A 111,816-nucleotide genomic window follows, 5' to 3' on the forward strand; every position below is an offset into this window, starting at 1 on the left:
GTATTAACCTTCCCTGCACATTGTTCAATTCGCAAATATGGTTCAAACGAGCCTCGATTTAATTTGAGAAGTTACACCAAGGGTAACGCACCGCCTGCTCGCCACCAGGTAACGGTACATACGCCAGGTGATATTCCCGGGTAAAATCAGCGTAGTCCCCAGTGAGTATCTCAAAACCCCAAAGGTGTCCGTCCGTTCCGTAACCTGTTCCATCAAGGATTACACCTATAACTTTCTCTTCCACTCCGTTATCGGCCAGGCAGGAAATCATGTGGGCATGGTGATGTTGAACGGCAAAACGCGCCTTTGCAGGAATTTCTGCTGCTAGACGGGAGGAATGGTATCCAGGATGCAGGTCATATCCAATTACTTCTGGCTCGGAACCCAGGAGGTTTTTTAAGTTCTTTAAGCTTAAAAAAAAGTGTTCCTCGGTTTCCTTACTACCCAATTCACCTATGTGCTGGCTAACAAAGGCCAGGTTGCCTTTTAAAAGGCAAAAAGTATTTTTCATATCCCCACCCATACCCAACACAACAGAGCTGGAACTAATGGGAACCATAATCGGCGAGGGAACATACCCCCGTGAGCGACGCCAGATTTGTACCACGCCGTTAATCACCGCCGCTACGGAATCATCGCAGCGGTTGACAATCTCGCGATTGTGCCAGAGAAAATAGTCAGCTATGCCCTTAAGCTCCTCCAGGGCACTCCCGTTGTCTTTTGCCAGGGGTAAACCGTTACAGTTGCCGCTGGTCATTACTAAAATCTCCAAAGGGCCGTTTATAAGCAGCAAATGTAGTGGTGTATAGGGTAACATTATACCCAAGGTTTTCATCCGCGGAGCCAGTTCTTCTGGTAAACTACAGCTCGGACGTTTGGCAAGAATAACAATGGGGGCTTGAGGAGAGGTCAGCAGTTTTTCTTCCTCCGGACCAACCAAGCAATATTTCTTGGCCGTCTCCAGACGGCACATTACCGCAAGGGGTTTGGCTTCACGGCCTTTGCGTTGGCGGAGGGTGTTTAAGGCTACCCTACTCTTTGCATCGCAAACCAAGTGAAAGCCTCCCAGCCCTTTGACAGCTAAAATTTTGCCTTCTTGCAATAATTTCCAGCAAAGTTCCAACCAGTTGCCATTTATCTTCTGCCCGTACCTGTCTACCAGTTCCATCTGGGGTCCGCAGGAAGGACAAGCTGCCGGCTGGGCGTGGAATCTCCTGTTACCCGGGTCGTGGTATTCCCTGGCACAGTCCCAACACATGGGAAATGAGGCCATAGAAGTATTCGCCCGGTCATAAGGGACGCCCCGTACAATGGTAAATCGCGGTCCACAATTGGTACAGTTGGTAAAGGGATAGCCATAATGCCTATCCTGGGGATCTAATACTTCCCGGGCACAATCAGGACAGAGGGCCACATCCGGAGGAATCAGCGCTTCTTTCCTTCCCCCTTCTCTACTCAGCAGGATATCAAAGGAACTATACCCGCATGGCTCCAATACCTCCCATTCCAAGGCACTTACCCTCGACAAAGGAGGCTGATTTTCCTTTAAATAGGCCAGGAAAGCGTGTACTGCCTCCTGCTGCCCTTCGGCCTCTATGGTTACTCCCCCAGTGGTATTTGAGACAGCGCCTTTAAGGCCATGCAGGCGGGCCGCTTTATAAACAAAGGGGCGAAACCCTACCCCCTGAACGATCCCTTTAACGGTTATCCGGTAGCGGACAATCCTTTTTTCTTCTGCACCGCATCTTTCAGCCATAAACACCAGGCCTCCAGACCCTCACCGGTTTTGGCTGAGGTTACAAAAATCTTCATAGCAGGATTAGCTGCCTTAATCTCTTCTTCGACAGCCTTCAAATCAAAGTTAGTGTGCGGTAAGAGATCTGCCTTTGTAACTACTACTGCCTGGGCTTCACGAAATACCAAGGGATACTTGGCCGGCTTATCGCTGCCTTCAGTGACGCTCAACAGGGCTACCTTGTAATCCTCACCCAAGTCAAATTCGGCCGGACATACCAGGTTGCCTACATTTTCGATAAGCAGCAGGTCCACGCGGGAAAGGTCGAGCCCTTCTAGCGCACTATAAATCATACTGGCATCCAGGTGACATGCTCCTTGAGTATTGATCTGGACAATTTCGACGCCCTGCCCGGCAATACGCTCGGCATCGATGGTGGTGTATATATCACCTTCAATCACCCCGACGCTAAATTCCCTTTTTAATGAGGCTATGGTCCTTTCTAAGAGTGCGGTTTTACCCGCACCAGGAGAACCTATCAGATTGACGGTTAGTGTTTGGGATAGACGCTTTCGGTTTTGCTCAGCTATATCTTGATTGGCCTGGAGAATTTTTTGAGCCATTATTACCCTCACTAACATCCCCCTTTCCTTTTTAAGGGATTCATTCGCCCTCATAGAAATCAATATAAAGCTCTCTTCCTTGGTCTATAGAAACCCTCCTCGACCCACAGGAAGGGCACATAATATACCAGTTAGCTAGAACAACTTCCGCCAGGCAATCCTGGCAATGTCCTCGCCCAGGCCTTTCCTCTATTTCCAATTGGGCCCTCTCAAACAACGGTCCTTCTTTAAGCGCGTAAAAAGAAAACTCCAGGGCAGACGGTAAAACCGAGGTCATCGCCCCTACCACCAGCTTAACTTTCTTTATGCGCTTTATACCTTTCTGTTGGGCATCACGTTCTAATAGCTTCAATAACTCAACCGTCAGGGACAGTTCATGCATCTCCTTACTCTCCCTATTACCCCAGGCGCGGAAAATCAAGCTTTCCGGCTTGTAACTTTTGATACACGATCTCTACTGCTCGCCTTACTTCAGGAGACACCGGCCAACCAAAGGCAACTACCGCAGGCTGGATACCAATAAAATATACTTCCGGCACCAGTTCCTTCAAGGCTGAGATGAAGAAGGATAAAGGTAACCGATGCGTGGACAAAATAAACTCGCAGGCAATGTCACTTTCAGAAAGGAGGCGTATGCTCCCGGGCGGCAGGTTCATCTCACAGGCGTCAACCAGTACTACCACTTGCGGTTTTAACTCCCGTACCTGATGCAGGTAATTTTCGGGCGCCGACCCGCCATCAATAACCTGCCAGCCGGGTATACGCTTTTGTTCTAAAAGCCGGGCCAAGAGCGGCCCGGCTCCATCATCGCCCATCAGCTCGTTGCCCACTGTAATCACTAGCCCCTTCACTTAGCCTCACCACCAGATATATAGCCGGTTCTTTTTGTATGGATTGGAGAAGCTGTAGCAGGCAGTCGGCCCATTTCTTCTCCTCCGGAAGGAAACTGGGAGAAGCTTTGGCCAGTGCCGCTACTAAGGGGGCAACATGCTCTCTATTTATCTCTAGTTCTCCCCACTTGGCCAGGCCTTCCAGCTTGCTCCGGGCTTTCCCCTGGGGCAGTTTACTAATCCATTTAAAATAGTCCCCCTCTTCCATAACCATAACAGGCGACAAACAATCAACCACCCCTATATGGTGACCGATGGCCAGGGCATAATACTCTAGCTGCTTAACCTGGGGCGGGGCGTCTTTTTCGTCCACAAACCTCTTGCACAGCTTAAAGAATTTTACCTTACCCGGCATTATGGCCTACCCTCTCCATATAAATCTTGTGCAAGCTCAAAAAAATTTCGGCCAGTCGCGGATCTTTCTCCTGCTTTACCAGCTCTTTAATTTTCCGGTCGACCGCCAGCGGGTCCTCTTCCCTCACAAACTCGAGATATTGCGCGGCTATGCGCCGGCCATGCAGGTAGCCGCTCAAACGGCGGGCCTCCCGCCCGATGTCTTTAGCCAGGTCGGGGCAAACCCCTTCGTATTTCGGAGTAACTTGGGTGACCTCCATTTCTACCAACTGCTCTCCTTTAATCTTTTGCTGGAGCAAATCCAGGGCCATAGCCAGGCCGTACAAGGTCGCTGCCGGAGTTGGAGGACAGCCAGGAATATATACATCTACCGGGAAAAGGCTATCAGCTCCTCCCCACACACAGTAACAGTCGTGAAAGATACCACCGCTACAGCCACACGCGCCGTAAGCCACCACGATTTTGGGGTCGGGTGCCGCTTTATACGCCCGTATAGCCGGAAGCCGCATAGCCCTGGTCATGGGTCCGGTGAAGAGAAGAATATCGGCATGCCGTGGGGAGGCTACCACTTTGATCCCGAACCTTTCCGGGTCATAAACAGGTGAGATAGCGGCGAAAATTTCAATCTCGCACCCGTTGCACCCACCACAGTCTACCCGGTACACATAAACGGAGCGTTTTATAACGTTTTTAAGTTTGGCCTTTAGCTCTGCCAGTTTTACTTCCTGGTCCATATTTTACTTGCTCCCTCCTAGAACCTTGCCTGCGCGCCCAAAGACTCCGGCGGTACTCCCCGCCTTACGGCGCCGGCACTTCGGGCATAGCTTCAGAAGCTGCTCCCAGCCTTCGTGGCCGCTCTCCAGCAATCTTGCCTGTTTCAGGATGGCCAGAACGTATTCCAGCTCGCGAGAGGGTCCAAAGTATTCTCCACAGGAGATGCACTTACAGAGCTGGACCTCAGCCCGGCAGTGCAGATCCTCCTTTCTGGCGGCGGCCAATTCAAATTCTGCCGAAAGGGCGATGGCGCCCGTAGGGCATACTTCTTCGCAGCGGCCGCAAAAAATGCAACGACCGTAGTTTATATTCCAGGACTTAATCCCCCGCTCTAAATCGCAGTCCATGGTAATGGCATTGGGCGGGCAAGCAGTAGCACAGGCCCCGCACGCTATACACCGGCTGAAATCATAAACCGGTTTCCCGCGAAAGCCAGGGGCTACTTCCACGGGCTTAAAGGGGTACTCAACTGTGGCTTCCCCGACCTGCAGCGCTTTTTTAAGCAATTTTAGCACCCTGCGCATCCCCCTTCCTTTTGTTCGCTTATAGCCGGGCTAAACTTTTAGCGGCGAGTATTTCCTTTCCCGGCAGTATCTTTCCAGCTCCTTGTATTCAATAGTCTTCGCTTTCTTTTTACGCACATCGACCACCGTAACCCTTTCCGCGCAGGAGTAGCAGGGGTCGATGCTGGCTACAATTAGCGGCGCATCGGATACTGTGTTGCCGCGAAACATATACCGCAGGGCTGGCCAGTTATTATAGGTAGAAGCCCGCGGCCTCCACCGGTACACCCTCTGGTCGTTTCCTGTCATTACCCAGTGGACATTTTCGCCCCTGGGGGCTTCCACATACCCCAGGGCGTAGGTTCCCGGTTTATAGGTAAACCCCTCCACGAGGACCGGGCCGGGAGGCATTTCTATCAAACACCACTCGATAATTTTTAAGGACTCATATAGCTCTTCTGCCCGTACCAGCTCCCTGGAAAGAACGTCGCACCCCTCCTTGGAAATGACGTCCCAGGATATCCGGTCGTAGGCCCCGTAGGGATGGTCCGCCCGCGTATCCCGGGCATATCCGGAACCCCGCATATTAGGGCCTACCGGGCTAAAGTCCCGGGCTACCTTGGGGTCGAGGCGGCCTACTCCTTGGGTTCGCGAGATAAAGTTGGGAGTATTGAGCAGCATATCGATAAGTTCATCCAGTTCAGACCGGATCTCGGAAATTAATCGTAATACCCGGTCTTTCTCCTCTTTTAAAATATCCCGCCGCACTCCTCCAATAAGGTTCATGCCGTAGGTTTTCCGGCCTCCGGTGAGAATTTCGGCCATTTGCATAGCCTTCTCCCGCACCCGGAAGAAATGCATGAACCCCGAATCAAAACCCACCAGGTGGGCCGCCAGCCCTAGATTTAAGAGGTGGCTGTGCACCCTCTCCACCTCGAGCAGGATGGTACGGATATATTGGGCCCGCGGCGGTACCTCAATCCCGTTGGCCGTTTCCACCGCCGCAGCATACGCCACACTATGGGCGTAACCGCAGATGCCGCAGATCCGCTCAGCCAGGAAAGTAACCTGGTCGTAGTCCATGCGGTTCTCGGCGAGTTTCTCCAGGCCCCGGTGCACGTAGAAAAGGCGGTAGTCAGCATCCACTATATACTCGCCGTCGACAAAGAGCCGGAAGTGCCCCGGCTCGTCGGAAGTAATATGCAGTGGACCTAGGGGTACCTCGACAATCCCCTCTCCTTCTAGTTCGATAAACTCGTAGTTTTCTTCTTCTGCTACCGGGTCAGGGCGTAACCGGTAATCCATATCCTTCCGCAGGGGATACAGGTCATCCGGCCAGTCATCGGGCAATACCAGTCTGCGCGTATCCGGGAGGCCCACCGGCTCCAGCCCCAGCATATCCCGCACTTCCCGTTCGTACCATACGGCCGCCGGTACCCGCGGGGTTACCGAGAGGAATTCGGGTTTATGGGAAGGAACCAGGGCCTTCACCGTCAGCCAGAAATTTTTATGGGGATCTCTTTCTTCTTCGATAGATAAAACGTAGTATATCGCAAAGTGTCCGTTCAAGCTGCGCTCATCATTTCCGACCACATTAGAGAGCCACCCACCCTGCCCATAATATACCTTTTCTACAACTTCTGGGAGGGAGTTAAGTTCCACCGTCAGGGTTACTTGATCCAGCGTTTGCCAGCTCTCTTCCAGGATAACCGCTCCAAACTTAGACCGTAGGGCCTTCACGTATTCTTTCCTGTCCTGTTCGGATTTCGTTTCCTTGGGCATATTATGTCAGCCTCCCTTTGTCTTTAGCTTAACAAGAGCAGAGCAAAGTACTGGGAAATCAGCGTCATGATCATAAGAAGGACGAGAACAAATTTGATGGCCCAAGGCGGTTCAGCGGCACTGGCCACTACCTCCGAAGGTGTGCCCAAGACGTTGGCTCCCATCCACTTTAAGAACCAGATGAAACTTCCCACAGATTCTATAATCGTAACGATAATTAGGATAAGGATCAGCGGATAGTGCTTACCAATTTCAAAACCGCCAGTTATGATCATAAATTTGCTGAAAAAACCATTGAAAGGGGGAACGCCTGTAATGGCCATAGCAGCCGCAATATAACCCAAACCCGCCACCGGAATTTTATTTAGAATCCCCTTTAGAATCGAGAGCTGGCGGGTACCAGTTGTATAGGACAGCGCACCGGCAACCAAGAAGAACAGGCCCTTAGCAAAAGCGTGGTTAAAGATGTGGGCCACCGCACCATTTAAGGCCATCTTGGAACCATAGATAGAAAGGGAGAGGGCCAGGAAAATGTAAGAGAGTTGGGTGATCGTAGAGTAGGCGAGCAGTCGCTTCATATCATCTTGCGGGAAGTACATGACAAAACCGTATATCATGGTGACTGTTGCCATGATGGCCCCGATCAGGCCGATCACCTGGGGAACCGCCCCCGCTGCCAAGACGGTTCGGGCAAAGATGTAGACCCCAACCTTAACCATGGAAGCGGCATGCAAATAGGCGCTTACGGGGGTCGGCGCCACCATCGCCCGGGGGAGCCAAGGATGAAAAGGAAGCTGAGCGGACTTGCCCCAGCAGGCGATCAGGATTCCGATAAAGGCCAGGGTTTTTCCGGCGTCTGTTAATTTGTTAAGGGCGGTCACCGAGAAGCTACCGGTCTTTACATAAAGATAGGCCGTAGCCACATAGAGTCCCAGCGCGGCGGTGTGAGTGAGTACAATCGCCCAGAGCGCGGACCTTCGGGATTTTTGATCTCCATAAAATCCGATCAAACCCCACGAGCAGAGACCGGTCATTTCAAAGAAGAATAGGAGCCCGAGGAGTGTGGAAGAGAAGACCACGCCTGCCATAGAGCCGATAAAAAGCAGCATGAGGGCATAAAACCTGGGAATCCCTTCTTTAATCGGATGCTCTCTGTTGTTAGGGCTCATGTACCCGGACGAGTAGGTGCAGATCAGCCAGCCGATGAAAACTACCATGAAGTTGACCAAAACGCTGAGGGTATCTATAGTTACACCATAGTAGGTGATACCGCCTATAGTCACTAGTTCCCGGGTAAAACTTGTGCGGTCGACAGCAAAAGCAAACAGCAGAAGCAAACCGCTGACAAAAGCCAGGAAGGAGAAAAACTGAGCTACCTTTTTCACGTGTCGCTCCGGTAAAAATGGCACAAGGAAACTTCCCCATACTGGCAGCAAGATGCTTCCCAGCGCATACCAAACCATTCTATATCGCCCCTCCCAGGACAACGCTCACTGCGCTCTGCAGCAATCTATTTAACGGAGCAGGTAAATATATCCCCAGCCCGGCCATAAGTACAAACAGGATCCCCAGAGGCAACAAGGTCAGCCAGTTTACATCACCCCGAGGTAGATCTTCCGGAGGGGATCCGAGAACCGTCTCGCTTATCAGGATAAAAAAGGCGACAAAGACGATGACCAGCAAGATAAGAAAGAGTATCATCGGCCAGAAATACCCAGCTTGCAGGCCAGCCGTCAGGGTCATAAACTCGCTTATGAAAACGTTAAAAGGCGGTGAACCGACCACAGCCAGAAGCCCGGTCGCGAACATAAAGGCAGTAGCGGGGGCTACCTTGAACATACCGCTAATCTTCTGGGAATCCCTGGTACCATACTTGAGAGTCACATTGCCTACCGTGCAAAACAGAAGGGATTTAGTAATACTATCGTTTACGGCGTGAAAGAGCGCGGCAAATATTCCCAGCGGACCTCCTGCGCCCAGGCCGGTGGCAATGATGCCTACATGTTCAACACTACTGTAAGCCAGTTTCCTTTGGATATCGTTCTGCACCAGGATGAAAAAAGCCGAGACACCCACAGACAAAAGGCCAAAAATGAGGAGCAGGGTCTGCGGGAACTCCTGGCCGACGGCCTGCAAGGCAATGGTATAATATTTTACTATCGCAAATAGCGCACACTTCATCAGTACACCCGACAACAGGGCGCTAACCGGGCTCGGGGATTCGCTGTAAGTATCAGGCAACCACGTGTGCATAGGAGCTAGGCCCACCTTGGTCCCGAAACCGATCAAAATGAACACAAAGGCCAGTTTCATCACCTGCGGGTCGAGACCTCGGGCCATCCTTACTAACTCAGTCCATAGCATCGCCCTGTGAACATCCTGCACCATGGCAAAGGCATTGGAGTAGGTCAGGATGGTCCCGTACAGGGCAAAGGCCAGACCAACGCTGCAGATCAGGACATACTTCCAGGCAGCTTCCGCCGAAGTCTTATATTTATAGAACCCTACCAGGAAAGCTGAACCTAACGTGGTTGCCTCCACCGCCACCCACATAAGGGCAATATTGTTGGATAGGGCAGAAAGAACCATGGTGAACGAAAGTATATGGTAAAAACCGTAATAGGAGCAGACGCCCCTCTCATCTACTTCCCCATGATCTAGGTCATATCGCATATATCCTATAGAGTAAAAGCCGTTCAGAAACCCCACTACGCCGATAATAAGAACCAAGATCGCGGTCAGGCTATCGGCGTAGAGCATTCCCCCAAGGGCAAAGATCGTTTGTCCGTTAAGGACATCTTGCACCAGCAGCAAGGAGAGAAAAGCCACGATACTGATCCCGGCAAAGTGCACGACCTCTACCACACGGCGGGACCTTATCCCGAAAGCCAACAGCGCTGTTCCCAGCGGTACCGCTGGCAAGTAGAATAAAATATTCTCCCCCATTTCTATCACCTAACCCTTTAGTAGTGTGAGCTTATCGGTGTCCAGGGTGCCGAAATCTTTGAAGAGGCGTCTGGCAATAATTGTCATGATCAGCACGGCAAAGATGGCGTCAGTCAGGATACCGATCTCCACGGTTTCAGGGGCGTTGTAGGCCATGATGGCCAGGGTCAAATGCGACCCGTTCTCCATAAGGCAATAGCCCAATATCTGCTTGAGGGCATTTCTTCTAACAAGTATACAGAGCAAGCCCAGTAGAAAATGAGCTATAGAAACGGCCAAGGCCACCCTCAACTTCAGTACCGCTTGCATATGAAAAGGTTCTACTACCGCGAAGGATAAAGCCACCAGGCACACAGCAAGAAAAACAGACGAACTTGTCTCCGGTGCCAGCCCCTCCTCCTTAATCCCTACCTTTTTGAGGGTCCTGATGAGGAGATAGGGCACCAGGAAGGTCTTGGTGAAAAGCGCACTAAGGGACCAAATATACAGCGGTTCTGCTTCCATAAATACGGCTAGGGATAGAAAAATCGCCACCAGGACCAGGGACTGGATGCTGTACATGTACGCCGCCGTCCGGAGCTTCCGGGTTTCCACCACCAGCATGGAGGTCAGGATGAGCAGCACCGCTAAAGCGTTGACTACGCTAGTGCCGGACACTATTCTTACCCCTCCCACATCTATTAAACATTGGCCAGGTAGAAAACGAAGGACAGCAAGGCTATTCCGAAGGCCACCCAGGTTACTGCGGGGGTCTTAAAAAGGAGCAATCTGGCCATGCCGTTTTCCAGCAGCGCCGCGATGACGTAAAAGCCGGCCACCTTCAGCAGGAAAGTAGCCACGGATACCAAAAGGGAGGAAGTACTAACCACCGCCGCGCTCCCAAAGGGGAAGAAAACGGCTAGAAACAGCGAGATAACCACAACTTGCTTCATATATAAACTCCACTTGAGGATAGCCAGGGAGCGCCCGGAATATTCCGTAAGAGGTCCCTCCTGAATCTCCTGTTCGGCTTCCGCCAGGTCAAAAGGGAGCTTACCGGTTTCAATAAAGGTGGCGATAGCAAAGGCGGCCATCCCCAGCCAGACTGCCGGGCTATAATAGGATATCTCACCGGCCGCCACCTTCTGGCTAATGGTTCCTAAATCGGTCGACCCGGCGAGAAGGGCCACCACGAACAGCACTAGGATAATAGTGGGCTCCACTAGAACGGCCAGGGCCATCTCCCGGCTGGCCCCTATCCCGGCGAATACGCTCCCCGAATCCAGCCCGGCAAGGGTAAAGAAGAAACGGACCACAGCGAGCAGGTAGACGACAGCGATGAGATCACCAGCCATCCCCAGGGGTGACTGCAGAATTAAAATCGGGATTATCATAGCCATGAGCAGGGTAGTGGCCATCACTATATAAGGGGTAAACCGGAAGACCCAGCTAGCCTGGGCAGGTACCACCTCTTGCCTCTTTATGAGTTTAAAGATATCCCGGTAGTTCTGTAAAATACCGGGGCCTTTCCTGGAGTGTAGTTTCGCCCTTAAAGTGCGGGAAAAGCCCGTAAAAAGAGGCGCCACCAGCAGGACGAACAAGGCCTGCACCAGGCCGATGAGGAGTAACTTATTACCGGCCATCTTTTTCTCCTCCTATCTGACCGTGGCTATCAGCAAAGCTACGAGCGTTACAATGATATAAACGCAGTATAGCCGGACATTGCCCATCTGGAGGGCTTGCACCCGTTTGCCCAGATGGACCGTACCACGGGCCAGGGGACGGTAGATATAATCTTCCCACATCGACTCCATGCGGGCGACGTAGGCCATTGCTCCCTTGGAATACGACGCAATGGCGTAACCCGGCCCCTCGAGGGTAGTCCTGAGCCAATAGATAAAGCGGAAAAGCACGCGCAATGGCTGGGCAAAGGCAGAAGAGGCGTACACCATCCGGGGCGAATACTTATACCCGCATGCCCACGGCTCAGAGTCCACACGCCGCCCGGCCTGCATCCCGCCTTGAAGCGCAACAATTAACAGGGGTAGGGTGACAAGCCCCACGAGGAGAAGGGCAATGAGGGGTGTAGAGAGCATGGCCTGCGAGCTGCTGGCCGGAAATACCAGCAAGCCGTCACTTACCCGTACTGGAGAGGTGCCCAGCAACGCTGAGGCTACCTTACCCATATAAGGAGCAACAACCGGTGCGCCCAGCCCGAGGCCAATGCAGCCAGCCGCCAGAAACGCCATCCCAGTAAGCATCGGTACTGGGACTTCCCTGGCCTCCTCTGCGTGATTGCTACGGAAAGGACCGCTAAAAGTAACCCCATAGGCTTTTACAAAGCACATCGCCGCTAGCGCCCCCGTCAGGGCCAGCACAACCGCAAAAAGGGGTGACAACACTTTAATCGCCAGGATGCTGCTGGTGCTCGCCATGAACAACGATTGGTAGATAAACCATTCACTGACAAAGCCGTTGAGAGGAGGGATAGCTGAGATGCCTAAAGCACCGGTCAGAAAAGTGAATCCCGTCCACGGCATTTGCCTGGCTAACCCGCCCAACTCCTCCATGTTTTTCGTGTGGAGGCGATAGATTACCGAACCTGCCCCGAGGAACAGAAGGCCCTTGAAAACGGCATGGTTTATGAGGTGATAGAGCCCCGCCAGGATGCCGAGCACTCCCAAAACGGGCTGTCCGCTGGCAACGCCCATCATGCCCACACCGGCGCCCATCAGGATGATTCCCACATTCTCGATACTGGAATAGGCCAACAGACGCTTGAGATCATTTTCACTTATAGCGTAAAGGACACCCAGAACAGCCGAAATTGCCCCGAAGGCCAGGACCGTAAGCCCCCACCACCAGACGGAAGAACCCAGGAAATCCACACTAACCCTGAGGACGCCGTAGATAGCGGTTTTAATCATCACACCCGACAGGAGGGCGGAAACGTTGGAAGGAGCCGCAGGGTGAGCCCGTGGTAACCAGATGTGGAGGGGAATAATACCGGCCTTGGCCCCGAATCCGAAGAAGGCCAGTAAGAAAGCCAAATTCTTGGTCACCGGCGAAAAGTTCGCGCTACGGAAGGAGGCGAAATCAAAGCTACCCGTGTAAAGAAAGAATATGAAAAACGAAAGCATAATCATGGCTGTCCCCGCGTGGGCCACCAGGAAATAGAGAAAACCCGCATCGACAGCCTCTTTGCTTTCTTGTTCAAAACTAACCAAAAAACAAGAAGCCAGGGTCATTAGCTCCCAAAAAATAAGAAAATAGAAGGCGTTGCCGCTGGTAACTACCAGGACCATGGAGGCAAGGAAAATGTTATTCAAAAAGCCCAGTACTCCAGCGCCCCTCCCGATATACTCTTCCTGGTAAGAAAGGGAGTAAATAGCTGTAGCGGCCGCCAGCAGCGAAATGACCAGCACCATAAAGGCAGAAAAAATATCGACCTGGATAATAAAGCGCGCAAAAGGTATAACCCCCACCGCTTCCACGGTGAAGCCCGTTCCACGAGCGAAGACCGGGATGGCCGAAGCCATCCCGGCGATCGCTGCCGCAAAGGCGCTTATTCCTGAAGCATAGTTGGCCATTTTACCGGCTCTATTCAGCGCCAGGGAGGCAACTGCTCCGGCGATATACAGGAGAATGGAGAGAAGAAATAGCTGCTGAACGATCATTAAGCTTTACCTCCCGCCCCTCAAAATAGACACCACATTAGTAGCAGCCCTTCTTTTGAGCTTTTTCAACTTTGGGACGAGAGGGCGGAGGGTATGGCCTTACCCACCCGCCCTTACCCGAAAACCGCTATTTCAGTGAAGCGATGGCCGCCAGGCGCCGTTCGGCCTCAAACTCCTCCACAGTCTTAAAGACCAGGGCCCCGGTGGGGCAGGCTCGAACGCAGGCCGGCACACCCTCCTCATCCAGGCACTCCCGGTCGCACTTTATGGCCTTGCCCTCGCCCCGGCCCACCGCACCGAAGGGGCAGGCCATGGCACACATCCAGCAACCGATGCACTGGGGCAAGTCAACCACGTTAACGCCATCCTCCCGGCTGTGCATCGCGCCCGTCATACAGACAGCCACACAAGGGGCATCTTCACATTGCCGGCAGACGGCTGGGGCTTTCACCCGGCCTACCTGGTCCACGTAGATGCGCTTCTGTGGCCTTTCGCCCCCCAAGAGAGCCCCAAACAAGTCTCGGGCCGCGGTGTGGCTCACGGCGCACGCCAGCTCACAGGAATGGCAGCCCATACACCGTTCATAACGGACGAAGATCTCCTTACGTATCATCTACGCCCACCTCCCGGAACGCTGAGCCCCAGACCAGCCCGGCGCTCATCGATGGCCGCCAGGAGCTTTTTGGCCGCGGACTCGGGATCGGGATCCACGATGAAGTAACCACCGGTCAACTCCTTGACTTTCTCCGTCAGCACCTTGGTGACCAGGGAGCTGCCTACGACAGGCAACATGACCCCGACGTGGGTGGGCAAGCCTATGGCCACAGCGTAAGTGCCGATGGAGATAGCCTTCTCCGCCACCGCCTCAGCAGCCGAAGCCACCACCGGGAGCTGATCCGTGTCCACGCCCAGCCGGTCGGCCACCGCCACGGCCAAGGCCACCGCCCGCGAGTTGTCTACGCAGGAGCCTACGTGGAGCACCGCCGGCAGAGGTCCACCCAGGCCGTTGGCCTCGCCGATGGCTGTCAGGACCGTCTTTAAGCCTTCTCCGCAGAGCTCGCCTACGTTGGCCGGATCCATGAATCCGTGGCGCATAAGTGCCCCCGCCCCGCATCCGGTAGCCAGGACCAGTACGTTCTCTTTAAGAAGCCTACGTGCTATGGCGGTGAAGTTCTGGTCCTGCGGAACCTTAACGTTGTTGCACCCGGCGAAGAGGCAGACTCCTCGTATATTGCCGGAGGCGATCTGGTCGATCAGGGGTTTCAAAGGATCCTCGGCGTTTAGCTTGGCCAGGGCTTTCAGAATGGCTTCCACGGAGAAGCCCGCCACCACCTTGGTCTTATATTGCGGTATATCTACCGGCTTACCCCGGCGACGGGAGAAGGTCTCGATGGCCAGGCGGATAATCTCCCGGGCGTTCTCCCCGGCCGTCTCCTCTGAAAAGTCGATGTGGATGGCACCGGGGATCTTGGTGATCTCCATGGTAGTGATGAGCTTAGTGCCCATGCATTCGGCCACCGTAGCCAGGGAGGGCATAATGCATTGGTAATCCACCACCACGGCATCCAGCGCGCCGGTGATCAGCGCCATCTCCTGGCTCACCGAATGGGTGCAGGCCGGAATGCCATGCCGCATCATCACCTCGTTGCCGGTACAGCAGATACCCACCACATTCACGCCAGAGGCGCCGGCTGCCTTGGCCTCGGCCTCCATCTCCTTGGCCACTGCCACGATCACATCGGAAAGGACCGGGTTATGGCCGTGTACTGCCACGTTGACAGCATCGGCCTTCAGCACACCCATATTGGCCTCGGTCACCACTGGCTGGGGAGTACCGAAGAGGATGTCGGACAGGTCAGTGCCCATATAGCAGCCGGCCAGGTCCGCCAAGCCGCAGCGCAGACCGCCCACAAGAAGGTTCATGGGGTCTGCGTCCGCGCCGTAATGAGTACGGTGCATGATATCGGATACCTCGTAGTCTATACCCTTGGGGAGCAAACCTCGTTCCGAAAGGAGTTTGGCCCGCTTCTTAGTCACCGTGGTGGCTGCCCACATGACCGGCGTCTCTTTCTCGTGAAAGTCCGCCAAGGCCGCCTCCGCCACGTCCAAAGCGATCTCGGCGATACTTCTCCCCTCGGTGGGGATGCCGAGGCGCGCAGCCACAGAGCGCAGCTTGGCCCTGTCCTTAATAGTATAGTCACGTGCCTTGCCCTTGGCCGCCATCTTCAGGGTGTGGGCTAAATGTCTAGCGTGGCCGGAGTGGGATGCCGCCCCGGACGCTATGGCGCGATCGAGGCCCCGGGCTACAATGACGTCCGCAGTAGCCCCGCAGATGCCGATCTTGGGCTCGCCGCCGAAGGGATCAATGCGGCAGGGTCCCTGCAGGCAGTGCCGGCAGCACAGCCCGGTTTCACCAAAACCGCACTGGGGGAGCATAGCCTGGTAGCGGTCCCAGACCGTCTCCACCTTCACGCGCCTGGCCTTTTCTACCATCTCGCAAACAGCCGGATCCAAAGAAACCTTACACGGGTTAGCCATCAGCATCAACCTCCTTGAAGAATATGCGGCAACGCCGCAAGCTTTTAAGCATTAGTGCTGGTTTTAAGTTACAGCCAGACATCCTATCTGGCCTTCCCAATCGCTTATGGCGCAAACCCCTACCTCCAGCATCCGTTTTTCCGGCTCTAAGCTAGGTTTTGTCTTTGTCCGCCCAAGAAGCGGAGGGTTTTTATTATTGAATATCATTTAGTTAACCCGACCTCCTTGCAAAGCTTTTAGATATGCTGTAACCCGGTATGAAAGCCAGGATATTTAAACTATGTAAGTTTTTCCCCCACGCCAGGGCACACTCTGGCCCGCTATGGGGCCGGTCACCCAGTTGGGAAATGAAGACATGAATATCGTTGGCCTTTTAGGGGAGGGTTAAGAAAAGGGGGTGGGCCTGTAAGGGGTGATATAGTGGTGGTAATATCACGGTCCCTGGGCATATTACTTAACCTCCTTGGTTTTTACTTCCTTAATTAATGCCACGGCTATCTTTGCGGAGAACTCCGGTTCTCCGGCATATGCCCGGGCAACATCTAGTTAGCTCAGCAACCTAGTAGCCAGCTCGGCGATACCTGCTGCCGTAAAAGACTGCTCACCGATAAAACCGGCAGCCTGGTCTAAAATTTCCGTTTGGAAGGGGATCAGACCAATAACGTCACCTGGCGGCAGGTGGCTAAGGATAAATTCTTCATCCCTGGGTTGACGCAATTTATTGCCCACAAATTTGATTCGTGCAATACCAAGTTCTGCGGCCAGTTTTTGGACGACCCGGGCAGTTTGGATACTCACCAGGGTGGGTTCGGTAACAATAAGCATAAGATCTACCCCCCGGGCCGTACCCCGGGTAAGGTGTTCAATGCCGGCACCCATATCTAAAACCACCATTTCCCGGCGTTTTAAGACGAGGGAATTAACCATAGCATTTAAGACGGCATTTTCCCGGCAATAGCATGTGGAACCCCCCGGTTTTATGGCCCCCATTTTCAAAAAAAGGATATTACCGCTTCTGATGGTGTAATCCTCCAGCAGGCTATCTACTTCCGGGTTTAAAGAAAAGAAGGCCCCGCTACCGCCGGTGCGTTCGACAATCAACTCTCGCATATCAACAATAGGTTTCAGGGTACCAAGCCTTTCCTCAGGAAGACCCAGGACCATTCCCAGGCTGGTATCAGGATCGGCATCGACGGCATATACCTGGTAACCTCGCTGGGCAAAGCACCTGATTAAACCTGCGGCGATGGTTGTTTTGCCGACGCCGCCCTTCCCGGAAATAGCCAGTTTCACTGGCACGCCTCCTCTGTTCAACTTCTCCTGGTTATCGTTTATTTTCATTAGCAAAAAGCGTGCCAAAAGAAAAAGGCCGCCAGCGCTAGGCGGCCTAACAACCCCAATGTCAATTGGGTTTTACACGTTAAAAAGAGTTGACATTATTTTTTAAGCAGGCCATAGCGGGACATTTTAGCATAAAGGGCCTGGCGGGAGAGGCCTAAGGCCTTGGCGGCCCGTGTTTTTTCTCCTCCAAAAGCTTCTAGGGCCTGGATGATGGCCTCCTTTTCCGCTTCTATCCGTACTTTATAAAGGGGGGAGATATCCCTTACCCCTTTCTTTTTGCCCGGATAACCTATGGCGAGGTGATGGGGATGGATTTCCTGGTCTTCAGCCAAGATGACAGCCCTCTCCAGGACATTTTCCAATTCCCGGACGTTGCCCGGCGACGCGTTCCACCTCCTTTGCATAGCCTGACCAATTGATTATTCACCGATAGGCCACGGTGAGGGTAGAGAGGGTAAAAATTTTTTAGATTGTTAGAAGGAGAATTTAATGCCATGTAGAATATAATACTAGTGAAAACAAGAACAAAAATAAAGTAAAACTAAATAAGGGTTGGCGGTTGAGGAGAGCAGGAGAGACCCGGGTGTTTGACCGGGCGCCGAAGGAGCAAGGCGAGGGCCTGCGGTGAGGGCCCCAAGCCCAAACTCTCAGGCAAAAGCACTGCTCTCGGACGCATCTCTGGAGAGCTTCCCCGCTGAATGCACTTACCGTATTTCAGGGGGAACACCCAAGGGGTAAGGCGCGTTAGCGCCTATTCTCTCAGGTGGAAGGACAGAGGCTATTCACCCTAACTAAGGGTGGATAGCCTCTTTTGTTATGCTCCTAGCAGGTGCGAAGGCTTTCGGATGAGAACCCGGATAACGAAGGTTATAAAGGTTGTTAGTTTAAGGCGGGGGAGGGAAAAATAAACTTATCATGAGCGGCTACGGACAGACCTGGGTGGTGACCAATAATCCCGATATAAAGTTTAGTCAAGGGCGCTTGCTGTTGGTACCGGGAGGGACGCTCCAGGTCTTTAAAGAAGCGCGTAAACTCATCTATCAAGGCTGCCTTTTGCTGAGCCATCCTCTAATGGGCAGCCTTAAACCCTGGCAAAACCCGTATCGTAGCCTGGCTTTGCTGGAACCCCGACCCAGGTCGGGCATCTTAGATACCAAATCCATCACCCTTATGGAAAGGGCTATAGACATGCTGGAGAAGAGGCAAAGGGAGGTTGGTAGCCGGTCGGATTACGACGTTCATACCCTGGCTCATTTTCGCCTGCTGGACTGGGAATTAATAAGCCAAACAATAGAGCTTTCCGATCTGGCCGGAGGAGTGGAAGTTACCAATTTTATGTAAGGTAAAGAAAGTTAAGGAAGGAGTGGATAGAGGTGAGCACCAGGGAAGTTGATGTACTTATAATAGGTGGCGGGCCGGCCGGACTGACTGCGGGTTTGTACGCCTCCAGGGCGCGGCTCAAAACGGTTATTTTAGAAAAAGCGCGCCACGGCGGGCAGATCGCCAGCACCAAGACCATTGAAAACTGGCCCGGCACTTTGAGCGCCGGAGGAGCGGAGCTTACGGACAGGATGGCCGAGCATGCCCGGCACTTCGGCTGTGAGATTATAAGAGACGAAGTGACGGAAGTCGATTTCCGCGGTTACGAGAAGGTAATAAAAACCCAAAAGCAAGATACCTACCTGGCTAAAGCGGTAATTATTGCTTCCGGTGCTGAGCCTCGGGTACTAGGGATTAAAGGAGAGAGGGAGTTCCGCGGCAGGGGTGTATCTTATTGTGCCACCTGTGACGCCGACTTTTATACCGATGCCAGCGTAGTGGTGGTGGGCAACGGCGATGCGGCCGTGGAAGAGGCTATTTACCTTACTAATTTTGCCGCGGAAGTAACTTTAGTTGTCATTCACGATGAGGGGATCCTGGACGCCACTAAAGTCATCCAGGAGAGGGCTTTTGCCAATCCCAAGCTTAAATTTAAGTGGAATTCAGTGGTGGAAGAAATAAAGGGCGATGAAGCTGTCACTGCGGTAGTAATAAAGAATATCAAAACAGGCGAACTGGAAGAGTTGCCCGCTGACGGCATATTCTTCTTCGTGGGAACGGTTCCTAATACCTCTTTCTTGCAGGGCAAGATAGAAATGGATGCCCGCGGTTACATTAGGACCAACGAGATTATGGAGACTTCGGTGGAAGGAGTATATGCTGCCGGGGACTGCCGGGAAAAATTCTTGCGCCAGGTAGTGACGGCCGCGGCCGATGGAGCCATCGCGGCCATGGCGGCGGAAAAATATATCCGGGAAGAGGAATTTTTCCGCCTAGAAGTATTGCGGCCTGATAAACCCGTCTTGCTGGCCTTCTGGAGCCCCATGGTGGAGGCCAGCCTGCCGGTAATGGCCAAGGTGGAGAAACTCCAAGAAAAGCTGGGGGACAGGATTAAGGTAACAAAAATAGACACTTACCGTAACACCAGGGTGGCCAGGCGTTACGGTATAGACAAAGTTCCTGCTGTGCTGCTCTTAAAGCAGGGGGAAGTGGTGGCCCAGATTAAAGAGTTTGAAGTGGACGCCATGGAGAAAGCTATATCACCTTTTATCTCCTAAAACTTGTTTCGCAGGCCCTGGAAAATCACCCTTAGAAGGCAAAAAGCGTATTAGGTGGAAGGAGGTGTTTTAGATGTTAGAAGTCAACAAGGATAATTTTGAGGCTGAAGTGCTGGGAGCCTCGGGCCTGGTGGTAGTAGATTTCTGGAGCCCCAACTGCGAAAAGTGTATGGCGCTCCTGCCGGATATGGAGGCCCTAGAAGGCAAATACAAGGACAAAGTAAAATTTGCCAAGCTCAATATTCAGGGCAACAGGCGACTGGCGCTTTCCTTAGGGGTTCGAGGGCTTCCAGCCATGGGCTTCTTTAAGGGGGGCCAAAAAGTTGCGTTGTTAACCCCGGATGAGGTTTCCCCGGAAGCAGTCGAGGAAAAGATTAATGAACTTCTGTAAGTGACTAATTTCACATGGGGAGGTGTGAGGTTTGAAGTTATCCCTGGGATATATAACCATTAAGGACGTGCAGTTCGGCCAGGCCACGGAGATAAAAGATGGCGTGCTTTATGTAAACGCGCAGGAACTGATAGCCAAGATTAAGGAAGACGAGCGCATCGCCGAAGTGAGGGTGGAGCTGGCCAGGCCGGGAGACAGTGTCAGGATCTTGCCGGTAAAGGATGTGATTGAACCCCGGGTAAAAGTGGAAGGGCCTGGCGGTGTATTTCCCGGCACGGTGAGCAAGGTGGAAACAGTGGGAACCGGCCGCACCCATGTCTTGAAGGGGGCTGCGGTGGTAACCTGCGGCAGAATAGTGGGCTTCCAGGAGGGCATTATAGACATGAGCGGCCCCGGGGCCGAATATACGCCCTTCTCCCAGACCTGCAATGTTGTCCTGGTCATCAACCCCGTGGAAGGGCTGCCGCCACACGAACACGAGGCTACGGTCCGCCTGGCCGGGCTGAAGGCAGCCGCATTCTTGGGTGAGGCCGGTAAATTGGTACAACCTGAGGTAGTCAAAGAGTACGAATACCTACCGCTACCTGAAGCGGTAGCTCGATATCCGGGCTTGCCCAAAGTGGTTTACGTGTATATGCTTCAGAGCCAGGGGCTTTTGCACGATACCTGGGTGTACGGGGTGGATGCCAAGAAGATTTTACCTACCCTGATCTCTCCCACGGAAGTCATGGATGGGGCTATTGTGAGCGGTAATTGTGTGTCAGCCTGTGACAAGAATACTACCTATCACCACCAAAATAACCCAGTGATAGAGGACTTGTACGAGCGCCATGGTAAGGACCTCAACTTTATCGGCGTGGTAATAACCAACGAGAACGTCACCCTGGCCGATAAGGAGCGGTCCTCCAATTACACGGCCAAACTCGTGGAATTCTTAGGCGCTGACGGCGTCATCATAACGGAAGAAGGTTTTGGCAACCCTGATACTGACCTGATCATGAACTGTGTAAAGATCGCCCGGAAGGGCATCAAAACCGTGCTCATAACCGATGAGTATGCCGGACGGGATGGGGCTTCCCAATCTTTGGCGGATGCAGCGCCGGAGGCTGATGCCGTAGTGACGGCAGGGAATGCCAACGAGATTATAACTTTGCCGCCTATGGAGAAAGTAATCGGATTTCCCGAGGCCGCCAAGGTTATCGCGGGAGGCTTCGCGGGCAGTCTCCAGGAAGATGGCAGCATAACCGTGGAAATACAAGCCATAACAGGTTCTACTAATGAATTGGGCTTTGGTAAATTATCGGCCCGGCAATATTAAGTTTAAGTGAAAGGAGTGTTTGGAACATGGCCGTTGATTTTCAGGGTAAAAAAGTAATCGTCCTGGGGGACCGGGACGGGATACCGGGTCCCGCCATAGAAGAGTGCGTCAGGAGCGCCGGCGGAGAAGTCGTCTTCAGCGCTACCGAGTGTTTCGTCTGAACTGCAGCCGGCGCAATGGACCTAGAGAATCAGGCGCGGGTAAAAGAAGTGGCTGAGAAGTATAATCCAGCCGATCTTATTGTGATTTTAGGCGGAGCCGAGGCCGAAGCTTCGGGCTTGACAGCTGAGACGGTTACTAACGGAGATCCCGCGTTTGCAGGTCCATTGACGGGAGTCCAGTTAGGGCTCCAAGTGTACCATATATTGGAACCTGAAGTCAAAGAAGCCATTGATCCTGAAGTATATGAGAAGCAGGTGGGCATGATGGAAATGGTGCTGGATGTAGAGGCTATAGTTAACGAAGTCAGGTCCATCCGCGAACAATATAGCAAGTATTAGAGAAGCCGGAAAGGGGGAGCGAGGGGTGGAGCAAAAGAAGGTCCGCATAGTCCATTACCTGAACCAGTTTTTTGGCCAGATAGGCGGAGAGGAAAAAGCGGATATTCCTCCTATGGTAAAGGAAGGGCCTGTGGGGCCGGGTTTGGCCTTAAAGCAGGCTTTGGGCGAAGACGGGGAAATTGTAGCTACGGTAATCTGTGGTGATACCTACTTTGCCGAACACCTGGATGAGGCCAAGGCTGAAGTGGTGAAACTCATAGCGGAATACCATCCAGATGTAGTGGTGGCGGGGCCGGCTTTTAATGCCGGCCGCTACGGCACCGCTTGCGGAGCTGTGGCCCAGGGCGTTTTTGAAGCCCTTAAAAAGCCGGTGGTCTCCGGCATGTATCCCGAAAATCCGGGAGTTGAGCTCTACAGCCGTTATGCTTATATAGTTAAGACCGGCAACTCCGCGGCGGCCATGCGGCAGGCTGTGGCCCCCATGGCCAGGCTGGCCGTGAAGCTGGGGCGCGGGGAGCCGGTAGGTTCTCCCGAGGAGGAAGGTTATCTGCCCCGGGGGATACGCAAAAACCTTTTCCTCCCGGAACGGGGTTCTAAACGGGCCGTGGATATGCTGATAAAGAAGCTCCGCGGCGAGCCCTTTGTGACCGAATACCCCATGCCGGTTTTTGATCGGGTACCTCCCAACCCGCCGGTCAAAGATCTCTCCAAGGCCAAAATTGCTTTAGTAACCTCGGGCGGGATTGTGCCCAAGGGCAACCCCGACAAAATAGAATCGTCCAGCGCTTCTAAATTCGGTAAGTACGACATTTCCGGGGTAATGGATTTGACCGCCGCGACCTTCCAGACTGCCCATGGCGGTTACGACCCCGTTTATGCCAACCAGGACCCGGACCGCGTTCTGCCGGTGGATGTGATGCGGGAACTAGAAAAAGAGGGTGTCATCGGCGAACTGCACCGGTATTATTATGCCACGGTGGGCAACGGTACTTCGGTGGCCAACGCCAGAAGATATGCCCAGGCTATAGCCGCGGAGCTTAAACAGGATGGTGTGCAAGCGGTTATACTTACTTCTACCTGAGGGACCTGTACTCGTTGCGGTGCAACGATGGTAAAAGAAATCGAGCGCGCAGGAATACCTGTAGTTCATATATGCACTATTGTCCCTATTTCCCTTACGGTGGGAGCCAACCGGATCGTGCCGGCGGTGGCCATACCGCACCCGCTGGGCAATCCCGCCTTGCCGCCAGAAGAGGAGAAGAAGCTACGGCGCCGGCTGGTCATGAAAGCCCTGCAAGCCCTGCAGACGGAAGTAGAAGACCAGACAGTCTTTGCAGATTAAGTGAAAGTTGGAAGGTGGGCAAGGAACTTGCCCACCTTCCCTTAAGATTTCCTGGAGGTGAGGTGCATGAGCTTTCCGGTTATTAAAGGAGCGGCCTACGCTCTTTTCCATTCTCCGGATATTTTGCTGATCGGCGGATCTACCCAGAGGGTAGAACGCTTGAAAAATCCGGAATCGGAATATCTGCAAAAAGTTCCTTCTCATTTAAGGTCATATGAAGAAGTGGTGAAATACGCACCTAATCAAGTATTTATCGGAAACTTATGGCCGGAAGAACTGGATAACATAAATCGGCCCTGGTACGCCAACCTGTTACCGGAAGCGTCTGCCCAGGGTAAATTTGGCGATATAGTTTCTGAAGATATACTTTACGGCCTGCTAAAATTGGCCGATAGCTTCGACCTGGTCTGCCTGGAAAAAGATTTTCAAGAAGCAGTTAAACAAAAGCTTTGGCAAACCGGGCTCTTTGAAGAGAAAGACTTGAACCCGTGGAGGACGGGCAGCGAACTCGAAGAAATTCAAAAGCACATCCAAGAAGCTGAAGCGGAAGAGCTAAGGTTTAACGGCCAGCTTGTGGGTTGTGTTCGCCGGGCTCATGACGTGGACGATACTTTAAAGGCCCATGTTATACTGGAAAACCTTTGCGCCAAGGCTACGGCCATCTGGGCGGTGCGCCGCCTTCTTAAACTGGTGGGCTCCACCGGAGAAGAAGTAGAATACCTTATCGAGACCTCCGAAGAAGCTTGCGGCGATATGAACCAGCGCGGCGGGGGCAATTTTGCCAAAGCCATTGGGGAGAGGTGCGGCCTTATTAATGCTACCGGGGCTGATATTCGCTCCTTCTGTGCTGGACCGGCCCACGGCCTGGTGAGTGCCGCGGCTCTGGTACAGGCCGGCATTTATAAAAATGTGATTGTCGTCGGGGGAGGAGCCGTGGCCAAGCTGGGGATGAACGGCCGCGACCATGTCAAAAAGGGATTGCCCCTTCTGGAGGACGTCCTGGGCGCCTTTGCCGTTATGGTGGGTGAAAATGACGGTATAAATCCCGTTATCCGCACCGATGTAGTAGGACGGCATAAGATAGGCTCGGGGGCGACCCCTCAAGCGGTGATGGAGGCCTTAGTGACCGAGCCGTTAGCCAGGGCCAATCTTAAGATCACCGATGTAGATAAATACTCCGTCGAAATGCAGAATCCGGAGATTACTGAGCCGGCCGGAGCAGGCAATGTTCCCAAAGCTAATTACAAAATGATCGGTGCCCTGGCGGTGATGAAGGGCGAGATCCAGCGAGGAGAGCTGGAGGACTTTATAAAACGGCACGGTATGCCTGGTTATGCCCCTACCCAGGGGCACGTACCTTCCGGGGTACCGTTCCTGGGTTTTGCCCGGGAAGGGATTTTGAGCGGCAAGTTTAACAGGGTGATGATTATAGGCAAAGGCAGCCTTTTCCTAGGGAGGATGACCGGATTGTTTGATGGCGTCTCCTTTGTTTTAGAGAAAAATAGGGGAGAGACGCCCCGTAAGGAAGGTAAGGACATGGATGAGGTTCGCGGTGTGCTAGCCGAAGCCTTGCGCAAAGTTGCCCGGGAAATGATGGCTCAAGTGGGGTGAGAAGCATGTCCGGGTCTAGGGTTAGGAGGGCTGTAGGGGAATTGTTACTGGAACTGGCCGAGGTCCTGGAGGGAAAGGCTAGGGGGCCTAAAGTGCGGGTAGGCTTGACTCTGTCCAGGAATGAGGTAGGGCGGGAGGAGCTTATTCGGGGAGCTATTAATGCTGTCCAGGGTAGCGGCGACTTCCAGGTGGTTCTAATCGGGCCGGAAATAGAGGGAATGGAGGAGGCCCTGAAGTTGGGAATATCTCATGTCCAAACGGATGACTGCGAGAAGGACCTGCAGGAGACCATGCAAAGGTTGCTTCAGACTGGCCAGATTGAGGCGGCGGTTACCATGCACTTTAATTTCCCCTTGGGGACGGCCACGGTCGGCAGGGTAGTAACACCCGGAAGAGGCCGGGAGATGTTCCTGGCCACCACCACCGGGACTTCGGATACCGACAGGGTAAGGGCTATGGTAAAAAACGCCATAGCCGGTATAGCTTGCGCTAAAGCCTGTGGCATAGCTCGTCCCAGGCTCGGCATCTTAAATGTAGACGGTGCCCGGGCTGTCGAGCGGATTTTGAGTAAACTTCAGAGCAAGGGATACGATATCGAGTTTGCCCTTTCTGTGCGTGCCGATGGCGGGATGGTAATGCGGGGGAACGATCTTCTGGCCGGGGCCTGCGACGTGATGGTAACCGATAGCCTCACCGGTAACATTTTAATGAAGGTATTTTCTTCCTATACCACCGGTGGGGAATACGAAGCCTTAGGCTACGGTTACGGCCCGGGAATAGGAGAGACTTATGATCACATCGTTTGCATTTTATCCCGGGCTTCCGGGGCTCCCGTAGTGGCAGGTGCTATACGGTATGCGGCGGAGGTAGCTAAGGGCAGGGTCCTCACTATTTACCGGGAAGAGATGGAAAAGGCGAGGCGTGCCGGTTTGATTTCATTACTGGAAAGTGAGATAGGAAAAGAACAGCCAACGAGCGTGGTGCAGGAGCCCCCTCCAAAAGCTGTGAGCGAGGAGATCCCCGGGATAGATATTCTGGAGTTAGAGGCGGCGGTAAAGGCTTTATGGAAAGCCGGGATTTATGCTGCCAGCGGAATGGGCTGCACCGGACCCGTCATCTTGGTAGCTCCGGAAGACGCGGAAGCGGCCAAAAGATTGCTGCAGCAGGAAGGCTTTATTTGAGGGAGAGGGCCATGCGCCTTTCATAAAGCTGGGTGGCCACCACTGCGAAAAACAGGGGCCACCTTTTTTCTTTAAGAAAAAAATTTTTGCTGAGATACAGAACGAAGAAGGATTTTTTTAACTAATGTTGAATCAAATACATTGCTATCTACAAACAAAGAAAGAGGTGAAACATGGTATTGTCTAAGCTGCAGCGGGGCTTCCTGTGTATTATTGGTATAACTATGGTGCTTTTACTAACTTTTGATGGTTTAGGGAGATACCTGTTGGGTAGAAGCATAAGCTGGGCTGAGGAGTTAACAAGAATCTTATTTGTATGGGGTTGCTTTTTATCTATTTCTATAGCCTTTGTTAAGAAGGCGCATATCGGGCTGGATAGTATAGCGAAAATAAATGTCATAACTCAAAAGATATCCGAGATAGTGACGGCGTTATCTCTTCTGATAGTTGGGGTAGCTATAGTTTATTGGGGTTCCCTATTCGTTAAGCAGAGCGGGAGGTTTCCCTTACCTGCTACAGGTTTCCCGATAATAGTACTTTATATAGCTGGTGTCTTGGCCGGGGCTGCCTGGATAGGAATTGGTATTTACCAGATTCTAAGCGCTTTTAGGTTTAGGGAAGGGGAAAGATAATTGTGGAGTTATTGTATATGTATTTGGCCGTCTTCGGGATCGCATTTATCCTAGGAGTGCCAATTGTATTAGCGCTGGCCATATCGGCTCTGTTTCTGCTGGTAGCCCAAGGGGTATCTTTAACTGTATTTGCCCAGCAGTGGCTGATGGCCACTGATAACTTCCCGCTCACGGCTATATTCTTTTTCATGCTGGCTGGCGAGATAATGAACCTCGGTGGCCTCACTAAACGAATTGTGGCGGTAGCTTCCAAGCTAGTAGGGAACAGAACTGGTGGTCTGGCCATTATTGTTGCGGTGGCGAGCATGCTGTTTGCCTCCATTAACGGCTCGGCTATAGCCACAGCAGTGGCCATCGGCTCCATAATGTTACCGGCTATGACTAAAGAAAAGTATTCCTCCGCCTTCAGCGGTGCGGTGGTGGCCAGCGGTGGAGTTATCGGCCCTATAATTCCCCCCAGCATTCCTATGATAATATATGGTTCCATTACCGGGGTGCCCATTGCGAAATTATTTGTGGGTGGGGTCGGATTAGGCTTGTTAATGGGCCTTTCGCAAGTGGCAATAAGCTATTTCGTCTCGAAGAAACGTGGTTATCATGGCAGTAGTTCTCAGGAGCTACAAGATACATCAGGCGCTATTTGGGCATTATTACTTCCTGTATTCCTCTTCGTAACTATCTCCTTCGGTATCTTAACCCCCACGGAATCTTCCGCTATTGCAGTTGTATACTCTTTTCTTGTTTCCATGTTTATCTATAAAGAATTGGATTTAAAGAAAATACCCGCTGTTATTGAAAAGAGTTTTATAGGAACGGCTTTGGTGATGGCTGTAGTAGGGGCTGCTTCAGTGGCAGCCTGGATTTTGACGGCAGAGCAAGTACCCCAGACTGTAGCGGCGGCCATAACGAGCGTGGTAACTACCCAAACGCAGTTTATGATCGTAACCTTCATGGTACTCATAATCGTAGGCATGATTATGGACCTTACTCCCGCTATTTTAATACTGGCGCCAGTATTCATAGAGCCCATAAAGATCCTTGGGATAGACCCGGTTTATTTTGGCGTATTTTTCTGCGCCACCTTGGTAGTGGGTCTAATCACCCCGCCTGTGGGGACGCTGATATATACAGCCTGTAGCCTCACAAACCGGAGCTTCTCAGAAATAAGTAAGGAATTAGTGCCTTACGCATTAGTTAATTTGGCAGTCATACTGTTATCCATCTTCTTCCCTGGAATTATTTCCTGGTTGCCTAAGTTAATCTCTTAAAGCTAGGGGTGGAGAGGTAAGGGGATGAAAAGACAGGTTGTAGTGGGACTAGATGTGGGTACCAGCTCTTTAAAGGCTACGGCCCTTGATGTTAATACCGGAGAAGCAATTCGTCATCTTCGCTATGAGTATCCGGAAAGTAAAGTAGAGACTGGCGTAGTACCGGCCAGGGTATATGAAGAAACGCTAATTAAGATGTTGGACACTCTAACGGCAGAATTTACCTTGCTTAGTGTGGCACTTTCCAGCCAGATGTATTCGCTCTGCGAAGAAACTGCAGAAGGGGTTGTGGTGTATCAATGGAACAGCCTGTGGCCCAGGGATGTAAGAGCGGAGGAATGGCTTAAGGGGTACATGGAGAGATCGGGTTGTCCGGTGGATACCCTTTACCCGGCCTATAAGCTCGCTACTGTGAAAGATAAGGCGGAGCGGAAATTTGTGCCCTATGGTGTTAAAGAGCATTTAATAAAGTTTCTTTCGGGGGAACTGGTTACTGATTATACCACGGCTTCAGCTTCCGGGTTACTGGATATTTATGAGAAGAGGTGGAACGAAGGACTTATAAAAGCTCTCGGTTATTCCCCAGAGGCTATGCCCCAGGTTAGGAGCCATAACACCTCTATAGGAGAAGTGAAGATTACCCTTAGCTGCCGGGACGGGCAAGATATTGCCCTGGCCCCTGGGTTAGGAGATGGGATATCTGCCAGCTATACCTGCCGGGGTTTAACCCAGATCTGCGCCAATGTAGGTACTTCTTTAGCAGCCAGGGCTTTTGTGGGAAGCCCTGTACCGGGATGTGAAGAATTATGGACTTATGTTGTGGATGAAGAACGCTATGTCCTCGGTGGCATCTCTTCTAACGGCTGTTCCGTTTTGAATTGGGCACGCAAATGGGGGTTTAAACTGGAGGAGGCTGAGCTGGGCGAGAGTAAGAAAGGTGATCTGTTTTTCTTCCCCTGGCTCCATGGAGAGAGGACTCCCTTCTGGTCCTCCCATTTAAAAGGCGTATGTATAGGTTTCCAGATAGACACTGATTGGCAGACCTTTGCAGGCGCTATAGTGAAGGGGGTGGGGTTTACCTTAAGTAATCTTATTGAATTGGTCGGAGCTAATCTGCCTCGCCAGGACTTAGTAGCTATTGCTGGAGGTGGTGTGTACCTGGAAAAATTAATGGAGGTCATAGCTGGTAGTATTCCTATGAGAATTGCTATCTTACAGGATGTAGAATACCTTGCTTCCTATGGAGCTGCTTTGTCAGCGGCGGAAGCGATTGGGATTTCGGTTCCCGCGGAGGTTAAAGTGGACAGGTTAATTGAGCCCACCTTTCAATACCGGAAGGAATATGAAAAGTGGCTGCAGATAGGCCAAGAATTCGCTGGTCTTCTAGAGAAGAACGCCTGTAAAACTTATCGTTAGAAAGGAGAAGAAGGCATGAAAAAGCTAGCCGCTTTGGTTGTTAGCCTCTTTGTCCTCGCCTTACTTCTAGCTGGTTGCGGTACCCAAAGTGGTTCTGGCGGGAAGTCTCAATCTGGTGCAGGTACAGAGAAAGGAAGTACAGAGAAATTTGTAATCAAAATGGGATATGGTACCGCCCCGGGACATCCCATTGACCTGGCCAGCCAGAAATTCAAAGAGATAGTGGAGAAGAAGTCGAATGGCCGGATCGAGGTAAAGCTTTTTCCCTCCGCTCAGTTAGGCAGCGAGCGGCAATTAATAGAGGGTTTGATGGCGGGGACAGTAGAAATGACTCCTACTACTACTGGTCCCATGGGGCTTTTCGATCCTGCATTTTTCGTATTTGACTTACCCTATATATTTAAAGACCATAAATCTGCCGATAAGGTCCTGGACGGCCCTATAGGGCAGGAGATGCTCAAGAGACTTGAAAAGTTAGGTATAGTGGGTCTAGCCTGGTGGGAGAACGGCTTCCGGGAGCTTACTAATAACGTGAGGCCTGTGGTGAAACCGGAGGATCTCAAGGGAATCAAATTGAGGACCATGGAAAATGAGGTCCATATGAAATTCTTTAAGCAGCTGGGTGCCACACCTGTACCCTTGGGATTTGGAGAGATTTATATGGCACTTAAAACTAAGACTGTGGATGGTCAGGAAAACCCCCTTTCTATAATCGCGGCCAACAAATTCTATGAGGTTCAAAAGTATCTCACGCGTACCAGCCACGTTTACTCTCCTGTGGTGGTGCTGGTCAGCAAGAAGTTCTGGGATCAATTGCCTGATGATTTACGGCAGATAATAAGAGATACAGCTTATGAGTTAAGAGAATTCGAGAGAAACAGTGGTCGCGAGAACGAAAAGCAGTATATTGATACTATAAAGCAGAATGGTGTTGAAATAACAGAGCTTACTCCTGAGCAGAAAACGTTGTGGAGGGCCGAAGCGGAAAAAATATACCCCGATTTCGAGGGTAAAATTGGCAAGGAATTGCTAGATAAAGTAAGAAAGGCAGGGTGGGAGTAATAATGGCTAGGCCGAAAGGAGTTCTGGTACCTAATATAACCTTTTTTACCTCCGAAGGTAAGCTTGACCCTATTAAAATGGAATGGCATATGGGCTGGATGTTGGAAAACGGTGTGGACGGTCTTTTCGTAACCGGGTCCTATGGAGCCGGCCCCTTAATGAGCCTAGAAGAAAGGGTAGAAGTATATAAGCTGGCCAAGAAGGTAGTCTCTGGTTTTTCAGGCAAAGCACTAATAGCGCATGTGGGCACAGCGGACACCAGCTCCGCCGTTGCCTTGGCCAAAGAGGCAGAGAAGATAGGTGTAGATGCTGTGGCTGCTGTCCCCCCCTTCTACTACAGGTATAGCGATGAGGAGGTGGTTGAGTATTATAAGGCCATAGTGGAAAGCGTAAGCTTGCCAGTATATGCTTATAATAACCCGACTACAACCAGGGTCAAATTTAGCGTAAGTACGGTGGAGAAACTCCAGGAAATAGGGGTTGCGGGCTTAAAGGACAGCTCGCTAGATATCTCGTTTTTAAGCCACGTATATTACCGGATGAAAAACAGGGAAAAGGACTTCCAGGTTATCTTAGGAACAGAGGTAGGGTTCCTGCCGGTTTACTTTATGGGTGTAGACACTATGATAGGTGGTATGTGCAATTATGTGCCGGAACTGATATCCCACTTCTATGATCTGGTAGTAAAAGGGTCGGATAAAGCTGGGCGTGTATATGAAGCAGTGATGAATCTCAGGAAAGTAATGGCGGTGGCGGACAGCACTGTAGTATCCCATATGGCCCTTTATGCCCGTGGATTTGATGGGGGCTATCCACGGCAACCGATGGCGTTGCCTCCTAGGGGAGATAAAGTATACGAGTTTATGAAGGCCGAGATAGATAAAGCCCTGGAAGTTCTGAGTAGCTAAGTCATTTAATAAGGGCAAGTAGACGAGTCCTTGTTTGGGGATACACGCTGGACTTAACCGCTACCTAAGTGTTCAGGTGGTACCCTTAGGCAAGCAATGAAGATTTACGTGGTTGGCAACCAAACGGGAGAGGTTGGCTATGATGGGGAGGTATATTGGAGGATGTCATCTTCTGAGAAAGTAACGAGAGAAGAAACAACCAACCTGACACAGGGGGATTGTTTGGTCTTGCTGAGGGGCCTTATCAGCTCGTTGCATAAAGCTGAGCAAAAGGTGGCGGAATATATCCTTGAGCATCCGGAAGATGTAATTTATCTACCCATTACTGAACTTGCGGAGCGCAGCGGGGTCAGCGAGACTACAGTAGTAAGACTTTGCCGGAAATTAGGGTTAAGGGGTTATCAAGATCTCAGAAATAGCTTAGTACGGGATAGAATAGAGCCTCTTAAAAACATTCATGAAGCGATAAAAGATGAGGACGATGAAGCTACCATTGCCCGCAAGGTTCTTACAGGCCATATCAATAGCCTTGAGGATACTTTAAAGATCCTGGACGAAGTTTCCTTCAAGAAGGCAGTGGAGGCGCTGTCTGAGGCTCGCCGTATAGAGTTTTATGGGCTCGGAGGGTCTGGAGCTGTGGCCATCGATGCCCAGCACAAATTTCTGAAGACGGGGATTCCCTGTATAGCCTATATTGATGCTCATATGCAGGCCATGTCTGCTTCTATCTTGGGTCCCCAGGATGTGGTAGTTGGTATATCCCATACCGGGAGCACGAAGGATATTGTGGAATCTTTGGAGATTGCCAATAAGGCCGGGGCTACTACTATCTGTATTACCAGTTATCGGAATTCACCGGTTACCAAAGTAGCTAAAATAAAATTGTTTGTAGCCAGTAAAGAGATAGCCTTTCGGGCTGAGCCGTTGGCTTCTCGTATTGCCCAGCTGGCTTTAATTGATGCCCTTTACGTGGCCGTTGCTTATCGTAGAAAAGAGGAGGCGTTGGAAACACTGAACAGAATGCGGGAAGCGATAGTTAATAAGAGGTTTTAGGGGAGGATGTCATCTAGATTTTATGATTTTAAGGCAAGATATTCTGCCCTATGCTGGATATATACGAAATGCCAGAAGCCTTGTCACTTAATGAGGTGATGCTGTTGGTATCTAAAAGGGTTCTAATCACTGCTCGGTCTTTCTCTTCTACTAGCAATGAACCGCGAAAACTACTGGAGGATTCGGGGTTTGAATTGATATGGGGTGGTTCGGGAGAACCTCTTAGCGAAGAGGAAATGGTGGAGAGAATCCAGGGAATTGATGCGGTGATTGTAGGCTCGGATAAAATGACGGCTAATGTGATTGCCGCAGCAGACCGGCTCAAAGTTATTTCTAAACATGGAGTTGGGATCGATAATATCGATCTCAAGGCTGCTACGAAGAGGGGTATTGCAGTAACCATTGCGCCCGGCAGCAACAACGAAGCGGTAGCTGAACTTACTATAGGGTTACTTTTCGCAGCAGTCCGGAAAATACCTTTGGCGGACAGGATAGTTCGCAGCGGTCGCTGGGATCGGTTGGTAGGATACGACATATGGGGGAAAAATTTGGGCATTATCGGAATGGGAAGTATCGGAGTGGAGGTAGCTAAAAGAGCTAAAGGTTTGGGAATGGAGATATATTATACGGATCCGCAGAGAAACGAGATCGCTGAGAACATGTACCATTGCAAGAGAGTAGATCTTAAAGTGCTTCTGGGACTTTGTGACTTCGTTAGTATCCATTGCCCGTTGACACCTTCTACCAGGGGCTTAATTGGGAGGGAAGAACTCCGCCTTATGAAAAAGGAGGCCTTCCTTATAAACACTGCGCGGGGTGGTGTGGTAGATGAGGAAGCCCTGTACGAAGCCTTACAGGAGGGTATCATAGCAGGTGCTGCCCTGGATGTGTTCAATGTTGAGCCCCCTAGGGGTTCCCGGTTATTGGAGCTGGATAACGTGGTAGTTAGCCCCCATATGGGGTCCTACACTTGTGAATCAATAACCAAAATGAGTTTACTGGCCGCCCAAAATGTGCGCGATATTCTCTTAGGAGGAAATTCTGATTACCAGGTTAACCGAGTGTAACCAGCGGTTTACCTCCCGTGACCTGGGATAGGAGAGGAGGTGAGATAGGTAAGCAGGTTCTAAATAATATTAAAATAGCAAAATGTATATTGCATTTAGCGTGAAATAATGAGAAGAGGGAGGAAACAAGATGCTTAGAGCTTTAGGCAAAAGGCTTATTTTGTTGTTACTAATAGGTGGACTTAGTTTGCTCGTGTTCGGGTGTAATAAATCTAGTTCTACGAAGGCAGGAGGCCAGGAGGGCAATGAGGCTCAGAAATTGGTTGTTAAGATTGCAAATTGGCATGCACCCGATCACCCTATAAATATTGGTTTAAACAAATTTAAAGAGGAAGTAGAAAAACAGAGTCAAGGGAAAATAGTTGTACAAATTTTCCCCAATAACCAGTTAGGCCCGGAAGATACGTATATCGATAGCGTTAAAAAAGGCAATGTAGAAATGGGCATAGCGGGAACTCTGATGGGTAGGGATGTACCTTTAATTAATATTGCTGAGATGCCCTTCCTTTTTGACAACTGGGAGCACGCGCGGAAGGTATTTAGTGGTGAACTCGGACAAGAAATCACTAAGGGATTAGAAGAGAAAGCAGGAGTTAGGAATCTCGCGTGGTTATCTGATGGTTTTAGGGTAATTAGTTCTCGTTATGAGCTTGATAGCTATGAAAAGCTAAAGGGTATGAGACTTAGGGTACCTAACACTCCTGTATATGTAGAAATGGCTAAGGCATTTGGTGCCAATCCCGTTCCAATGCCGTTTAGCGAAGTATACACAGCCCTGGAACAGAAAGTTATAGATGGGCAAGAAAATCCCTATGCCACAATCCGCTCTTCAAAGTTTTATGAGGTTCAAAAATATATTTTAGAATCCAACCATATGTTCAGCCCACGGTTGTGGATTGTCAACGATAAGTGGTTTAAAGGTTTGCCGCCGGAGTACCAAACCTTAATAGAGAAAGCAGCCAAAATTGCTGCCGAATATCAGTGGCAAGTATCCATTGATTCGGAAAATAAGGATAAAGAATTGTTAAGGGGCTACGGTGTTAAGATAACAATTCCCGATCCCGAGTTTAAACAAAAGTTAACAGATTCACAGAAGGCGGTTCATGAATGGATGTATGGTAAATACCCTGGTAGTCAGGAACTTGCGAAAAAAATTAACGAGATTAAGTAAGCACCTCGGCGAGTAATGGAGTGGGTATTGGCTAGCCAGTATTATGATTTAGTTCAGGGGGGGGTTAGCCCCCCCGGTCAATTAAGACAACTAATACAACCGAGCTAGTTTTGTTTATTTTTTAAAGCAAAGGTGTACGTGGGAGGCATTTGTGGTTTTGCGAGGAGGGGTTGCTCTTGGGTTCCAAACAGAAAATCTTGCAAGGCGTCCTTAGATCTTCTGTTACTGTTTTCACCATGGGAATGGTTGTTTTAGTATTTCTTAATGCGTTTTTAAGGTATACAGTTAATTCTAGTATTCCTCAGGCGGAAGAACTGTCTAGATATTTCTTTGTGTGGCTATCGTTTCTCGGTGCCACCATTGCCTTTATGGAAAACCAACATATAGGAGTTGATCTGGTTACCAGTAGATTAAAGGGGACCCCTAAGGTTATTGTAAGCGTTCTGAGCGATTTAGTGACCTTAGTGGCGTTAGTGATTATATTTTATGGGGGAATTCAGTTTTTTAAAACCTCTGCCAACTCTAAGGGCCCAGCCACCGGAATTCCGTTTGGTGCCGTATCTATATCTATCATTATAAGTTCCTTGATTATGATTATAACATTGCTGCTTAAAATGGTGCGCGGCTTAAATAGTAAGAAATATTGGCAGAAAGGATGTCAGTAATGCAGGTTTTGATCTTCCTAGTTACCCTAGCGATTTTATTGCCTTTAGGTACCCCAATAGCGATTGTCCTGGTGGTCAGCGCCGTAACGCTTATGGTATCGATGGGCATTTGGGATGCCTCTATTGTCGGCCAGCATATGGTTATGGGGACCAACAATTATCCATTAATGGCCATACCTTTTTTTATGCTGGCCGGTGAACTAATGGCAGCTGGTGGGTTAGCTAGCAGAATTGTTAATCTGGCCAGTTTATTAGTAGGGCGAGTAAGAGGTGGTTTAGGATATGCCGCCATCCTGGCAAGCATGATATTTGCTGGGTTATCGGGGAGCGCTGTTGCGGATGTGGCGGCCTTAGGCAGCATTTTGGTACCTCTTATGGTACGGAGCGGGTACAAGGTGGAAAGGGCTGTTGGCCTCATATGTGCAGCCGCCATATTAGCTCCTATCATCCCGCCAAGCATACCGATGATTTTGCTTGGTACCTCAGGGGGTCTTTCTATTAGCAGGTTGTTTATGGCGGGGATAGTACCGGGAATTATATTAGGAATATTGTTGATGGCCGCTTGGTATTTGATTGTCAGGAGAGACGGTTATAATGATGTGCGAACTTATACGTGGAATGAAGCTAAAGACATACTAAAGGATTCTATACCTGCAGTTGTGATGCCTATTTTGATTGTAGGAGGCATCCGTTTTGGGGTATTTACGCCGACGGAAGCGGGTGCCTTTGCAGTTGTGTATGCTTTTCTAATATCGATGTTATGGTACAAGGAGTTAAAGGTAAGCCAGATTACAGATGTATTCGTCAACACCGCCAGAAGCACTGCTATCGTAATGTTTGTAGTGGCAGCTGCTTCAGTGGTAGGATGGCTGATTACTGTTGCTCAGATACCGGCTCAAATGGCAGCTTTGTTGGCGGGAATATCCTCTAATTCTCTTGTTTTGCTATTGGCTATAAATGTTTTGCTCTTCATTTTAGGCATGGTTATGGATTTGACTCCCAATCTGCTTATATTTGGGCCAATCTTAATACCGGTGATTAGTCGGGTGGGGATTGATCCCTATTTCTTCGGATTAATTATGACATTAAACCTTTGTTTGGGATTATTAACTCCGCCCGTGGGTACAATTTTGTATCTCGGTTGTACTCTAGGAAACATCAGCTTTGAACGTGTGGTTAAAGGAGTCTTACCTTTCTTGGCTGTTGAGTTATTCGCTTTGCTTCTGTACACAGTATTTCCCAATCTGGTTCTAGTTCCGTTAAAAATGATTTTAGGGGAATGATTTCTAGGGTTGCAATATATGAGCAAGGGGAGTAATTATCGATGCAAGTGTTATCGCCAAGTGTCTCCAGTATCCAGCTTCCCAAGATGGTGAAAGTTCGACAGAGGTTTGATACCTATGAAATAAAGGATATAACTGGTACTATATATAATGAAATAATGCAGCCAGGAATTAAAGAGAAGATAAAGCCTGGAAGTCGTGTGGCTATCGCAGTAGGCAGTCGGGGTATATCTAATCTCAGTCAGATAGTAAAGGCGGTTATCGAATGCTTAAAGGATTTAGGAACTCACCCGTTTATTGTACCCGCCATGGGTAGTCACGGTGGCGGAACTGCGGAGGGACAGATAGAAATTTTAAGTAGCTATGGAATAAACGAAGAGACAATGCAGGTACCCATAGTTTCCTCCATGGAAGTGGTAAAAATAGGAGAGACGAGAGAAAATATACCGGTATTTATAGATAAAACAGCCTATGAATCCGACATGATTGTCTTAATAAACAGGGTCAAACCCCACACGGATTTTACGGGGCCGATTGGAAGCGGGCTTTGTAAAATGATGGCGATAGGTTTGGGCAATCATGAGGGTTGTTCCAGGCTTCATCAAGAAGGCTTCGACAAGTTTCACCAAATTATACCTTCAGTAGCTAAAGAGATTCTAAGAAAAGCTCCGGTTGGATTTGGCGTGGCAATAGTTGAGAACGCATATCATCGGCCTTATCTAATTAAAGCTATTCGTGCTGAAGATATAATCGAGGAAGAACCTAAACTATTAAAGCTGGCGACTGACCTAATGGCTGGAATAATGGTACCTGAAGAAATAGATGTTTTGATAGTGGAAAAACTGGGTAAAGATATTAGCGGCGCAGGTATGGATCCAAATGTGATAGGCAAAACCGCCAGAGGAGTCCTACCTGGTTTTAAAGGCCCAAGAATTAAGAGAATTGTCGTACTTGACCTCTCGGAAGGTGCGGAGGGGAATGCTTGCGGTATTGGTATTGCCGATTTTATTACTAGAAAACTGTTCGATAAAATAAATTTGAATCATACTTACACCAATGTAATTGCCTCAGCGAATCCGGAGGCCGGTAAAATACCTATTATAATGGAAAATGAGCGCGAAGCCATTATAGCGGCACTTCAATGTTGCGGGAGGACAGCGTTGACTAACCCTCAGTTGGTTAAAATAAAAAATACGTTGGAACTAGAAGAGATATTTGTCTCAGAAAATTTGTTGCCCCGCATACAGAGTTGTCCTAACATAGAAATAACTACCGAGACTATAAGTTTTTAAGGTGAAGGAGGGCGTAATCCCCGGCATTATAAGCTTCTGCCGGGTCCTTTTCCTGGCTCGGGAACAGGAAGATGCGGCGTGCCGGATTATTACAGCAATAAGGCTTCTTTTAAGGGTGTCCACAATCTCTAAACTTTTCATTGGGACAGCGAACTGTGTCCGCCTTGGAGGAGCAAGGCAAATTACCCGAAATTAAGAGCTGGCAGGAACGCTTTTCCGCCAGGGGGCAGCTCGGCTCCAGCTGCAAGGTGCTGTGAAAGATTCCAAACTTCTCGGCTAGTAACTTTTGGCACTGGGAAAGAATCTGCGGGTAATTGGCGCACGAGGTGTTCACCAGGAGATGGGCGCTTAAGGCAGGGATGCGGCCTGATATGTTCCAGATATGCAGGTCGTGTACGTTTTCTACACCCTGCACGGTCTCAAGTGCGGTGAGCACCTCTTCTGTTTTTAAGTGAGCAGGTGTACCTTCCATGAGAATGTGTAAGGCTTCCCGGGTGAGGCCATAAGCACCGCGCATGATAAGAAGGCTTATTCCAATGCTGATCAGAGGGTCTACCAGGTACCAGCCATACCGTAGCACGAACCATCCGCCTATAAGCACACCGACTGATCCGAGGGCATCAGCCATCACGTGTAGCCAGGCACTGCGGATGTTCAAATTTTCTTCTCCGTGGCGGTGCAGGAGCAAGCCAGCAAGGAGATTGGCCGCCAGGCCTATTGCGGCCACGATGAACATTTCCCGCCCCCGGACACCCACAGGATGGAGCAGTCTTTGGCCGGCCTCCATTAAGATCCATAAAGTAATGCCCCATAGGGAAAGCGCGTTTATGAAGGCTACTATTACTTCCAGGCGGTGAAACCCATAGGTATGAAGAGGAGTGGGCTCTTTGCGGGCATAGAGTAACGCCAGCAGGGCCAGGCCCAGGGCCAGAGCATCGGTCAATACATGCCAGGCGTCGCTCAAGAGGGCTAAGCTGTTAGCGAATATTCCTCCCCATAATTCCCCTCCGAACACCAGAAGGGTCAGGGCCAGGGAGATAAGCAGGCGCCCCTGGGGTCCGGTCTGAGCGGAAGGTTTATGAGTACATTCTTTGCCCAACTTTAGAAATTCCTCCTTTTACAGGGTCAGCGGTGGCGCTGTTATACTTTCGATAAAAGGCTTCTTTTTCGGCCGGGGTGAGGCTGCGGTCTACCATAGCTGCTATAAGCAGTATGGCGGGCAGGTTGACCAGCCAGCGAGTCAGGGCAAACCTTATACCTAAAGCCGACATTTCAAATAGGAACATGGGTATTTTCAGGGTAGCCCATGAACATAAGAACACGATTATATTATAGTATTTTACACCCTTTTTGGCCATGACCTCAGCCACTGGAAAGGCGCCGTACAGGGGGCCGGCGGCAGCAGCGCCGAGAAGTATGCTTAAGCCAGGTCCTAGCCAGCCAGCCTTTTCACCCATGTAGCGCATTACTGTTTCCCTAGGCACCCAGGTATCCAGCAACCCTAGAAGAATAAATATAGGTGGTATTATTCCCAGCATCTCTTTAAAGTTAGCATAAGTATAGGCAAAGATAGTTTTTCCTGCCTCGCGGTTAAAATATAAAACGGCCAGGTCAAAGAGGAGGATGAGCAAGAAGAAGCGGTAAGTCCACAGCAATTTTTTCATGCTCCCACCACCAGACCGATGATCAAGGCTACGATGAAGGAATAAAAATAGCTCAAGGTGTTACGGAGAATGGTCTCCTTCTTACCAAAATATTTTATTTCCAGCGGTGCGGTCACAAATCCCACCATCATTAGAGTGGAGACAAAAACAGCCATCTGCATAATGCCGGCTCCGCGGTCCAGCAAGGATTTTACCAGAGGAAAGGCTATAAAACCGGGGATTAGGGTGATGGATCCTACCAGAGAACTTAGGAACATCCCCCAAAAGCCTGTCTGCGCCCCCACAAACCTGGCGACAAACTGGGGGGAAATAAAAGTTAGCATAATTCCTACCAGAGCAAGGATGGAGGCGAAGTCGGGCAGTATACCCAGAAACGCTTTTAAAGCTTTGCGTAGGGCTATCATTGTTTTTTGTTTGTCTTTGGCCAAGGAATAGAGCAGGGCGGCGAGAGCCAGGGCATAGGTAAAAATAGTAAACATAGGCTGTAAAATCCCTCCAAAAAGGAATGGTACGCCGGCCGTAATTGTTTATGCCGACCGGCGCTTTACAAAAACTTGTATCCTTTTAAACCTCACTGTTCCTGCATTTTTTTAATCCGCTCTTCCACAGCTTTTTGTTCGGCCTTGAGGTCCTCCAGGTATTTTTCCAAGCGAGCTATTTCCTCTTGTTTGGTGTAATAGCGTCTGTGGAAGCGAAAAGAGTGGCAACAGCAGTTAGAAGAATGACGGTTTTCTTGAGTAGTGCAGCACATCTCAAACTTCACCTCCTTTCGGGGGGAAATGCTGGTTATATCTATTTAAAAACTTTTCCAGGGTTTCTTTCTTTCGGCGTATGGTGGAAGCCCAGGAATGAAGCAGATCTTCCCCTTCAGGAGTCAACTGGTAGAGGCGCCGGGCCGGTCCCGGCCCTTGCGTATGCCACTGGGAAGTTACCAGGCCTTCTTCTTCCATCCGGCGCAAATTGCGGTAGACAGTAGTGGCATCCAGACAATGATCGAATCCGAATTCCGTGAGCTTTTCTATGAGCTCATATCCGTGGGCTGGTTTTTCATGCAAGAGTAAAAGCAGACAGGGCTGAATTAGAGGAAGGCGAGAACTCTGACTATGGCAATGGCATCCTTTCTGTTCCACGTGTAAATCCTTACACATATATACGCTAACCCCTTATATGCATAATGCATATATAGCTTTTTTATTTAATTTAGTGCTGTTTCCTCTTCTTGTCAAGGGTAAAATTAAAGCCGCGGGCTAAAATTTATGTGCCCGCGGCTTTTTATCCAGGAAAGGGATACAAGTTCACGCCGGGATTTTAATTGGTACGTATCTCTTGGCGCATGAAGAAGTAGTAGGCCAGGCCGAAAATGAGCATAGTGGCGGCTGTCAGGCCCACCAAGTGGGGCCAGATGAGGAGCAGGCTTTGCCCCAGGGGTAAAAACCCAGGTATAGCCCCAATTATTTGCTGGATCAGGACCGGCCCCAGGGTACGTACCCCGGGGTTAAGCAGGGTTATGGTGGCCTCATCATACAAAGTAGTGGGCGATAGGCGGCTGAGGTTCTGCTTCCATACTGCATTGCGGAGCAGGACACTGGCTGGAGCATCCTCGGGGGCCGGGAACAGGCTATCAGCTATAATGCCGGCCAGCATGGGTGCAAAAATAGCAAAGAAAAGCCAGACGGCTATACCGGCCAGGGCAGAAGTGGCGGCCTGCCGGAACACTAGCGAAAAGAGGAGAGATAAACTGAGCCAGAAGGCGACGTAAATGATGGTGACTAGAAGGTAAGCCAGAATGCGCCCTATTTCTTCTAGCTGGGGAGGAACACCGATAAATACCAGGCCTAGTCCGGCCACCAGCAACCCCAGGGCCATAATCATAGTAGCCAGAACCGCGATTCCAGCCAGGAATTTACCGTTAATAACGTCATCGCGGTAAATGGGTTGAGCCAGCAGTCGGCTTAAGGTACGCTTATGGTATTCTCCGTTTATGGCGTCGAAGCCCAGCGCTAAACCTAAAAGAGGCCCCAAAAATGACATGAAAGAAATGAAAGGTGGCAAAGATCCTCCGCTGGTAGTAAAAAGGCGCAGGAAAACAAAAGTGGAACTTTGTTCACCTACGGACTGGCGGATGCTCTGGGCAGCTACGTATAGCGCCGAAAGGCAAGCTATGGCCACCAGGGAGAAGAGGATACCCATCCGGGTACTGCTTAAGTTATCGGCCAACTCCTTGGCAAATATAACTTTTAATCCGCCGCTTGTGCGGAAGGCTTCGCACCACCAGGAGACAAAATCCTGCAATTTTTTGCGCCATTCGTTCATGCTCTTCCCTCTCCCTGAAAGTATTCCAGATAAATATCATCGAGATCATAACCCCGGGCCCGTAAATGGAGCAAGGCTATCTTTCTTTCTGCCAGGAGCCAGGTTAACTGAGGCCGTATGTCTTTGCCTTTGGCGCAACGCAAACGGATATACGGGCCCTGGCTTCTCACTTCCTCCACACCCTCCAGGGAACTGAGGAGAGCCAAAAGTTCGCTGGTTTGAGGTTCCACCTGCAATTCGATTTCTAAAGGTTTTCCGGCCATGACCTGGCGGCCCAAAGTCTCTAGCGGACCGACAGCCAGCAGCCGGCCGCCCACGAAGATGCCCACGCGGTCGCAAATTTGTTGAATTTGGTGCAGGAGGTGCGAAGAGATTAGGATAGTTTTACCCTTTTCGCGGGAGAGACGCACAATTAAATCCAGCAGCTCCCGCACGCCTTCAGGATCTATACCTAAGGTGGGCTCATCCAGGATGATAATGCGGGGATCTTTCACAATTATATCGGCAATGCCCAGCCGCTGCCTCATCCCACGGGAAAACTCTCTTACCTTGCGGTCAGCGTGATCCCTCAGGCCCACCTGCTCCAAGGCCGCTTTAATGCGCCTCTCACTTTCCTCCACCGGTATCCGGTTTAGCCGGGCAGTATAAAGCAAGTTTTCCCCGGCTGTCAAATCATCGTAGAAACCGACGTTGTCAGGCAGATAGCCTACTATACTTTTAACAGCTAGGGGGTTGCGCGTGGCATCTACGCCTGCTACCAGGGCCCGTCCGGCTGTGGGCTCTGTAAGGCCCAGCAACATTAAAATAGTAGTAGTCTTTCCAGCCCCGTTGGGGCCTAAGAGACCAAAGATCTCTCCTTCGTAGATTTCCAAGTTGAGATCCTGGACAGCCGTTACCGAATCATAACGTTTGGTCAGGTTTTCCGTAACTATAATGGCTGATTTTGTCATGTTTATCGCCGCCCGTATTTATGGAAAATCCAGGCCACACCACCTATTACGGCCAGAACTAATAATACCCCTACCACTCCCCACAGGGTAGAAGTCCGGACACTGACGCGAAAACTGGCGGTGGTGCTGGCTGCTGGTGAATTGGCCGTAATGTTGACCACGTAATCTCCAGCAATGGCCTCTTTGGCCGGCTTTATATAAGCGATAATTTGCCGGTTCTCTCCCGCGGGCAGAACATCTATGGTGTCAGGCTCAAACGTTACCGCCCAATTAGTAGGAGCGGCAGCAGAGAAGGTAATGTTTTGTAAATCGGAGCTCCCGGTATTTTTAATTATTAAAGTAAGCGGGCTTTCCGAGCCGGCAGTAGCTTCCGCGTTAAGCCGTTCGGTCGGAGTGGTAATCTCCATACTGTAGGTTCCCGTAATAACGACTTTAAGGACAACACCTGCTTTGCTGTTACTGGACACCGCCTCGATAGGGACATTGTAGGTACCGGCCTTAACCCCTTGGGGCGGCTTGACGGTGACATCTAGTCCCTGGCTCTGGCCGGGCTTTAAACTTAGGCTGGCGATTTGCTTGTTGTCATAAGCGGGACTGAAGGTAACCTGCCAGCCAGGCGGGGCCTGAGCATTTAAACTGTAAGAACGCTCTTGGGCGCCGTTATTGGTTAAATCCACACGGAACTGGAAGGTGGTAGTGCTGGTTCCGCTGAGGACCGGATACTGAGTAGTCATTTTGTCATTGCCACTGGGAGTTTCTTTAATCACCAGCTGCAGGGACAAAGTAGAACTGGCGCCAGCCCCTGCCGCCCTGATTACGAAATTATAGGTGCCCGGCTGCGCATCTTGGGGCACTTCCACCTGGAAATCCACTTTGGCGGGTTCATTATCGCCGACAAATACCTGATTAACTATCATACCTCCGCCCTTGAAGCTAGTCGACCAGCCTTTAGGGGCGGAAACAACTTGCAAGTCAACTTTCCTGGGAGCTGTACTGCGCAACTCTAAGGGGAAAGTGACTGTTTCTCCCGGGCGCACTTCGATCCCTGGGAAGGGGGCAGACAGGAGCAGGCCGTCGCTGGCCTGGGCTGGTACTACTGGGCTACTGAAGGCGAGACAGAAGAATAAAAATGTAAGGGCCGCGATTAATGCAGACTTTTTAGCCATCAAAGTTCACCTCTCAATCTTGGAACCTGAAGGATTTCGGAAGTGGGATCAAAACATTTCTTTCGACACCTCTTCGCAAAATCCTTCCTGGCCTGTATGAAGCACCTTCTTCTTAGAGAAAACTAAAATCTGGTGATAATAATGCGTGTCTTACATCTTTCCTGGGAATATCCTCCGCACAGTGTAGGCGGCCTAGCCCGCCATGTAGAAGATTTGGCCCATGCGCTGGTCAGCGAACAGCAGGAAGTACATGTTCTAACTATGGGGCAGCCAGGGGGTAATCAAATTCAGAGAGAAGAGCAGGGTGTCTTCGTACACAGGGTAGAAGCTTATCCCATCCATGCCCCTGATTTTCTAACCTGGGTCTTGCAACTTAATATACGTTTCCTGGAAGAGGCCATGGTGATCTGGCGCCATTATGGCCCCTTTAATATTGTTCACGCCCATGACTGGCTGGTGGCTTTTGTGGGTAGGGCTCTAAAACATGCTTACCGTTTACCTTTGGTGGCTACCATCCATGCTACTGAGGCCGGCCGCAATCGCGGCCTGCATAATGATTTGCAGCGATACATCCATAGTGTAGAGTGGTGGCTCACCTATGAGGCCTGGCGGGTAATTGTGTGCAGCCAGCATATGCGGGAGGAAGTCCAAGGCCTTTTCCAGGTGCCGCCGGATAAAATAGTAGTCATACCCAACGGCGTTGTACTATCTAAATTCCGCGAAGTTCACCTCGATGCGGCCTTGCGCCGGCGCTACGCTTTACCCCAAGAAAGGATTATTTTCTTTGTGGGGAGGTTGGTGGTAGAAAAGGGAGTGCAGGTTTTGCTGGAAGCCATGCCCAAGGTACTGGCTAGCTGCCCGGAAGCGAAACTGGTGGTAGCGGGCCAGGGGCCTATGGAAGGGGAACTGAAGAACCGGGCTTGGGAATTGGGAATTGCCCATAAGGTTTGCTTTACCGGGTATCTTGACGACCGCACCCGCAACCAGCTTTATCGCCTGGCGGAGGTAGCCGTCTTCCCCAGCCTTTATGAACCCTTTGGTATTGTGGCCCTGGAAGCCATGGCCGCTGGGGTACCGGTAGTGGTTAGCGAGACCGGGGGGTTGAAAGAGATTGTCACTCATGGCGTTAACGGGCTCCGCGCCTTTCCAGGCAATGCCAATTCTCTTGCCGACAACATTATCGCTCTCCTTAAGGACGCGGTGTTGGCCGCTAGGGTTAAAGAAGGTGGCACACGGCTGGTGGAAGATGTTTATGATTGGAAGAGGATAGCCCGGCGTACTGTTCAACTTTATACTGCTGTGTATGAGGAATACCGCCGCACTCCCTGGCCGGAACGGACTTCGGTGATGGAGAGATTCCGCCGTTATGCCCTGACCTTGCTTGAATCTAAAGGGAAAAAAGAGGTAACCGAAGAACCCCTTCCCTTTAGCGGGCGCTACGATTTGGTGGGTCACCGGGCAGCGCTGGTAAATCAAAACCGGGGAAGGGATGGCTTGTTATAACAATCGGTTATTGAGGAGGTAATGATTAATGAAAGCAATTATTATGGCGGGGGGTGAGGGTTCAAGGCTGCGGCCTTTGACCTGCCAGCGCCCCAAACCCTTGGTCCCGGTAGCCAACCGGCCTGTTATGGAATACTGTGTAGAGCTTTTGCGCGAGCAAGGCTTTAAAGAAATAGGAGTAACTCTACAATACTTACCCGCTCTCATCGAAGAATATTTTGGTGACGGATCTGATTTTGGAGTGCATATGCGTTATTTCGTGGAGAATTCTCCTTTAGGCACAGCCGGTAGTGTGAAAAATGCCGCTGATTTCTTAGACGAAACCTTTGTGGTGGTGAGCGGGGACGCCCTGACCGACTTTGATCTGCAAAAGGCCCTGGATTTTCATCGCGAGCGCGGCTCGTTGGCCACTTTGGTGCTGACCCAGGTGGAAAATCCTCTGGAGTACGGAGTGGTCATCACCGATCAGGACGGCAGAATACGGGCATTCCTAGAAAAGCCCAGCTGGGGGGAGGTTTTCAGCGACCGGGTTAATACAGGTATTTATATCCTGGAACCCCAGGTTCTAGAGATGATACCCCCAGATACTTTTTTTGATTTTAGTAAGGATCTGTTTCCCCTGTTATTAAACGAGGGCAAGCCCCTCTTCGGCATAACCTTGGACGGGTATTGGTGCGACATTGGCCATATTGGGCAATATAGCCAGGCCCACCAGGACATCCTTTCAGGAAAAGTCAAGATAAAGGTAATCGGGGAGGATAGGGGTAAGGGGGTAGTGGTAGGAGAAGGAGTAGAAATTGACCCCGCTGCTGAGATCCACGGCCCCGTCCTCATAGGTAGCTTTTGTCGCATTGAGGCAGGTGCTATCTTAGGGCCCTATACGGTACTGGGGCCTTATTGCCGGGTGGGGAGGGGCGCCCGAGTGGAGCGCGCTATCTTGTGGGACAATGTGACTTTAAGTTCGGAGACCAGGGTGGAAGGAGGTATCCTTTTAAGCCACGCTGTTTTGGAGAGCGGAGCGCGGGTCCTGGAAGGAGCCGTTGTAGGCGACGGCAGCCGTGTTCTGGCCCGGGCGGAAATCCGGCCGGGAGTAAAAGTTTGGCCCCAAAAATGTGTGGGCCAGGATGCTGTCTTGCGGGAATCTCTTATCTGGGGCCAGGGCACGGGTCGCCCCTTATTTATTGGTAGTGCTGTGCCCGGGCTTTTGAGGGGTGATTTCAACCCAGCTCACGTTTCCCGGCTGGGTGCGGCCTTTGGAGCTACCTTTAAACCCGGTGCCAGTATAGGAGTGAGCACTTTTAGCGGTGGCAGCGGGGAAATGCTCTTAAAAGCTTTGGCCGCCGGCCTGATGAGTACAGGGGTAAAGGTGGTGAATTTGGGACGACTGCTGATGCCTGTGTTACGCTTCGCCGTGCGGTCTTTGCAGCTTAATGGAGCCTGCCACATTAAACAAGATGCCAACCTACGGGATAAAGTCTGGCTGCACCTGGTCAACGGGAAGGGAGCGGACTTATCGCCGGGAGAAGTGCGGAAAGTAGAAAATCTATTTTGGCGGGAAGATGGACGGCAGGTAGAGGGGGATCAAGTGGTAGAAAGTACTTACCAGCCTGGGTTGCTCGAAGCTTATCAAGATTATCTGCTAAGTACCCTGGAGACCGATATTATACGCCGTCGCCGTTTGCGGCTAGCTTTAGGTTGCCAGGAAGGAAGTGCTGAAGTAGCAAGCAGTTTGCTCACCCGAGCTGGTTGCGACGTGATACGGCTGGATTTTGCCCCCGGGCGGACCTGGAGTGAAATCCAGCGAGACCTTCCTTTTTTTGCGCAGGAAATACGCCGTTACCAGGCGGATCTGGGAGCCGTAATAGATAAGAATGCCGAGAGGTTATTGCTGCTGGATGCTAACGGCTTTCTAGTGGATGAGACTCGCCGGATTGCCCTTTTAACCCAGATGTACCTGGAGGAGAATCGCCATAAAACCCTTGCCTTACCGGTAGTTGCGCCACGGGCAGCGGACATTGTGGCCGAAAATTTGGGTGGGCGCATCCGGCGCGTGAAAAACCACCCCGGGCTGCTCCAGGAGGCCGTGCTCCGGGAAGAAGGCGAGGGTCGCTATTCCCAGTTCGGCCTGCAGTTCGATGCTCTGGCGGCTTTAGCTTACGTAATTGATTGGCTGGCCAGGCGTGACTTGCCTTTGAGCGAGGCTATAGCCAGGCTACCTGCCGTTTACCGCAGCACCAGGGTGGTGCCCTGTCCCTGGCAGGCCAAAGGAAGGGTGATGCGAGCCTTGGTGGGAGAGGAAGATAGCCAAAGGATTCAGCTGCTGGACGGCATTCAGGTAAACTACCCGCAGGGCTGGGCTCTAGTTATACCCGATGAAGAAGAACCCCTTTACCGGATATACAGTGAGGCCTTTTCCCAGGAAACAGCCGAAGAATTGGCGGCGTTCTTTGAGGCGCGATTGCAGGAGATTATCCAGAAGGGGTGAAACCGGCGCATCCCCACTTTTGATTCTGGCCTGCTTAGCTTCAGCTCGCTCCAGAAACCCTCGCGGGCCAAACTATCACTCAGCCTCAAGCTCCAGCGGACTTCCCGGCAAATTCGACCTCCTGTCTCAGTTGCCGGCCTCAGGCCTCTCAAAAGCCTGGGGTCCGCTTCCGCTTTCGGCTTCGTTAAGTTTGGCTACCGCTCGGGTTTAGTCGCTCGCTTGAAGCCTAAGCACGCCACCCCAGCGAAAAGTGGGGATAACTCAGGGGGTGAAATTATTTCCCAACACCCTTGGCCTGGAGTATAATTATTGTATTAGCACCAAAATAGTGCAGGCGAGGCAAAGGGGTGTTGCCATGTTACAGATACGGTGGCACGGCCGGGGAGGCCAGGGGGTAGTAACTGCTGCCCGCATCTTGGGGCGGGCAGCAGCTATTTATGAGGGCCGATATGCCCAGTCTTTTCCCTCTTTCGGTACCGAGCGCCGGGGAGCGCCTATTATGGCCTTTACTCGGCTGGCCGATCACCCCCTAAGGGATCGCAGCCAAATATATGAACCCGATTGCGTAGTAGTGCTGGATGGGACTTTATGGGGAAGCGTGGATGTTTTACAGGGTTTGCGGCGGGGAGGAGTGATACTCCTTAATATTTCTTCCCTTCCTCTTAAGCTTTCCTTACCCGAAGGTGTAGCCCTTTACCGGGTGGATGCTACCGGACTGGCCCGGGAAATTCTGGGCCTGCCTATAGTTAATACGGCCATGGTGGGGGCCCTGGCTGGACTTACGGGGTGGGTGAGTTGGGAAGCCGTTAAGAAGGCTATAGGTGATATCCTGCCTGCTCATCTGGTAGAAAACAACTGGCGGGTGGCGGAAGCAAGTTTTCGCCTGGGTGAAGGGCTAGGGAAGGTGAGGTGCAAAGAATGATTCCAAATTTACCTACACCCCATCTCCAATTTAGCACCGGTTCGTGGCGGATGTTACGGCCGGTTTTGCACGCGGAAAAATGCACTAACTGTCTCCTATGCTGGCTTTTTTGCCCGGAGGGGTGTATCCGGCGGGAAGAAGAATACATAAGTATCGATCTTGATTATTGCAAGGGGTGCGGCATTTGTGCCAGGGAGTGCCCGCGCCAGGCTTTAAGCATGGTAGATGAAGTTTCGTTAATCAGTGGAGAAGGTGATACTGGTGCGTGAATACTATAACGGCAATGAAGCAGTGGCTCAAGCTGTACGCCTGGCGCGGGTCGAGGTAGTGGCGGCTTATCCTATTACACCCCAGTCAACTATAGTAGAAGAGATAGCAGCCCAAATTGCACGCGGGCAATTGGATGCCGAATATATCCGGGTGGAATCGGAACATGCGGCTCTGGCGGCCTGTTATGGGGCAGCGGTCACTGGTACCAGGGTTTTTACGGCTACTTCTTCCCAGGGCCTAGCTTATGTGTTTGAAATGCTGCACTATGTTAGCGGATGCAGGATACCCATGGTTATGGCGGTGGCCAACCGTGGACTCGCAGCGCCCTGGACTATTTGGGCCGACCACCAGGACAGCATATCCTGTCGCGATACCGGGTGGATCCAGCTTTATGTAGAAACGGCCCAGGAGGCCCTGGATACTTGCCTGCAGGCCTATAAGATAGCGGAAGATCCCGAGGTTTTAACCCCGGTAATGCTCTGCCTGGATGGTTATGTTCTTTCCCATACCGAAGAAATAGTTGAGGTTCCCGACCAGGAAGAAGTTGACAAGTTTTTGCCTTCTTACAAGCCCGATCTGGTCGTAGATCCAGAGCGGCCGGTGGTTTTTGGTGTCGGTGCCGGCCCGGATCTTTATACTATCTTTAAACAGGCCCAACAGGCGGCCATGGAGCGGGCCAAAGAGGTAATCAAAAGGGTGGATGCGGAATTTTATGCTCTCTTTGGTCGCCAGTATGGTGGGATGGTTGATCCTTACCGCTGCCAGGATGCAGAAGTAATCTTGGTTACCCTGGGGGCCACCAGTGGTACCGCCCGGGAAGTAGTGGACCGGTTGCGGCAGGAGGGAGAAAAAGTAGGCGTTTTGCGCCTGCGGGCTTTACGTCCCTTCCCCGCTGAAGAAGTACGACAGATCGTAAAAGGAGCCCGGACAGTGGCTGTACTGGACCGCAACTGTTCCTTTGGCTATGAAGGAGCGGTCTGCACAGAGATCAAAGCGGCTCTGCTAGAGCTGGAGCATCCGCCGGCAGTAGCCGGCTTTATTCTAGGCCTGGGAGGCCAGGATATCCGCCAAACCGACATTGAAGGCATTTTTCGTTGCTGTCTGGAAGGGAATTATAGTAAAGCAGCTCAACAAGTGGCTGCGACCAAAGTCTATAACAAGTAAAGGGGTGAGGGCAGTGAAGATCCACGAACTAACGGAGAAAGAGTTAGTTTACGGCTCTTATGCCTGTGCCGGTTGCGGCGGAATCCTGGCGGTGCGGCTCGCCCTAAAAATTTTAGGGCCGGAAACAGTAGTAGTGACTACACCTAGCTGCCTCTTGGGTGTCACTACTTTTTACCCCCAGCTGGCCTTTAAAGTCCCCTGCGTTAATATAACTTTTCCCAGCACAGCGGCTGCGGTGACCGGTGTAGTAGCCGGCCTTAAACGTAGAGGCAAGGAAAACGTCCGGGTCCTGGGTATCGCGGGGGATGGGGGCACAGTGGACATTGGGCTCCAGGCCCTTTCCGGCGCCATAGAGCGGGGCCATAACTTTATCTTCCTTTGCTACGATAACGAAGCTTATATGAACACCGGTGTACAGCGGAGCGGCTCCACTCCCCTGGGCGCCAATACTACCACTACCCCGGTGGGGCAGAGGGTAGCTGGAGAGGATCGTCCTAAAAAAGATATGCTGCGCATTGTAGCCGCCCACGACATTCCTTACGCGGCTACCGCTAGCATTGGCTATCCCCAGGATTACCTGCGAAAAGTGCAGAAAGCCAAAGATATAAAGGGACCAGCTTATATACAGGTTTTATCCCCTTGCCCGCCCGGCTGGGGCTACCGGAGCGATTTGACCATCCACCTGGCTCGCCTGGCTGTACAGACAGGACAATGGCCTTTAGCTGAATATGAAAAAGGAAAGCTAACTATTAAAAAAATCGATAATCCCAAGCCTGTAAAGGAATACTGGGCACTCCAGGCCAGGTTTGCCCACTTACTTTCTTAACATCATCTCAGCCTGGGCTTCGGCAGCTACCTCACCTGTGGGCAGTTCGGCCCAGGCTTCTAGCTGAAAAAGGGGCGGCCTTTTTTTAATCACTCTGCTGACAAATATAAGTTCTTGCCCTATGGGCAGGGGCTTGCGAAAGCGTACCTCTAGCCGGGCAGTGACGGCCCAGTAACCGAGCTTGGCCAGGTGATTGGCCATAAGCTCATCCAGGATAGTGGTCACCAGTCCTCCATGGAGTATACCGGGATAGCCTTGGTGGTAAGTACCTGGGGTAAAGCGGGTGTAAACACAGCCATCTTCCCGGGAGAAAAATTCCAGGTGCAGCCCGATAGGATTATCGCGGCTGCACCCGAAGCATAAATTTTCACCTGTACCCATAGCTGCTGACCTTTCTTTAGAGCTATTCCCACCGAGTTATTCTATGCTGGTAATATAAGAGTGGCTTGCGTGTGGGTTCTACATTGGCGGCCAGCACTTGTCCTACCACAATCACATGGTCTCCGCTGGTATATTCCCCGGTTACTTTACATTCCAAATTGGCCAGAGCGCTTTTCAGGCGCGGGGTGCTGATTGCTTTGGCGGGTTCCAATTCAATGCCCAGCGCTTTTATTTTATCCGTGTTCCGGCCAGAGTGGGAACCGCAGAAGCTGGCTATTTCTTCCTGTTCCTGGGCAAGGAGAGATAGTACAAATTCGCCGGTTGCCCTGATCAGCTCCAGTACATACCTCTGGGGATGGAGAGCCACAGTCACCTGGGGCGGGTTGACAGACTCCTGGGTAACCCAAGCCACGGTGGTAAGGTCATGGATATCTCCCTTTTTGGCACCTACTACTGCGCAAGGACAAACTATTTGGCCCAAGCCTTCGCTAATACTCGCTTCGCGCATCTTTCTACCCCCTTGCGAACAAGCTTCTTGTTTTATTATACCATATTTACCCAAGGCAAACCCAGATTATAACCCTGTCAGAGCCCCTCGCGGGCAAATACGCGGTAATTTATATCCGGGAAAATATTGTTGGTTTCTTCTAAACCCCGCAGTCTTTCTTCATTTATGCTCTCCTGTTCTATGCTCTCCTTTAATTCCCAAAAATTGAGCAAATGTTTTTTAGTCCTTCCTACGGCGTAATCCACCATGGTGCCCGTTTTCATGATAAAGGCCCAGTCGCTGCTCTGGGCGAGCAAGAGTTCGCGAGCAGCCTGATTTAGAGCCCGCTTTTGTAGTTCACTGGGGTTAACAAAACGGTTAGCTAGACTTATCATGGCTTCGGCGGCATTGTGCAGGTGGCGATAAATCCAGTCGTTAGAACCATCCAGCCATACTTCATTATAACCGTTATTTCCCCAGCTGGACATGCAGGGTGTAGCCGGCTGATTTATAGGAAAGTGTTCCAGGTATTCGCTGGGAGTAATAAAGATAAAGGGTTGATGGGCCAGACCCGCTACCTGGCGGAAAAGGGACTCCAACCACTGGGGACCTTCGAACCACCAGTGACCGAAAAGCTCAGCATCGTAGGGGCAGACGATGAGGGGCGGCCGGTCCATATAAGTAGATAAGTATTTGATCTGGTGTTCCCGGTTAAAAAGGAAGTTTCCGGCATGGATTTTAGCCTTTTCGCTAGCCCATTCAGGTACGTAAGGCTCCTTTAAATTGGTTTTCCCCGTGATACGATAGTATTTCATTCCGGTATCTACCCTTAATCCCGAGGGGTGAATATAGGGTTTGATATAATCAAAATCCAGGTCATAACCTATGTCCCGGTAAAATTCCCGGTAATCAAAGTCTCCGGGATAGCCTTCCTGGGCGCTCCATACCTGCTCCGAAGATTCCAGGTCCCGACCGAAGGCAGCCACTCCGGAAGGGGTAACAACAGGGGCAAAGATGCTGTAACGCGGACGGGGCGTGGCATAAAGCAAACCGTGGGCATCTACAAAAAAGTATTTCAGGTTATATTTGCGCAAAATGGTATCGTCGCCGGGGTTATAGCCGCATTCGGGCAACCATAACCCGGCGGGAGGCTGGCCGAAGAGCCGGCGGTGGTTATGGACGGCTATCTCTACCTGGGCCCTTACCACTTCCCGTTGAAGACCGATGAGGGGGAGATAGCCATGGGTGGCAGCACAGGTGATAATTTCTAAAGCACCTGCTTCTTGCAACTCCCGCCAGGCAGTAATTAGATCTCCTCTATAGAAGGTGTAAGTCCGGTAAATCTCTTCAAAAAGCTTTTGGTACATGCGTGCCACAATATGAAAGCGTGCGTCGTCTCTGGTACGCCAGACCTCTTTAGCAGCTAATTCCCGGAGTCGTTCTAAATACAAGAGGTAACGCTTCTGGATGAATTCATCGGCCATCATGCTGGCCAGGGGCGGACTTAAAGAGACAGTTAAACGAACCGGCACCCTGTCCTCGAGTAATCGTTGCACCGTCTTAATAAGGGGAATATAGGTCTCCGTAACCGCTTCATGATACCACTTTTCGGCCAGAGAGTAATTTTCTTCTGGGTGCCTTACGTAAGGTAGATGGGCATGTAAAACCAAGGCTACGTAGCCTAGGGGCATGGGATCATCCTTTCTCAGTCTCTAAGCTGAGGATGGCCTTGCATCAAAACCGGAGAACTAATGCCGGTTTTAGTAGTTTTAGGTACCCCGGCTCCCTGCCAACAAGCTTCCAAGGGGGGCCAGAAGGGATCAATGACCTGGCTGGGCTGGTCGGCCGGAGTGGTTACGATGTTGGAACGGGCCAAAATAATAAAGCCATGCTGGGGATGTATCCGTCCCAGGTCCACACAAAAGGTGCTGCTAGGTTTGCCGACATGGATGTACCAGTTGTCGGCGAAATCTGTAATGGCAATTTCAAAATAAGGAGCATGGAGAAAATCGTAGGCACTACCGGTCAGGTCATATACACGTAAAACTGGCTGGGAGTTTTCCCAGGCCCCTAAACCGTAAAGGCGCTCAAATTCCTCTTTTTTACCCGGGGTTATCTCCCAGTAGGCATAGAGCCAGTAAGGGTCTTTGACCAGGACTACGATCTGGTTTTTACCGTATCTAGCTGGCAACTGTGCCGGAGAAGATGGTACGGGCACCACCGGTTTCCTGGCAGGCACCCGGCGCGTACGCAAAAGGTACCAGAAGGTGCCTATTAAAGCAATGAGAAGAAGGATTGTAATAATAGTAAGGATCATATACTCCTTCCCCTTTACTTGAATTTATGTCTTATTTATGTCTTAAACTGCAAATAATCCTTTGTTCTTGGTGGAATAATGCCTTAAGGAGTTTAACTCATGCTTATTATGTCCAGAAGGGCCAAGTTTATTTTAAGGCCTAGCAGGCATTTTTTGATATTTATTTATGTTTAAAGGGAGAGTTGACATTGCCACGGGAACTATCCTTGGGTAATGGCCGCCTGTTGATAAATTTTGACAGCAGATTTAATATGCGGGATCTTTATTATCCTTATGTAGGCTGGCCTAACCATATAAGTCATTTGGGCGGGGAAAAGAGCAGGTTAGGTATATGGGTAGATGGTAACTTTTCCTGGTTGGAAGAGAGCAGCTGGGAGTTAAACCTGGGCTACAAGCCAGGTACCATAAACGGCAGGGTTAAGGCAGTTAATAAAGCAATGCAGCTAGCTCTGGAAATAGAAAACGGTGTACATTATCGCTGGGATCTTTTTTTGCAGCAGGTGATTATATACAATTTAGCTAGCTGCTCCCGCGAAGTAAGGATCTTTTTTTATCATGATTTCACTCTGAACGAATCTCCTCTGGGGGATACGGCTGCCTATCTCCCGGATGAGGGATTTGTTTTGCATTATAAGCGCGGTTTATACTTGCTCATCAATGGGCGGTCCGGAACCGAAGGCTTTTTTCAATATGCCATTGGCAATAAACGCTTCCGGGGTGCAGAGGGAACCTGGCGGGATGCTGAAGACGGAAACCTGGAAGGCAATCCTATTCATCATGGATCAGTGGACAGCACTATAAGTTTCCGTTTATACCTGGCCCCCGGTGAGAAGGGAGAAGTTACTTATTGGGTGGCAGCAGGTAAGGACTGGTCAGAAGTAGCTCGCCTGAATGAGCTGGTACTGGAAGTTAAAGTAAAAAACCTGCTAGATGAATGCGAGCGTTACTGGTATGCCTGGGCGCATAAATTTGAGCGCGATTTCGGTGACCTCCCCCAAAAAGTAGTACAACTTTATCACCAGAGTCTCCTCATTACGCGGACCCAGAGCGACAGCCAGGGTGCTATTTTAGCTGCCAGCGACAGCGATATTTTGTATGAAGCGCGGGACCACTATGGTTATTGCTGGCCCAGGGATGGAGCCTTTGTGGCCGCTGCTCTCGACCAAGCGGGTTACCCCGAAATATCTTTTCCTTTTTACTATTACTGTGCCCGCATCATAGATCAAAGGGGCTTTTTTTACCAGAAATACAATCCCGATGGGACCCTGGGCTCTAGCTGGTTGCCGCCGGTGCATAGGGGAGAAAGCATTATACCCTTCCAGGAAGATGAAACTGCCTTGGTTCTCTGGGCTTTAGGCCGGGCGTGCGAGCGTTACCGAGACTGGCGCCTTATTCACGACCTTTACCATACTTTGGTCCGGCCAGCCGCCGATTTTTTGGCCACTTATCGTGACCATAATAGCGGTCTGCCCTTGCCCAGCTACGATTTATGGGAGGAGAGGAGGGGCACTTTTGCTTTTACGGCTGCAGCTGTTTATTCTGGTCTCCAGGCTGCCGGCTTGATGGCCAGTTACGCCGGTAGATACGAAGAAAGAGAAAAATACTGGTGGGCAGCGAAAGAGGTACTTAAAGGGATAGAAGAACACCTTTATTCTCCAAACTTGGGACGATTTGTAAGGGGTATTTATAAGGACAGTGAGGGCAGTGTAAAGGTAGATCACGTCCTGGACGCCAGTTTACTTATCCTGGGAGTGTTTGACATGTGGCCCCCCAGCGACCCGCGCCTGAGGCGAACAGTGGAGGCCGTGCGCCGGGGCCTTTGGGTTCGGACGGAAGTGGGCGGTATAGCTCGCTATACCGGCGACTATTATTTTCGCCGCAGCGAGGATCTGCAAACAGTTCCCGGCAATCCTTGGTTTATCTGTACTCTATGGCTGGCTAGCTGTGAGGCTAAGGCGGCCACCAGTCTAGAGAAACTGGCGGAGGCGAGAAGACTTTTAGAGTGGGCGGCTGATAGGGCAACTCTTTCGGGTATGCTGGCTGAACAACTTCACCCCTATACTGGCGAACCCCTTTCCGTATCTCCTCTGACCTGGTCCCATGCGGCGTTTATCAGCGCTGTGGAAACTTATCTGGAGCGACGGCGCACGCTCCTGGGGGCCTAAAGCTGGCGTATTTCCAGTTTTGATTCCAGGCCTGCTTGGCTTCCGCTCGCGAAAGTTTCCCTCGCGGGCCAAACTGGCGCTTGGCTCAAGGCTCCGGCAGGCTTCCCGGCAGAATTTAAGCATCCTGCCTCAGTTGCCGGCCGAAGGTCTCATGGCCTCGGGCCTGCCTCCGCCTCTCGCCAAGCTTAAGTTTGGCTACCGCTCGGGTTTAGTCGCTCGCTTCCAAGTCCAAGCAGGCCTGCCTGCAAAAGGTGGGGATAACTCAAGGCCTAAAGCTGATGATTTTGCCCCCCATATATGCTAGAATTACATTCTGGAAGAAGGTGATAAGATGGAGGTAACGCATAAGCCGCCCTGGAATTTAAAGGATAGTTTGCTAGTGCTGGCGCTCCTGGCTCTCGCCGGTTACGGAACCAGTCTGTTTTTAAGATTAACGGGTTTACGCTTGCCCCTTTCCCAGCAGTTTTTGCTGGCCGGCCTGACCCAGGCGGTTGCTGTGTTCGGAGGGCTGCATTATATCGTTAAGATAAAATATGGAGGGACCGTGGCTGAGCTGGGCTTAAACGGGCGAGGTTTAAAGCGAGCCTTCCTACTGGGAGTAGGTGGGGGCATCCTTCTTTTTATACTGGTAATTCTGCTGGGTGGGCTGTTGCAACATTTTTTACCAGACCCAGCTCCCCAGCCTTTTGCTGAACTGGTAACCAGGGCCCGGACTTTCCGCGAACTTTTGCTGCCCTTATTTTTAGGGGCTGTCCTCGCTCCCCTTACCGAAGAATTCTATTTCCGCGGCTTTTTTTACCCCGTCTTAAAAGCGCGGTATGGCCTGCTAGCGGCGCAAGTGGGGAGCAGCCTGTTATTTGCCCTACTCCATTTTGATCTGCTCCGCTTTTTACCCTTAACCCTGGGCGGATGGGGTCTGGCCTATCTCTACGAGCGCAGCGGTTCTATTCTAACGCCGGTAGTAGCCCACGGAACCTGGAATACCATCATGATTTTGCTCCTTTATTTTTCCCTCCGGTTGGCCTAACCCTACTTATCGTTTCCACTACCTCCGCCATATTATAAGGTGGGGGTGTTCCAGTGCACGAGTTGTTAGCTGAGGAGGCCAGGTGGATTATTGCTCACAATCAGCTTCCTTCCGGGGCTATTATTACTTGTTATCCTGGCCACCCGCGGATAGTGCCTTATTTTGCCCATCTAGCTTTATATGGTGTAGTGGAAGCTGGGGGCTACGAGGAAAGGGTGCGGGCGTACTTTAATTGGTATGTGGCCCATCTAGAAAGGCCGGATCGCTACGGCATTTATGGGACGGTTTATGATTACACTATAGCCGATGACGGGACGGAAATACCGGAGGAGAGCTATGATTCTTCAGATTCCTACGGTGCTACTTTTTTAACCCTGGTCTGGCGTTATTTCCGGGCTACCGGCGAGGAGGACTGGATCAAAGGCCATAGAGCAGAGCTGGAAATGGTAGCCCGAGCTATGCTGGCCACCCGGCAGAAAGATGGTTTGACCCTAGCGCGTCCTGACTGGCCCGTAAAATATCTTATGGACAACTGTGAGGTCTATGAGGGGCTCCTGAACTATGCCACCTTGCAAGAGACACTCTGGCACGATGAAGTTAAAGCCAACTTCTACCGGCAAGCTGCCCAGCAAATAAAAGAGGCCCTGCAGCGAAAAATGTGGACCGGCGAAGGCTTCTGTCCCGCCATTTACCGCTGGGGTTGGCGCTGGCGGCCCAATTGGAAAAAGTGGTATCCCGATGTTCTGGCCCAGTTTTTTCCCCTTGTCTGTGGGGTGCTGGAACCCCAAAGCCCGGAGACCAGGGTTATTTACAGTGCTTTTTTGCGCAATTACCCGAACTGGCACGTGATCTCCCAAGGTTCATTTACTTCACCTCTGGCAGCCTGGGCAGCAGCCTTGGTGGGCGATGAGACACGGCTATCAGTGTATTTTCGGGAAATTCAGAAGGAGGTTATCGCCAGGGGACATCCCTGGCCCTGGCATGCCGCCGAAGCCGGTATTTTCATTCTCGCATTGAAAACTTATCTTAGTCAGCATACAGTATACATTTCTCCCTTCCATTGACTGCTTTCCCAACCTTGTGGTATATTGCTTTCGGTTTGGGAGAGTCTAACTGGAAGGGAAGGAGCCTATGCAGCTGTACAATACGGGCAAGATTTATCGCAATCTTTCGGTAGCTAGATTAATTGAGGCAGCCGTGACCAGGGGGGAAGGAATTTTAGCCAGCAACGGCGCCCTGGTAGTGAATACTGGCAAATACACGGGACGTTCACCTAACGATAGATTTATAGTGGACCTGCCTTCTGTGCACGATAAAATAAACTGGAACCGCATCAACCAACCCTTTGAGCCGGAACGGTTTGAACAGCTGTACCGGCGGCTGCTAGCCTACCTGCAGAACCGGGATCTTTTTATTTTTGACGGGTTTGTAGGTGCTGATCCGAGGTTTCGCCTGCCGGTAAGGTTTATAAATGAGTATGCCTGGCAAAACCTCTTTGTCCACCAGCTCTTTATCCGGCCCACTCCAGAGGAGCTGGCAGAACATAAACCCCAGTTTACGGTTATATGCGCCCCTGGCTTTAAAGCTGATCCCGAGATAGATGGTACTCGTTCGGAAGCTTTTATAATCTTAAATCTGGAAGAGAAACTGATCCTAATCGGCGGTACCAGCTATGCCGGAGAGATGAAAAAGTCTGTTTTTACCGTGTTGAACTACTTATTGCCCCAGAGCGGTGTTTTCCCCATGCATTGCTCGGCTAACGTTGGTCCGAGGGGTGATACGGCCCTCTTTTTCGGTCTATCCGGCACGGGGAAGACTACCTTATCGGCTGACCCCCAGAGGCGGCTCATCGGCGATGACGAGCATGGCTGGTCGGAAGACGGCATCTTTAACTTCGAAGGCGGCTGCTATGCTAAATGTATCTGCCTCTCGGCAGAAAACGAGCCCCAGATCTGGAATGCCATACGCTTTGGAGCTGTATTGGAAAACGTGGTGGTAGACGAGGAGAGCCGGCTTCCGGATTACGATTCTGCCGCATTGACCGAGAATACTCGGGCGGCTTATCCGGTAGATTTTATCCCGGGGGCCGTTATTCCTGGTGTGGGCGGCCACCCGCGCACGGTTGTTTTTCTGGCTGCCGATGCCTTTGGTGTGCTCCCTCCCATTGCTAAACTGAGCAAAGAGCAGGCCATGTACCATTTCCTTTCTGGCTACACCAGCAAACTGGCGGGTACCGAGAGGGGGGTAACTACTCCTGAAGCCACCTTTTCCACCTGCTTTGGCGCACCCTTTTTACCGCTGCCTCCTACTGTTTACGCCAGGATGCTAGGAGAAAAGCTGGAGCAACATAAGGCCAATGTTTATTTGATCAACACCGGCTGGTCTGGCGGTCCTTACGGAGTAGGCCAGCGCATGAGTATAAAGTACACCCGGGCCATGGTGGCGGCCGCTCTGGCCGGTGAGCTGGAAAAGGTGGAGATGGAGCCAGATCCGGTTTTCGGGATCCTGGTGCCCAAGAGCTGCCCCCATGTACCGCCCGAGGTTTTAAAGCCGCGCAATACCTGGCAGGACCCGCAAGCTTATGAGGAAATGGCCCTGAAGCTGGCTCGGCTTTTTGCTGAGAACTTTAGCCAGTTTAAGGGTATGGCGCCGGAGGTTGTGGCTGCCGGCCCTCGAATATAGAGCAAAACATAGCAAAGCAAACCCCCTACTTCCTGAGGGGGTTTTACTTTAAAAACCGGGTACTAATGCACTGCGTTGGATAAGGTAACCACCATACTTACTTCTCCAGACCGGCTGGCCTCCTCGAACATCTTGCGCAACCCGGCCCAGACCTCCTCTTCTGAACCGTGGAGATGGGTGCTCAAAGAACCTACTGTATAATCGAGGTTTTGCTGGTCTAACCTCTGAATGGAGGCGTTTATAATTTCGCTGGCCCGGGTGGTTTTTTGGGGATAAAGGCTGACTTCAGCGCAGAGCATAATTTCTCCCTCCTGCCATTTTTTCATGTGTAGCTTTTAACTTTAGCTTTTGACGGAGTGTAAAAGTTTATGCAACCGGAACAAGTACAGGCTATTTTGCAGACTTTGCGCCAGGCTTATCCTAATGCCGGACCCCAACTCCGCTTTAATAATCCCTTTGAACTGCTGGTGGCAGCTATTTTATCGGCCCAAACTACGGACAGGCAAGTCAATAAAGTAACGAAAAAGCTTTTTACCCAATACCCTACTCCTGAGGACCTGGCTAAGGCTTCTTTAGCTGCTCTGGAGGAAGAGATCAAGGGATTGGGACTTTACCGGAATAAAAGCAAACACTTAAGGTTAACCGCTCAGGCCCTGGTGGACAGGTATGCCGGGCAGGTACCCCGGACCTTGGAAGAACTGGTGCAGCTTCCCGGAGTGGGGCGCAAAGTGGCCAATGTAGTCTTAAGCCAGGCCTTTGGAGAGGATGTTATTGCTGTGGATACCCATGTCTTCCGGGTAACTAATAGATTGGGGTTGGTCCAGGCACGTACTCCCGAGGAAGCAGAAAAACAGCTCATGGCTGTTCTGCCACCCGGTACCCGGGGAGAAGCCCACCATCTTTTCATTTTTCACGGCCGCCGGGTTTGCCACGCCAAGAAACCCAAGTGCGAATTATGCCCGGTGGGGGTTTATTGCAATTATCACAAGAAAAATTGATGTAGATCACTTACTGCTCTGATAAAGCTCTGTACAATCGGTGCTAAGGGCAAGAAAGAAAGGGGTGAAGATCATTGAAGCGCAAGATAGTACGTATAGATGAAGAGCTTTGTACCGGGTGTGGTCTCTGCGTTACACCTTGCGCCGAAGGAGCCATCGAAATCGTGAACGGGAAGGCCAAGGTTTTGCGCGAAGAGCTCTGCGACGGAGCTGGTGTGTGTCTGGCCGTCTGTCCGGTGGGCGCCTTAACCATTGAAGAGCGGGAGGCTCCACCCTTTGACCCGGAAGCAGCCGAAAAGAATCTGGCGGAAAAGAAGGCTAGAGGAGAAGGGATGACCTGCTTCCGGTGTGGGAGCGACGAAGAAAAGGCCGTACTTCTTTTTGCTCGCCACCGCGGCGAGAGCACCTGGGTATGCACCCGCTGCTTGCCCATACTCATCCACGGTTAACCTGCGGCGTTTAAGCTGCGATAAGGGCCGGGAGGTTTCCCCGGCCCTTAAAAGTTATAGCTGTTGTTTGGTGTAATTTAGCAGGCCACCCGCCAGGAGGATTTTCTTTTGCCGCTCTGATAAGCCGTGGCGTACCTGGAAGGCAGTGCCGCGAGTGAGATTCTTGACGGTAAGCACCTCTTCAGCCAGACCGTTGCTAAGGTCGATCCTTAACTGGTCTCCCGGAGCTATGGCTTCATAATCCTCCTCACGGACAAAGGTGAGGGGCAGGATGCCGAAGTTAATTAAATTGCTGCGGTGAATGCGGGCAAAGGATTTGGCAATGACGGCCTTGATGCCCAGGTACATGGGGCAGAGGGCGGCATGCTCCCGGCTGGATCCTTGTCCGTAATTTTGGCCTCCTACGATAATTCCTTGACCCGCTTCTTTGGCCCGCTGGGCGAAGGTAGCATCTATTCCTTCAAAGGCGTGTTCGGCCAGGGCCGGAATATTGGAGCGCAAGGGCAAATACTTGGCTCCGGCGGGAGAGATATCATCGGTGGTGATGTTATCGCCTGTCTTTAAAAGTACCGGAGCGGTGATGACTTCAGGCAGGGGTTGCGGCAAGAGTAAGGGTTTGATATTGGGCCCGCGCTTAATTTCTACTTCTGTACCCGGAGGTGGCGGGAAGATGAGCATACCATCATCCACCGGGAAGCGGTCCGGCAGAGTAACGGAGACCGGTTCGCCCAGCTCCCGCGGATCGGTAAGGACGCCTGTAATGGCGGTAGCGGCGGCTACTTCCGGGCTGGCCAGGTAAATAAAGGCATCGGCCGTACCGCTGCGGCCCCGGAAATTGCGGTTGAAGGTGCGCACTGATACGCCGCCTGAAGGAGGGGCCTGTCCCATGCCAATGCAGGGGCCGCAGGCGCACTCCAGAATACGGGCACCGGCAGCGACTAGATCGGCCAGGGCACCGTTTTGAGCCAGCAAGTAAAACACCTGGCGGGAACCGGGGGAAATTACCAAGCTAACCTCGGGGTGGACGCGTTTGCCCTTTAAAATGGCAGCTACCCGCATGAGATCTGTATAAGAAGAATTGGTGCAACTGCCAATGGCCACCTGATCCACTTTAATAGACCCTACTTCCCGCACCTTGGCCACCCTGTCGGGCATATGGGGTTGGGCTACCAGGGGTTCGAGAGTGGAAAGATCAATATCTATTACCCGGCTGTAAGTAGCATCCGGATCGGGGAGCAGTTCCACCCAGTCCTGCTCTCGCCCCTGGGCCTTGAGGAAAGCCCGGGTAATTTCGTCGCTGGGGAAGATGGAAGTAGTAGCACCCAGCTCGGCTCCCATATTGGTGATGGTGGCCCGCTCAGGAACAGATAAGGTTTTAATGCCTTCCCCCCCGTACTCGATGATTTTACCCACGCCACCTTTAACCGTTAAAAGGCGGAGCACTTCTAAAACAATATCCTTAGCGCTAACCCAGGGAGAGAGACGGCCGTGGAGGTTGATGCGTATGACTTCCGGCATGGTAAAATAAAAAGGGCCGCCTGCCATGGCTACGGCTACTTCCAATCCCCCGGCACCAATGGCCAGAGCGCCTATCCCGCCGGCCGTGGGAGTATGGCTGTCGGCTCCCAAGAGGGTAGTGCCCGGTACGGCAAAGCGCTCTAAATGTACCTGGTGGCAGATCCCGTTTCCGGGGCGAGAGAAAATAATTCCGTACTTGGCAGCGATACTCTGCAAGAAGCGGTGGTCGTCAGCATTTTCAAAGCCTGTTTGCAGGGTGTTGTGATCCACGTAGCTGACGGAAAGTTGGGTGCGCACCCGGTCGATGCCTAAAGCTTCTAGCTGCAGGTAGGCCATAGTGCCGGTAGCGTCCTGGGTGAGGGTCTGGTCTATACGGATGGCTATCTCCTCACCCGGTACCATTTTTCCTTCTACCAGGTGGCGTGAGATGATTTTTTCAGCTAAGTTCTGGCCCATGAGGTATTCCTCCTCTCTTTTCGTCAATAGCATAGCGTAATCCTGGAAGGATGACAACCCCGTTCGGCTGACAGTTAAAGGCCAATAAGGCCAACCGATTTATTTTGGCGGGAGGATATCGACCTATGGTTGTAGGTGTCTGCACCATAGAGATTCGCTTGCCGGGGGCTATGACTTTGAAAGATAAACGCCGGGTAATCAAGGGGTTGCTGGACCGGATCCGCCAGCGTTATCAGGTGGCTGCTGCCGAAGTAGACTACCAGGGATATTGCACCCGCGCTACGTTAGGGATCGCCTGCGTAAGCAATGCCAGCGGCCATGCCGATCAGATCCTGGCAGCAGTTGTCCGTTTTATTGAAGCTCAGGGTGAACTAGAAGTGCTGGAATACCATACGGAATTATTTTAGAAAAAGGAGCTGGCTAAGAGTATGCCCCTACATGTAGTCCTGGTGGAACCGGAGATACCCCAAAATACCGGCAATATTGCTAGGACCTGCGCTGCCACCGGCACCATTCTTCACCTGGTTCATCCTTTGGGTTTCTCTTTGAGCGAAAAGCACCTTAAGCGGGCCGGCCTGGATTACTGGGAGGAAGTGACTATCAAGGAACACAGCAGTTGGGAGGCCTTTTGTCGGGCTTATCCCCAGGCCAACTGTTATTATCTCTCCACCAAAGGTCGGCGCTTTTATACCGAATCCCGCTACCAGGAGGGCGATTTTCTGGTCTTTGGCCCGGAGACCCGAGGCCTGCCTGCGGAAATCCTAGACCGCGCCGGGGATAGGGTTTTACGCATTCCCATGCGGCCAGGCCTGCGCTCCCTTAACCTGGCCAACAGCGTGGCTTTGGTTCTTTATGAAGCCCTGCGCCAACTGGGTTTTCCCGGATTAGTATAGCATTGACAGGGCCTTTACGTTGAACTACCATTATGTAGGACAAGTAAAGAAGGGAGGCGACTCTGGGTCCAAAATTTAAAACTGCTGCCACAGGCCCAGAGACCGGATTTGGTGAAAGGTTTTAGCTATAACGGCTATGATTTTGTCTTTGGCCGGCGCACCTATATTATGGGTATCCTCAATGTTACTCCGGATTCTTTCTCGGACGGGGGATTGTATTTCGATTTGGAAAAGGCGGTGGCCAAAGCTTATGAAATGGTAGCTGCTGGCGCGGACATCATCGATATCGGTGGCGAATCTACCCGGCCGGGGGCGGATCCCCTCCCTTTAGAAGAAGAGTTGAGGCGGGTTATACCCGTTGTAGACCGGTTGGTACGGGAAGTTAAAGTGCCCCTTTCGGTGGATACTTATAAGGCCGAGGTAGCCCGCCAGGCCCTGGAGCACGGCGCCACCATGATAAACGATATCAGTGGCCTGCGGGCCGACCCGGATATGGCCCGGGTAGTGGCCCGATTTGACTGCCCGGTAGTGGTCATGCATATTAAAGGTACCCCTAAAAATATGCAGGACAACCCTACTTATGAAGATGTCATTGCAGAAGTAAAAGAATATTTACAGCAAGGTATAGAAGTGGCCGTGGCTGCAGGTCTCTCCCGGGAGAAAGTCATTGTGGACCCTGGCATTGGTTTTGGCAAAAATCTGGAACACAATCTTAAGATTCTCCAATGCCTGGAAGAATTTAAGACCTTGGGCCAGCCCCTCTTGGTGGGCACTTCGCGCAAGTCCTTTATAGGCAAGATCCTCGATCTTCCGGTTAACGAGAGGCTGTTGGGCACCGCAGCTACAGTGGCTTTAAGCATTGCTAAAGGTGCGGATATAGTGCGCGTGCATGATGTCCGGGAAATGAAACAAGTAGTTAAGGTAAGCGACGCTATAGTGAGGGGACAGTATGACGGATAAGATAACCTTAAAAGGCATGTCCTTTTACGGATATCATGGCGTGCTACCGGAGGAGAAGTCTTTAGGCCAGCGCTTTTTGGTAGATGTGACCGTTTACCTGGATCTGTACTCTGCGGGGCACAGAGATTCTATTCAGGAGAGCATCGATTATACTAAGATTTATATCCTGGTCAAACATATAGTCGAAGGGGAAAAATTTAACCTCATTGAAGCCCTGGCCGAAAGGATTGCAGGCAGTGTATTGGAGCAGTTTAAGGCCGTGCAGCAAGTGACGGTTACAGTTACCAAGCCGGAAGTCCCCATAGCGGGTATCCTTTCTGGGGTACAAGTGGAGATCACCAGGCGCCAGCTCACCAGGGTCTACTTGGGCCTGGGTTCCAATATAGAACCCAAAGAGGAATATATCCGCCAGGCGGTGCGGCTTTTGCATAACCACCCCCGTATTACTGTACGCTATACCTCCTCCCTGTACTATACCGAACCAGTAGGTTACAAAGACCAGGACTGGTTCTTAAATGCTGTAGTGGCCTGTGATACCGACTTGAGTCCCTTGGAACTCCTCCAGGAAACCCAGCGCATAGAAGTCATGCTCCAGCGCGAGCGCAAGGTCCACTGGGGGCCGCGGACCATTGACATCGATATTATACTTTATGGGCAGGAAAGGATTAATTTGCCGGAGCTCATCATTCCTCATCCCCGGGCCTTTGAGAGGTCCTTTGTCCTGGTGCCCCTGGCCGAACTGACCGAGGGCGAGATTTATGCCGGTAAAAGCGCTAAAGATTTTCTGGCTCAATTGAAGGAACCCACCAAAGTGGAATATTATGGTCCGCTAAAGTTTTAAAGAAAGGTCGGTCAAACCGGTGTTTGATGGGAAAAAGATAGAGCAGGCAGTGAGGATGATTTTAGAGGCTATCGGAGAAGATCCGGAAAGGGAAGGCTTGCGGGATACACCCCGGAGGGTGGCCCGCATGTACCAGGAGGTCTTTGCCGGGCTGGAGCAAGACCCGGCAGCAGCCTTTAGCGTAGTTTACACAGAACAGCATGAAGAACTGGTTTTAGTCAAAGACATTCCCTTTTACTCTATGTGCGAACACCATCTCCTGCCTTTTTTCGGCAAAGTGCACCTGGGCTATATTCCCCGCAAGGGCCGGGTAGTGGGCTTAAGCAAACTCGTGCGAGGTATTGAAACCTTTGCCAAGCGGCCGCAGTTGCAGGAGCGCCTGACCAAACAAATTGCCGATGCCGTTATGGAATATATTAAGCCGCTGGGGGTTATTGTGGTCATTGAAGCAGAGCATATGTGCATGACCATGCGAGGGGTGAAAAAACCGGGATCTTTGACTGTTACCTCTGCTGTGCGAGGTGTGCTCCATGATGATGAGGCCTTGCGTTCGGAGGCCCTGGCCTTGATTAAAGGCTAAAGCCCATTCTTGACTCTTTTGTCTCGGGGATTATATAATACTACTTGAAAAGAGATAGCGACGGGGTGTAGCTCAGTTTGGCTAGAGCGCATGGTTCGGGACCATGAGGCCGGGAGTTCAAATCTCCCCACTCCGACCAGAACTATAAGGGTAAGACGCCGCGAAGGCGTCATTTTTGTTATAAGTATAAAAGACCAGGCTTGAGTTATAACCTGGTCTTCTCTCATAAACTCGATTCAGCTTTAAGCACCTACAATACCGCTATTTAAAATACCGGTTGAGGAGGCCTTCGAGAGCCCGAGCGTGGCGAGCCTCATCCCGCGAAGATTCATCAAAGAAATCGTGGGCATGATCCAGGTTATTTTCTTTAGCCTTAACAGCAGCCTCCCGCTTACCCTTATTGGCCCCCTTCTCACCGGCTAACATTTTTTCCAGGTTCTCCTTGGTTGATGCCGATATCTTGCCGTTTAGCTCGGCAAAGTGGGCTGCATGAACGGCTTCTTCCCAGGCAATCTTCTCCAATACTTCGGCGATTTCTGGATAACCTTCCCGCTGCGCTTGGCGGGCCATGGCCAGGTAAAGGCCCACTTCCATGGTTTCACCTTTAAAATTGGCTTCGACTTCATCTTCCACTACTGTGCCTTTGGTAACTCCCAATTTGACTTCATTGATCAGTTCGGACATGTAAGTCCCTCCTTTTGGTATTAGTAACGATTCTTAATTATTGCTTCAAGAACATTATATCCTGCCTGGCAAGGTATGTCAATGCTTACAGGTTAAAATTTTTCCGGCTAAAAACGCCGTTATTATGGTTACACTATTCATTGATTTAATACTGGCAGTTGAAGGAGGTAACGGATGATCAGAGGTAAACGCGATATAACAGAGGAAGAAATCCTCAAATTGAAGGTGGAAATAGCCGCTGAACTGGGGCTCTTGGAAAAAATCCAGCGGTATGGATGGGAAGCCTTGACTGCGGCCGAGGCCGGCCGGATAGGAGGGTTGCTGGCCCGGTACTTACTTGAGCAACCTTTGGAGGCCGTGGAGTTTCCCCAGGGCAAAATAGGTTCTGGTACGATGGCAACTTGTGCCGGCCAGCCGGCTATTAAATATTTGGCGGGGAAGGAAGAAAAAGACGAGTAAACTTAAAGGCTAGAAGTCGGCTGGGGGCTGGGCCCGCAGCCCAGATTTTTATGTACAGGGCCAGCTTGGCCATGGTACGTAGCGGGGGCTGGGCTACCAGAATGCCGGCCAGAGACCCGAGCTTGAGTTGACCCCTTCCGGTAGCAGCCCCTTTAAAAAATATATTCTGCTTCGTGCCCCATATACCGAAAACGGGATTGGCATTTTTCGCAGGAGTTTAGCCACAAATGTAGAAATTATGAACCAGCCATGAGTAATAAACCTTTTGTGCATCTACATGTTCACAGCGAATATAGTTTGCTGGATGGCGCCGGGCGCATCGAGGAGCTGGTGGCGGCTGCTGCTAAAATGGGCATGCCAGCCCTGGCTTTGACTGATCACGGGGTTATGTACGGTGCCGTAGATTTTTATAAGGCGGCCAAGGCTTATGGCCTCAAACCCATTATTGGGTGTGAAGTTTACGTGGCACCCCGCAGCCGTCTGGATAAAGAGCCCCGCCAGGATGATTTTCAGTATCACCTGGTTTTGCTGGTGGAAAACGAAACCGGCTACCGCAACTTGAGCGCTCTGGTATCAGCCGCCTACCTGGAAGGGTTTTATTATAAACCCCGGGTAGACCGGGAGCTTTTGGCCCGGCATCATGAGGGCCTCATCGCTTTGAGCGCTTGTCTGGCGGGGGAAGTGCCTGGCCTGCTCCTTAAGGAGCAGGAAGAAAAGGCCCGGGAGAGCGCCGCGTGGTATAGGGAAGTCTTCGGGCCTGAGCGTTTCTTCTTAGAGCTCCAGGACCAAGGTCTTCCGGAGCAAAAGCTGGTAAATCGCAGGCTAATAGAGCTGGGGCAAAAGCTAGGAATACCTCTGGTGATTACTAACGATACCCATTATGTGCGCCAGGATCAGGCTCGGATCCATGATGTCCTCCTCTGCATCCAGACGGGTAAAACTTTGCAAGAAGGAGACCGTCTGCGCTTTCCGACTCCTGAATTTTACCTTAAGAGCTCCGAAGAAATGGGCATGATTTTTGCCGAAGTTCCTGCTGCCCTGGAAAACACTATAAAAATTGCTGAACGCTGTAACTTTGACTTCCAATTAGGGCGCTTGCACCTCCCGGAATACCGCACGCCCCAAGGGCAGGATACAGCCGCCTACTTGCGCTATCTTTGCTACCAGGGTTTGGAAAGGCGTTATTGCCCACCTTCTGAGCTAGCCCGCCAGCGTCTGGAATATGAGCTGGACATAATTGAAAAAATGGGTTATCCCGGATACTTTCTTATCGTCTGGGACCTGGTCAATTTTGCCCGCCAGCGGGGCATCCCCGTGGGGCCGGGCCGGGGTTCGGCTGCCGGGAGCCTGGTGGCCTATTGTTTAGGGATAACCAATATCGATCCTTTGCGCTATAACCTCCTTTTTGAGCGCTTTCTAAATCCGGAGCGGGTAAGCATGCCGGATATCGATATAGATTTTTGCTTCGAGCGCCGGGAAGAAGTTATTCAATATGCACGGGAAAAGTATGGCGAGGAGCATGTAGCCCAGATCATTACTTTTGGTACCATGGCCGCCCGGGCAGCTGTGCGGGATGTGGGGCGAGTTTTGGGATGGCCGGTGAATGAGGTGGACAGGCTGGCTAAAATGGTGCCGGCGGAACTGGGCATTACGCTGGAAAGGGCTCTGGAGATCGCTCCTGACCTGCGAGAACTTTATCAAAGCAGCGCCAGGGTACGGGAGCTTTTGGATACAGCGCGGGCCGTGGAAGGATTGCCCCGCCATGCTTCCATCCATGCGGCCGGCATCGTTATTACCCGTGAACCCCTGGTCCATTATGTGCCCCTGCAAAAAACAGGCGATGCGGTGACCACCCAGTTTCCCATGCAGACCATAGAAGAACTGGGCCTTTTAAAAATGGACTTGTTGGGCTTAAGAACGCTGACAGTAATTGGACATACCGTGGAAGCCGTCCACCGGCAGGGGGAGGACCTGGACCTGGAGCGTCTTCCCTTGGATGACCGAGTTACCTATGAACTTCTTTCTAGCGGGGAAAGCTCCGGGGTTTTCCAGCTGGAGAGTTCGGGTATGCGGGCCATTTTGCGCAGCCTAAAACCAGAACGCTTTGAAGATATCATTGCTCTGGTAGCCCTCTATCGCCCGGGACCATTAGGCAGCGGGATGGTGGAAGATTTCATCCAACGCAAGCATGGCCTCACCCCCCTGGCCTATCCCCATCCGGATTTAGAACCTGTGCTGCGTGAAACTTATGGGGTTATTCTGTACCAGGAACAGGTAATGCAGATAGCCCATATTATGGCTAGCTATACCCTGGGCCAGGCTGATGAGCTGCGGCGGGCCATGGGCAAAAAGAAGCCCGAAGAAATGGCCCGGCACCGGAGCAGGTTTATAGAAGGAGCGATCAAGAAAGGTTATGATGCGGCTCTGGCCGGGCAGATCTTCGATCTAATGGAATACTTTGCCGGTTATGGTTTTAATAAATCCCACAGCGCCGCCTATGCCCTGGTGGCTTACCAGACGGCTTATCTTAAAGCCCACTATCCGGTGGAGTTTATGGCCGCTCTTTTGAGCAGTGTAAGCCAGCACTTAGAAAAAGTCGCTCCTTATCTTGAGGAATGTCGCCGTTTGGGTATCCAGGTCCTGCCGCCGGATATCAATGAATCGGACGTAGATTTTAGCGCCCGGGGCAACCATATTCGTTTTGGCCTGGCTGCTGTTAAAAATGTGGGACGGGCAGCTGTGGAGGCCATTATTGCTGCTCGGGAGGCAGGCGGGCCCTTTGCTTCCCTGGCCGATTTTTGCCGGCGGGTAGATCTGCATATAGTGAACAAGCGGGTGCTGGAAAGCCTGATCCGCTGCGGGGCTTTTGATTCTTTGGGGAAGGGGAGACGCCAGCTCTTATACATTTTAGATGCTTGCCTGGAGTCGGCGGGCCGGAGCCAGGAAGACCGGCGAAGAGGGCAAGTTTCCTTATTGGATATGGTGGACGTGCCCAAGGAGGATCCCGTTTTGCCCGAAATAAAGGATTTTTCGCCGGTGGAGATCCTGGCTATGGAAAAGGAACTGTTGGGCTTTTACGTAAGTGGCCATCCCTTGGAACCGTATGCTGATGTTTTGCGCCAGCGCACCACCCATACTTTAGCCCAGTTGGGCGACCTGGCCGAGGATACGCCGGTGGTAGTGGGCGGCATAGCTATCGGGTTGCGCCGTGTGGTAACTCGTAAAGGTGAGGCCATGGCCTACCTTTTGCTGGAGGATTTTGGCGGCCAGGTGGAGGTGCTCCTCTTTCCTCGCCTTTATTCCCGCTGTCGTCAGTGGCTGGAAAAAGATATGATACTGCTGGTGGAAGGACGAGTTAACGTAGAAGAGGAAGGGGTAAAAATTTTAGCCGATCAGGTGCACAAGGTGGTATCTACGGGGGACCATTTAGAGGCTTCTCCCTGGAGCGAAAAGCCGGCCGGGAAGGGGGGGCCGGAGCAGTCGACAGCCCGGCTCTACTTGAAAGTAGAAAAAGAAGCAGGTCTAACGGATGTTCAACGCCTTCTAGCTGCTTATCCTGGACCGAATCCTGTATATTTTTATTTTCCCCAGAAGCAGCGCTGTCTTCTCGCCAACCGCCAGTACTGGGTGAGCATATGTCCGCCCCTTTTGCAGAGCCTCACGAAGGTTTTGGGGAAGGATAAAGTAAAAGTAGTACCAGAAAAATAAGTATAAAAAGCTCTAAAGTAGCAGGAATATGATTGGCCGGGTGGAATAAGCTTAATGGATATAAACAAGTTAAATTTAAGGGGGGAGGACGTGATGGATACTTCTGTTGTTTGCGGTGAGTATATAGTAGTCAAGGCTTTGGAAAACGGGGTAACTATTATCGGCTTAACGCGGGGGAAAGATACCAAGTTTCACCATTCAGAAAAGCTGGACAAAGGAGAGGTTATGGTGGCCCAGTTTACTGAACATACTGCGGCCATGAAGATTCGCGGAAAGGCTGTGGTATTTACCAAGTTCGGTAGCCTGGAAGCGGGGGAGTGATAAGGGATGTGGACCGTAATTTATATTGCGGGCAACCAAAAGCTGGCCTTGCGATTGAAAGAGATCCTAACTCAAGAAGGGTTATTGGTTAAGTTAAGGCCAGTAGGGACATCCCAGGGAGAAACTATCGGGGGTTATGAGATTTTGGTACCGGAATCCGAAGCAGAGGAAGCCCATGAGATTTTAAGCTCGGCTTTAACACGCTAAAACTAGGTGCTGTTTGTGAGGAGTGGGAAAAGAGTGAGGACTATTGGGGTGCTCACCAGCGGTGGGGACGCGCCGGGGATGAATGCGGCCATTCGGGCCGTGGTGCGGAAAGCGCAGAAACTACAGATAGAGGTAATTGGAGTAGCCAGAGGTTATGCAGGTCTCATTCAAGGGGATTTCCGGCGGCTAGATTCAGGATCAGTGGCGGATACCATTCACCGCGGCGGGACTATTTTGCTCACAGCGCGTTCGGAAGAATTCCGTACCGAAGCCGGCCGGGCCCGGGCTTTAGAAAATGCCCGGCGAGAAGGCATGGAAGGTCTTATCGTTATTGGCGGTGATGGTTCTTTTCGAGGAGCCCTGCACCTGCACAAAAAGGGCTTTCCTGTAATCGGTATACCTGCTACCATTGACAATGACATACCAGGTACCGACTATGCCATCGGCTTCGATACTGCCCTGAATACGGCAGTGGAAGCCATTAATAAAATAAGGGATACGGCTACTTCCCATGAACGCATTTTTATCATAGAAGTCATGGGCCGCGATTCTGGCCAGCTGGCTCTCGCCGCGGGACTGGCGGGGGGAGCAGAGTCCATTCTCATTCCCGAAAGGCCTATCGATTATGATGAAGTGGTCAGCCGGTTAGAGCGGGGACGTCAGCGGGGAAAACTGCACAGCATCATTGTAGTGGCCGAGGGAGTGGGAAGCGCCATAGAAGTGAGCCGGGAAATTGCCCGGCGCACCAAGCTGGAAAGCCGGGTGACCATTCTGGGTCATATCCAGCGAGGCGGTACCCCCACTGCCTTCGACCGCATTTTAGCCAGCCGTTTAGGAGCTCGGGCGGTGGAGCTTTTGGCAGCAGGAGTGAGCGGCAGGATGGTTGGCATGCGGGAAAACCGCATTGTGGATGTCGAGCTAGAAGTAGTTCTACAACAAAAAAAGGAAATCGACCAGGAGGTTTATGAATTGGCCAATGACCTTGCCCTATGAGTTAGCCCACCATCGCACGAAAATAGTTTGTACCCTGGGGCCGGCCAGCGAGAAAGTGGAAGTTTTGAAGCAAATGATCCGGGCGGGTATGAATGTAGCCCGCTTTAACTTCTCCCACGGCAGCCGGGCGGAACATGGAGCCCGCATGGCAGCTGTAAAGCAGGCGGCTGCCGAACTGGGTACCAGGGTGGCCCTGCTTTTGGATACCAAAGGGCCGGAAATTCGTCTAGGGGAAATTGAGGAGGGAGTGGTTTTAAAAGATGGTGAGGAAGTTATCCTCACAACCGCTCCTATTGTAGGAAATGAAAAACGGCTACCGGTAAATTTGCCCACTTTGCCCCTGGACGTCCGGCCCGGGCAAATTATTTTGCTGGATGATGGCCTGATAGAGCTGGAGGTCTTGTCTACTACCGAGGAAGAGATTCGCTGTCGCATTAGACATGGTGACAAAATCTTAAGTCATAAAGGTGTAAATATACCGGGTGCGGTCATAAGCCTCCCGGCTTTAACAAAACAGGACATTGAGGATATCGAGTTCGGCTTGAGCCAGGGGATTGATTTTATCGCTGCTTCCTTTGTCCGTACGGCCAAGGATATTTTAGAGATACGCCGGCTGCTAGAAAAACATAACGCTAGGGTGGGTATCATAGCGAAAATCGAGAATCGGACGGGAATAGAAAACCTCGATGAAATCCTCGAGGCAGCCGATGGGATTATGGTAGCCAGGGGCGACCTGGGAGTGGAGATACCGGTGGAAGAAATCCCCCTGGTCCAGAAAATGATTATTCATAAATGCAATCAAGCGGGCAAGCCGGTCATTACGGCCACCCAGATGCTGGAATCCATGATCCGTAACCCCCGCCCCACTAGGGCTGAGGCTACGGATGTGGCCAACGCTATCTTTGATGGCACTGATGCTATAATGCTTTCCGGCGAGACGGCCGTAGGGCGCTATCCGGTTGAAGCTGTGGCTACCATGGCGCGCATTGCGCGGCGGGCCGAAAGCAGCCTGCCTTACGTGGAGATCCTTCAACGCAAGGGCCTGGCAGATGAGCGGACGGCTACTGATGCCATAAGCCATGCTAGCTGTACTATTGCCCTGGAATTGGGGGCCAAAGCCATCATTACCCCCACAGCTTCCGGTGCTACTGCTCGCCGGGTGGCCAAGTACCGCCCGCCCGCTCCTATCCTGGCCACCAGTCCTGATGAGCGCGTGTTGAATCAGCTTTGCCTGGTGTGGGGAGTCGAGCCTTTACTGGTCAAAAGAACTGAAGGAACCGACGAAATGGTTAATGAAGCGGTGAATGCGGCCATCCGCTCTGGGCGGGTCCGGGAAGGGGATTTGGTGATAATTACAGCAGGGGTACCTGCCAATGTGCCGGGAACTACCAACCTGCTTAAGATACATATAGTGGGTGAAGCATGGGATTAGCTTTCATAACCTACTTCCCATCTTCCCAGGGTGCTGTTGCCCTTCGGCCGTAACTTCCTCGGAGGAGTTGAGGATATTGCCTCGGGTTCGCGGGCTACATTTTCCCCAGTATTATAAAGACTTCTATAAGGTTCAATGGTAATGCGGCCGGCCGCCAGGCGTGCTATCTCCGGATAAGGCCGTGGTTCTACTTTCCCTGGGGACCTGGCAATGGCATCGGCAATGCGAAGCTGGGACGGCTGCATCCGGTAGGCTAAAATAATGGCTGCTTCATCCCCAAGGTAACCGGCATGGGCTACACCGCTTAAACTTCCAATTATAAAAATACTGCCGCTGGCTTTTATGGTGGCCCCTTGGTGTACGTGCCCCAGGAGTACAATATTGCCCTCTACCGTTAGCTCCTGGCCAGACCGCAAGGTAAGCTCCTGGAGGAAAGTTGGGAGCTCTACCGGTGGGGCCTCCGGCCGCAGAGCAGGTGGATTCTCCTCCTCAGAAGCAGGTACCAGGCCATGATGGCGGCAAAGTTCTTCCAGCTCAGCAGTTTCTTTTGAGCTTAAAGGCCTGGAAGGCGATAGAATAAAACGCGCCCCCCGGAAGAAGCCCTGGGCAGCTACGAACTTGGCGGTTAGAGCTTTTTTAAGTTCGCCCAGGTCGCAATTCCCGTCCAGCAAAATGATAAGGCCTTTTCGTGTTCCTTTAATGGTAACAATACCTTGGGACACCTTTGTAATGTCTCCTTTATCGTAAAAATTTGCCAGTTAAATAAAAAATTCGCCTTCATCATCCTTATTTCCTGCTGGCAGGAGAAAAAATCTTACTTTCTGTCGAATTAGTTTGCAGTTAGAAGAAAGCGCAGTCGGAGGTAGTCGAATGATAGACCTAAAATTTGGTTCTCAAGTTGTTTCTTGTAGCGGCATTATATTTGATAAAGACGGCACCCTCCTGGATTCCTTTGAAATCTGGCCTCGGCTTATCCGCAAGCGCTTGGAATATTTAGAGCGATATTTTTTCCTGGACCCCGACACTAAGAAACTTATTTTACAAGCCATGGGCCTTAAGAATGATAATACTGTGGCCCGGCGCAGCCCCATAGTGGTGGGGACCAGGCAACAAACTGCCGCCGCAGTGGCGACGGTACTTTTTTTGCACCAAAGTATTCCCTGGGATGAAGGCTTACAAAAAACTTTGGCAGCTTTTGCTGCTTGTGATCAAGAGGCGGGCCTGGATTGGCAGGCTGTACTGGTGCCGGGGGTGAAGGAGGCTCTATTACGCCTCCATGCTGCTGGCTTACGCCTGGCCGTGGCTACTAATGATGACAGGGAGAGGACGGAGGCTTTGATGGTCTTAAGCGGCTTAGAGCCCTATATTACTGCCTATGCCTGCCGGGATGAGGTAGGAAATAGCAAGCCGGAGCCGGAGATGGTCTACCTGGCCAGCGAGCGTATGGGACTGTCTCCTTCGCAGTGTGCCGTGGTAGGGGATTCGCTGTTGGATATAGAAATGGGGAAGCGTGCCGGGGCAAAGATAACTGTAGGAGTAACCAGCGGAGCTTGTACGGCTTCCGAAATGGAAGGTGTGGCCGACGTTATTTTACCCAGCGTGGCTCACATCAGCCCTTTGTAGAGAGTGGGAAAGGTGCAGGTTTACATAAAGATGAAAAGGTTATTTTGGTGGGGACTTGGCCTTTTAGCCCTCCTGTTCACCAGCTTGTTCTTAAGCTTAAGGCCTTTTGGGGAAACAGATCAGCGCTGGCCGGAGCAGGTTGGTCTAGTAGCGGGCGAGAGTAAAAATTTAGAGGAGAGGGCTCAAAATATTTTAATGGCCTATGAAGCAGTGTTGCGCGAGGAAGGATTTCTCTTTAGCCGCACTGCTTTAGATGAACTCGCGTTGCTGTCACCGGCCCAGAGGGTACGGCAATACCCGGCTATTATTTTACCTGAAAGCATTAATGCGGTCCTTGCTCCTGCTGCTCGCGACATCTTACGCAGCTATGTAGAGGCGGGCGGGAAGGTCCTGCTAGTTTTCGATCCCGGTACCCGGCGCTCGGACGGGAGCTTCCTTCCTGTTCCTTTACTGTCCGAACTGGCCGGTGTACAGTACTATGTCCCTTCGGGGACAGACGAGGGAGCCTATTACGACGGTTATTGGCGTTTTCCTTCCGCGGAAATAGCCAGAGAGTGGGGCATTACACCGGGGAAACTGGATAAAGAGAATATTATTTCTAGCTACGGCTATGGACGCCTAAAGTTTACCCATGCCCGCACCAGGCTGCTAGACGCCGATGAGGTAGCCTTTGATTTGTCTCCGGAGGGCCGGGTAGCTGTGATCACTCAGAAATTTTACTCGGGCGGCGGTGCCGTAGTCTTTGCCAACCTTAAGCTCGGCTTTCACAAACTTATGTCCGATGACTTAACTCTTCGTTCAGTCTTGAGAACTTTTCTTATTCGTTTTGCCCACCTGCCGCGTCTGGTGAATACTCCAGAAGGTAAAGGTGGCATCGTGCTCAATTTGCATTTGGACAGTAACGCTCACTTGCGTCCCTTAAGGGCTATGCTGCAATGGGGAATTTTCCGTCCCGACTTGGCTTATTCCATACACATTACAGCCGGTCCGGATACTTACAAGCCCGGCGATGGTCTGGGATTTCATGCTGCTTCGCCCAGTAAGGGTCGACCCTGGGTAAATCTGCTTGAGAAATACGGAGCCATTGGGGCCCACGGGGGATGGATTCATAATTATTTTGCCGAAAATCTGGAAAAAATGCCTCGGGAAGAGGCTTTTCGTTATTTAAAATTAAATTTTGACACCCTAGAGGAGATTACAGGAAAGAAAGTGGTAGAATACAGCGCTCCTGCTGGTAATCATCCACCCTTTGTGAATCAATGGTTGGAGCAGCGAGGTGCTGTAGCCTATTATAGCTCCGGGGACACCGGTTCTAGCCCTACCCGCAGTTTCATGAACGGACAGCCGGTCAGCGGACGGCTATGGTCTTTCCCCATCACCCCTTTCCGCGAATATGCAGCCTTGGAAGAGCTTATGGCAGCAAGGGTGCCTTTAGCAGAAACTAAGGAGTGGCTAAAAGAGTTATTGGATTTTGTGGAAAAAGAACATGTAATCCGGCTGATTTATACCCATGCTAACAAGGCAGAATATGCCTTAAAGGCCCTGGCCTATTTTGCCCAGCGAGCTAGCTCCGGTCAGGAGGCGGGGAAACTTTTAGTCTGGTCTATGAGCCGCTTTGCAGAGTTTCTCAACCGCCACGAAAAGACAACCTTTTCCGTCTACCGCGATTCGGGAGGTTGGACTATAGATTTAAAAAACAAAGAGGGATTAAAAGATCTAACTGTCACCCTTTATGTGGAAGACCCTAACAGTTATTACGTAGTAGGTAAGAATATAAGCAAACGCCTGGAAGACGGCTGGCTCTATATAACGGTAACAGCTGAAGCGCAGAAAAGTAAAATTTATCTTCGTCGGAAAAAGTGGACTAGCCTCCTGCCTTAAAGCCCTAAAAGGCTCGTACCCTCGGCTCTAACAAAGGGAGCCCGTTAGCTCAAGAACCCGCGGCAATTAACCTCCTTGCTCTCCAGTGCATAAACTGGTATCAGAAAAGTCCAATAAGGAGGGAGTAAGGTGGGAGGCTTCGTTTTTAGCCATCGGATAGCGTTTATCCTCTTCTTAATCTTGATACTGCTGTTTTTAGGTGATGACTGATTATAACTTAAGTTTCAGGTCGCTTACCCCAAGCGGCCGCTTTTTTTAAATTAAGGATAAAGATCTAAATGGTTACTAAAGGGGTATTAAGGAAAAGTAATAACCCTGCCGAGGAGGCAGGGTTATCAAATTTCGGATTTAAGCTCTAGGGCTTACTTTTAACGGGTTTCTGGCCTAGCTTGAGCGGTAACGGTATCCCGGCCAGAATTCTTCCAGAGGAAGAAGCCCAGGGCCAGGACGGCTGCTGCCATACCTACCGGATACGAGATGCTAGTGGAGAGGCGCAGACCTTCAGGCGCCTGTAAGATATAAGTGACGCTCACAGCTGTCATAAAGGTGGCTGGAATAGTTGCTATCCAGTGAATGGTCCGTTGCTTGGCCAGGTAAACGGCCCCTGCCCAGAGGACCACCATGGCCAGGGTTTGGTTAGACCAGGCAAAGTAGCGCCAAATGATGGTAAAGTTCACCTGGCTTAAGATGAAACCGATGGCAAAGAGGGGTATAGCAATTTTATAGCGGTTGAGGATAGGCCCTTGCTTGAGACCCAGGAATTCGGCAATGGTAAGCCGGGCAGCCCGGAAGGCAGTATCGCCGGAGGTAATCGGTAGGACTACAACTCCGAGAATGGCTAACGTCCCCCCAAAGGCGCCAAGAAGGGTAACGGAAGCTTTATGCACCACGCCGGCCGGGCCTCCTAAGGAAGCTAGCCCCTTGGCCAGGCCGCCGGTATCTCCAAAGAAGCTCATGGCAGCAGCGGCCCAGATGAGGGCAATGATGGATTCGGCTATCATAGCGCCATAGAATACCCGCCGGCCGTAGCGCTCATTTTCCAGGCAGCGTGCTATTAAGGGTGACTGGGTGGCATGAAAACCGCTTATGGCTCCACAGGCAATAGTAATAAAGAGGAGAGGCCACAGGGGTGCTCCTTTAGGATGCAAATTGGCCAGTGTTAATTCCGGAATACGATAACCCTCGACCAGAAGGCCTCCCACGATTCCTACAGCCATTATGATGAGGATAGCGCCGAAAAGGGGATAAAGGCGGCCGATAATTTTGTCAATGGGCAGAATAGTAGCTAAGAAATAATAAACAAAGATTACACCCAACCAGAATTTAAAATCGAGGTATTCCGGGGTGAGCATGGCCAATAACTGGGCTGGGCCGGTAACAAACACTGTACCTACCAGAATTAACAAGACCACAGTAAAAATATTAAAGATTTGTTTAACGCGAGGTCCTAGGTAATAACCTACAATGTTAGGAACATTGGAGCCATCGTGGCGTAATGAGAGCATACCGCTCAGATAGTCATGGACGGCGCCGGCAAAAATACCGCCCAAGACTATCCACAGGAACGCTACCGGGCCCCAAAGGGCTCCCTGAATGGCACCGAAGACCGGGCCTAGGCCGGCTATATTGAGGAGCTGAATGAGGTAATTTCGTTTCCAACCCATGGGTACGTAATCAACCCCGTCGGCCAACCTTACCGCCGGGGTAGGCCGTTTGGGATCTGCGCCGAAAACCTTCTCCACCAGGGAACCGTAGAGGAAGTACCCCAGCAATAATACTAGGATGGATACAAAAAAGGTTACCATAACTCCGCCTCCTTACTTAATAATAACAAGTTTATTCCCACTCAAGATTTTAAAGCTGAGGCGGAGAGGCAACCATATTTTCTGCCTTAATAGCGCTAAGAGGTCCTCAACGACGTTATTGAAGCGCAAAAATTAAAAGCCCAGGATTTCCCGCAGCTCTTTTAGATAAGTGCGGCCTATAGGAATTTCTGTTTCTTCTTTATTGTCCTTTATCAGGAGCCGGTAAGAGCCGTGGAAGTAAGGCACTACCTCGGCCACAAAATCGATATTGATTAAAAAGCTACGGTGAACCCGGCGGAAGCGGTGAGGGTCCAGTCTACTTTCGAGCTCCTGCAAGGTGCCCGGGAATTTTAGCCTGCCGGCTTTCGTGTTAAGCCATACCTGGTGTCCCTCGGCTTCGGCAAAGATGATATCCTCGGAGGCGATTACCAGCAGGCGCTCATCTTTCCAGGCTACCAGCCTAGTAGCCTGGTGTTTAAAGCCGAGTTGTTGGATGACCTTATCCAGAGCAGGAATTTTTTCTTCTTTCTGCCTCTGTTGCCAGCGCTCCACAACCCGGTCCAGGGTGGCTGCCACCCTCTCAGCCGTAAAAGGTTTAAGGAGATAATCCACGGCATTGAGTTCAAAAGCTTGCACAGCATAAGAATCATAAGCTGTGGCAAAGATAATCAGGGGCGGTTGAGGCTTCCTGAGAAGCAGGCGGGCTACTTCTACGCCATCCAGGTCCCACAACTGAATGTCTAAAAAAACCACATCTGGCTTTAAAGAAGCGGCCAGCTCTACAGCTTCAATACCACCGCTGGCCTCACCGCATATACGAAAATCTTTACGCTGTTCGATATAGAAGCGCAGTTCTTCCCTGGCCGGAGGCTCATCATCTACGATTAAAGCCCTTATCACCCGCCTACCACCTCCTTGAGGGTTGCCTGGCTAGCCCGGGGCAGAGAAAATTCAACTATAGTACCGCCGCCGGGTCTAAAGCTTACCTTGAGCCCGGCAGAGGGACCATAAAGTAGCCTTAGGCGATCGTGGACGTTGCGCAGCCCTAGGCTATTATTGCTAGGTGTATTCCCTGTCAGCAATTGTGCTGCTTTATTTAAATCAATACCCACGCCATTGTCCTCAACCGTAACCACTGCTTCACCTTCTACTTCCCGAGCGACAATGGTGATTTTGCCACCTTCTTTTTTAGGTAAAAGTCCATGTTTAACGGCGTTTTCTACTAAGGGCTGGAGGGTTAAGGCGGGCAACAGATAACCGGCCACAGCAGGTTCCATACGGATTTCTACTTCCAGGCGTGGGCCAAACCTGGCCTTTTCAATGGCCAAATAGGAGCGGACATGCTCGATTTCAGTTGCCAGGGTTACAGATTGTTCGGGATGCTGCAGGTTACGGCGGAAAAAGTCACCCAGATGGCCTAGAAGCCGTCTCGCTGTTTCAGGGTCCGTGCGGCAGACGGACATGATGGTATTTAACGCGTTAAACAAAAAGTGGGGATTGATCTGGGCCTGCAGCGCGCGAATCTCGGCCCTGGCCAAAAGTTGCTCTTGTCGGTCCAGTTCGGCCAGCTCCAGCTGGGTAGAGAAAAGGTGCCCTAGCCCGGCAGCCAGCTCCAGGTCCAGGGGGCCGATGGCGTTGCTTCGGGTGCGATAGAGCTTAAGAGTACCGATGACCCTGCCCCGAGATTGGAGGGGGACAACTACTGCTGCTTTAAGGGGGCAGCCGTCACGATAGCAGCCAATTTCTTCTGCTGTCTGAGCAACTTGGATCCTGCCGGTAGACAGCGCTTGGTGGGTGGCCGTGGTCATGACCTTTTGACCGGGGCGGTGGTGATCGCTACCTGCCCCCATATGGGCCAGAATTACTTCTCCACTGGTAATAGCCACTGCTTCCACTCCCGTACTCTCCAGAATTATGGCCGCTGTCTCCCGAGCAGATAGTTCATTTAAACCCTGGCGCAGGAAAGGGAGGGTACGGTCGGCGACCTTTAAGGCTTTCTGAGCCTGTATGGCACCGGCCATTTCCTGCTCATGCAGCACGTTTTGGATAATTATTACAGCCAGGGCGATTCCGGTAGCATTTACCAGGATCATAGGCGGCCCTATGAGACGTACTAAATTCCAGGCTGCCTCAAAGGGCCTGGAAATGGACAGAATGATTATCATTTGTAACATTTCGGCTCCAAAGCCGGTCAGGAACGCGACCTGCCACGGTAGCTTTCGGTGACGATATCGTAAGGATACCAATCCTCCTAACAGGCCTTCTAGTGTAGTGGAAAGGCCGCAGGAAAAAGCGGTGAAGCCCCCTAGAAGGTAACGGTGAACACCGGCAATCAGTCCGGCTATCAGGCCTACTGCTGGCCCGCCAAAGAGCCCTCCTACCAGGGGAGCAATGACCCGGGAGTTCGCTAGAGCTCCTTGAATAGGGATGCCGGTGTAGCTCCCCATAATGCCCAAAAAGCCAAAGATAAGGGTGAGAATGATTTTTTGCCGGCGGCTGGCTCGATGTTGCAGCAGCCGCCGAAAACTATGGGAACGGGTGAGAATAAAGGCTAAAGTAATCACAACGCTCATACGCTCTATCAGAACAATAAAAAGGTCGAGCATAAACTGCACCTGCTTTCTTACTCCCTTATTCTCAATTTTAACGTAATAAAGTCTTTAAATACAAGAGGAGCAGGTTGAGGCAATCTGTGGTATATTAAAATTAAACATCCCGGAGCCCCGGAGGAGCGACGCCGCTGATGGAAAAGTTATCTTATTTATGGCAGGTGATAAAAGTTAAGGCCACGGCTGTAGGGCAGGTACTATTATCTATAATAGCTGTTATCCTGGTAGCTCTGATAATACTTAAAATAACTGATCGGTTAATCCGTCGCTTTTTTAATTTGGCTAAGATCGAGCAACATAAAAAGAAGACTTTGGAAAGTCTTCTGCTCTCTGCAGCGCGTTATTCCATTTACGCTCTGGCTCTTCTTACAATTTTACCCCTTCTGGGTGTCAACGTGACCGCCCTGCTAGCCAGCGCCGGTATTGTCGGCCTGGCCATAGGTTTTGGCGCTCAAAGTTTGGTAAAGGACATTATTACCGGTTTCTTTATTATCTTTGAAGACCAATTCCGCGTAGGAGATATTGTGCAGATAAACGAAAAGATTAGCGGTACAGTAGAAGAGTTGGGGCTGCGCATGACCACCTTGAGGGAATGGTCAGGAACCAAATTTTACATTGCCAACAGTGAGATTAAAACGGTGCGCAACTATAACCGTGAAGAACTCAGGGCCATTGTTACAGCCACTTTTCCCTTTGAGGAAGATCCTCGACGTATCCGAGAGGTGCTGGAACAAGTCTGCAGGGAGGTGGAAAGGGAATATTATGATGATTTTCTCCAGGGTAAGGATGGCTTGGTCGAGCCTCCTCAAATTTATGGTGTAACAGACATCGACAAATCAGAAAAGGGTGCTCAATTTACCATAATTGCCAAGACGAAGCCAGCTTCCCTTTGGAAAATAGAAAGGATTTTACGGGAAAGAATCTGGCAGGCCTGCCAGGAAAAGGGAATCCGCCTGGCCTATCCCAGAAGGGTATACGAAGGGTGGCACGAGGGAGCTGAAAGGCACTTGCAAGAAGGGTGATATTATGGTAGAATAGCCTTGTCAAAAACGTGCCGAAGTGGTGGAACTGGCAGACGCGCCGGACTCAAAATCCGGTGGGGCTCACACCCCGTGCGGGTTCGACTCCCGCCTTCGGCACCAAAATTATTATGGGTACCAAGCCAAGGTTGAACCAAGTTAACCTTGGTATTTTTGTTTATATATAGGCAAAACGTCCTATTTAAAGTTGTATCCAGCCCTTTCTAATTAAAGCATTCAACAATACACCCACCAAAAAGGCCGCTCCCATATTCCACATGGCGAGCCCGGCTGTGATTATAGTGAGGTAAAAGTTCTGGGTGTTAGTATCTTCCAGCCTTGCTGTAGAAGCCAGTTCTGCTCCGGCGAAAAATAAAATTACGCCGAGAATGGCTGAAGGAAATAGTTGTACAAGCACTTTTACACCTTCTCCAAAAAAGAGGGCAACCACAATAACGAGGGAACCCAGGATTACTAAAGAACCGCCGCTCCTCGCCCCAAAGCGTACGTGGCCGGCCATACCTCCCGCTCCATGGCACATGGGTACTCCCCCTAATAAGGGGGCTAACAGGTTCATTATGCCGGTGGAAATGGCAATCTTGCGTTCGGTCACCGGACGATGGGGGAAGAGCTCATTATTTTCCGCTACAATGGCAATGACAGCATTACCCAAGGTTAAAGGAATTTGGGGCAAAGCAAGAAACAGGGTTCCTTTTACCAAATCATGCCAGGAAAGCTGAGCCAAAGGAAATTGAGGTAAGTAGAAGCCTATACTTCCTTTTAACTTTATTAAAAGGCCCGGATTGGTGACCAGGCTGGTACTGATCCCTAAAGCCAGGAGTAAAAACATAACCGGAAACTTACGGTTGCTTATAAAGGCAAAAGTAATAATCAAGGCAATCCCCGCTAAGAAAAAGTTGGTCTGCATAGCTTCAATGCCTTCTAGCATAAAACTCAGACCCAGACCCAGAACAATGCCCTGTACTACAGGTCGGGGGGCGAGGGCCGTCACTTTACGGACAATACCAGTGAGGCCTAAGAATAGCCATACTAACCCTGTAAAAAGGCCGGCACCCCAGACGGTTGCAGGTGTAAACTCTGTAGACCGGGCTACAGAAGCAGCTCCGATGGCCTTCATGGGTTGAATTGGTATGGGGGTCTTATAAATCAAACCTGCTGCAATCTTAGCTAAACCAAAAGCCCAAAGCAGCCCTACGGGTTCAACCCCGAGAACCGTTATGTAGGCCATGACAAAAGGGATGAGTGTGCCTAGGTCCCCAAAGGCTCCGGCCCACTCCATCAGGTCATAACGATTGCTATTCATTCGTTCCCTCTTTCCGACGTTGTTTTTCCACGCGTTATGACTATGAATACATATCGTAAAAGAATAATTCTTTTCTGGAACCCTCAAATCCTGCTTTTTGGTGGTAAGGGGTAAAATAATTAAAGAGTCGAGGGGACTACAAAGGGCAGGCAAAATTTCGCAGGATAAACTCTAAGGGCTCCGCTACTGGTTAGCGGAGCCCTCGGGCTTATTTTTTAACTGCATGGCGGGGTATGAAAGTATCGCAGGCCGTGTCATCGGAAACAGTAGTCATATGGTCTATAACCGTGGGACGGACCAGAATGCTGGACGCCTTGCACTCATTGCCTTCCTGGTAAAGGCACTGATCTACCGAGCACTTGATGCGGGGCACTCCTATCACCTCCTCCACTGGGAAATAGGATTACCCCTTAGAGGTTAATTTATGCAGAAGTATTAGCCTCTTTCCATGTTTACGCTTCTTCACCCTCACCTTTGATTACTGCCAGGGGTCTTAACCTGACCACAGGACGGGTAAGGCCTGCCTCTACAAGGGTTCCTACTACCTCATCGATATCTTTGTAGGCTAGCGGCGCTTCATCAAATAGGGATCGCAAATTTTTAGCCCGTAAAAGGACGCCTTTCAGCGATTCTTTGAACTGGTCCAGGGATACAGAACTCCGCGCCTTTTTCCGCGACATGACCCGTCCGGCGCCATGATTGACAGAGTTAAAGGTTTCTCCTATACGCTCGGTTCCTAACACCACATAGGAAGCGGTACCCATGCTCCCGGGAATAATAGCGGGGTGACCTATAGCCCGGTAACGGGCCGGGTTTTCCTTATGCCCGGCAGGCAGGGCCCTGGTGGCCCCTTTGCGATGCACGAGTAGCTGCCGCCCCCTATGCTCTTCAAATTTAGCGATATTGTGGGCCACATCGTAAACCAGTGCTAACCCCATTTCTTCCAGGGGAAGTTTTAATACCTCGACGAAGGCCTCCCGGACCAGAAAAGTAATAAGCTGCCGGTTGGCGAAAGCAAAGTTGGCTGCACAGGCCATGGCTGCTAGATACTCCCGGCCTTCCGTGGAATCTATGGGCGCGGCTGCCAACCCCTTGCTGGGCAAGCGGATTCCATATTTGGCAGCCGCTTGAGACATGCGGGCTGTGTAATCGGTGCAGATCTGGTGGCCAAAGCCCCGGCTACCCGTGTGAATGAGAACTGTGATCTTGCCTTCTTCCAGCCCCATAATGGCTGCGGCTTCCGGGAAAAAGACTTTTTCCACTCTGCCTATTTCTATAAAATGATTACCGCCTCCGATAGTCGCCAGCTGGTCTGCCCGTTCCCTGGCCTGGCGGCTTACCGCTTTTAAACTGGCTCCTGGCAGAGCGCCTCCGGCCTCAATAGCCCCTTCGTCTTCCGGGAACCCATAACCGCGGCGAATAAAATAAGCCGCACCCTTGGTGCAAACCGCCTCCAAATCAGCCTCTCTGAACTCCCGGTAGAGGCTGGCTTTACCTACCCCAGAGGGCACTCGTTTTTCAATAGCTGCCAGGAGGTTTTCCAGCTTCTTTTCACTCAAAGCGTTGGCGTCCAGCCCAGTGCTTAAAAGGCGCACGCCGCAGTTAATATCCATTCCTACCGCTCCTGCCGAAACCACCCCATCCTCCAGGTCGGTAGCCATTACACCCCCGATGGGCAGGCCAAAGCCGGTATGGATATCCGGCATGCCGATTACCGGGGACACAACTCCCGGGAGGGTTGCGGCATCGACTAGCTGCTTTAGAGCCTCGGTTTCGTCGAATTGCTCGCGCAGTTTAGGGCTTAAAAATACCAGGACTTCCGCGCGCATGTCACCGGAAGGTCTGAGGCGGTAGCGATTTTTACCACAGGGCTCAAGAATTAATGTCAAGAAGCTCACCCCCTGAATTGGCGTATTCCCAGTTTTGATCCCAGGCCTGCTTGGCTTTCGCTCGCAAAGGCCTCCCTCGCGGGCCAAACTAGCGCTCGGCTTAAGGCTCCGGCAGGCTTCCCGGCAGAATTTAAGCATCCTGCCTCAGTTGCCGGCCGCAGGCCTCTCAAAGGACTCGGGCCAATCTTCTCGCCTGTCGCCAAGCTTAAGTTTGGCCAACCGCGAAGGCTTGTTCGCTCGCTTCCAAGCCTAAGCAGGCCCCCCAGCAAAAACTGGGCATAAGTCAGCCGCCTGAAACATTGCTGAAAAAGGCCAGAATACGGTACAATGAATAGAGCTAAGATTGGCGAAGGAGAAGAAGTATGCCGGGCAAATTACTATTGGTCGACGGTAATAGTATAACGCACCGAGCTTTTCATGCCTTGCCTTTGCTCAGCACTAGTGCAGGAATCTTTACCAATGCCGTTTACGGCTTTACTCTTATGTTACAAAAGGCTTTAGAAGAAGCTAACCCGGATTATGTGGCTGTGGCCTTTGATCACAGTAAAGTCACTTTCCGGACTGAGCTTCTCGCTACGTACAAGGCTCAAAGGCCGGAGACGGCAGTCGAATTGCGTCCCCAGTTTGCCTGGATTAAAAAGCTCTTACAGGCCTGGCGTATTGCTACTTATGAATGCGAAGGATTTGAAGCTGATGACCTCATCGGTACCTTAGCCCGACAGGCAGTAGACCAAGGGTTAACCTGTCTAATTTTAACAGGAGACCGGGATGCCTTGCAACTTGTAAACGAAAAAGTAAAGGTAATGCTTATGCGGAAAGGGATCTCCCAAGTAGAGATTTATGATCCCCCGGCCATCAGGGAGCGTTATGGCCTGGAGCCTTTTAAGCTTATTGATGTGAAAGCCCTTATGGGAGATGCCTCCGATAACATCCCCGGCATTCCGGGAATAGGTGAAAAAACAGCCTTGCAGCTGGTGCGGGAATTTGGCGACCTGGAGGCAGTCTTGGCCAATGCTGGAAAAATTAAGCGGCAAAAGCTAGCGGAAAACCTAATGCTTTACGCTGACCAGGCACGCCTGGCCAAAAGCTTGGCTACCATTTGTTGCGAAGCGCCGGTCCAGCTGGATCTGGAATATTGCCGCCGGCGGGAGCCGGACTATGCTGCGCTCCTCTCCCTTTTTAAAGAATTGGAATTTCACAGCTTGATCAAAGATGTGCTGCGGAAAATGCAAGCAGGGGAAAGGGCAAATCTTAGTGAGAACCCTCCCAGGCAGAAAGTTCAGGTAAACTCTCTAACTTTACCTCCCCCTCTGGTCTTAGAAGGTATTAGTCACCTGGAGTATCTGGTACAGGATTTAGTCCGTGAAAAAGAGATAGCCCTGGAACTAAAGTTCACTTCGCCCACTTATATGGAGGCCGACGTTGAGGCCGTAGCCTTGGCTTGGGGAGGTAAAACTGCCGTATTGCCCGCCAGGGAATTGCCCCGGCAGGCCGTGGCTGTCGCCCTGGAACCCTTGGTGGCTGGTGAGCAGGCTGCCCTGCTTTTCCACGATGCTAAAGCCGCCTTAGTTTGGCTGGCCGAAGCCGGGGCCCAAATAGGGGAACCCGGAGGAGACACTATGGTGGCGGGCTATCTCTTAAACCCCACGGCTTCACGCCATGATCTGCCTGAACTTTGCCTAGAGCATCTGGATATAGCTTTGGTGGAGGGGGAAGACCCCTTGCTGGGCACAGCTCGCCGGGCCCAGGCCGTGCTTCAGCTCCATGGGGTGCTGGCGGAAAAAATTCGCCTGGCCTCCATGGAGGAGCTCTACCGGGAAGTAGAAGTGCCCCTGACCAGGGTGCTGGCCGCCATGGAGAGGAGCGGGGTGGCTGTAGATCTGCAGACACTGGAGCTCATGGGCTCGGAGTTAGATAATGCCCTGCAAAAGCTCACGGAGGAGATTTATAACTTAGCCGGAGAAAAATTTAATATTAATTCCCCCAGGCAGTTGGCCACTATTCTCTTTGAAAAGCTGGGATTGCCCCCGGTTAAAAAGACTAAAACCGGCTTTTCTACGGATGCGGAGGTCCTGGAAGAACTGGCTTTACAGCATGAAATTGCTGCCCGCTTGGTGGAATACCGCCAAATAATGAAGTTAAAGTCTACCTACATTGATGGGCTTAAACCTTTAATTAATCCCCGCACCGGCCGGCTGCATACCAGCTTCAACCAGACGGTTACGGCTACCGGACGTCTTTCCAGCAGCGAGCCTAACCTCCAGAATATACCGGTGCGGTTGGAATTGGGCCGCAGGTTGCGCAAAGCTTTTGTCCCCCGAGGGGCCGGGCGAGTGCTCCTGGCAGCTGATTACTCTCAGATCGAGTTGCGGATACTCGCTCATATTTCCGGGGATGAGAAATTGAAAGAAGCATTCCTTCTAGGAGAAGATATCCACGCCCGCACGGCTGCGGAAGTCTTCGGTGTTCGTCTGGAGGAAGTAACACCGGAGATGCGGCGTACCGCCAAGGCCGTGAACTTCGGTATTATCTATGGCATCAGCGATTTTGGCCTGGCCAGGGATTTGAGTATTAGCCGACGGGAAGCCCACGAATATATTGAGCGCTATTTCCAGCGCTACCAGAAAGTAAAAGCTTATCTGGAAGAAGTAGTGCAGAAGGCCAGGGAGACCGGTTATGTAACTACCCTTCTGGGTCGACGAAGGTATCTTCCCGACCTTTTCAGCCCCAACTATAACGTTCGTAGTTTTGGCGAGCGGACCGCCAGGAATACCCCCATTCAAGGCAGCGCGGCCGATATTATCAAAGTGGCTATGGTGTGTATCTTCCGCCGGTTACAAGAGGAAGGACTTAAATCGGAAATGATTCTTCAGGTACATGACGAACTCATCTTTGATGTGCCGGAGGAAGAGTTGGAACGGGTGGGCTTGCTGGTCAAGGAGGCCATGGAAAGGGCTATACCTCTGGATATACCTCTACAGGTGGATTTAAAGTGCGGCCCTAACTGGTACGATCTTAAACCTTTTTCTCTCCTCGCAAAGGAGGATACCCATGCCTGAATTGCCAGAAGTCGAAACCATCAAACGCACCCTGGAACCCAGGGTGGTGGGTAAGACTATAGAACAGGTAGACATTTTACAGCCGGCAGTAATCTCTGTTCCTTCTGCTCAGGAATTTGCTGCTCTTTTACCGGGTAATAAAGTGGTATCCCTAAGGCGCAGAGCCAAATATCTGATTTGGTACTTGAGCGGAGATTATGTTCTCATCTGGCATATGGGTATGACAGGACGGCTGGTATGGTTAACCCGGGGAACGCCTAGGGAACCCCATACCCACTTAATTATAACTTTTGATGGTGAGCAGGAAGTACGTTTTATTGATGTGCGGCGCTTTGGGCGGTGTTACCTGGGACAGCTAGACCAGGTATGGGCGCAGGCAGGCCTGGATAAGCTAGGTATAGAACCTTTAAGTGAAGAGTTTACTGCCCAGAGGCTCAAAGATATATTAAACGGTCACAAGCGCTCCCTAAAGCAATTGCTGTTAGACCAACATTGCATTGCCGGGTTGGGTAATATTTACAGCGATGAAGCTCTATTTGAGGCCGGAATTCACCCTATGCGGTCCGCCTCGAGCCTCAAAGATGAAGAAATAAGTCGCTTGCACCAGGCCATCCGTAAGGTATTAGAGACCGGCATTGTCCATGGTGGCACGAGTATTCGCGATTACGTGGATGGGAATGGCCAACAAGGCAATCACCAGGATTACCTCTCGGTTTATGGGAGAACAGGTCAACCTTGCCCGCGCTGTGGTACGCCCATCGAATGCTTGAAAATTGGCGGCCGCAGCAGCCATTTTTGCCGCAAGTGCCAGGTTTAGCGTACAGGCACCCTTTCTTTCTCCTCACGTATATTACTTATGGATATGGGGAGGGAGAAAGGTGTCTTGGGGAATAACACTGTTACTGGCTTTAGCCGTAAGCCTGGATGGTCTAGGGGTAGGCTTTTCCTACGGTTTGCGGCGCCTTAAATTACCCTGGGTAAGCCTCATTTTAATAGCTCTCATTTCAACGACCGTCAGTTTTGCTTCCCTAGCTGTGGGCAAACTTTCAGCTCTCCTCTTTAAGCCGGTTCTTGTACAGAGGTTGGGGGCCCTTTTGCTTTTAATCCTGGGCTTGGAGATGATTCTTGAAGCTTATCTCAAGGCTAGAGGGGAAGAACTAGAGGAGAATCATATTTTGATTAAGGTCCGGGTACCTCGCCTGGGAGTGGCCATAGCCATCCTTCAGGAACCACACCGGGCCGACCGTGACTGTTCCGGTAGCATAAGTGCTGGCGAAGCTTTAACCCTAGGCTTGGCTCTGGCCCTGGATGCCCTCGGTACGGGTGTTGGGGCAGGGGCAACCGGTTTTTCCTTATGGCTTACTCCTTTGCTCATAGGCTTGTGCCAGTTTCTTATGGTAGGGGCAGGCGTAGTGATAGGCCAGCGCTGGCAATGGAGAGAGTGGAACAAAAGGGGAGCCGCTCTGCCGGGAGTTATTTTAATAGCTATTGGTCTCTGGCGTATGTAATGGTATAATATGGAAGGTGCAGCGGTATGCTTGTTATAGGCTTAACAGGTGGCATTGCTTCAGGAAAGAGTACCGTGGCAAATATCCTTGCCGGTTTGGGGGCCAGGATAATAGATGCAGATAAAATAGCTCGAGAAATAGTGGAGCCTGGAAAGCCCGCCTGGGAAGAAATAAAGTTAACCTTCGGGCCGCAATACCTGAAGTTTGATGGGAGTATTGACCGGCGCGCCTTGGGTAATCTTATTTTTAGCGATGCTACTGCCAGGCAAAAGCTCAATGCCATCACTCATCCTTTAATTAAGAAAGAAATTACAGATAGAGTAGCTGTTTACCGAAAACAGGAACCGTCCGCGGTAATAGTTATCGAGGCTCCCCTTTTGCTGGAGGCAGGTATGCAGCCAATGGTGGATGAAATCTGGGTAGTAACCGCACCGGAAGAGGTGCGGTTAAAAAGGCTAATGGCCCGGGACAACCTTTCCCGGGAAGAGGCCTTGCAGCGCTTGAAATCGCAGTTACCAGAGGAAGAAAGGCTTAAATATGCTACCCGCATAATCGATACGAGTAAAGATTTAGCTACTACCACGGCTATTGTTAAGGCCATATGGCAGGAATTGCAAAGGCGGATGAAAGGTTCATGAGCAGTAATCGGAGAGCGATCTTACTTATAATTGTAATGGTTATAGCAGTACTAGCTCTGTTTAAAGCCACTGGTCGCTTATTTTATCCTTTACCCTATCGCGAGAGCGTATTTTTTTATGCCCAAAATAACGGCCTTGACCCTTTGCTGGTAATGGCTGTAATACGCACGGAGAGCAAATTTTATCCCTTAGCCGAATCTTCCACGGGCGCCAGGGGCTTGATGCAGCTCATGCCAGAAACGGCCCGCTGGGTGGCCGGTAGATTAAAAATACAATTTCAGCCGGAACGGCTTTTTGAACCTGAATATAATCTTAGGCTGGGTACCTGGTATCTGGCCTATTTGATCCGCGAATTCAACGGAAACCTCGGGGCAGCCCTGGCAGCCTATAACGGGGGCAAAGAGAACGTCAAGGGATGGCTGGCCGGCGGTATTTGGAGCGGTAATATCGCTGATCTTAAGAAGATTCCTTTTCCGGAAACGAGGGAGTTTGTCCGCCAGGTGTTGCGCGACTACCGCATGTATCGTATTTTTTATCCCGAGCTACGTCAACAAAACCTTTAACCCTTAAGTATAAGAGAAGGTATTTGTCGCTTGAGGGAGAATAATAACATAAAATAGGGAAGAACGGACATATGTCCTTAATGTAAGGAGAGTGGAAAAGTTTGACTACACAGGAAATAACTTCTCTGGAACAAGTTCGCCAGTTGCAAGTAGATGGTAAAAGGCCATTTTTTTCGGCCCAACATGAAGAGATTATGAGCGGGGCTACAACTGACATTTATTTTGTGCGCACTTACGAAATTCTAAAAGATCTGGGCCTTTTACATACAGAAGTAACGGCAGAGATTTTTCCCCGCCGACAGGGTATTATGGCCGGTGTACCAGAAGTGCTTAACCTTTTAAGGGGGAAAAAAATAGAAATTTGGGGTCTTCCGGAAGGAACTCCCTTTGAACCGAAGGAAGTTGTTATGCGCATCAGGGGCCCTTACAGTGAATTCGGTCTGTTTGAGACCACTATCCTGGGAATGCTAGCCAGCTCCAGCGGCTGGGCTACGGCAGCCAGGGAGGTCAAAGAGGCTGCTGGCGACAAACCATTTATCTGCTTTGGTGCCAGGCACGTTCACCCAGCAGTGGCTCCGGTGATGGAGCGCGCAGCCCTTATCGGCGGAGCCGCAGGGGCGAGCTGCATTCTTGCTGCCAAAATAGCGGGGATTGAACCCCAGGGGACAGTGCCCCATGCTCTCTTCCTTATTATCGGTGATACCGTTGAAGGAGCCAAAGCTTACCATCGCCTGATGCCGCCGGGAGCCAGACGGACTATCTTAGTAGATACCTTTAAAGACGAAGCCGAAGAAGCTCTGCGGGTAGCGGAGGCTCTGGGACAGGCCCTGGATGGGATACGGCTGGATACCCCTAGCGAGCGAGGTGGTGTAACGCCGGATTTGGTCCGGGAAGTGCGGGCCAGGCTGGACGGGGCAGGTTTCCATCATGTACGCATCTTGGTATCCGGAGGTCTAACACCGGAAAAGATTCGCCTTCTGGCAGAAGCCGGTGCCGACGCTTTTGGGGTGGGTAGTTATATCTCCGGCGCTCCTCCTATTGATATGACCATGGATCTGAAAGAGGTAGCTGGCCGGCCGGTAGCCAAGCGGGGCCGCCTGCCGGGTATTATTCCTAATCCTAAATTAGAGCGTCTTTATCCTTGACAGCGCTGCTGTTTATGCATATAATGAAAAACAGAAATGAATAGCGTGTCGGAGTGGCGGAACTGGCAGACGCGTACGTTTGAGGGGCGTATGGGGAAGCCCGTGCGGGTTCAAGTCCCGCCTCCGACACCAAAGCCTTGGAAAGTAAGCCCTTGCGTAAGACGGTGTGCAAGGGCTTTTTATTTTTGCGTATGCGGGTAAGGTAGCTATTTATATACTCACGTGGGCAATTGGAGCTAGCGGATAACCGAAGAAGAAAAAATATTTCTTAATAACTGCAAATATATATGAGGCAGAGACCCGTAAGAGATAGGAGGGGTTCCGTGCTGGTTTTACGCTTGAGATTATGGTTTTTAGCCCTAGTCATCTTTTTAGCCATACCTAGTGTTCTAGGTATAGTATGGAGTCAAGCAAGTGGTAAACTGGTTTTCACCACCGCTACCACTAGGGACACAACCAGCATAAGTCAGGCGCTGGAAAATATTTTTAGAATTAGGGTTCAGGCCTTGGTCTCAGGTGATACCAGCGGGCTGGATAACTACTACGATAACACCGAGACCACAGGACGTTGGGCATTAAACCATGAAATTGGCCGCAGCAAATATATTCAGGAATGGTTAAGCAAACGCAACCTGGAGCTGGCAGCTTACAGCCTCCAGCTCAAAATAGTGGATGTCGGCCTTAAAAGTGATAGTCAAGCTTGGGCTTCGGTTTCCCAGCATATTATTCTCCATTACCGAAAACCAGTTTTGCCTCAAACCCAGGTAAGCCAGATGGGTCTGCGCACTATCCACTGGGTGGAGATGGTATGGAAAGATAATAAATGGTTGATCCAGAAAGAGTGGTATTGGGATCCTTTTGAAACAGATGACCTAACCCCGGATATTGCTCCCCTTCCTTCGGAAATACCCTCCAATACGGTTTCAGGACAAGGGCGCAAGGGCAAGTATAACCGGGAAGCTGCAGTGCGCTATGCCGATCGCTACAGTGGTGTAAGGATAGGTCCCGGCGATGGCCGGTATAACCCGGCTTACAAAGACTTTACTTATGAAGGGGGCGATTGTGCTAACTTTGCTTCACAGGTTTTAACGGATAAGAAAGCGGGAGGCATACCTACGGATTGGAATTGGTTTTACAGCGAGGGGAAGGGAACGAGGGCTTGGGTTCAAGCCGAGGCCCTGGTCCACCATCTGATTGACAGCGGCCTGGCAGTTTTGGTCAAACGGGGTAGCTTTCAAGAAGTGTTTGAGGCTATAAATCTTTTGGAGCCCGGCGATATTATCGGTTATGAAGAAAAAGGGGAAATTGTTCATGTGTCTATAGTAGTGGGTAGAGATGCCGAGGGCTATCTGGTGGTGAACAGCCATACAGCCGATCGGTACCATGTGCCTTGGGACATGGGCTGGGATCGTAAAAACCTTTACTGGCTTCTCCACATTACTTATTAAAGTATCTCTGATTACCAGGAGTGCCGCCAATTATTTCCTTGACTTTTGCTAAAGAAAGAGAAAAAATACACATAAAAGCTTTTAAAGATTAGGTAGGAATTAACTTAAACAGTTGGGGGGTTAGAGCTTTATGGATCTACATGAAGCCATCTGCAAACGTCGGAGCATCAGGAAGTATAAACCTGACATGGTATCGCGGGAAACTATAAGCAAAATTCTAGAATATGCCATGTGGGCTCCTTCGGGCCTTAACTGGCAACAATGGGAATTTATAGTAGTAACAGGTGCTAAAAAGGATGAATTAGCTGCTAGCTATGGCAGGATTACAGAGTTTGCTATGCCCCCGGCTGGCCAGCGTACCCCGGATCAGGAGAAATTCCTTCAATGGGCTAAAACTTTTGGCGGTGCTCCTGTGGCAATCGTGGCCTTGACCCCTGTTCATGGTGACGCGGCCACCAGAAAAATGAACCTCGAAAGTGTAGCAGCAGCCTTTAGTTACCTTTTGCTAGCGGCCACGGCTGAAGGCCTGGGTACCTGTTGGATGACAGGTCCCTTACGTAATGAAAGGGAAGTCAGGCGCATCCTGGAGATTCCTGATGATAAAGAAATTGTAGCCATAACACCTTTAGGATATCCGGACGAAGAACCTGTTGCGCCCCCGCGGCGGGACCCGCAAGAAAAAATTAAATGGATTGGATGATGGATGAAAGGGCTGGAGCTATTGAAGCTACCCGCCCTTTTCCTTTTATTTAACTACGACATAAAGACCCATAAGCGAGGGAATACTGGTAAAAGAAATGGTCCACAGAAAGGGGGTAAAAACAATGGCAGGGGTCGAAATGGGCTGGGAGAAATGGAAAGATACTTTGGCTGCAGCAGTAAATTTAGGAAACATGATTGGTATGAATGAAAATACCATAGATAATATAGCCTACCGTGTGGGCAACTTCTTAGCTTCTAAAGTTGATCCTGCCAATCGGGAACAGCGGGTATTAAAGGAATTGTGGGAAGCGGCCAACGATAACCAAAGGCGCGTCCTGGCCGAGATAATAACTCAAATGGTCAGCGATGGAAAGTGAGAAATAAAGCCTATACAAAAAAGAATAGGGGAGTTTTAGCTCCCCTCTATATATTTTTTGGTTTATTATTAGACTTCTTTGATAGCATCGCTAGGGCAAGATTCAATGGCTTCCCGGGCACAGTCCTCGGAATCTTCAGGTACCTCATTTACGATGACGTGAGAAAGGCCCTCATCATTCCAATCGAAGACTCCCGGGCAAATATCAATACAGGCCCCACAAGCAATACAGAGATCCTGGTCAACATAGACTTTCATCTTTAATACCCCCTAAATTTATAAGTGTCGTTTCTAAAGCATTAGGTATTCTGTACGGCCGGAAAACTTTTCATACCTTTGGCCCCAGTTAATGGGTGGCCTCTTTGGTACGCGGAGTCTTTACCCAGACCTGGGGCTGGCGATTGAGCAACTTCATAATAGAAGCAGAAGTATAGGGTAGCGGCAGGAAAAAGCTCGCTATGGGGAGAGCTAAAAGTTGCAATACCCCCAAAATCTGTTCATACCAGGGCACAGGTGCCATGAGTCGGCGGAAGTGGAAAAAGATATAAAAGGTAAAAGCATAGTATACGAGAAAAAGGTAGTGCAGGATCTTGCGAATTACAAGTGGTATCACTGACGGATCCAGGTATCCATTTATACCCAGGAATAGAAAGGTTAAAGGAATAAATACAGCTGCCTGATAGAGAGTCCATTCGCCCTGGCCTTTCCAGAAGAGATTATAAAGTAAGGGCCCTCGTTTTTCCCACTCATACTGGGAAGCCCAGCGGAATTTATCGCAGACCTGCAAGTGCCCGCTGCCCCAGCGCAGGCGCTGGCGGAAAAAGGCGTGGAAAGTGGCCGGAGTTTGTTCTGTACTGTAGAAGGGGAAGTATTCAGCCCATACGCCAGTTTCAAGATAAGCGCGCACCCCCAGTTCCAGGTCTTCTGTTAAAGCGCGGTGATCATACCCCCCGATGCGTTCGAGAAGCCTGCGTCCTACAAAGAGGTTAGTACCCCCCACAAAGGGGAGACGTCGCATCAGTACCGGCATATACCATTTATGGGCTATAGCCTGGTACAGGGCTGCTACCTTGGTGATAAAGCCCAGCTGGAAGAAGTTGCGGACCTGGAAAACTGGCCCCTGCCAGATCCTTTCCCGGGGATCCTGCAGGTAGGACCAAGCTATGTAGAGGAGCACCTTCTCTTCGGGGTGGCTCTCTGCATCATAAAAACCGCAGATAATAGAGCGCTGGTCTACGGCTGAAAGTCCATAGTTTAATGCCCGCCCCTTAGTAGAAGGGACAGTCCGCCCCAAGCAAAAGCCGCGGTAACGCCCGTCAAAATCGTAGGGGACCGTACAGTGCTTCAACCGGGGCACATTAGTACGAGCAGCAAATTCCCTAATTTTGGCTTCTACCACATCCTGAGTAGTAGGCTCTGTACCACCCTCTTCCTGGCGAGCTAATAATTCTTTCTCATCGGTGATAACTATGATTTCGTAGCGATTTTTAGGATACTCGAGCGAAGCCAGATGTTCGATGGTATTAGCTATTACATCAGCCTCATTGCGGGCCGGGACCAGGATAGAAAAGAAGGGCATCTCCATCCCTTTGTCCCTGGCTAGGGCTTCTACTTTAGCAATGTTTAAATTCGGCCTTTTCTTCCAGAAATAGTGATCTGCATACCACTTCCACACAAAATACCTCATGAACAAGACAAGGAACAGGAGGTAAAAACCAATGGCTATCAAGTAAAGAACTTGTGCCCATTCTAGTCCAGTTTCCCAGTCCATTTTTTGTCTCCCCCATTTTTTGGGTAATTCAACCTCTATAAATTATAACACCGACTAGATTTATTACCAATTCCCCAATTTTTCTCCTGGGCCAGTTTTCCCTTTATTCCGTTATTGTATCCGTCTTTACCTAAACAATCTTTAACTTCCTTGGTATATTGTTTTCTTAGACCCTTGTCCGCTTTAAGTAAAAAAAAGAGGGTTGCCCCTCCTCGTTAAATAAGAAACTTTTTACTTCTAAGTACCTACCAGCCCATCATCCTACCCATCATTCCATAGCCATAACTCCAGGCGGCTCCGGTGTTACTATTGCTACCTGGGGTCAGGCCCCCACGGAAACCGCCGCCCCACCATCCCATCATACCACCGGGGCCCAAGCCGCCACAATGCCAGGGTCCCAGGTTATTGTTCCGCCGGAACTGTTCTGTCTGTTCTATCTGTTGTTTCAGGAACTCTCCTTGCTCCTTGCTAATTTCCCCGCCTTCTACGTACTTGTCGATGATCTGCTTGCGCAGTTCGACGATCTGCTGGTAAAGGGCATCGATCTCCGCTTTTTGGTCACCAGTTACGGCGGCAAAGGCTACCGGTACCGCGAGTACCAGCAGGAAGACTAGGGTGAGGACGAGGGCTATTTTTTTAGTCATTGACCATCTACCTCCTTCCCGGTTTTAGTGTAACCCATATGTATGACAGAAATTTGAGTTAAATATGGAGAAAAAATGAAGATTTGAGTGTTGACAAGGGGGTTAGGTAATTTCTATACTGTGTTTAGTAATACTATAGTTTTTTCTTAAAAATAGGTGGTAAAAGCGAAATGCGGGTTTGTGGCCAGAAAATACGCCAATTGCGGGAAGAACGGGGTTATTCCCTTCAAGACCTGGCCCAGAAGGCGGGAGTCTCTGTTTCCTACCTTAGTGAAATAGAGCGAGGGGCCAAAAAACCTTCCCTTAAAACCCTGGAAAGGATAGCAGCCGCTTTAAATATTCCCCGGGAACAGCTAGTAGAAGCTGACCTCAACCGCGGTTTGGTGCTGGGTCAGCGCCTCCGCCTGCTCAGGGAGAGGGGAGGGCTTTCTTTGAGCCAGTTTGCGGCCCAGGTAGGTATTTCCCCTTCTTACCTGAGCGAAATTGAACGGGGGAATGTGTATCCTGCGGTAGATACCATTAAAAAACTAGCGGAAGCATTGAAGGTACCTTTAAGTACCCTCTGGGGGCAGGGGGAAAGCCTGGGTCAGAAGTTGCGCTTGGCACGGGAAGAACAGGGGTTGACCCAGGCAGAGCTGGCCCAAGCGGCAGGTGTGTCAGCCGGTCTGATAGGACAGATTGAACAAGGGAAAGTACAGCCCTCCCTTAAAACTTTGGAGAAGTTGGGAGCTGTCCTCGGAATATCCCCTTGTTATTTTATTGCCGATGATGCTGGCGTAGAAGAGATTTTGCACCAAATGAGCCCGGAAGTGCGCTGCTTGCTTATGGACCCTAAGGTGCAGTCCATTTTACGTTTGGTATGCAATTGTACGGAGAAAGAGCTGCGCTTTATATTGAACTTTATTCAACTTTATAAACGCACCCACTAGATTTTTAATTCATCTATTACCCGGCGCAAGGTTTCAGCAGAGTGCTGCAAGGCTAGCCTTTCCCCCGGCGCCAGAGACAAGGGGAGTACTTTTATTCGCCCTTTTTGACCTACGACGCAGGGCAAACTTAAAGCTACCTCCTGCTTGATATCGTAAAGGTCATGGATGACACTGGACACGGTGAGGACCCGTTTTTCATCGCGCAGGATGGCTTCTGTTATGCGGGTTAGAGCCAGGGCTACGCCGTAAGAAGTATATCCTTTACGCTGTATTATTTCATAGGCGGCTTCCCTCACCTGGTGGCTGATTTCCACTTTAAAAATATCGCGGTCGGTTTTACTATCGAGCAAAGGGAATTCGTCCAACCCTATACCGGCGATATTCGATAAGCTGAAGAGTAGTACTTCTGTATCACCATGTTCGCCTATAACATAAGCATGGATATTGCGCGGGTCGATCCCAGCTTTAAGGCTTAAAAGATGACGAAAGCGGGCGCTATCTAGTACTGTTCCTGAACCTAACACTCTGGTAGGGGGAAGGCCCGAAATCTTCCAGGCCACGTAGGTTAAAACATCTACAGGATTAGTTACCATAAGGATGACGGCCTCGGGGCAATATTTTATTAGCTCGGGCAAAGTCTGTTGGACAATGCGGGTATTGCGTTGAGCTAAATCCAGGCGCGTTTCCCCGGGTTTCTGGTTGGCACCGGCCGTGAAGATAATTATATGGGCACCAGTGCAATCTTTTATTTCTCCGGCCTGGATTTTTACAGGTCGAATAAGGGTGGCCGCGTGGGATAGATCAAGGGCCTCGCCTTCTGCTTTGGGTTTATTGATATCCACCAGCACTATCTCGCCCACTAAACCGCTGAAAAGTAGAGCAAAGGCTGTGCTGGACCCCACAAACCCGGCGCCAATGATAGCTACCTTGGCTGTACCCTGTTTAAGCATAACCTCACCTCTCTGAAAATTAGTCTAACTTTTTTGGGGCAGGCTATTCCGGACATGAATTTAAGCCAGCTGGAAACTTTTGTAATAACCGTGGAAAAAGGGACCCTTTCGGCAGCAGCCGAAGAACTACACCTTACTCAGCCGGCGGTAAGCAAACAGCTTAAAGCTATGGAGGAATTTTTTGGCGTACGCCTCCTGGACCGCTCAGGTCGCGAGGTAAAACTGACAGAAGGGGGGCGTATTCTTTACCGTCGTGCCCGGGAGATCTTGCGCTTATTCGAGCAATTACAACGAGAGCTTGCCGAGGTAACTAATCTAGTACGGGGCGAGCTGCTCCTTGGGGCCAGTACTATTCCCGGCCATTATGTACTACCTCGCTTGATAGGTGATTTCAAAGCCAAGTATCCGCAGGTGGAAATAAAATTAGAAATTGGCGATTCCGAGGATATTATCAAGAGATTGATAGAAGGAGAGATCGACCTGGGGGTGGTAGGGACCGAGGAGCGGAAAAAGGGCTTGCTGTACCAGCGGCTGGCGGAAGATGAATTGATCCTGATTGTACCGGTGGACCATCCCTGGGCTAGCAGGCCTGCCCTTAAAGTGCAAGAACTGGCTGAGGCTTGCTGGGTTTGGCGCAAGCAAGGATCCGGGACGCGGAGGGTGGCAGAAGAAAAGCTTAAAGCTGTCGGCTTTACCCTACCTCCCCAAAGGATAGTCGTGGAGTTGGGGAGTACAGAAGCTATAGTGAGCGCCGTGGAAGCAGGTTTAGGAGTATCACTGGTAAGCCGCTGGGCTGCAGAAAAGTCCCTCCGCTTGGGTCGGCTGGTAACAGTGCCACTCGAGGGAGTAAATTTAAAGCGGTATCTTTATTTGGTGCGCCGGACTAGACAATTAGCTCCGGCAGCCTCGGCCTTTGTTGAATTTGCCGAGGGGTGGGGAAACCGTTAGAGAAAGGGGAGGCTAAAAATAAATGCGGATCTTTGAATTGCACAGGCGCCATAAGGAGATGGGGTCTTATCCTGCTATCATCTATCAAGGTCGAATCTTTACTTACGATGACCTCGAACGGCAAATCAACAATTATACTGGGTACTTACAGTCCTTAGGAGTAACCCCCGGTGAAAGGGTAGCCCTCTGTGCACCCAATTCTCCCCAATATATTTTTAGCTATTTAGGCGCTAGCCAGGCGGGAGCCATGGTTATTCCTTTAAACTTAATGCTCACGTTAGAGGAAATTAGTTACATACTTCGTGACTCAGGAGCGAGCACCTTAATATTGCACCCCGCGATTCTGGAACGCCTTAAGGGTCAGAATCTACCTTCCCTGGAAGCTTTGGGGATTAAACGCCTGATTGTCCTCAATGAGGAAACTGCACAGGCTATTGCAGCCGCACCTCCCCCGGCACCGGTACCTATTCAGAGCAGCGACATTTGCACTTTCCTCTATACTTCCGGTACCACGGGACGGCCCAAGGGAGCTATGCTTAGCCACGATAACCTAGTGGCCAATGTTCTAGCCTTGGAGGAAGTTTCTCACTTTGGCCCGGATCATAATTTCCTATGTGTCCTCCCTATGTTTCACAGCTTTTGCTGGACGGTAAATGTATTACTACCCCTTTACCTGGGTGCGCGTATTACCATTAAGAGTGCTTTTCAGCCTAAGGACATATTGCGCACTTTGATAGAAGAAGACATCACCATCTTTTGTGGCGTGCCTTCCATGTTTGCCGTTCTATGGCGCATGGTCGACAGGGAACGTTTTAGCTCCTTAAGGTTTTGTATTTCCGGCGGTGCCCCCCTGGCAGTAGAGGTTCAGCGCGGTTTTGAAGAGAAATTTAACTGCCCTCTCGTAGAAGGTTACGGCTTATCCGAGGCTTCGCCAGTAGTTTCCTTAAACCCCCTTTATGGCCTGCGCAAGCCCGGTTCCGTGGGCCTACCTTTGCCAGGAGTAGAGGTGAAGATAGTAGATGAGGATGACCGGGAAGTGCCCTTGGGAGAAGTGGGCGAACTGGTAGTGCGCGGACCAAATGTTATGGTTGGCTACCATAATTTGCCAGTGGAAACGGCCAGCGCTTTACGCGGGGGGTGGCTCTATACAGGTGATCTGGCCCGGCAGGATGGGGACGGCTACTTATATATAGTTGACCGGAAAAAGGATATGATAATTTTAGGCGGGTTTAACGTTTATCCCCGGGAAGTAGAAGAGGTGCTCCTGACTCACCCGGCGGTGCAGGAAGTAGCGGTAATAGGAGTAGGCGATCCTTTGAAAGGAGAAATTGTTAAGGCCTTTGTGGTCTTGCGCGAAGGAGCTCATGTCAAGGGGCAGGACCTCCAGGAATTCTTAAAAGAACGGCTGGCAGCTTATAAAATACCCCGGCTGTGGGAATTTGTGAGTGAGCTGCCCAAGAGCCCCACAGGGAAAGTGTTAAAGAAAATGCTTAAAGATAGGGAAAGGGCAGGAAAGGATTATAAATAGTGGAAGTAGGCGGCATTGTTCTGGCAGGCGGCAAAAGTTCGCGCATGGGTACCAATAAGGCCTTGCTCCCTGTAGGCCGGGAAACCATGATCGGGACGGTTGTCAAGATCCTTAAGTCCCTCTTTCCGGAAATCATTGTGGTAGCCAATGAGCCGGAATTATATCAGGATTTAGAGGTAAAACTGGTAAAGGATCTAATCCCGGGCAGCGGTCCTTTAGGCGGCATTCATGCTGGCCTAGTGGCCTCCCCTTACTGGTATAATTTCGTGGTGGCCTGCGATATGCCCTTTCTAGAACCACGGCTGATAACTTTTATGGTAGAGCAGGCGCCGGGGTACGATGGGGTAGTTCCGCTTCTGGGGGAGCGCTTTGAGCCCTTGCACGCTATCTATTCTAAGGGCTGTCTGCCGCCTATCGAGGATTGTTTAAAGAAAAGGATTACCAAGATTATAGCCTTTTACCCGGCAGTCCGTTTGCGGTATCTGGAAGTAGAAGTTGTAAGCCGCTATGGCGATCCCGGCAAGATTTTCTTTAATATCAATACTCCGGCTGATTTGACCTGGGCTCGCCGCCAGGCCGGGGAGGAAAGAAAATGACCAGGGTACCGGAATGGGAGGAAGCGCTGGCCCTTCTTTCGAAAGATATCCGCCCCCTTGCCCCTCAGAAGCTACCCCTTACGGAGGCCACAGATCTGGTGCTGGCTGAGGACATAGTGGCTGTCCATCCCTTTCCTCCTTATCCCCGTTCCCTGGTGGACGGTTATGCCCTGGGCCCTCCGGCCCCCCGGTACCGCCTGGTAGGAGAGGTGCCGGCCGGTAGCCATTATCCGGGTTGTTTAGCGCCTGGGGAGGTAGTGCGCATCTTTACTGGGGCTCGAGTACCTCCCGGTACAGCAGCTATTTTACCCCAGGAGCTAGTCAAGGTGGAGGATGAGACTCTGCTGGAGGTAGAACCAGGTTCCTTCCCGCCGTCCCGAACCTCCTACTTTGAGCCTGAGGGGAGCCAAATAACGGCCGGGGAAAAAGTCCTGGCGCTGGGGGACGTTTTGGGCCCGGCGGAAATAGGCCTTTTAAGTGTATTGGGTTATAAAGAGGTATCCGTTTATCCGCGACCCCGGGTAGCCTTAGCGGCTATAGGCAGCGAGCTCAAAGATCTAGCCGATGCGGAAAGCAAAGAAGGCTTGATTGCTAGTAACCTCTACGCTTTGAGAGCGGGCCTTACGCTGGCGGGTGCGAGGATTTTGCCTTTGCCCGTTTTACCCGACGACATGGAAACCTTAGTAGCCGCCTTGGGGCCTGCTATAGAGAAAGCGGATTTGCTGGTCACCACCGGGGGTACCGGAAAAGGGGATTACGATTTGGCTGCCAGGGCTTTTCAAAAGCTAGGGGCCAGCCTTCTCTTTACCAGAGTCAATTTTCGCCCCGGAGGGCGAATAGTAGCTGCCCGAGCAGGGGGAAAAATTTTGCTAGGTCTTCCCGGTACTCCTTCGGCTGCCCTGGTAGGCTTTTATCTGTTGGTAATCCCAGTAGTACGAGCCCTCTCCGGAGGTTCCCCCTATCCCCTTCGCTGTCGCGGGATACTGGCAGAATCTATTTACAAGGAGCGCCGCCAGCGCACTTTTCTTTTTGCCCGGGCGGAGATCTCTCAGGGTTACTGGCAGGTAAAGGGGATAAACCTCAACCAAGGTGCCTTACGAGCCGGCATAGGGGCTAACGCCTTGCTTGACCTGCCACCAGGAACAAATCCTTTAATTTCCGGTACCGAGATCGCGTTTATTTTTTTAAAGGGAGTGAGGCTATGATACCTGTTATCTCCGTAGTCGGCAAATCCGACGTGGGCAAAACCACGCTGCTCATTAAGTTGTTGCCCGAACTCAAGGCCCGTGGTTACCGTATAGCCACTATCAAACACGATACCCATGGCTTTGATATCGACAAGCCGGGCAAAGATACTTGGAAACATGCCGAGGCCGGTGCTGATATTGTAGTTATTTCCTCACCCACTAAAATGGCTCTTATTGAAAAAGTGCCCCGGGAACTTACTCTGGACGAGGTAGCGGCCCGCATCCAGGGAGTAGATCTCATCATCACAGAAGGGTATAAACGGGGCGATAAGCCGAAAATAGAGGTGCACCGGGCAGCGGTGGGGGGTGAGCTCCTCTGTACGGAAGAGGAGCTCCTGGCGGTAGTTACCGATGAACCCCTGCCGGTCAACGTTCCCACCTTTGGTTGGGACGATGTGGCGGGCTTAGCCGATCTTATTGAGGAAAAGATACTCAATTCCTCGCCCTCTTCTCGACAGTGGTAAAAAAGAATATAATAAAGCATAAATAAATTATAATGAAACTGCCGGGGGTGAGGACATGCAAAAGCCTTTAAGCACTTATGATCGCGCTATTTTAGAATTGGAGCAGGATATTCTTCACATGGGGGACTACGTCTCGGCTAGCGTAGCCAAAGCTTTGGAAGCCTTAAAACAACAGGATGTAGTCCTGGCCCGGCAGGTTATCGAAGGTGATACTATCACCGATGACTGGAATTACAACATTGAAGAAAAAGCCCTGGAGCTTATTTCCCTCCAGCAACCTTTAGATAAAGACTTGCGCACCCTGGCCACTGCCATGCGGGTGGGGAGAGAATTGGAACGCATCGGGGATTATGCTGTTAACATTGCGGAGATAGCTATCCGCCTGGCTGATAAAGGACCTTACTTTAAACCCCTAGTAGATATACCCCGTATGAGCGATCTGGCTCAGGCCATGCTGCATAAAAGCTTAAACTCTTTTATCACTCGGTCCATAGAGAGGGCCAAGGAAGTGATGGCGGCCGACGATGAGGTGGACCGTCTTTTTGAAAAGTTGTATGAAGAACTTATCGACTATATGAAAAAAGGGGCCCAATATATAGACCAGGCTAGTTATCTGTCTCTGGTGGCTCGTTACCTGGAGCGCATTGCTGATCATGCTGTCAACATTGCGGAAATGGTAATTTTTCGGGAAACAGGTATCCGCCGTCCCTTCAGAACCAATAATGTATCTCAGGAGGCACTGAGTTAGTGGAGGTGCTTCGCCTGTTGACCGGCCTCCTGGGGGGGCTGGCCCTTTTTATTTTTGGTACCAACCTGATCAGCGATGGCCTCCAAAAAGCCGCTGCCGCAGAAGTACAAAAAATCTTAAGCACCTTTACCCGACACCGGATAGCAGGTATGCTGGTAGGGCTGGTAGTTACTATTTTTTTGCAAACCAGCGCTGTTACCACTGTACTCCTGGTGGGGTTTGTGAGCGCAGGCTTAATGAGCCTAGGTCAAGCCCTGGGGGTAATCTTGGGGGCTGCTATCGGCTCCACTATTACCGTCCAGCTTATTGTTTTTAGGATAAGCGATTACGCGCCTTTGGCGCTGGTTTTGGGTGTGGTTCCTTATCTTTTGGCCCGACGCTGGCGGTGGCGCTACCTGGGCCAGGCTATTATAGGGTTTGGCCTTCTATTTTACGGAGTTTTAAGTATGTCGGCTGCCATAGAACCTTTAAAAGATTTTCCCGCCCTGGTCTCCGACTTGGAGCGGTTGGCCTTTCGCCCCTGGCTCATTTTTCTGGCTTCCACCTTCTTTACAGCTATTATACAGAGCAGCGCCGCACCTGTCGCCTTAGTTATTTCCCTGGCTGGCCAGGGAATGATATCTCTGGAACCGGCCCTGGCCGTAGTCTTGGGGGCTAATGTAGGTACCACGGCCACCGGCCTTCTTTCCAGCTTGGGAGCCTCCCGAGAAGCTAAACGGGTGGCCCTGGCCCATTTCTTCTTTAAAATCCTGGGCGCTTTGCTCTTTTTACCCTTTATAAATATCTTTGGCCGGCTGGCAGCCTTTACTTCGCCCCTGCTGCCGCGCCAGATCGCCAACGGACATACTCTTTTTAACGTTATTAACATGCTTATCTTCCTACCTTTTACTCCCCAGGTGGCACTATTGATGGAAAAAATATTGCCTGATGCTCCCAGGGAGGAGAGGATAGCCAAATACCTGGACGAAAGCTTGCTGGAAGTTCCTGAACTGGCTCTGGACCAGGTACGTAAGGAACTATTGCGCATGGCCGACATTATACGGGAGGAAATGTTTCCCCGGGTAATGCAGCCTTTACCTTTTCGGGAAGTAGGGGTGGCCAAGAAGCTTAGAGAATTAGACAGTATTCTCGATTATTTATACCAGGCCATCGCGCGTTATCTGGCCCGTATGGCCAGTGGCCCCAGTGAAAAGGAAATGATGGAAAAAGCCCAGCTGTTATATATAGCTAATGACCTAGAACACATCGGGGATGTGGTGGTACAAATAGCCCGGCAATGGCGCAAAATAGAGGAAACGGGGATTGGTTTTTCGGCTGAAGGCCAGGAAGAAATGCAGGAGATGTACCGGCGAGTCCAGGAAAACTTTAATAAAGCTATAACAGCCTTTGCTACTGCTGACCACCGCCTGGCCGTCCAGGTAATTAAAAGCCACCCGGAAATTCTCAAAATGGAAAAGACTTTGCGCTTTTCCCATTTCCAGCGCCTTCAGCGGGAAAACCGCTTGAGCCTGGAGACGACGGCTATCCATATGGATCTTATCAACCACCTTCTCCGCCTAAATAACCACAGCGTAAACATTGCCCAGGCCGTGATGGGGATTATTTAGGTTGAAATAGGCCGGAATAAGGTGTATGCTTAAGTCGGCGCGGAGCTCAACAATAAACTGGCATCCTGAGGAGGTAGAAGTATTGTATGAAAGGTATATGGGTAACCGAATTACAAACCCCTGACCTGGCCCTTTCCTGCCGCATAAAGAAAACCCTGCACCGGGAAAAAACACCTTACCAGGAGTTGACGATAGTAGATACCGAAGCCTTTGGCCGCATGCTGCTACTGGACGATGTAATCCAGACCACCGTGAAGGACGAATTCGTTTACCACGAAATGATTTCCCATGTTCCCTTAAACACCCACCCTAGTCCCAAGGAAGTTTTGGTAATAGGTGGCGGCGATGGCGGGGCTATTCGGGAAATTATTAAACACTCCAGAGTGCACCGCGCTGTTCTGGTGGAGATAGATGCCCGCGTAGTGGCCAATGCCCGGGAATACCTGCCCGAAATAGCCTGCGGCCTGGATGATGCTAGAGTGGAGATAAGATTTGAAGACGGTATAGAGCATATCCGCCAACTGGAAGGTAAATACGATGTAATAATAATTGATTCCACCGATCCGGTGGGGCCGGCGGTCGGTCTCTTCGCTCGCGAATTCTACCAGAATGTCTATCGGGCCTTAAAACCCGATGGCCTGTTTGTGGCTCAAACGGAGTCTCCCTTTTTTAACCCGGATTTTATCCGTCGGGTCCAGCAGGACATCGCTAGTATCTTTCCTATAACCAGGCTTTATTTGGCCACCGTACCCACTTATCCCGGCGGGTTATGGACCTTTAGCCTGGGAAGTAAGAAATACGATCCTTTGGCTGTAAATCCGGAACACATCCCGCACCTCCCTACTCGCTATTACTCCCCGGAAGTTCATCGTGCGGCCTTTGCCTTGCCGCCCTTTGTGCTGGAAATATTAAAGCCTGGTGAAGATAAGGAGATTTTTTAGTGCAGGATTTTAACAAGGAAGTAAAATTCTTACGCGGTGGGGCCTTTCTGGGGAGCAAGGAAGATTATGCGGCGTCCAGGATGTGCCTTTGGGGTATACCCCTAGATGTTACCTCCAGTTTTCGTCCGGGGAGCCGGTTTGCGCCCCAGGTTATCCGGTCTGTTTCTGAAGTCCTGGAAGAATTCAGCCCTTCTTTAAAAAGGGATCTGAAAGAAGTACCCTTTTGCGATTTAGGGGATTTAGACTTGAGCCCGGGGAAAATAGAAGAAAATCTGGAGCGCATAGAAGCTGCGGCTGCCCAAATTTTAAAGGACGATAAATTTCCCTTAAGCCTGGGGGGAGAGCACCTGGTGACCTATCCCCTCATCCGGGCGGTTCACCAACATTACCCAGATCTGGCCGTCATCCACCTGGATGCCCATGCCGACCTGCGGGAGGATTATCTGGGCGAGAGGTATTCCCATGCCACTGTTATGCGACTGGTGGCTGAAGAAATAGGGCCGGCTAACCTTTACCAGTTGGGCATAAGATCCTGTACGTGGGAGGAATTGATTTACGGCAGCGAAAAAACTAATTTGTTCCTGGATAAAATCCAGTCGCCCTTGTCCCGTCTGGTCCCGGAACTAAAGGACAGGCCTCTCTACATTACTTTGGATATAGACGTAGTAGACCCGGCTTTTGCCCCTGGTACCGGTACACCTGAACCTGGGGGTTGCCAACCTCAAGAGATTTTCTCTGCTCTATATCTCCTGAAGGGGGCACGGGTGGTGGGCTTAGACCTGGTGGAGGTTTGCCCAGCTTATGATCATAATAATATTACGGCTATCCTGGCTGCCAAAATCATACGAGAAGCTATTTTATGCTTCGGGTAATAATTCGCAAGATAAAACCCGGTCTCAATCGTGGACAAAAGGGACCGGGTTTCTACTTTTGTAGACAGGTAAATTTTTGATGGCCTAAATTCGCAAAAAAGGGCTTGTCAAAGGATCTTTTAGATGCTATAAAATACGACCAGAAAGTTGCTGCGGGGGAAGAGGAGGCCGAAGTCTTTGAGTTATTCGGTCATTAAAGAAAACGATGTTTTCCTTTTATTTGACAAACTGGGCGATGTAGCCAAAGAAGACGGTTCCAGTTTGGGCCTGTACACCCGGGATACTCGTTTTCTCAGTCGAATGGAATATTATATCAACGGGCGAAAACCCGTACTTCTTAGTTTCAGTTCCGAAGAGAACAATGAGGCGACCATCTTATTAACTAACCCCGAGATAGATTTCGGTAATGGCCTATTATTACCCCAAAGCTCTTTGTTTATCCGGCGCCAGTTATTTATAAGCGGAGGGGCTCTGTATGAAAAGATCATCCTGCACAATTACCACCGGCAGGAGATCGAGATAACCTTGGATTTATACCTGGAGGCCGATTTTACGGATATCTTTGAGGTAAGAGGTTATATTCCTGAACAGGTGGGGCGAAATCCGTCGGTTACAGTGGGGAAAAAGCAAATGGTTTTTCACTACCTGGGAGCCGACGGTTTATATCGCCGGACGGAGATAAAATTTGAACCAGTCCCCAGCGAGCTGTCCAGGGAGGGAAAAGTTAGCTACCGAATTAAGCTGCCGGTTGATAAAAATTATTCTATAACCATTTTTATTGCTCCTCTTATTGAGGGAGAACGTCGCCCTTCTTTACGGAATACCTCCCTGGTTTTGCAGTCTCTAAAGAAATCATATCGGGATTGGGTCCAGAGTTGTACGGAAATTACTACTGATAACCGGGATTTTAACGAGTGGATCAGGCAGAGCCTGCGCGATCTGCGTACTTTGATGATCGACTTTGGCGAGGGATTATTCCCGGTAGCCGGGGTACCCTGGTTTGCTGTACCTTTTGGGAGGGACAGCTTAATTACCGCGGTGCAAACACTAATACTCAATCCCTCCATAGCCAGGGCCATCATCCGGACCCTGGCCAGGTACCAGGGGCAAAAAGTTGACCCCTGGCGCGATGAGCAGCCGGGTAAAATACCTCATGAGATCCGCAGGGGGGAACTGGCCAATACCAAACGGATACCTCATACGCCTTATTATGGAACTGTAGATGCCACTCCCTTATTCTTGGTCTTGCTAGCCGAGTACTACTACTGGACGGGAGATGAAGCTTTCGTCCGTGAGTATTTACCTGTTGTTTACCAAGCCATGGCCTGGATTGATGAATATGGGGATCGTGATGGGGACGGATTTGTGGAATATTTAAAGGAATCTCCGGTAGGTATCGAAAACCAGGGATGGAAAGATTCGGGAGACTCTATTGTTCATAAATCTGGCGCTTTAGCTGAAGCCCCCATTGCTTTGGCTGAAGTTCAGGGCTATATTTATGATGCCAAGATCAAGTGGGCTGCTATATTTGAAAGGCTGGGAGACTTTAAGAAAGCCAAAGAATTGCGGGAGAGTGCTAATAAGTTAAAGCAGGCATTTTTCCACGCCTTTTGGATGGAAGATTCCCAATTCATAGCTCTAGCTTTAGATAAGAATAAGCGGCGGGTAGAAACGGTTACTTCCAATGGAGGACACTGCCTGTGGTCTGGCCTGCTGGATAAAGAGCCCGCGAGGCGAGTGGCAAAAAGGTTGTTGGCACCGGATATGTTTTCTGGATATGGGATTCGCACCATGAGCAGTAAAGCGCGGGCGTACAATCCCATTAGCTATCATAACGGTTCTGTCTGGCCTCATGATAATTCTTTAATTGTAATGGGGTTTGTACGATACGGATTTCGTCAAGAAGCTAACCGGGTGATTGAAGGCTTATTCCAAGCGGCCAGACACTTTAATTACCGCTTGCCCGAGCTCTTCTGTGGGTTTGCACGGGACAAAGGCAGACCGGTGCCTTATCCTACTGCTTGCTCGCCCCAGGCATGGGCAGCAGGTACGGTATTTCTACTGCTTCAGGCCATTCTCGGCCTGTTTCCCAGGGTAGCCCACGGACAGCTTTACCTGAACCCGGTTCTTCCGGAGAGCATATCCTATATACAGGTACAAAATTTGCAAGTAGGCTCTGGTACTCTAGAAGCGTTGTGAAAAACTCATTTTAATTAGCAGGTATTAGCATATCGACATCGAAAATAGTAATGACATCTACTT

The 111,816-nt window shown here is 50.9% G+C and carries 108 protein-coding genes, 3 tRNA genes and 2 riboswitches; of the genes, 68 read left to right on the forward strand and 43 right to left on the reverse strand.

Annotation, left to right across the window (positions count from 1 at the left end; translation table 11 throughout):
- Window positions 1-58: 58 nt before the first annotated feature.
- From hypF to AC1BI1_RS06400, 17 genes are all read right to left on the reverse strand, one after another.
- Window positions 59-1,756, reverse strand: a complete 1,698-nt coding sequence (gene hypF, locus AC1BI1_RS06320) for a carbamoyltransferase HypF (RefSeq protein ID WP_476716440.1) — start codon at window positions 1,754-1,756, stop codon at window positions 59-61.
- A complete protein-coding gene (hypB, locus tag AC1BI1_RS06325; RefSeq protein ID WP_476716441.1) occupies window positions 1,705-2,370 on the reverse strand; it encodes a hydrogenase nickel incorporation protein HypB in 666 nt (221 codons plus the stop codon). Before hypB ends, hypF begins: the two co-directional genes overlap by 52 nt.
- A 28-nt stretch (window positions 2,371-2,398) precedes the next feature.
- On the reverse strand, window positions 2,399-2,740 hold the full coding sequence (hypA, locus tag AC1BI1_RS06330) for a hydrogenase maturation nickel metallochaperone HypA (RefSeq protein ID WP_476716442.1): 342 nt from the start codon (window positions 2,738-2,740) through the stop codon (window positions 2,399-2,401).
- A gap of 16 nt (window positions 2,741-2,756) precedes the next feature.
- Window positions 2,757-3,209, reverse strand: coding sequence for a hydrogenase maturation peptidase HycI (gene hycI, locus AC1BI1_RS06335; RefSeq protein WP_476716443.1), 453 nt, complete (start codon window positions 3,207-3,209; stop codon window positions 2,757-2,759).
- Window positions 3,163-3,603, reverse strand: a complete 441-nt coding sequence (locus AC1BI1_RS06340; protein ID WP_476716444.1) for a formate hydrogenlyase maturation HycH family protein — start codon at window positions 3,601-3,603, stop codon at window positions 3,163-3,165. The genes hycI and AC1BI1_RS06340 overlap by 47 nt, the downstream gene beginning before the upstream one ends.
- Complete coding sequence (locus AC1BI1_RS06345; RefSeq protein WP_476716445.1) at window positions 3,593-4,336, reverse strand: NADH-quinone oxidoreductase subunit B family protein; 744 nt, start codon at window positions 4,334-4,336, stop codon at window positions 3,593-3,595. Before AC1BI1_RS06345 ends, AC1BI1_RS06340 begins: the two co-directional genes overlap by 11 nt.
- 3 nt (window positions 4,337-4,339) lie before the next feature.
- Entirely contained in the window at window positions 4,340-4,891 is a 552-nt protein-coding gene (locus tag AC1BI1_RS06350) for a formate hydrogenlyase complex iron-sulfur subunit (protein WP_476716446.1), read from the reverse strand.
- Between the two features lie 39 nt (window positions 4,892-4,930).
- Entirely contained in the window at window positions 4,931-6,661 is a 1,731-nt protein-coding gene (locus AC1BI1_RS06355) for a hydrogenase large subunit (protein WP_476716447.1), read from the reverse strand.
- Window positions 6,662-6,684: 23 nt separating this feature from the next.
- A complete protein-coding gene (locus AC1BI1_RS06360) occupies window positions 6,685-8,124 on the reverse strand; it encodes a hydrogenase 4 subunit D (protein ID WP_476716448.1) in 1,440 nt (479 codons plus the stop codon).
- Window position 8,125: 1 nt separating this feature from the next.
- The gene (locus tag AC1BI1_RS06365; RefSeq protein WP_476716449.1) at window positions 8,126-9,607 is read right to left on the reverse strand and encodes a hydrogenase 4 subunit F; all 1,482 of its coding nucleotides are present in this window, start codon (window positions 9,605-9,607) and stop codon (window positions 8,126-8,128) included.
- Between the two features lie 9 nt (window positions 9,608-9,616).
- Complete coding sequence (gene hyfE, locus AC1BI1_RS06370) at window positions 9,617-10,264, reverse strand: hydrogenase 4 membrane subunit (protein WP_476716450.1); 648 nt, start codon at window positions 10,262-10,264, stop codon at window positions 9,617-9,619.
- Window positions 10,265-10,287: 23 nt separating this feature from the next.
- Entirely contained in the window at window positions 10,288-11,229 is a 942-nt protein-coding gene (locus AC1BI1_RS06375) for a respiratory chain complex I subunit 1 family protein (protein WP_476716451.1), read from the reverse strand.
- 12 nt (window positions 11,230-11,241) lie between these two features.
- Window positions 11,242-13,263 (reverse strand): hydrogenase 4 subunit B, encoded by a 2,022-nt coding sequence (gene hyfB, locus AC1BI1_RS06380; RefSeq protein WP_476716452.1) that lies wholly within the window; start codon window positions 13,261-13,263, stop codon window positions 11,242-11,244.
- Between the two features lie 127 nt (window positions 13,264-13,390).
- Window positions 13,391-13,876 carry a 4Fe-4S dicluster domain-containing protein gene (locus AC1BI1_RS06385; RefSeq protein ID WP_476716453.1) on the reverse strand — a complete coding sequence of 162 codons (486 nt, stop codon included), beginning with the start codon at window positions 13,874-13,876 and terminating at the stop codon, window positions 13,391-13,393.
- Window positions 13,873-15,801 carry an anaerobic carbon-monoxide dehydrogenase catalytic subunit gene (gene cooS / locus AC1BI1_RS06390; protein WP_476716454.1) on the reverse strand — a complete coding sequence of 643 codons (1,929 nt, stop codon included), beginning with the start codon at window positions 15,799-15,801 and terminating at the stop codon, window positions 13,873-13,875. The genes AC1BI1_RS06385 and cooS overlap by 4 nt, the downstream gene beginning before the upstream one ends.
- Before the next feature lie 546 nt (window positions 15,802-16,347).
- A complete protein-coding gene (locus tag AC1BI1_RS06395) occupies window positions 16,348-17,094 on the reverse strand; it encodes an ATP-binding protein (RefSeq protein WP_476716455.1) in 747 nt (248 codons plus the stop codon).
- Window positions 17,095-17,237: 143 nt separating this feature from the next.
- Window positions 17,238-17,546: a helix-turn-helix domain-containing protein gene (locus AC1BI1_RS06400; protein WP_476716456.1), complete on the reverse strand. Its 309-nt coding sequence runs from the start codon at window positions 17,544-17,546 to the stop codon at window positions 17,238-17,240.
- 155 nt (window positions 17,547-17,701) lie between these two features.
- Window positions 17,702-17,815, forward strand: a riboswitch (glycine riboswitch).
- A gap of 3 nt (window positions 17,816-17,818) precedes the next feature.
- Window positions 17,819-17,919: riboswitch (glycine riboswitch) on the forward strand.
- A gap of 138 nt (window positions 17,920-18,057) precedes the next feature.
- Here AC1BI1_RS06400 and AC1BI1_RS06405 point away from each other — a divergent pair.
- From AC1BI1_RS06405 to AC1BI1_RS06495, 19 genes are all read left to right on the forward strand, one after another.
- On the forward strand, window positions 18,058-18,483 hold the full coding sequence (locus tag AC1BI1_RS06405) for a GrdX family protein (protein WP_476716457.1): 426 nt from the start codon (window positions 18,058-18,060) through the stop codon (window positions 18,481-18,483).
- Window positions 18,484-18,515: 32 nt separating this feature from the next.
- On the forward strand, window positions 18,516-19,739 hold the full coding sequence (gene trxB, locus AC1BI1_RS06410) for a thioredoxin-disulfide reductase (protein ID WP_476716458.1): 1,224 nt from the start codon (window positions 18,516-18,518) through the stop codon (window positions 19,737-19,739).
- Between the two features lie 73 nt (window positions 19,740-19,812).
- A complete protein-coding gene (locus tag AC1BI1_RS06415; protein ID WP_476716459.1) occupies window positions 19,813-20,130 on the forward strand; it encodes a thioredoxin family protein in 318 nt (105 codons plus the stop codon).
- Window positions 20,131-20,161: 31 nt separating this feature from the next.
- Complete coding sequence (locus tag AC1BI1_RS06420) at window positions 20,162-21,448, forward strand: glycine/sarcosine/betaine reductase component B subunit (RefSeq protein WP_476716460.1); 1,287 nt, start codon at window positions 20,162-20,164, stop codon at window positions 21,446-21,448.
- A gap of 26 nt (window positions 21,449-21,474) precedes the next feature.
- The gene (grdA, locus tag AC1BI1_RS06425) at window positions 21,475-21,948 is read left to right on the forward strand and encodes a glycine/sarcosine/betaine reductase complex selenoprotein A (RefSeq protein WP_476716461.1); all 474 of its coding nucleotides are present in this window, start codon (window positions 21,475-21,477) and stop codon (window positions 21,946-21,948) included.
- 25 nt (window positions 21,949-21,973) lie between these two features.
- Window positions 21,974-23,290, forward strand: a complete 1,317-nt coding sequence (gene grdB, locus AC1BI1_RS06430; protein ID WP_476716462.1) for a glycine reductase complex selenoprotein B — start codon at window positions 21,974-21,976, stop codon at window positions 23,288-23,290.
- A 66-nt stretch (window positions 23,291-23,356) separates the two neighbouring features.
- Window positions 23,357-24,901, forward strand: coding sequence for a glycine/sarcosine/betaine reductase complex component C subunit beta (gene grdC / locus AC1BI1_RS06435; RefSeq protein WP_476716463.1), 1,545 nt, complete (start codon window positions 23,357-23,359; stop codon window positions 24,899-24,901).
- Between the two features lie 5 nt (window positions 24,902-24,906).
- Entirely contained in the window at window positions 24,907-26,082 is a 1,176-nt protein-coding gene (gene grdD / locus AC1BI1_RS06440; protein ID WP_476716464.1) for a glycine/sarcosine/betaine reductase complex component C subunit alpha, read from the forward strand.
- Window positions 26,083-26,306: 224 nt separating this feature from the next.
- Window positions 26,307-26,714, forward strand: a complete 408-nt coding sequence (locus AC1BI1_RS06445; protein ID WP_476716544.1) for a TRAP transporter small permease — start codon at window positions 26,307-26,309, stop codon at window positions 26,712-26,714.
- 2 nt (window positions 26,715-26,716) lie between these two features.
- Entirely contained in the window at window positions 26,717-27,982 is a 1,266-nt protein-coding gene (locus tag AC1BI1_RS06450; RefSeq protein ID WP_476716465.1) for a TRAP transporter large permease, read from the forward strand.
- A 24-nt stretch (window positions 27,983-28,006) separates the two neighbouring features.
- Entirely contained in the window at window positions 28,007-29,398 is a 1,392-nt protein-coding gene (locus tag AC1BI1_RS06455) for an FGGY family carbohydrate kinase (RefSeq protein ID WP_476716466.1), read from the forward strand.
- A gap of 15 nt (window positions 29,399-29,413) precedes the next feature.
- Window positions 29,414-30,460 carry a TRAP transporter substrate-binding protein gene (locus AC1BI1_RS06460; RefSeq protein ID WP_476716467.1) on the forward strand — a complete coding sequence of 349 codons (1,047 nt, stop codon included), beginning with the start codon at window positions 29,414-29,416 and terminating at the stop codon, window positions 30,458-30,460.
- A 2-nt stretch (window positions 30,461-30,462) separates the two neighbouring features.
- Complete coding sequence (locus tag AC1BI1_RS06465) at window positions 30,463-31,368, forward strand: dihydrodipicolinate synthase family protein (protein ID WP_476716468.1); 906 nt, start codon at window positions 30,463-30,465, stop codon at window positions 31,366-31,368.
- A gap of 162 nt (window positions 31,369-31,530) precedes the next feature.
- A complete protein-coding gene (locus AC1BI1_RS06470; RefSeq protein ID WP_476716469.1) occupies window positions 31,531-32,421 on the forward strand; it encodes a MurR/RpiR family transcriptional regulator in 891 nt (296 codons plus the stop codon).
- A gap of 104 nt (window positions 32,422-32,525) precedes the next feature.
- The gene (locus tag AC1BI1_RS06475; protein ID WP_476716470.1) at window positions 32,526-33,488 is read left to right on the forward strand and encodes a phosphoglycerate dehydrogenase; all 963 of its coding nucleotides are present in this window, start codon (window positions 32,526-32,528) and stop codon (window positions 33,486-33,488) included.
- Window positions 33,489-33,618: 130 nt separating this feature from the next.
- The gene (locus AC1BI1_RS06480; protein WP_476716471.1) at window positions 33,619-34,659 is read left to right on the forward strand and encodes a TRAP transporter substrate-binding protein; all 1,041 of its coding nucleotides are present in this window, start codon (window positions 33,619-33,621) and stop codon (window positions 34,657-34,659) included.
- Between the two features lie 176 nt (window positions 34,660-34,835).
- On the forward strand, window positions 34,836-35,324 hold the full coding sequence (locus AC1BI1_RS06485) for a TRAP transporter small permease (protein ID WP_476716472.1): 489 nt from the start codon (window positions 34,836-34,838) through the stop codon (window positions 35,322-35,324).
- Window positions 35,324-36,607 carry a TRAP transporter large permease gene (locus AC1BI1_RS06490; protein WP_476716473.1) on the forward strand — a complete coding sequence of 428 codons (1,284 nt, stop codon included), beginning with the start codon at window positions 35,324-35,326 and terminating at the stop codon, window positions 36,605-36,607. The genes AC1BI1_RS06485 and AC1BI1_RS06490 overlap by 1 nt, the downstream gene beginning before the upstream one ends.
- Before the next feature lie 41 nt (window positions 36,608-36,648).
- Complete coding sequence (locus AC1BI1_RS06495; protein ID WP_476716474.1) at window positions 36,649-37,899, forward strand: nickel pincer cofactor-dependent isomerase, group 22; 1,251 nt, start codon at window positions 36,649-36,651, stop codon at window positions 37,897-37,899.
- Window positions 37,900-38,008: 109 nt separating this feature from the next.
- Here the strand turns inward: AC1BI1_RS06495 and AC1BI1_RS06500 are convergent, their stop codons facing one another.
- The 8 genes from AC1BI1_RS06500 to AC1BI1_RS06535 form a co-directional block, all read right to left on the reverse strand.
- Window positions 38,009-38,998: a cation diffusion facilitator family transporter gene (locus AC1BI1_RS06500; protein WP_476716475.1), complete on the reverse strand. Its 990-nt coding sequence runs from the start codon at window positions 38,996-38,998 to the stop codon at window positions 38,009-38,011.
- Entirely contained in the window at window positions 38,976-39,563 is a 588-nt protein-coding gene (locus AC1BI1_RS06505) for a permease (protein WP_476716476.1), read from the reverse strand. Before AC1BI1_RS06505 ends, AC1BI1_RS06500 begins: the two co-directional genes overlap by 23 nt.
- A complete protein-coding gene (locus tag AC1BI1_RS06510) occupies window positions 39,560-40,042 on the reverse strand; it encodes a permease (RefSeq protein ID WP_476716477.1) in 483 nt (160 codons plus the stop codon). The genes AC1BI1_RS06505 and AC1BI1_RS06510 overlap by 4 nt, the downstream gene beginning before the upstream one ends.
- A 92-nt stretch (window positions 40,043-40,134) precedes the next feature.
- Window positions 40,135-40,314: a hypothetical protein gene (locus tag AC1BI1_RS06515; RefSeq protein WP_476716478.1), complete on the reverse strand. Its 180-nt coding sequence runs from the start codon at window positions 40,312-40,314 to the stop codon at window positions 40,135-40,137.
- A gap of 1 nt (window position 40,315) precedes the next feature.
- Window positions 40,316-40,711, reverse strand: coding sequence for a helix-turn-helix transcriptional regulator (locus tag AC1BI1_RS06520; protein WP_476716479.1), 396 nt, complete (start codon window positions 40,709-40,711; stop codon window positions 40,316-40,318).
- 160 nt (window positions 40,712-40,871) lie between these two features.
- Entirely contained in the window at window positions 40,872-41,876 is a 1,005-nt protein-coding gene (locus AC1BI1_RS06525) for an ABC transporter permease (RefSeq protein ID WP_476716480.1), read from the reverse strand.
- Window positions 41,873-42,826 (reverse strand): ABC transporter ATP-binding protein, encoded by a 954-nt coding sequence (locus tag AC1BI1_RS06530; protein WP_476716481.1) that lies wholly within the window; start codon window positions 42,824-42,826, stop codon window positions 41,873-41,875. The genes AC1BI1_RS06525 and AC1BI1_RS06530 overlap by 4 nt, the downstream gene beginning before the upstream one ends.
- Before the next feature lie 2 nt (window positions 42,827-42,828).
- The gene (locus AC1BI1_RS06535; protein ID WP_476716482.1) at window positions 42,829-43,992 is read right to left on the reverse strand and encodes a COG1470 family protein; all 1,164 of its coding nucleotides are present in this window, start codon (window positions 43,990-43,992) and stop codon (window positions 42,829-42,831) included.
- 141 nt (window positions 43,993-44,133) lie between these two features.
- Here AC1BI1_RS06535 and AC1BI1_RS06540 point away from each other — a divergent pair, with 141 nt between their 5' ends.
- The 6 genes from AC1BI1_RS06540 (at window position 44,134) to AC1BI1_RS06565 (ending at window position 51,162) form a co-directional block, all read left to right on the forward strand.
- Window positions 44,134-45,495 (forward strand): glycosyltransferase family 4 protein, encoded by a 1,362-nt coding sequence (locus AC1BI1_RS06540; protein WP_476716483.1) that lies wholly within the window; start codon window positions 44,134-44,136, stop codon window positions 45,493-45,495.
- 28 nt (window positions 45,496-45,523) lie between these two features.
- A complete protein-coding gene (locus tag AC1BI1_RS06545; protein WP_476716484.1) occupies window positions 45,524-47,980 on the forward strand; it encodes a sugar phosphate nucleotidyltransferase in 2,457 nt (818 codons plus the stop codon).
- A 355-nt stretch (window positions 47,981-48,335) separates the two neighbouring features.
- Window positions 48,336-48,902, forward strand: a complete 567-nt coding sequence (locus tag AC1BI1_RS06550; protein ID WP_476716485.1) for a 2-oxoacid:acceptor oxidoreductase family protein — start codon at window positions 48,336-48,338, stop codon at window positions 48,900-48,902.
- Window positions 48,899-49,171, forward strand: a complete 273-nt coding sequence (locus AC1BI1_RS06555) for a 4Fe-4S binding protein (protein ID WP_476716486.1) — start codon at window positions 48,899-48,901, stop codon at window positions 49,169-49,171. The genes AC1BI1_RS06550 and AC1BI1_RS06555 overlap by 4 nt, the downstream gene beginning before the upstream one ends.
- Entirely contained in the window at window positions 49,164-50,336 is a 1,173-nt protein-coding gene (locus AC1BI1_RS06560) for a transketolase C-terminal domain-containing protein (protein WP_476716487.1), read from the forward strand. The genes AC1BI1_RS06555 and AC1BI1_RS06560 overlap by 8 nt, the downstream gene beginning before the upstream one ends.
- Window positions 50,337-50,349: 13 nt before the next feature.
- The gene (locus tag AC1BI1_RS06565) at window positions 50,350-51,162 is read left to right on the forward strand and encodes a thiamine pyrophosphate-dependent enzyme (protein ID WP_476716488.1); all 813 of its coding nucleotides are present in this window, start codon (window positions 50,350-50,352) and stop codon (window positions 51,160-51,162) included.
- Here the strand turns inward: AC1BI1_RS06565 and AC1BI1_RS06570 are convergent.
- From AC1BI1_RS06570 to AC1BI1_RS06585, 4 genes are all read right to left on the reverse strand, one after another.
- Window positions 51,151-51,543, reverse strand: a complete 393-nt coding sequence (locus AC1BI1_RS06570) for a PaaI family thioesterase (protein WP_476716489.1) — start codon at window positions 51,541-51,543, stop codon at window positions 51,151-51,153. The genes AC1BI1_RS06565 and AC1BI1_RS06570 overlap by 12 nt on opposite strands.
- 22 nt (window positions 51,544-51,565) lie before the next feature.
- On the reverse strand, window positions 51,566-52,051 hold the full coding sequence (locus tag AC1BI1_RS06575; protein ID WP_476716490.1) for a flavin reductase family protein: 486 nt from the start codon (window positions 52,049-52,051) through the stop codon (window positions 51,566-51,568).
- A 77-nt stretch (window positions 52,052-52,128) separates the two neighbouring features.
- Complete coding sequence (locus tag AC1BI1_RS06580; protein WP_476716491.1) at window positions 52,129-53,721, reverse strand: glycoside hydrolase family 57 protein; 1,593 nt, start codon at window positions 53,719-53,721, stop codon at window positions 52,129-52,131.
- 14 nt (window positions 53,722-53,735) lie between these two features.
- Complete coding sequence (locus AC1BI1_RS06585) at window positions 53,736-54,347, reverse strand: DUF4912 domain-containing protein (protein ID WP_476716492.1); 612 nt, start codon at window positions 54,345-54,347, stop codon at window positions 53,736-53,738.
- A gap of 188 nt (window positions 54,348-54,535) precedes the next feature.
- On the opposite strand from AC1BI1_RS06585, the gene AC1BI1_RS06590 reads away from it, so the two are divergent.
- The 4 genes from AC1BI1_RS06590 to pckA all read left to right on the forward strand — a co-directional run bounded on the left by AC1BI1_RS06590 (window position 54,536) and on the right by pckA (window position 60,221).
- Window positions 54,536-56,512 carry a glycoside hydrolase family 15 protein gene (locus tag AC1BI1_RS06590; RefSeq protein WP_476716493.1) on the forward strand — a complete coding sequence of 659 codons (1,977 nt, stop codon included), beginning with the start codon at window positions 54,536-54,538 and terminating at the stop codon, window positions 56,510-56,512.
- 331 nt (window positions 56,513-56,843) lie between these two features.
- Window positions 56,844-57,539, forward strand: coding sequence for a lysostaphin resistance A-like protein (locus AC1BI1_RS06595; protein WP_476716494.1), 696 nt, complete (start codon window positions 56,844-56,846; stop codon window positions 57,537-57,539).
- A gap of 53 nt (window positions 57,540-57,592) precedes the next feature.
- Window positions 57,593-58,603, forward strand: coding sequence for a hypothetical protein (locus AC1BI1_RS06600; RefSeq protein WP_476716495.1), 1,011 nt, complete (start codon window positions 57,593-57,595; stop codon window positions 58,601-58,603).
- Between the two features lie 67 nt (window positions 58,604-58,670).
- Window positions 58,671-60,221 carry a phosphoenolpyruvate carboxykinase (ATP) gene (gene pckA / locus AC1BI1_RS06605; protein WP_476716496.1) on the forward strand — a complete coding sequence of 517 codons (1,551 nt, stop codon included), beginning with the start codon at window positions 58,671-58,673 and terminating at the stop codon, window positions 60,219-60,221.
- A gap of 62 nt (window positions 60,222-60,283) precedes the next feature.
- Here pckA and AC1BI1_RS06610 read toward each other — a convergent pair whose 3' ends face one another.
- A complete protein-coding gene (locus tag AC1BI1_RS06610; RefSeq protein WP_476716497.1) occupies window positions 60,284-60,520 on the reverse strand; it encodes a YkoF family thiamine/hydroxymethylpyrimidine-binding protein in 237 nt (78 codons plus the stop codon).
- Between the two features lie 69 nt (window positions 60,521-60,589).
- Here AC1BI1_RS06610 and nth point away from each other — a divergent pair, with 69 nt between their 5' ends.
- Window positions 60,590-61,219: an endonuclease III gene (gene nth / locus AC1BI1_RS06615; RefSeq protein WP_476716498.1), complete on the forward strand. Its 630-nt coding sequence runs from the start codon at window positions 60,590-60,592 to the stop codon at window positions 61,217-61,219.
- A 74-nt stretch (window positions 61,220-61,293) separates the two neighbouring features.
- Complete coding sequence (locus AC1BI1_RS06620; RefSeq protein WP_476716499.1) at window positions 61,294-61,668, forward strand: ATP-binding protein; 375 nt, start codon at window positions 61,294-61,296, stop codon at window positions 61,666-61,668.
- Window positions 61,669-61,722: 54 nt separating this feature from the next.
- Here the strand turns inward: AC1BI1_RS06620 and AC1BI1_RS06625 are convergent, their stop codons facing one another.
- On the reverse strand, window positions 61,723-63,642 hold the full coding sequence (locus AC1BI1_RS06625; protein WP_476716500.1) for an aconitate hydratase: 1,920 nt from the start codon (window positions 63,640-63,642) through the stop codon (window positions 61,723-61,725).
- A gap of 125 nt (window positions 63,643-63,767) precedes the next feature.
- Here AC1BI1_RS06625 and AC1BI1_RS06630 point away from each other — a divergent pair, with 125 nt between their 5' ends.
- The 6 genes from AC1BI1_RS06630 to AC1BI1_RS06655 all read left to right on the forward strand — a co-directional run bounded on the left by AC1BI1_RS06630 (window position 63,768) and on the right by AC1BI1_RS06655 (window position 67,055).
- Window positions 63,768-64,049 (forward strand): DUF503 domain-containing protein, encoded by a 282-nt coding sequence (locus AC1BI1_RS06630; RefSeq protein WP_476716501.1) that lies wholly within the window; start codon window positions 63,768-63,770, stop codon window positions 64,047-64,049.
- Window positions 64,050-64,070: 21 nt separating this feature from the next.
- The gene (gene trmL, locus AC1BI1_RS06635; RefSeq protein ID WP_476716502.1) at window positions 64,071-64,535 is read left to right on the forward strand and encodes a tRNA (uridine(34)/cytosine(34)/5-carboxymethylaminomethyluridine(34)-2'-O)-methyltransferase TrmL; all 465 of its coding nucleotides are present in this window, start codon (window positions 64,071-64,073) and stop codon (window positions 64,533-64,535) included.
- A gap of 111 nt (window positions 64,536-64,646) precedes the next feature.
- Window positions 64,647-65,495 (forward strand): dihydropteroate synthase, encoded by an 849-nt coding sequence (gene folP / locus AC1BI1_RS06640; protein ID WP_476716545.1) that lies wholly within the window; start codon window positions 64,647-64,649, stop codon window positions 65,493-65,495.
- The gene (gene folK / locus AC1BI1_RS06645) at window positions 65,485-66,336 is read left to right on the forward strand and encodes a 2-amino-4-hydroxy-6-hydroxymethyldihydropteridine diphosphokinase (protein ID WP_476716503.1); all 852 of its coding nucleotides are present in this window, start codon (window positions 65,485-65,487) and stop codon (window positions 66,334-66,336) included. Before folP ends, folK begins: the two co-directional genes overlap by 11 nt.
- Before the next feature lie 19 nt (window positions 66,337-66,355).
- Window positions 66,356-66,916 carry a GTP cyclohydrolase I FolE gene (folE, locus tag AC1BI1_RS06650; protein ID WP_476716504.1) on the forward strand — a complete coding sequence of 187 codons (561 nt, stop codon included), beginning with the start codon at window positions 66,356-66,358 and terminating at the stop codon, window positions 66,914-66,916.
- Window positions 66,917-66,977: 61 nt separating this feature from the next.
- Window positions 66,978-67,055 (forward strand) — tRNA-Pro (locus tag AC1BI1_RS06655).
- A gap of 122 nt (window positions 67,056-67,177) precedes the next feature.
- Here AC1BI1_RS06655 and AC1BI1_RS06660 read toward each other — a convergent pair.
- Window positions 67,178-67,600 (reverse strand): ferritin-like domain-containing protein, encoded by a 423-nt coding sequence (locus AC1BI1_RS06660; protein ID WP_476716505.1) that lies wholly within the window; start codon window positions 67,598-67,600, stop codon window positions 67,178-67,180.
- 174 nt (window positions 67,601-67,774) lie between these two features.
- Here AC1BI1_RS06660 and AC1BI1_RS06665 point away from each other — a divergent pair, with 174 nt between their 5' ends.
- The 6 genes from AC1BI1_RS06665 (at window position 67,775) to pyk (ending at window position 74,720) form a co-directional block, all read left to right on the forward strand.
- Entirely contained in the window at window positions 67,775-68,059 is a 285-nt protein-coding gene (locus AC1BI1_RS06665) for a small, acid-soluble spore protein, alpha/beta type (RefSeq protein ID WP_476716506.1), read from the forward strand.
- A gap of 249 nt (window positions 68,060-68,308) precedes the next feature.
- Complete coding sequence (locus AC1BI1_RS06670; protein ID WP_476716507.1) at window positions 68,309-71,767, forward strand: DNA polymerase III subunit alpha; 3,459 nt, start codon at window positions 68,309-68,311, stop codon at window positions 71,765-71,767.
- A 93-nt stretch (window positions 71,768-71,860) separates the two neighbouring features.
- Window positions 71,861-72,088, forward strand: a complete 228-nt coding sequence (gene mtrB, locus AC1BI1_RS06675; RefSeq protein WP_476716546.1) for a trp RNA-binding attenuation protein MtrB — start codon at window positions 71,861-71,863, stop codon at window positions 72,086-72,088.
- A 6-nt stretch (window positions 72,089-72,094) separates the two neighbouring features.
- The gene (locus AC1BI1_RS06680; protein ID WP_476716508.1) at window positions 72,095-72,295 is read left to right on the forward strand and encodes a putative signal transducing protein; all 201 of its coding nucleotides are present in this window, start codon (window positions 72,095-72,097) and stop codon (window positions 72,293-72,295) included.
- A 33-nt stretch (window positions 72,296-72,328) separates the two neighbouring features.
- On the forward strand, window positions 72,329-73,288 hold the full coding sequence (gene pfkA / locus AC1BI1_RS06685; protein ID WP_476716509.1) for a 6-phosphofructokinase: 960 nt from the start codon (window positions 72,329-72,331) through the stop codon (window positions 73,286-73,288).
- Complete coding sequence (gene pyk, locus AC1BI1_RS06690) at window positions 73,260-74,720, forward strand: pyruvate kinase (RefSeq protein WP_476716510.1); 1,461 nt, start codon at window positions 73,260-73,262, stop codon at window positions 74,718-74,720. The genes pfkA and pyk overlap by 29 nt, the downstream gene beginning before the upstream one ends.
- On the opposite strand, the gene AC1BI1_RS06695 is transcribed toward pyk, so the two are convergent.
- The gene (locus tag AC1BI1_RS06695) at window positions 74,717-75,442 is read right to left on the reverse strand and encodes a septum site-determining protein MinC (RefSeq protein WP_476716511.1); all 726 of its coding nucleotides are present in this window, start codon (window positions 75,440-75,442) and stop codon (window positions 74,717-74,719) included. The two genes, pyk and AC1BI1_RS06695, sit on opposite strands and share 4 nt — an antisense overlap.
- A gap of 148 nt (window positions 75,443-75,590) precedes the next feature.
- On the opposite strand from AC1BI1_RS06695, the gene AC1BI1_RS06700 reads away from it, so the two are divergent.
- Both AC1BI1_RS06700 and AC1BI1_RS06705 read left to right on the forward strand, forming a co-directional pair.
- Window positions 75,591-76,343, forward strand: coding sequence for an HAD family hydrolase (locus tag AC1BI1_RS06700; RefSeq protein ID WP_476716512.1), 753 nt, complete (start codon window positions 75,591-75,593; stop codon window positions 76,341-76,343).
- Between the two features lie 30 nt (window positions 76,344-76,373).
- On the forward strand, window positions 76,374-78,224 hold the full coding sequence (locus AC1BI1_RS06705; protein WP_476716513.1) for a polysaccharide deacetylase family protein: 1,851 nt from the start codon (window positions 76,374-76,376) through the stop codon (window positions 78,222-78,224).
- 368 nt (window positions 78,225-78,592) lie between these two features.
- On the opposite strand, the gene AC1BI1_RS06710 is transcribed toward AC1BI1_RS06705, so the two are convergent.
- The 3 genes from AC1BI1_RS06710 to AC1BI1_RS06720 form a co-directional block, all read right to left on the reverse strand.
- A complete protein-coding gene (locus AC1BI1_RS06710) occupies window positions 78,593-80,029 on the reverse strand; it encodes a carbon starvation CstA family protein (protein ID WP_476716514.1) in 1,437 nt (478 codons plus the stop codon).
- A 132-nt stretch (window positions 80,030-80,161) separates the two neighbouring features.
- On the reverse strand, window positions 80,162-80,929 hold the full coding sequence (locus tag AC1BI1_RS06715) for a LytR/AlgR family response regulator transcription factor (RefSeq protein WP_476716515.1): 768 nt from the start codon (window positions 80,927-80,929) through the stop codon (window positions 80,162-80,164).
- Window positions 80,926-82,635 carry a LytS/YhcK type 5TM receptor domain-containing protein gene (locus AC1BI1_RS06720; RefSeq protein ID WP_476716516.1) on the reverse strand — a complete coding sequence of 570 codons (1,710 nt, stop codon included), beginning with the start codon at window positions 82,633-82,635 and terminating at the stop codon, window positions 80,926-80,928. The genes AC1BI1_RS06715 and AC1BI1_RS06720 overlap by 4 nt, the downstream gene beginning before the upstream one ends.
- Window positions 82,636-82,772: 137 nt before the next feature.
- Here AC1BI1_RS06720 and AC1BI1_RS06725 point away from each other — a divergent pair, with 137 nt between their 5' ends.
- Both AC1BI1_RS06725 and AC1BI1_RS06730 read left to right on the forward strand, forming a co-directional pair.
- A complete protein-coding gene (locus AC1BI1_RS06725; RefSeq protein WP_476716517.1) occupies window positions 82,773-83,660 on the forward strand; it encodes a mechanosensitive ion channel family protein in 888 nt (295 codons plus the stop codon).
- 31 nt (window positions 83,661-83,691) lie between these two features.
- Window positions 83,692-83,780, forward strand: a tRNA-Leu gene (locus AC1BI1_RS06730).
- 79 nt (window positions 83,781-83,859) lie between these two features.
- Here AC1BI1_RS06730 and AC1BI1_RS06735 read toward each other — a convergent pair.
- The 3 genes from AC1BI1_RS06735 to AC1BI1_RS06745 form a co-directional block, all read right to left on the reverse strand.
- Complete coding sequence (locus tag AC1BI1_RS06735; protein ID WP_476716518.1) at window positions 83,860-84,981, reverse strand: putative sulfate/molybdate transporter; 1,122 nt, start codon at window positions 84,979-84,981, stop codon at window positions 83,860-83,862.
- A gap of 208 nt (window positions 84,982-85,189) precedes the next feature.
- Window positions 85,190-85,354, reverse strand: coding sequence for a DUF1540 domain-containing protein (locus AC1BI1_RS06740; protein ID WP_476716519.1), 165 nt, complete (start codon window positions 85,352-85,354; stop codon window positions 85,190-85,192).
- 79 nt (window positions 85,355-85,433) lie between these two features.
- Complete coding sequence (locus tag AC1BI1_RS06745) at window positions 85,434-86,810, reverse strand: RtcB family protein (RefSeq protein WP_476716547.1); 1,377 nt, start codon at window positions 86,808-86,810, stop codon at window positions 85,434-85,436.
- A 422-nt stretch (window positions 86,811-87,232) separates the two neighbouring features.
- Here AC1BI1_RS06745 and polA point away from each other — a divergent pair, with 422 nt between their 5' ends.
- The 10 genes from polA to AC1BI1_RS06795 all read left to right on the forward strand — a co-directional run bounded on the left by polA (window position 87,233) and on the right by AC1BI1_RS06795 (window position 96,310).
- Window positions 87,233-89,929 carry a DNA polymerase I gene (gene polA, locus AC1BI1_RS06750; RefSeq protein WP_476716520.1) on the forward strand — a complete coding sequence of 899 codons (2,697 nt, stop codon included), beginning with the start codon at window positions 87,233-87,235 and terminating at the stop codon, window positions 89,927-89,929.
- The gene (gene mutM, locus AC1BI1_RS06755; RefSeq protein WP_476716521.1) at window positions 89,922-90,746 is read left to right on the forward strand and encodes a bifunctional DNA-formamidopyrimidine glycosylase/DNA-(apurinic or apyrimidinic site) lyase; all 825 of its coding nucleotides are present in this window, start codon (window positions 89,922-89,924) and stop codon (window positions 90,744-90,746) included. Before polA ends, mutM begins: the two co-directional genes overlap by 8 nt.
- Window positions 90,747-90,807: 61 nt before the next feature.
- Window positions 90,808-91,437, forward strand: a complete 630-nt coding sequence (gene ytaF, locus AC1BI1_RS06760) for a sporulation membrane protein YtaF (protein ID WP_476716522.1) — start codon at window positions 90,808-90,810, stop codon at window positions 91,435-91,437.
- Between the two features lie 26 nt (window positions 91,438-91,463).
- Window positions 91,464-92,075 (forward strand): dephospho-CoA kinase, encoded by a 612-nt coding sequence (gene coaE, locus AC1BI1_RS06765; RefSeq protein ID WP_476716523.1) that lies wholly within the window; start codon window positions 91,464-91,466, stop codon window positions 92,073-92,075.
- On the forward strand, window positions 92,072-92,638 hold the full coding sequence (locus AC1BI1_RS06770) for a lytic transglycosylase domain-containing protein (protein WP_476716524.1): 567 nt from the start codon (window positions 92,072-92,074) through the stop codon (window positions 92,636-92,638). The genes coaE and AC1BI1_RS06770 overlap by 4 nt, the downstream gene beginning before the upstream one ends.
- A 101-nt stretch (window positions 92,639-92,739) precedes the next feature.
- Window positions 92,740-93,783 carry a nicotinate phosphoribosyltransferase gene (locus AC1BI1_RS06775; RefSeq protein WP_476716525.1) on the forward strand — a complete coding sequence of 348 codons (1,044 nt, stop codon included), beginning with the start codon at window positions 92,740-92,742 and terminating at the stop codon, window positions 93,781-93,783.
- A gap of 47 nt (window positions 93,784-93,830) precedes the next feature.
- Window positions 93,831-93,915: transfer RNA gene (locus AC1BI1_RS06780), tRNA-Leu, on the forward strand.
- A 191-nt stretch (window positions 93,916-94,106) separates the two neighbouring features.
- The gene (locus AC1BI1_RS06785; protein WP_476716526.1) at window positions 94,107-95,231 is read left to right on the forward strand and encodes an amidase domain-containing protein; all 1,125 of its coding nucleotides are present in this window, start codon (window positions 94,107-94,109) and stop codon (window positions 95,229-95,231) included.
- A 130-nt stretch (window positions 95,232-95,361) separates the two neighbouring features.
- Complete coding sequence (locus AC1BI1_RS06790) at window positions 95,362-95,931, forward strand: nitroreductase family protein (protein ID WP_476716527.1); 570 nt, start codon at window positions 95,362-95,364, stop codon at window positions 95,929-95,931.
- Window positions 95,932-96,055: 124 nt separating this feature from the next.
- Entirely contained in the window at window positions 96,056-96,310 is a 255-nt protein-coding gene (locus tag AC1BI1_RS06795; protein ID WP_476716528.1) for a DUF3243 domain-containing protein, read from the forward strand.
- Between the two features lie 68 nt (window positions 96,311-96,378).
- Here AC1BI1_RS06795 and AC1BI1_RS06800 read toward each other — a convergent pair whose 3' ends face one another.
- The 3 genes from AC1BI1_RS06800 to AC1BI1_RS06810 all read right to left on the reverse strand — a co-directional run bounded on the left by AC1BI1_RS06800 (window position 96,379) and on the right by AC1BI1_RS06810 (window position 98,724).
- Window positions 96,379-96,567 (reverse strand): ferredoxin, encoded by a 189-nt coding sequence (locus AC1BI1_RS06800; protein ID WP_476716529.1) that lies wholly within the window; start codon window positions 96,565-96,567, stop codon window positions 96,379-96,381.
- Window positions 96,568-96,655: 88 nt separating this feature from the next.
- Window positions 96,656-98,080 (reverse strand): glycosyltransferase family 2 protein, encoded by a 1,425-nt coding sequence (locus tag AC1BI1_RS06805; protein WP_476716530.1) that lies wholly within the window; start codon window positions 98,078-98,080, stop codon window positions 96,656-96,658.
- Between the two features lie 245 nt (window positions 98,081-98,325).
- On the reverse strand, window positions 98,326-98,724 hold the full coding sequence (locus AC1BI1_RS06810; RefSeq protein ID WP_476716531.1) for a YckD family protein: 399 nt from the start codon (window positions 98,722-98,724) through the stop codon (window positions 98,326-98,328).
- A 170-nt stretch (window positions 98,725-98,894) separates the two neighbouring features.
- Between AC1BI1_RS06810 and AC1BI1_RS06815 the strand changes: the two genes are divergently transcribed.
- Entirely contained in the window at window positions 98,895-99,653 is a 759-nt protein-coding gene (locus AC1BI1_RS06815) for a helix-turn-helix domain-containing protein (RefSeq protein ID WP_476716532.1), read from the forward strand.
- On the opposite strand, the gene AC1BI1_RS06820 is transcribed toward AC1BI1_RS06815, so the two are convergent.
- A complete protein-coding gene (locus tag AC1BI1_RS06820; RefSeq protein WP_476716533.1) occupies window positions 99,650-100,603 on the reverse strand; it encodes an L-lactate dehydrogenase in 954 nt (317 codons plus the stop codon). The two genes, AC1BI1_RS06815 and AC1BI1_RS06820, sit on opposite strands and share 4 nt — an antisense overlap.
- 54 nt (window positions 100,604-100,657) lie before the next feature.
- On the opposite strand from AC1BI1_RS06820, the gene AC1BI1_RS06825 reads away from it, so the two are divergent.
- The 10 genes from AC1BI1_RS06825 (at window position 100,658) to AC1BI1_RS06870 (ending at window position 111,753) form a co-directional block, all read left to right on the forward strand.
- A complete protein-coding gene (locus AC1BI1_RS06825; RefSeq protein WP_476716534.1) occupies window positions 100,658-101,551 on the forward strand; it encodes a selenium metabolism-associated LysR family transcriptional regulator in 894 nt (297 codons plus the stop codon).
- Window positions 101,552-101,573: 22 nt separating this feature from the next.
- Window positions 101,574-103,079 (forward strand): long-chain-fatty-acid--CoA ligase, encoded by a 1,506-nt coding sequence (locus AC1BI1_RS06830; RefSeq protein WP_476716535.1) that lies wholly within the window; start codon window positions 101,574-101,576, stop codon window positions 103,077-103,079.
- Complete coding sequence (gene mobA, locus AC1BI1_RS06835) at window positions 103,079-103,675, forward strand: molybdenum cofactor guanylyltransferase (protein WP_476716536.1); 597 nt, start codon at window positions 103,079-103,081, stop codon at window positions 103,673-103,675. The genes AC1BI1_RS06830 and mobA overlap by 1 nt, the downstream gene beginning before the upstream one ends.
- Window positions 103,672-104,880, forward strand: coding sequence for a molybdopterin molybdotransferase MoeA (locus AC1BI1_RS06840; protein ID WP_476716537.1), 1,209 nt, complete (start codon window positions 103,672-103,674; stop codon window positions 104,878-104,880). Before mobA ends, AC1BI1_RS06840 begins: the two co-directional genes overlap by 4 nt.
- Window positions 104,877-105,386, forward strand: a complete 510-nt coding sequence (gene mobB, locus AC1BI1_RS06845) for a molybdopterin-guanine dinucleotide biosynthesis protein B (protein ID WP_476716538.1) — start codon at window positions 104,877-104,879, stop codon at window positions 105,384-105,386. Before AC1BI1_RS06840 ends, mobB begins: the two co-directional genes overlap by 4 nt.
- Window positions 105,387-105,441: 55 nt before the next feature.
- Entirely contained in the window at window positions 105,442-106,134 is a 693-nt protein-coding gene (gene phoU / locus AC1BI1_RS06850; RefSeq protein ID WP_476716539.1) for a phosphate signaling complex protein PhoU, read from the forward strand.
- Window positions 106,134-107,741, forward strand: a complete 1,608-nt coding sequence (locus tag AC1BI1_RS06855) for a Na/Pi cotransporter family protein (RefSeq protein WP_476716540.1) — start codon at window positions 106,134-106,136, stop codon at window positions 107,739-107,741. Before phoU ends, AC1BI1_RS06855 begins: the two co-directional genes overlap by 1 nt.
- Before the next feature lie 86 nt (window positions 107,742-107,827).
- Entirely contained in the window at window positions 107,828-108,682 is an 855-nt protein-coding gene (gene speE / locus AC1BI1_RS06860) for a polyamine aminopropyltransferase (protein ID WP_476716541.1), read from the forward strand.
- A complete protein-coding gene (gene speB / locus AC1BI1_RS06865; protein WP_476716542.1) occupies window positions 108,682-109,554 on the forward strand; it encodes an agmatinase in 873 nt (290 codons plus the stop codon). The genes speE and speB overlap by 1 nt, the downstream gene beginning before the upstream one ends.
- 177 nt (window positions 109,555-109,731) lie before the next feature.
- Window positions 109,732-111,753 (forward strand): amylo-alpha-1,6-glucosidase, encoded by a 2,022-nt coding sequence (locus AC1BI1_RS06870; RefSeq protein ID WP_476716543.1) that lies wholly within the window; start codon window positions 109,732-109,734, stop codon window positions 111,751-111,753.
- Window positions 111,754-111,816: the final 63 nt, after the last annotated feature.

The sequence above is a fragment of the Thermanaeromonas sp. DSM 22490 genome (genome assembly GCF_056378755.1).

Bases quoted from the DNA above. Each gene is read 5' to 3' on its own strand.
- AC1BI1_RS06610 (WP_476716497.1), bottom strand. From the start codon at position 60,520: ATGCTCTGCGCTGAAGTCAGCCTTTATCCCCAAAAAACCACCCGGGCC.
- pyk (WP_476716510.1), top strand. From the start codon at position 73,260: ATGAATTGGCCAATGACCTTGCCCTATGAGTTAGCCCACCATCGCACG.
- AC1BI1_RS06455 (WP_476716466.1), top strand. From the start codon at position 28,007: ATGAAAAGACAGGTTGTAGTGGGACTAGATGTGGGTACCAGCTCTTTA.
- AC1BI1_RS06495 (WP_476716474.1), top strand. From the start codon at position 36,649: ATGCAAGTGTTATCGCCAAGTGTCTCCAGTATCCAGCTTCCCAAGATG.
- mtrB (WP_476716546.1), top strand. From the start codon at position 71,861: ATGGATACTTCTGTTGTTTGCGGTGAGTATATAGTAGTCAAGGCTTTG.
- AC1BI1_RS06535 (WP_476716482.1), bottom strand. From the start codon at position 43,992: ATGGCTAAAAAGTCTGCATTAATCGCGGCCCTTACATTTTTATTCTTC.
- mobB (WP_476716538.1), top strand. From the start codon at position 104,877: ATGATACCTGTTATCTCCGTAGTCGGCAAATCCGACGTGGGCAAAACC.
- AC1BI1_RS06575 (WP_476716490.1), bottom strand. From the start codon at position 52,051: ATGCGCGAAGCGAGTATTAGCGAAGGCTTGGGCCAAATAGTTTGTCCT.
- AC1BI1_RS06540 (WP_476716483.1), top strand. From the start codon at position 44,134: ATGCGTGTCTTACATCTTTCCTGGGAATATCCTCCGCACAGTGTAGGC.
- AC1BI1_RS06465 (WP_476716468.1), top strand. From the start codon at position 30,463: ATGGCTAGGCCGAAAGGAGTTCTGGTACCTAATATAACCTTTTTTACC.
- hypA (WP_476716442.1), bottom strand. From the start codon at position 2,740: ATGCATGAACTGTCCCTGACGGTTGAGTTATTGAAGCTATTAGAACGT.
- AC1BI1_RS06545 (WP_476716484.1), top strand. From the start codon at position 45,524: ATGAAAGCAATTATTATGGCGGGGGGTGAGGGTTCAAGGCTGCGGCCT.
- hyfB (WP_476716452.1), bottom strand. From the start codon at position 13,263: ATGATCGTTCAGCAGCTATTTCTTCTCTCCATTCTCCTGTATATCGCC.
- grdC (WP_476716463.1), top strand. From the start codon at position 23,357: ATGAGCTTTCCGGTTATTAAAGGAGCGGCCTACGCTCTTTTCCATTCT.
- AC1BI1_RS06525 (WP_476716480.1), bottom strand. From the start codon at position 41,876: ATGAACGAATGGCGCAAAAAATTGCAGGATTTTGTCTCCTGGTGGTGC.
- AC1BI1_RS06625 (WP_476716500.1), bottom strand. From the start codon at position 63,642: ATGGGCCAGAACTTAGCTGAAAAAATCATCTCACGCCACCTGGTAGAA.
- polA (WP_476716520.1), top strand. From the start codon at position 87,233: ATGCCGGGCAAATTACTATTGGTCGACGGTAATAGTATAACGCACCGA.
- AC1BI1_RS06720 (WP_476716516.1), bottom strand. From the start codon at position 82,635: ATGCTCGACCTTTTTATTGTTCTGATAGAGCGTATGAGCGTTGTGATT.
- AC1BI1_RS06840 (WP_476716537.1), top strand. From the start codon at position 103,672: ATGACCAGGGTACCGGAATGGGAGGAAGCGCTGGCCCTTCTTTCGAAA.
- AC1BI1_RS06400 (WP_476716456.1), bottom strand. From the start codon at position 17,546: ATGCAAAGGAGGTGGAACGCGTCGCCGGGCAACGTCCGGGAATTGGAA.
- AC1BI1_RS06680 (WP_476716508.1), top strand. From the start codon at position 72,095: ATGTGGACCGTAATTTATATTGCGGGCAACCAAAAGCTGGCCTTGCGA.
- AC1BI1_RS06505 (WP_476716476.1), bottom strand. From the start codon at position 39,563: ATGAAAAAATTGCTGTGGACTTACCGCTTCTTCTTGCTCATCCTCCTC.
- AC1BI1_RS06490 (WP_476716473.1), top strand. From the start codon at position 35,324: ATGCAGGTTTTGATCTTCCTAGTTACCCTAGCGATTTTATTGCCTTTA.
- AC1BI1_RS06550 (WP_476716485.1), top strand. From the start codon at position 48,336: ATGTTACAGATACGGTGGCACGGCCGGGGAGGCCAGGGGGTAGTAACT.
- AC1BI1_RS06630 (WP_476716501.1), top strand. From the start codon at position 63,768: ATGGTTGTAGGTGTCTGCACCATAGAGATTCGCTTGCCGGGGGCTATG.
- AC1BI1_RS06660 (WP_476716505.1), bottom strand. From the start codon at position 67,600: ATGTCCGAACTGATCAATGAAGTCAAATTGGGAGTTACCAAAGGCACA.
- AC1BI1_RS06700 (WP_476716512.1), top strand. From the start codon at position 75,591: ATGATAGACCTAAAATTTGGTTCTCAAGTTGTTTCTTGTAGCGGCATT.
- AC1BI1_RS06795 (WP_476716528.1), top strand. From the start codon at position 96,056: ATGGCAGGGGTCGAAATGGGCTGGGAGAAATGGAAAGATACTTTGGCT.
- AC1BI1_RS06405 (WP_476716457.1), top strand. From the start codon at position 18,058: ATGAGCGGCTACGGACAGACCTGGGTGGTGACCAATAATCCCGATATA.
- AC1BI1_RS06530 (WP_476716481.1), bottom strand. From the start codon at position 42,826: ATGACAAAATCAGCCATTATAGTTACGGAAAACCTGACCAAACGTTAT.
- AC1BI1_RS06705 (WP_476716513.1), top strand. From the start codon at position 76,374: ATGAAAAGGTTATTTTGGTGGGGACTTGGCCTTTTAGCCCTCCTGTTC.
- AC1BI1_RS06745 (WP_476716547.1), bottom strand. From the start codon at position 86,810: ATGCGCGCGGAAGTCCTGGTATTTTTAAGCCCTAAACTGCGCGAGCAA.
- AC1BI1_RS06570 (WP_476716489.1), bottom strand. From the start codon at position 51,543: ATGGGTACAGGTGAAAATTTATGCTTCGGGTGCAGCCGCGATAATCCT.
- AC1BI1_RS06555 (WP_476716486.1), top strand. From the start codon at position 48,899: ATGATTCCAAATTTACCTACACCCCATCTCCAATTTAGCACCGGTTCG.
- AC1BI1_RS06805 (WP_476716530.1), bottom strand. From the start codon at position 98,080: ATGGACTGGGAAACTGGACTAGAATGGGCACAAGTTCTTTACTTGATA.
- AC1BI1_RS06670 (WP_476716507.1), top strand. From the start codon at position 68,309: ATGAGTAATAAACCTTTTGTGCATCTACATGTTCACAGCGAATATAGT.
- grdD (WP_476716464.1), top strand. From the start codon at position 24,907: ATGTCCGGGTCTAGGGTTAGGAGGGCTGTAGGGGAATTGTTACTGGAA.
- speE (WP_476716541.1), top strand. From the start codon at position 107,828: ATGAAAGGTATATGGGTAACCGAATTACAAACCCCTGACCTGGCCCTT.
- AC1BI1_RS06825 (WP_476716534.1), top strand. From the start codon at position 100,658: ATGAATTTAAGCCAGCTGGAAACTTTTGTAATAACCGTGGAAAAAGGG.
- AC1BI1_RS06580 (WP_476716491.1), bottom strand. From the start codon at position 53,721: ATGCCCCTAGGCTACGTAGCCTTGGTTTTACATGCCCATCTACCTTAC.
- AC1BI1_RS06830 (WP_476716535.1), top strand. From the start codon at position 101,574: ATGCGGATCTTTGAATTGCACAGGCGCCATAAGGAGATGGGGTCTTAT.
- pckA (WP_476716496.1), top strand. From the start codon at position 58,671: ATGCAGCTGTACAATACGGGCAAGATTTATCGCAATCTTTCGGTAGCT.
- AC1BI1_RS06375 (WP_476716451.1), bottom strand. From the start codon at position 11,229: ATGGCCGGTAATAAGTTACTCCTCATCGGCCTGGTGCAGGCCTTGTTC.
- cooS (WP_476716454.1), bottom strand. From the start codon at position 15,801: ATGGCTAACCCGTGTAAGGTTTCTTTGGATCCGGCTGTTTGCGAGATG.
- AC1BI1_RS06460 (WP_476716467.1), top strand. From the start codon at position 29,414: ATGAAAAAGCTAGCCGCTTTGGTTGTTAGCCTCTTTGTCCTCGCCTTA.
- AC1BI1_RS06515 (WP_476716478.1), bottom strand. From the start codon at position 40,314: ATGTGCTGCACTACTCAAGAAAACCGTCATTCTTCTAACTGCTGTTGC.
- AC1BI1_RS06790 (WP_476716527.1), top strand. From the start codon at position 95,362: ATGGATCTACATGAAGCCATCTGCAAACGTCGGAGCATCAGGAAGTAT.
- phoU (WP_476716539.1), top strand. From the start codon at position 105,442: ATGCAAAAGCCTTTAAGCACTTATGATCGCGCTATTTTAGAATTGGAG.
- AC1BI1_RS06365 (WP_476716449.1), bottom strand. From the start codon at position 9,607: ATGGGGGAGAATATTTTATTCTACTTGCCAGCGGTACCGCTGGGAACA.
- AC1BI1_RS06445 (WP_476716544.1), top strand. From the start codon at position 26,307: ATGGTGCTTTTACTAACTTTTGATGGTTTAGGGAGATACCTGTTGGGT.
- AC1BI1_RS06820 (WP_476716533.1), bottom strand. From the start codon at position 100,603: ATGCTTAAACAGGGTACAGCCAAGGTAGCTATCATTGGCGCCGGGTTT.
- AC1BI1_RS06470 (WP_476716469.1), top strand. From the start codon at position 31,531: ATGTCATCTTCTGAGAAAGTAACGAGAGAAGAAACAACCAACCTGACA.
- AC1BI1_RS06770 (WP_476716524.1), top strand. From the start codon at position 92,072: ATGAGCAGTAATCGGAGAGCGATCTTACTTATAATTGTAATGGTTATA.
- AC1BI1_RS06735 (WP_476716518.1), bottom strand. From the start codon at position 84,981: ATGAATAGCAATCGTTATGACCTGATGGAGTGGGCCGGAGCCTTTGGG.
- AC1BI1_RS06520 (WP_476716479.1), bottom strand. From the start codon at position 40,711: ATGTGTAAGGATTTACACGTGGAACAGAAAGGATGCCATTGCCATAGT.
- AC1BI1_RS06345 (WP_476716445.1), bottom strand. From the start codon at position 4,336: ATGGACCAGGAAGTAAAACTGGCAGAGCTAAAGGCCAAACTTAAAAAC.
- AC1BI1_RS06480 (WP_476716471.1), top strand. From the start codon at position 33,619: ATGCTTAGAGCTTTAGGCAAAAGGCTTATTTTGTTGTTACTAATAGGT.
- AC1BI1_RS06355 (WP_476716447.1), bottom strand. From the start codon at position 6,661: ATGCCCAAGGAAACGAAATCCGAACAGGACAGGAAAGAATACGTGAAG.
- AC1BI1_RS06800 (WP_476716529.1), bottom strand. From the start codon at position 96,567: ATGAAAGTCTATGTTGACCAGGATCTCTGTATTGCTTGTGGGGCCTGT.
- folK (WP_476716503.1), top strand. From the start codon at position 65,485: ATGACGGATAAGATAACCTTAAAAGGCATGTCCTTTTACGGATATCAT.
- AC1BI1_RS06710 (WP_476716514.1), bottom strand. From the start codon at position 80,029: ATGGTAACCTTTTTTGTATCCATCCTAGTATTATTGCTGGGGTACTTC.
- AC1BI1_RS06415 (WP_476716459.1), top strand. From the start codon at position 19,813: ATGTTAGAAGTCAACAAGGATAATTTTGAGGCTGAAGTGCTGGGAGCC.
- AC1BI1_RS06385 (WP_476716453.1), bottom strand. From the start codon at position 13,876: ATGATACGTAAGGAGATCTTCGTCCGTTATGAACGGTGTATGGGCTGC.
- AC1BI1_RS06360 (WP_476716448.1), bottom strand. From the start codon at position 8,124: ATGGTTTGGTATGCGCTGGGAAGCATCTTGCTGCCAGTATGGGGAAGT.
- coaE (WP_476716523.1), top strand. From the start codon at position 91,464: ATGCTTGTTATAGGCTTAACAGGTGGCATTGCTTCAGGAAAGAGTACC.
- AC1BI1_RS06725 (WP_476716517.1), top strand. From the start codon at position 82,773: ATGGAAAAGTTATCTTATTTATGGCAGGTGATAAAAGTTAAGGCCACG.
- AC1BI1_RS06810 (WP_476716531.1), bottom strand. From the start codon at position 98,724: ATGACTAAAAAAATAGCCCTCGTCCTCACCCTAGTCTTCCTGCTGGTA.
- AC1BI1_RS06815 (WP_476716532.1), top strand. From the start codon at position 98,895: ATGCGGGTTTGTGGCCAGAAAATACGCCAATTGCGGGAAGAACGGGGT.
- AC1BI1_RS06585 (WP_476716492.1), bottom strand. From the start codon at position 54,347: ATGATCCTTACTATTATTACAATCCTTCTTCTCATTGCTTTAATAGGC.
- AC1BI1_RS06340 (WP_476716444.1), bottom strand. From the start codon at position 3,603: ATGCCGGGTAAGGTAAAATTCTTTAAGCTGTGCAAGAGGTTTGTGGAC.
- AC1BI1_RS06595 (WP_476716494.1), top strand. From the start codon at position 56,844: ATGGAGGTAACGCATAAGCCGCCCTGGAATTTAAAGGATAGTTTGCTA.
- AC1BI1_RS06665 (WP_476716506.1), top strand. From the start codon at position 67,775: ATGATCAGAGGTAAACGCGATATAACAGAGGAAGAAATCCTCAAATTG.
- AC1BI1_RS06510 (WP_476716477.1), bottom strand. From the start codon at position 40,042: ATGTTTACTATTTTTACCTATGCCCTGGCTCTCGCCGCCCTGCTCTAT.
- nth (WP_476716498.1), top strand. From the start codon at position 60,590: ATGCAACCGGAACAAGTACAGGCTATTTTGCAGACTTTGCGCCAGGCT.
- mutM (WP_476716521.1), top strand. From the start codon at position 89,922: ATGCCTGAATTGCCAGAAGTCGAAACCATCAAACGCACCCTGGAACCC.
- hypF (WP_476716440.1), bottom strand. From the start codon at position 1,756: ATGGCTGAAAGATGCGGTGCAGAAGAAAAAAGGATTGTCCGCTACCGG.
- trmL (WP_476716502.1), top strand. From the start codon at position 64,071: ATGCCCCTACATGTAGTCCTGGTGGAACCGGAGATACCCCAAAATACC.